The sequence below is a fragment of the Streptomyces peucetius genome (assembly GCF_025854275.1).
Classification (GTDB): Bacteria; Actinomycetota; Actinomycetes; order Streptomycetales; family Streptomycetaceae; genus Streptomyces; species Streptomyces peucetius_A.
In genome coordinates, this window is the sequence record NZ_CP107567.1 from 7,250,940 (window position 1) to 7,366,282 (window position 115,343).

97 protein-coding genes, 2 tRNA genes, 2 pseudogenes and 1 riboswitch (2 of these 102 cut by a window edge) are annotated in these 115,343 nt (G+C 71.6%); of the genes and pseudogenes, 57 read left to right on the forward strand and 44 right to left on the reverse strand.

The annotated features are described in order from the left end of the window. Positions 1-259, forward strand: partial view of a BCCT family transporter gene (locus OGH68_RS32725; RefSeq protein ID WP_413471064.1) — the 3' end only. Its footprint begins 1,541 nt before the window's first position; only the last 259 of its 1,800 coding nucleotides appear in the window; its start codon lies beyond the left edge, outside the window; the stop codon is at positions 257-259. A 155-nt stretch (positions 260-414) separates the two neighbouring features. Here the strand turns inward: OGH68_RS32725 and OGH68_RS32730 are convergent, their stop codons facing one another. Beyond that, positions 415-1,374 carry an FAD-dependent oxidoreductase gene (locus OGH68_RS32730; protein ID WP_264249029.1) on the reverse strand — a complete coding sequence of 320 codons (960 nt, stop codon included), beginning with the start codon at positions 1,372-1,374 and terminating at the stop codon, positions 415-417. Between the two features lie 349 nt (positions 1,375-1,723). Between OGH68_RS32730 and OGH68_RS32735 the strand changes: the two genes are divergently transcribed. Together OGH68_RS32735 and OGH68_RS32740 are read left to right on the forward strand one after the other, a co-directional pair. Continuing rightward, positions 1,724-2,257, forward strand: coding sequence for a TrmH family RNA methyltransferase (locus tag OGH68_RS32735; RefSeq protein ID WP_264249030.1), 534 nt, complete (start codon positions 1,724-1,726; stop codon positions 2,255-2,257). A 198-nt stretch (positions 2,258-2,455) separates the two neighbouring features. Then, positions 2,456-4,093, forward strand: a complete 1,638-nt coding sequence (locus OGH68_RS32740) for an ABC-F family ATP-binding cassette domain-containing protein (RefSeq protein WP_264249032.1) — start codon at positions 2,456-2,458, stop codon at positions 4,091-4,093. Positions 4,094-4,141: 48 nt separating this feature from the next. Here the strand turns inward: OGH68_RS32740 and OGH68_RS32745 are convergent, their stop codons facing one another. The 3 genes from OGH68_RS32745 to OGH68_RS32755 all read right to left on the reverse strand — a co-directional run bounded on the left by OGH68_RS32745 (position 4,142) and on the right by OGH68_RS32755 (position 7,741). After that, a complete protein-coding gene (locus OGH68_RS32745; RefSeq protein ID WP_264249034.1) occupies positions 4,142-6,520 on the reverse strand; it encodes a Tex family protein in 2,379 nt (792 codons plus the stop codon). An 80-nt stretch (positions 6,521-6,600) separates the two neighbouring features. Further along, entirely contained in the window at positions 6,601-6,756 is a 156-nt protein-coding gene (locus OGH68_RS32750) for an LPFR motif small protein (protein WP_264249035.1), read from the reverse strand. A gap of 121 nt (positions 6,757-6,877) precedes the next feature. Beyond that, positions 6,878-7,741, reverse strand: coding sequence for an SCO6745 family protein (locus OGH68_RS32755; RefSeq protein WP_264249037.1), 864 nt, complete (start codon positions 7,739-7,741; stop codon positions 6,878-6,880). A gap of 123 nt (positions 7,742-7,864) precedes the next feature. Between OGH68_RS32755 and OGH68_RS32760 the strand changes: the two genes are divergently transcribed. After that, positions 7,865-8,845, forward strand: coding sequence for a GlxA family transcriptional regulator (locus OGH68_RS32760; RefSeq protein ID WP_264249038.1), 981 nt, complete (start codon positions 7,865-7,867; stop codon positions 8,843-8,845). A gap of 23 nt (positions 8,846-8,868) precedes the next feature. Then, complete coding sequence (locus tag OGH68_RS32765) at positions 8,869-9,510, forward strand: DJ-1/PfpI family protein (RefSeq protein ID WP_264249040.1); 642 nt, start codon at positions 8,869-8,871, stop codon at positions 9,508-9,510. Here OGH68_RS32765 and OGH68_RS32770 read toward each other — a convergent pair. Further along, complete coding sequence (locus OGH68_RS32770) at positions 9,497-10,273, reverse strand: enoyl-CoA hydratase/isomerase family protein (protein ID WP_264249041.1); 777 nt, start codon at positions 10,271-10,273, stop codon at positions 9,497-9,499. The genes OGH68_RS32765 and OGH68_RS32770 overlap by 14 nt on opposite strands. A gap of 283 nt (positions 10,274-10,556) precedes the next feature. On the opposite strand from OGH68_RS32770, the gene OGH68_RS32775 reads away from it, so the two are divergent. Further along, positions 10,557-11,033 carry an ATP-binding protein gene (locus OGH68_RS32775; protein WP_264249042.1) on the forward strand — a complete coding sequence of 159 codons (477 nt, stop codon included), beginning with the start codon at positions 10,557-10,559 and terminating at the stop codon, positions 11,031-11,033. 55 nt (positions 11,034-11,088) lie between these two features. Here OGH68_RS32775 and idi read toward each other — a convergent pair whose 3' ends face one another. The 4 genes from idi to galE all read right to left on the reverse strand — a co-directional run bounded on the left by idi (position 11,089) and on the right by galE (position 15,435). Then, positions 11,089-11,682, reverse strand: coding sequence for an isopentenyl-diphosphate Delta-isomerase (gene idi, locus OGH68_RS32780; RefSeq protein WP_264249043.1), 594 nt, complete (start codon positions 11,680-11,682; stop codon positions 11,089-11,091). A gap of 156 nt (positions 11,683-11,838) precedes the next feature. Continuing rightward, a complete protein-coding gene (locus OGH68_RS32785) occupies positions 11,839-13,083 on the reverse strand; it encodes a bifunctional class I SAM-dependent methyltransferase/N-acetyltransferase (RefSeq protein ID WP_264249045.1) in 1,245 nt (414 codons plus the stop codon). A 273-nt stretch (positions 13,084-13,356) separates the two neighbouring features. After that, a complete protein-coding gene (locus tag OGH68_RS32790) occupies positions 13,357-14,298 on the reverse strand; it encodes a cation diffusion facilitator family transporter (RefSeq protein WP_264250399.1) in 942 nt (313 codons plus the stop codon). Between the two features lie 153 nt (positions 14,299-14,451). Then, positions 14,452-15,435 carry a UDP-glucose 4-epimerase GalE gene (gene galE / locus OGH68_RS32795; RefSeq protein ID WP_264249047.1) on the reverse strand — a complete coding sequence of 328 codons (984 nt, stop codon included), beginning with the start codon at positions 15,433-15,435 and terminating at the stop codon, positions 14,452-14,454. Positions 15,436-15,768: 333 nt separating this feature from the next. Between galE and OGH68_RS32800 the strand changes: the two genes are divergently transcribed. The 17 genes from OGH68_RS32800 (at position 15,769) to OGH68_RS32880 (ending at position 34,289) form a co-directional block, all read left to right on the forward strand. After that, complete coding sequence (locus OGH68_RS32800; protein ID WP_264250400.1) at positions 15,769-17,583, forward strand: CDP-alcohol phosphatidyltransferase family protein; 1,815 nt, start codon at positions 15,769-15,771, stop codon at positions 17,581-17,583. Beyond that, a complete protein-coding gene (locus tag OGH68_RS32805) occupies positions 17,580-18,332 on the forward strand; it encodes a phosphocholine cytidylyltransferase family protein (RefSeq protein WP_264249048.1) in 753 nt (250 codons plus the stop codon). The genes OGH68_RS32800 and OGH68_RS32805 overlap by 4 nt, the downstream gene beginning before the upstream one ends. After that, positions 18,320-19,381 (forward strand): iron-containing alcohol dehydrogenase family protein, encoded by a 1,062-nt coding sequence (locus OGH68_RS32810; RefSeq protein ID WP_264249050.1) that lies wholly within the window; start codon positions 18,320-18,322, stop codon positions 19,379-19,381. The genes OGH68_RS32805 and OGH68_RS32810 overlap by 13 nt, the downstream gene beginning before the upstream one ends. After that, positions 19,359-20,138 (forward strand): CDP-alcohol phosphatidyltransferase family protein, encoded by a 780-nt coding sequence (locus OGH68_RS32815; protein ID WP_264249051.1) that lies wholly within the window; start codon positions 19,359-19,361, stop codon positions 20,136-20,138. Before OGH68_RS32810 ends, OGH68_RS32815 begins: the two co-directional genes overlap by 23 nt. After that, positions 20,135-21,019, forward strand: coding sequence for a glycosyltransferase family 2 protein (locus tag OGH68_RS32820; RefSeq protein ID WP_264249052.1), 885 nt, complete (start codon positions 20,135-20,137; stop codon positions 21,017-21,019). Before OGH68_RS32815 ends, OGH68_RS32820 begins: the two co-directional genes overlap by 4 nt. Before the next feature lie 89 nt (positions 21,020-21,108). Next, positions 21,109-22,038 (forward strand): ABC transporter permease, encoded by a 930-nt coding sequence (locus OGH68_RS32825; protein WP_264249053.1) that lies wholly within the window; start codon positions 21,109-21,111, stop codon positions 22,036-22,038. Beyond that, positions 22,031-22,825: an ABC transporter ATP-binding protein gene (locus OGH68_RS32830; protein WP_264249054.1), complete on the forward strand. Its 795-nt coding sequence runs from the start codon at positions 22,031-22,033 to the stop codon at positions 22,823-22,825. Before OGH68_RS32825 ends, OGH68_RS32830 begins: the two co-directional genes overlap by 8 nt. Before the next feature lie 568 nt (positions 22,826-23,393). Then, positions 23,394-24,302, forward strand: coding sequence for a squalene synthase HpnC (gene hpnC, locus OGH68_RS32835; protein WP_264249056.1), 909 nt, complete (start codon positions 23,394-23,396; stop codon positions 24,300-24,302). Next, entirely contained in the window at positions 24,299-25,249 is a 951-nt protein-coding gene (gene hpnD, locus OGH68_RS32840) for a presqualene diphosphate synthase HpnD (protein ID WP_264249057.1), read from the forward strand. Before hpnC ends, hpnD begins: the two co-directional genes overlap by 4 nt. Positions 25,250-25,628: 379 nt before the next feature. Then, a complete protein-coding gene (gene hpnE / locus OGH68_RS32845) occupies positions 25,629-27,017 on the forward strand; it encodes a hydroxysqualene dehydroxylase HpnE (protein ID WP_264249058.1) in 1,389 nt (462 codons plus the stop codon). A gap of 38 nt (positions 27,018-27,055) precedes the next feature. Then, positions 27,056-28,132: a polyprenyl synthetase family protein gene (locus tag OGH68_RS32850; protein ID WP_264250402.1), complete on the forward strand. Its 1,077-nt coding sequence runs from the start codon at positions 27,056-27,058 to the stop codon at positions 28,130-28,132. A 150-nt stretch (positions 28,133-28,282) separates the two neighbouring features. Beyond that, entirely contained in the window at positions 28,283-30,307 is a 2,025-nt protein-coding gene (shc, locus tag OGH68_RS32855) for a squalene--hopene cyclase (RefSeq protein ID WP_264249060.1), read from the forward strand. Further along, positions 30,307-30,960 carry a 1-hydroxy-2-methyl-2-butenyl 4-diphosphate reductase gene (locus OGH68_RS32860; protein ID WP_264249061.1) on the forward strand — a complete coding sequence of 218 codons (654 nt, stop codon included), beginning with the start codon at positions 30,307-30,309 and terminating at the stop codon, positions 30,958-30,960. Before shc ends, OGH68_RS32860 begins: the two co-directional genes overlap by 1 nt. 5 nt (positions 30,961-30,965) lie before the next feature. Beyond that, positions 30,966-31,985, forward strand: coding sequence for an adenosyl-hopene transferase HpnH (hpnH, locus tag OGH68_RS32865; RefSeq protein ID WP_264249062.1), 1,020 nt, complete (start codon positions 30,966-30,968; stop codon positions 31,983-31,985). A 42-nt stretch (positions 31,986-32,027) separates the two neighbouring features. Further along, entirely contained in the window at positions 32,028-33,422 is a 1,395-nt protein-coding gene (locus OGH68_RS32870) for an aspartate aminotransferase family protein (RefSeq protein WP_264249063.1), read from the forward strand. 91 nt (positions 33,423-33,513) lie between these two features. Further along, positions 33,514-34,116 (forward strand): helix-turn-helix domain-containing protein, encoded by a 603-nt coding sequence (locus tag OGH68_RS32875; protein ID WP_264249064.1) that lies wholly within the window; start codon positions 33,514-33,516, stop codon positions 34,114-34,116. Further along, complete coding sequence (locus OGH68_RS32880) at positions 34,116-34,289, forward strand: DUF6126 family protein (protein ID WP_413471140.1); 174 nt, start codon at positions 34,116-34,118, stop codon at positions 34,287-34,289. Before OGH68_RS32875 ends, OGH68_RS32880 begins: the two co-directional genes overlap by 1 nt. 94 nt (positions 34,290-34,383) lie before the next feature. Here OGH68_RS32880 and OGH68_RS32885 read toward each other — a convergent pair whose 3' ends face one another. Beyond that, positions 34,384-35,196, reverse strand: coding sequence for a tyrosine-protein phosphatase (locus OGH68_RS32885; RefSeq protein ID WP_264249067.1), 813 nt, complete (start codon positions 35,194-35,196; stop codon positions 34,384-34,386). Positions 35,197-35,402: 206 nt separating this feature from the next. Between OGH68_RS32885 and OGH68_RS32890 the strand changes: the two genes are divergently transcribed. From OGH68_RS32890 to OGH68_RS32900, 3 genes are all read left to right on the forward strand, one after another. Beyond that, the gene (locus tag OGH68_RS32890; RefSeq protein WP_264249068.1) at positions 35,403-37,493 is read left to right on the forward strand and encodes an alpha-galactosidase; all 2,091 of its coding nucleotides are present in this window, start codon (positions 35,403-35,405) and stop codon (positions 37,491-37,493) included. Positions 37,494-37,939: 446 nt separating this feature from the next. Next, positions 37,940-38,096, forward strand: a riboswitch (cyclic di-AMP (ydaO/yuaA leader). Between the two features lie 4 nt (positions 38,097-38,100). Next, a complete protein-coding gene (locus OGH68_RS32895) occupies positions 38,101-39,060 on the forward strand; it encodes a M23 family metallopeptidase (RefSeq protein WP_264249069.1) in 960 nt (319 codons plus the stop codon). A gap of 171 nt (positions 39,061-39,231) precedes the next feature. After that, on the forward strand, positions 39,232-40,023 hold the full coding sequence (locus OGH68_RS32900) for an SGNH/GDSL hydrolase family protein (RefSeq protein ID WP_264249070.1): 792 nt from the start codon (positions 39,232-39,234) through the stop codon (positions 40,021-40,023). Positions 40,024-40,072: 49 nt separating this feature from the next. Here the strand turns inward: OGH68_RS32900 and OGH68_RS32905 are convergent, their stop codons facing one another. From OGH68_RS32905 to OGH68_RS32925, 5 genes are read right to left on the reverse strand one after another with little or no spacing between them, the layout of a single operon-like run. Continuing rightward, a complete protein-coding gene (locus tag OGH68_RS32905; RefSeq protein ID WP_264250403.1) occupies positions 40,073-40,996 on the reverse strand; it encodes an STM4011 family radical SAM protein in 924 nt (307 codons plus the stop codon). An 8-nt stretch (positions 40,997-41,004) separates the two neighbouring features. After that, positions 41,005-42,351, reverse strand: a complete 1,347-nt coding sequence (locus tag OGH68_RS32910) for an STM4012 family radical SAM protein (protein WP_264249072.1) — start codon at positions 42,349-42,351, stop codon at positions 41,005-41,007. A gap of 50 nt (positions 42,352-42,401) precedes the next feature. Beyond that, complete coding sequence (locus OGH68_RS32915; protein WP_264250405.1) at positions 42,402-43,208, reverse strand: STM4013/SEN3800 family hydrolase; 807 nt, start codon at positions 43,206-43,208, stop codon at positions 42,402-42,404. Positions 43,209-43,251: 43 nt separating this feature from the next. Continuing rightward, positions 43,252-44,394: an STM4014 family protein gene (locus OGH68_RS32920; RefSeq protein ID WP_264249073.1), complete on the reverse strand. Its 1,143-nt coding sequence runs from the start codon at positions 44,392-44,394 to the stop codon at positions 43,252-43,254. After that, positions 44,391-45,350 carry an STM4015 family protein gene (locus tag OGH68_RS32925; RefSeq protein WP_264249074.1) on the reverse strand — a complete coding sequence of 320 codons (960 nt, stop codon included), beginning with the start codon at positions 45,348-45,350 and terminating at the stop codon, positions 44,391-44,393. Before OGH68_RS32925 ends, OGH68_RS32920 begins: the two co-directional genes overlap by 4 nt. A 181-nt stretch (positions 45,351-45,531) precedes the next feature. Between OGH68_RS32925 and OGH68_RS32930 the strand changes: the two genes are divergently transcribed. Both OGH68_RS32930 and OGH68_RS32935 read left to right on the forward strand, forming a co-directional pair. Continuing rightward, positions 45,532-45,858, forward strand: coding sequence for a hypothetical protein (locus OGH68_RS32930; RefSeq protein ID WP_264249075.1), 327 nt, complete (start codon positions 45,532-45,534; stop codon positions 45,856-45,858). Positions 45,859-45,930: 72 nt separating this feature from the next. Beyond that, a complete protein-coding gene (locus OGH68_RS32935; protein ID WP_264249076.1) occupies positions 45,931-46,956 on the forward strand; it encodes a DUF6745 domain-containing protein in 1,026 nt (341 codons plus the stop codon). 114 nt (positions 46,957-47,070) lie between these two features. Here OGH68_RS32935 and OGH68_RS32940 read toward each other — a convergent pair whose 3' ends face one another. After that, complete coding sequence (locus OGH68_RS32940; protein WP_264249077.1) at positions 47,071-47,691, reverse strand: TetR/AcrR family transcriptional regulator; 621 nt, start codon at positions 47,689-47,691, stop codon at positions 47,071-47,073. A gap of 120 nt (positions 47,692-47,811) precedes the next feature. Next, a complete protein-coding gene (locus OGH68_RS32945) occupies positions 47,812-48,405 on the reverse strand; it encodes a carboxymuconolactone decarboxylase family protein (RefSeq protein ID WP_264249078.1) in 594 nt (197 codons plus the stop codon). A 266-nt stretch (positions 48,406-48,671) separates the two neighbouring features. Between OGH68_RS32945 and OGH68_RS32950 the strand changes: the two genes are divergently transcribed. Beyond that, on the forward strand, positions 48,672-49,916 hold the full coding sequence (locus OGH68_RS32950) for an MBL fold metallo-hydrolase (RefSeq protein WP_264249079.1): 1,245 nt from the start codon (positions 48,672-48,674) through the stop codon (positions 49,914-49,916). A gap of 181 nt (positions 49,917-50,097) precedes the next feature. Here the strand turns inward: OGH68_RS32950 and OGH68_RS32955 are convergent, their stop codons facing one another. Next, entirely contained in the window at positions 50,098-51,096 is a 999-nt protein-coding gene (locus OGH68_RS32955) for a LacI family DNA-binding transcriptional regulator (RefSeq protein ID WP_264249080.1), read from the reverse strand. A gap of 291 nt (positions 51,097-51,387) precedes the next feature. Here OGH68_RS32955 and OGH68_RS32960 point away from each other — a divergent pair, with 291 nt between their 5' ends. The 10 genes from OGH68_RS32960 to OGH68_RS33005 all read left to right on the forward strand — a co-directional run bounded on the left by OGH68_RS32960 (position 51,388) and on the right by OGH68_RS33005 (position 63,159). Then, positions 51,388-52,323 (forward strand): carbohydrate ABC transporter permease, encoded by a 936-nt coding sequence (locus tag OGH68_RS32960; RefSeq protein WP_264249081.1) that lies wholly within the window; start codon positions 51,388-51,390, stop codon positions 52,321-52,323. Positions 52,324-52,326: 3 nt separating this feature from the next. Next, positions 52,327-53,274, forward strand: a complete 948-nt coding sequence (locus tag OGH68_RS32965; protein ID WP_264249082.1) for a carbohydrate ABC transporter permease — start codon at positions 52,327-52,329, stop codon at positions 53,272-53,274. A gap of 141 nt (positions 53,275-53,415) precedes the next feature. Next, positions 53,416-54,756: an extracellular solute-binding protein gene (locus OGH68_RS32970; protein WP_264249084.1), complete on the forward strand. Its 1,341-nt coding sequence runs from the start codon at positions 53,416-53,418 to the stop codon at positions 54,754-54,756. Between the two features lie 62 nt (positions 54,757-54,818). Further along, a complete protein-coding gene (locus tag OGH68_RS32975) occupies positions 54,819-56,864 on the forward strand; it encodes a beta-galactosidase (RefSeq protein WP_264249085.1) in 2,046 nt (681 codons plus the stop codon). Positions 56,865-57,009: 145 nt separating this feature from the next. Next, complete coding sequence (locus OGH68_RS32980) at positions 57,010-59,052, forward strand: RICIN domain-containing protein (RefSeq protein ID WP_264249086.1); 2,043 nt, start codon at positions 57,010-57,012, stop codon at positions 59,050-59,052. A 327-nt stretch (positions 59,053-59,379) separates the two neighbouring features. Beyond that, complete coding sequence (locus tag OGH68_RS32985) at positions 59,380-61,167, forward strand: sensor histidine kinase (protein ID WP_264249088.1); 1,788 nt, start codon at positions 59,380-59,382, stop codon at positions 61,165-61,167. Positions 61,168-61,174: 7 nt separating this feature from the next. Continuing rightward, positions 61,175-61,609, forward strand: coding sequence for a roadblock/LC7 domain-containing protein (locus tag OGH68_RS32990; protein WP_264249090.1), 435 nt, complete (start codon positions 61,175-61,177; stop codon positions 61,607-61,609). Positions 61,610-61,611: 2 nt separating this feature from the next. Continuing rightward, entirely contained in the window at positions 61,612-61,983 is a 372-nt protein-coding gene (locus OGH68_RS32995; protein WP_264249091.1) for a DUF742 domain-containing protein, read from the forward strand. Continuing rightward, positions 61,961-62,593 (forward strand): GTP-binding protein, encoded by a 633-nt coding sequence (locus tag OGH68_RS33000; protein WP_264249093.1) that lies wholly within the window; start codon positions 61,961-61,963, stop codon positions 62,591-62,593. The genes OGH68_RS32995 and OGH68_RS33000 overlap by 23 nt, the downstream gene beginning before the upstream one ends. Then, the gene (locus OGH68_RS33005) at positions 62,590-63,159 is read left to right on the forward strand and encodes a GAF domain-containing protein (protein WP_264249094.1); all 570 of its coding nucleotides are present in this window, start codon (positions 62,590-62,592) and stop codon (positions 63,157-63,159) included. The genes OGH68_RS33000 and OGH68_RS33005 overlap by 4 nt, the downstream gene beginning before the upstream one ends. Before the next feature lie 47 nt (positions 63,160-63,206). Here the strand turns inward: OGH68_RS33005 and OGH68_RS33010 are convergent. After that, positions 63,207-63,326, reverse strand: a pseudogene (locus OGH68_RS33010) (acyl-CoA dehydrogenase); the annotation flags it as partial. Positions 63,327-63,509: 183 nt separating this feature from the next. Then, positions 63,510-64,628 carry a LacI family DNA-binding transcriptional regulator gene (locus tag OGH68_RS33015; protein WP_319020283.1) on the reverse strand — a complete coding sequence of 373 codons (1,119 nt, stop codon included), beginning with the start codon at positions 64,626-64,628 and terminating at the stop codon, positions 63,510-63,512. A 168-nt stretch (positions 64,629-64,796) separates the two neighbouring features. On the opposite strand from OGH68_RS33015, the gene OGH68_RS33020 reads away from it, so the two are divergent. From OGH68_RS33020 to OGH68_RS33030, 3 genes are read left to right on the forward strand one after another with little or no spacing between them, the layout of a single operon-like run. Further along, positions 64,797-65,660: an ABC transporter permease gene (locus OGH68_RS33020; RefSeq protein WP_264249097.1), complete on the forward strand. Its 864-nt coding sequence runs from the start codon at positions 64,797-64,799 to the stop codon at positions 65,658-65,660. Positions 65,661-65,702: 42 nt separating this feature from the next. Further along, positions 65,703-66,725, forward strand: a complete 1,023-nt coding sequence (locus OGH68_RS33025; protein WP_264249098.1) for an ABC transporter substrate-binding protein — start codon at positions 65,703-65,705, stop codon at positions 66,723-66,725. Positions 66,726-66,728: 3 nt separating this feature from the next. After that, a complete protein-coding gene (locus OGH68_RS33030; RefSeq protein WP_264249099.1) occupies positions 66,729-67,565 on the forward strand; it encodes an ABC transporter ATP-binding protein in 837 nt (278 codons plus the stop codon). 248 nt (positions 67,566-67,813) lie between these two features. Here OGH68_RS33030 and OGH68_RS33035 read toward each other — a convergent pair whose 3' ends face one another. The 4 genes from OGH68_RS33035 to OGH68_RS33050 form a co-directional block, all read right to left on the reverse strand. After that, positions 67,814-68,197 carry a VOC family protein gene (locus tag OGH68_RS33035; RefSeq protein ID WP_264249100.1) on the reverse strand — a complete coding sequence of 128 codons (384 nt, stop codon included), beginning with the start codon at positions 68,195-68,197 and terminating at the stop codon, positions 67,814-67,816. Positions 68,198-68,274: 77 nt separating this feature from the next. After that, entirely contained in the window at positions 68,275-69,696 is a 1,422-nt protein-coding gene (locus tag OGH68_RS33040; protein ID WP_264249102.1) for an amino acid permease, read from the reverse strand. Positions 69,697-69,775: 79 nt separating this feature from the next. Further along, positions 69,776-70,678, reverse strand: coding sequence for a sugar phosphate isomerase/epimerase family protein (locus tag OGH68_RS33045; protein ID WP_264249103.1), 903 nt, complete (start codon positions 70,676-70,678; stop codon positions 69,776-69,778). Positions 70,679-70,693: 15 nt separating this feature from the next. Beyond that, positions 70,694-74,212, reverse strand: coding sequence for a ThuA domain-containing protein (locus OGH68_RS33050; protein WP_264249105.1), 3,519 nt, complete (start codon positions 74,210-74,212; stop codon positions 70,694-70,696). A gap of 162 nt (positions 74,213-74,374) precedes the next feature. Here OGH68_RS33050 and OGH68_RS33055 point away from each other — a divergent pair, with 162 nt between their 5' ends. Both OGH68_RS33055 and OGH68_RS33060 read left to right on the forward strand, forming a co-directional pair. Continuing rightward, positions 74,375-74,740 (forward strand): MmcQ/YjbR family DNA-binding protein, encoded by a 366-nt coding sequence (locus OGH68_RS33055; protein WP_264249106.1) that lies wholly within the window; start codon positions 74,375-74,377, stop codon positions 74,738-74,740. A 141-nt stretch (positions 74,741-74,881) separates the two neighbouring features. Then, complete coding sequence (locus OGH68_RS33060) at positions 74,882-75,652, forward strand: L,D-transpeptidase family protein (RefSeq protein ID WP_264249108.1); 771 nt, start codon at positions 74,882-74,884, stop codon at positions 75,650-75,652. 40 nt (positions 75,653-75,692) lie between these two features. Here the strand turns inward: OGH68_RS33060 and OGH68_RS33065 are convergent, their stop codons facing one another. Continuing rightward, positions 75,693-76,580 (reverse strand): transketolase family protein, encoded by an 888-nt coding sequence (locus tag OGH68_RS33065; RefSeq protein ID WP_264249109.1) that lies wholly within the window; start codon positions 76,578-76,580, stop codon positions 75,693-75,695. A gap of 66 nt (positions 76,581-76,646) precedes the next feature. Beyond that, positions 76,647-77,372 carry a transketolase gene (locus OGH68_RS33070; protein WP_264249110.1) on the reverse strand — a complete coding sequence of 242 codons (726 nt, stop codon included), beginning with the start codon at positions 77,370-77,372 and terminating at the stop codon, positions 76,647-76,649. Between the two features lie 137 nt (positions 77,373-77,509). Between OGH68_RS33070 and OGH68_RS33075 the strand changes: the two genes are divergently transcribed. Continuing rightward, a tRNA-Pro gene (locus OGH68_RS33075) sits at positions 77,510-77,583 on the forward strand. Positions 77,584-77,772: 189 nt separating this feature from the next. Beyond that, entirely contained in the window at positions 77,773-79,218 is a 1,446-nt protein-coding gene (locus tag OGH68_RS33080; protein ID WP_264249112.1) for a glyceraldehyde-3-phosphate dehydrogenase, read from the forward strand. Positions 79,219-79,302: 84 nt separating this feature from the next. Here the strand turns inward: OGH68_RS33080 and OGH68_RS33085 are convergent, their stop codons facing one another. Next, a complete protein-coding gene (locus OGH68_RS33085) occupies positions 79,303-81,729 on the reverse strand; it encodes a SpoIIE family protein phosphatase (protein ID WP_264250406.1) in 2,427 nt (808 codons plus the stop codon). A gap of 305 nt (positions 81,730-82,034) precedes the next feature. Here OGH68_RS33085 and OGH68_RS33090 point away from each other — a divergent pair, with 305 nt between their 5' ends. From OGH68_RS33090 to OGH68_RS33100, 3 genes and pseudogenes are all read left to right on the forward strand, one after another. Next, a complete protein-coding gene (locus OGH68_RS33090) occupies positions 82,035-82,334 on the forward strand; it encodes an ABC transporter permease subunit (RefSeq protein ID WP_264249113.1) in 300 nt (99 codons plus the stop codon). 1,119 nt (positions 82,335-83,453) lie between these two features. Continuing rightward, positions 83,454-83,816 carry a DUF488 domain-containing protein gene (locus OGH68_RS33095; protein ID WP_264249115.1) on the forward strand — a complete coding sequence of 121 codons (363 nt, stop codon included), beginning with the start codon at positions 83,454-83,456 and terminating at the stop codon, positions 83,814-83,816. Positions 83,817-83,989: 173 nt separating this feature from the next. Continuing rightward, positions 83,990-85,077 (forward strand): annotated as a pseudogene (locus OGH68_RS33100) (cytochrome P450); the annotation flags it as partial. Between the two features lie 39 nt (positions 85,078-85,116). Here the strand turns inward: OGH68_RS33100 and OGH68_RS33105 are convergent. Further along, on the reverse strand, positions 85,117-85,593 hold the full coding sequence (locus OGH68_RS33105) for a DUF309 domain-containing protein (protein WP_264249116.1): 477 nt from the start codon (positions 85,591-85,593) through the stop codon (positions 85,117-85,119). A gap of 152 nt (positions 85,594-85,745) precedes the next feature. On the opposite strand from OGH68_RS33105, the gene OGH68_RS33110 reads away from it, so the two are divergent. The 3 genes from OGH68_RS33110 to OGH68_RS33120 all read left to right on the forward strand — a co-directional run bounded on the left by OGH68_RS33110 (position 85,746) and on the right by OGH68_RS33120 (position 88,664). Further along, positions 85,746-85,819 (forward strand) — tRNA-Pro (locus OGH68_RS33110). 454 nt (positions 85,820-86,273) lie between these two features. Then, entirely contained in the window at positions 86,274-88,268 is a 1,995-nt protein-coding gene (locus OGH68_RS33115; RefSeq protein ID WP_264249117.1) for a VWA domain-containing protein, read from the forward strand. Between the two features lie 123 nt (positions 88,269-88,391). Beyond that, positions 88,392-88,664, forward strand: coding sequence for a hypothetical protein (locus OGH68_RS33120; RefSeq protein ID WP_264249118.1), 273 nt, complete (start codon positions 88,392-88,394; stop codon positions 88,662-88,664). Here OGH68_RS33120 and OGH68_RS33125 read toward each other — a convergent pair. The 4 genes from OGH68_RS33125 to OGH68_RS33140 all read right to left on the reverse strand — a co-directional run bounded on the left by OGH68_RS33125 (position 88,654) and on the right by OGH68_RS33140 (position 93,858). Next, positions 88,654-89,523 (reverse strand): transporter substrate-binding domain-containing protein, encoded by an 870-nt coding sequence (locus OGH68_RS33125; RefSeq protein ID WP_264249119.1) that lies wholly within the window; start codon positions 89,521-89,523, stop codon positions 88,654-88,656. The genes OGH68_RS33120 and OGH68_RS33125 overlap by 11 nt on opposite strands. 48 nt (positions 89,524-89,571) lie before the next feature. Beyond that, complete coding sequence (locus OGH68_RS33130; protein ID WP_264249120.1) at positions 89,572-90,327, reverse strand: hypothetical protein; 756 nt, start codon at positions 90,325-90,327, stop codon at positions 89,572-89,574. Beyond that, complete coding sequence (locus OGH68_RS33135; RefSeq protein ID WP_264249122.1) at positions 90,324-90,764, reverse strand: hypothetical protein; 441 nt, start codon at positions 90,762-90,764, stop codon at positions 90,324-90,326. The genes OGH68_RS33130 and OGH68_RS33135 overlap by 4 nt, the downstream gene beginning before the upstream one ends. 178 nt (positions 90,765-90,942) lie before the next feature. After that, positions 90,943-93,858, reverse strand: a complete 2,916-nt coding sequence (locus tag OGH68_RS33140; RefSeq protein WP_264249124.1) for a glycoside hydrolase family 48 protein — start codon at positions 93,856-93,858, stop codon at positions 90,943-90,945. A 523-nt stretch (positions 93,859-94,381) separates the two neighbouring features. Between OGH68_RS33140 and OGH68_RS33145 the strand changes: the two genes are divergently transcribed. The 4 genes from OGH68_RS33145 (at position 94,382) to OGH68_RS33160 (ending at position 98,586) form a co-directional block, all read left to right on the forward strand. Beyond that, a complete protein-coding gene (locus OGH68_RS33145; protein WP_319020284.1) occupies positions 94,382-96,157 on the forward strand; it encodes a glycoside hydrolase family 6 protein in 1,776 nt (591 codons plus the stop codon). Positions 96,158-96,328: 171 nt separating this feature from the next. Continuing rightward, a complete protein-coding gene (locus OGH68_RS33150; RefSeq protein WP_264249125.1) occupies positions 96,329-97,336 on the forward strand; it encodes a LacI family DNA-binding transcriptional regulator in 1,008 nt (335 codons plus the stop codon). Positions 97,337-97,375: 39 nt separating this feature from the next. Continuing rightward, complete coding sequence (locus tag OGH68_RS33155) at positions 97,376-97,906, forward strand: SigE family RNA polymerase sigma factor (protein WP_264249126.1); 531 nt, start codon at positions 97,376-97,378, stop codon at positions 97,904-97,906. Beyond that, positions 97,903-98,586: a hypothetical protein gene (locus OGH68_RS33160; RefSeq protein WP_264249127.1), complete on the forward strand. Its 684-nt coding sequence runs from the start codon at positions 97,903-97,905 to the stop codon at positions 98,584-98,586. The genes OGH68_RS33155 and OGH68_RS33160 overlap by 4 nt, the downstream gene beginning before the upstream one ends. A gap of 378 nt (positions 98,587-98,964) precedes the next feature. On the opposite strand, the gene OGH68_RS33165 is transcribed toward OGH68_RS33160, so the two are convergent. Further along, positions 98,965-99,459, reverse strand: coding sequence for a hypothetical protein (locus tag OGH68_RS33165; RefSeq protein WP_264249128.1), 495 nt, complete (start codon positions 99,457-99,459; stop codon positions 98,965-98,967). Beyond that, complete coding sequence (locus OGH68_RS33170; protein ID WP_264249130.1) at positions 99,446-103,150, reverse strand: hypothetical protein; 3,705 nt, start codon at positions 103,148-103,150, stop codon at positions 99,446-99,448. The genes OGH68_RS33165 and OGH68_RS33170 overlap by 14 nt, the downstream gene beginning before the upstream one ends. Before the next feature lie 721 nt (positions 103,151-103,871). Between OGH68_RS33170 and OGH68_RS33175 the strand changes: the two genes are divergently transcribed. Then, positions 103,872-104,681, forward strand: coding sequence for a pectate lyase (locus OGH68_RS33175; RefSeq protein ID WP_264249131.1), 810 nt, complete (start codon positions 103,872-103,874; stop codon positions 104,679-104,681). 70 nt (positions 104,682-104,751) lie between these two features. Here the strand turns inward: OGH68_RS33175 and OGH68_RS33180 are convergent, their stop codons facing one another. The 10 genes from OGH68_RS33180 to araD form a co-directional block, all read right to left on the reverse strand. Beyond that, positions 104,752-105,873 (reverse strand): pectinesterase family protein, encoded by a 1,122-nt coding sequence (locus OGH68_RS33180; protein WP_264249132.1) that lies wholly within the window; start codon positions 105,871-105,873, stop codon positions 104,752-104,754. Positions 105,874-105,891: 18 nt separating this feature from the next. Continuing rightward, positions 105,892-107,217 (reverse strand): polysaccharide lyase family 1 protein, encoded by a 1,326-nt coding sequence (locus tag OGH68_RS33185; protein ID WP_264249133.1) that lies wholly within the window; start codon positions 107,215-107,217, stop codon positions 105,892-105,894. Between the two features lie 19 nt (positions 107,218-107,236). After that, complete coding sequence (locus tag OGH68_RS33190) at positions 107,237-108,034, reverse strand: rhamnogalacturonan acetylesterase (protein ID WP_264249134.1); 798 nt, start codon at positions 108,032-108,034, stop codon at positions 107,237-107,239. After that, positions 108,031-109,371 (reverse strand): ABC transporter substrate-binding protein, encoded by a 1,341-nt coding sequence (locus tag OGH68_RS33195; protein WP_264250410.1) that lies wholly within the window; start codon positions 109,369-109,371, stop codon positions 108,031-108,033. The genes OGH68_RS33190 and OGH68_RS33195 overlap by 4 nt, the downstream gene beginning before the upstream one ends. Continuing rightward, positions 109,371-110,972, reverse strand: a complete 1,602-nt coding sequence (locus OGH68_RS33200) for a family 43 glycosylhydrolase (protein ID WP_413471141.1) — start codon at positions 110,970-110,972, stop codon at positions 109,371-109,373. Before OGH68_RS33200 ends, OGH68_RS33195 begins: the two co-directional genes overlap by 1 nt. Then, a complete protein-coding gene (locus tag OGH68_RS33205; protein ID WP_264249137.1) occupies positions 110,972-111,811 on the reverse strand; it encodes a PmoA family protein in 840 nt (279 codons plus the stop codon). Before OGH68_RS33205 ends, OGH68_RS33200 begins: the two co-directional genes overlap by 1 nt. Continuing rightward, positions 111,808-112,971, reverse strand: a complete 1,164-nt coding sequence (locus OGH68_RS33210; RefSeq protein WP_264249138.1) for a Gfo/Idh/MocA family protein — start codon at positions 112,969-112,971, stop codon at positions 111,808-111,810. Before OGH68_RS33210 ends, OGH68_RS33205 begins: the two co-directional genes overlap by 4 nt. Then, positions 112,968-113,870 (reverse strand): carbohydrate ABC transporter permease, encoded by a 903-nt coding sequence (locus OGH68_RS33215; protein WP_413471065.1) that lies wholly within the window; start codon positions 113,868-113,870, stop codon positions 112,968-112,970. Before OGH68_RS33215 ends, OGH68_RS33210 begins: the two co-directional genes overlap by 4 nt. Further along, a complete protein-coding gene (locus OGH68_RS33220; RefSeq protein ID WP_264249139.1) occupies positions 113,867-114,817 on the reverse strand; it encodes a carbohydrate ABC transporter permease in 951 nt (316 codons plus the stop codon). Before OGH68_RS33220 ends, OGH68_RS33215 begins: the two co-directional genes overlap by 4 nt. An 81-nt stretch (positions 114,818-114,898) precedes the next feature. After that, positions 114,899-115,343, reverse strand: partial view of an L-arabinonate dehydratase gene (araD, locus tag OGH68_RS33225; protein WP_264249141.1) — the 3' portion only. The gene runs 1,280 nt beyond the window's last position; the window shows 445 of its 1,725 coding nt (coding positions 1,281-1,725); its start codon lies off the right edge, out of view; the stop codon is at positions 114,899-114,901.

Below are 115,343 nucleotides of genomic sequence, written 5' to 3' on the forward strand. Positions count from 1 at the left end.
GCTGGTGATGATCGGCATGTGTCTGGCGCTCATGCGGGACCTGCGCCAGGACCCGCTCATCGTCCGTGGCGAGATCGCCGAGGAGGCGGTGGAGTCGGCGGTGATCGCGGGCCACGAGAAGTACGCGGGCGAGTTCGAGATCCGCATCGGCCCCGGCCTGGGCCCGGAGGCGGGCCAGATCCCCGTGGTGGAGCCGGAACCCGCCCCGGAGGAGGTCGAGGACCAGGACAGGCGCAAGGACCGTCCGGAGTCGGACTGACGGGAGACCGTACGCCCGTCGTCCAGGCGAGGGCCGCTGCCCCGGCCTTCGTCGCGGCCCCCTGCGCCCGCGTCCTTCCGCTGCCGCCCCGTCCGGGAGGCCGCTCGCCTGCGCTGCCGTCCCGTCCGTCCCCGCCGCGGCCGCCCTGCCGTCCGCTACCCCACGACAGCGGCCGCCGCCGCTGCGCACCCCCACGCCACCGTGACGCCGGCACCGCCGTGCCCGTAGTTGTGCACCAGCAGCGCCCCGCCCGGCAGCCGCCCGGAGTCGATGCGCACACCGGCGTCCCGCGCCGGGCGCAGCCCCACCCGGTGTGTGAGGACCCTCGCTCCGGCGATCTCGGGCCGGATCCGCGCGCAGCGTTCGACGATCGCGTCCGCCGTCTCCTTGCGCGGAGCCGTGTCCCAGTCGTCCTCCTCGGCCGTACCGCCGAGCAGCAGCCGACCGGGCTGCGGAATGAAGTACGTCGTCGTGCTCGACGCGTGGTCCACCGAGGTGAACCACTCCTCGATCCCCGGGTTCTCCACGACCACCAACTGTCCGCGCACGGGCCGCACGGAGGCGTCCGGCACCAGCTTCCCGGCGCCCAGTCCCGTGCAGTTGACCACGACGGTCGCACCGCTCTGTGCCTCGGCCTGTGGGAGGGAGCCGGCCTCCCGCACCTCCACACGCCCACCGGCGGCCTCCAGCCGCCCCGTCAGCCAGGCCAGATGAACCGGCATGTCGATCACGGGAATCCGGGCCCACAGCCCGGAGCCGGATCCCCCGGGCAGCTCCGAGGGCCCCACCTCACACAGTCCCGCCACCTGGGCGGCCCACGGCCCGAGCCCCGCGATGCGGGTGCCGGCATGGACGCCGGGGACCCGTCGTACGCCCGTCTCCTGCGGCCGGGCCGCCAGTGCCTCGTACACCCGCAGCGACGCCAGCGCCCAGTCGCCGACCAGCGTCTCGGGCTCGATGCGGTACGGCCACCACAGTCCGCCGGCGACCGCGGAGGTGGTCGCGTCGGCCGGCTCCCGGGACCAGACCCGCACCCGCCTGCCGCTCTCCGCCAACACCACGGCGGTCGTGAGGCCGATGACCCCGCCGCCCAGCACCAGTACGTCGTCGCTCATGCCGGGACCGTAAACCGACGGCCCGCGAGGGCAGAACAGCTCGTGCCGGCGGGACGCCGCATGCTCCGGAACACCGCGTGGCCGGACCGGCTCCACCGGCCGCACCCGAGAGAGATCCTCGACGGCGACCTCGATGCCGCAGGCCGTCGAATTCCGTTGGACGCGAAGGCCGTCGAGCAGCGATCCTTCCTCGTGGCACGCACCATGGAGGCGTGCTCGTCGCGCCCGTGGCGCGACGGACCGCACGAGAGGCCCGGGCGAGCCGCTGAATCGCCGCCGAGATGCATCAGACGCCTGACCTGCCCGCAGGGGCCCTGCCGACGAACCGGAGGTCCGCCTCCCCGCGCCGATGAGCGCGCGGCGGAGCGGACCGGCCATCCGCACCCGTACACCCGGCGAACTGCGCAGGAGCCGCCGCCCCCGCGCCCACTCCTGCTGGGACCACCTCTATGCCGCGCCGCTGTGGCCGCTGCACGGGGCGAACCTCGGCACCCTGGCGCGCACCTGCGACGCGGTGGGCGCGTGTCTCACCGTCCCGCGCTTTCCCTGGGTGCCCGAGGCACTGGCCCGCGGCAACACCCTGCGCCGGCCGCTGTGCACGCACTGGACGGGCGACCCGCTCGGGTGGCTGGCGCGCCGACGGGAGAGCGGGGCGCGGATCGTGGGCGTCGAACTCGCCGACGAGGCCGTCCGGCTCGCCGACCTGGCCCCGGCCCGGCAGCCGACCGTCCTCGTCCTCGGCCATGAGCAGCACGGCATCCCGCCCGAGGCGCTCGACCTGCTCGACGCATGTGTGGAGATCCCGATGGTCGGCACCGGTTCCAGCCTCAACGTGGCCGTCGCGGGCTCCCTCGCCCTGTACAAGCTCGCCGGACTCGTGTGACGCGTCCGCGGCGACGTGGCGGGCCGCCGAGCCCTCGCTGACCTCGCGCGGCCCGCGGACCCCGGACCCGGCCGGGGCCCGCCCGCCGGATCCCGTTCCGCCCGCCCGGCCCGACCGACGGACGGGCACGCGCTCCCCGACCGACGGACCGGCCCGCCCGGCCCGACCGACCCGCGAAGCCTTAGGATGCACCCCCTGATGACTGCAACTCTCGTCGCCAAGGATCTCGCCGCCGGCCACGGCGACCGCTCGTTGTTCTCCGGACTCGACCTCGTCGTCGCCCCCGGCGACGTGATCGGGCTCGTCGGCGTCAACGGCGCGGGCAAGTCCACGCTGCTGCGGCTGCTCGCCGGCCTCGACCGTCCGGAACAGGGCGAGCTCCGGCTCTCTCCGCCGACCGCGACCGTCGGCCATCTCCCGCAGGAGCCGGAGCGCCGCGAAGGCGAGACCGTACGGGACTTCCTGGCCCGCCGCACGGGCGTCACGGCCGCCCAGACCGCCATGGACGACGCCGCCCAGGGCCTGGCCGACGGCGCCCCGGGAGCGGACGACGCCTACGCCGTCAACCTGGAGCGCTGGCTGGACCTCGGCGGCGCCGACCTGGACGAGCGAGCCGAGGAGGTCGCCGCCTCGCTCGGCCTCGGCGTCGGCCTCGACGCGCCCATGACCTCCCTGTCCGGCGGCCAGGCGGCCCGCGCCGGTCTCGCCTCCCTCCTGCTGTCCCGCTACGACGTCTTCCTGCTCGACGAGCCCACCAACGACCTCGACCTCGACGGCCTCGAACGCCTCGAGGCCTTTGTCCGGGGCCTGCGTGCCGGCACGGTCGTCGTCAGCCACGACCGCGAATTCCTCACGCGGACCGTCACCAAGGTCCTCGAACTGGACCTCGCCCAACAGCAGATCACCCTGTACGGCGGCGGCTACGAGGCGTACCTGGAGGAACGCGAGCGGGCCCGGCGGCACGCACGCGAGGAGTACGACGAGTTCGCCGACAAGAAGGCCGCTCTCGAGGGCCGTGCCCAGATGCAGCGCAATTGGATGGACAAGGGCGTCAGGAACGCCCGCCGCAAGGCCACCGACAACGACAAGATCGGCCGCAAGCTGCGGAGCGAGGCGAGCGAGAAGCAGGCCGCCAAGGCACGCCAGACGCAGCGCATGATCGAGCGGCTCGACGCCGTCGACGAGCCCCGCAAGGAGTGGGAGCTGCGGATGGAGATCGCCACCGCCCCGCGCTCCGGCTCGGTGGTGGCCACCCTCCGCGACGCGGTGGTCCGGCGCGGCGGTTTCCGCTTCGGGCCCGCCTCGCTGCAGATCGACTGGGCGGACCGGGTGGCGATCACCGGCGCCAACGGCGCGGGCAAGTCGACGCTGCTCGCCGCGCTGCTCGGCCGGCTCGCCCTGGACGAGGGACACGCCTCCCTCGGCTCGGGCGTCGTCGTCGGCGAGGTCGACCAGGCCCGCCGCCTGTTCTACGGCGACGAGTCGCTGCTGGACGCCTTCTGCGCGGCGGTCCCCGACACCGAACCGGCCGAAGTGCGCACCCTGCTGGCCAAGTTCGGGCTCAAGGCCGGACATGTGCTGCGCCCGGCGACGACCCTCTCGCCGGGAGAGCGCACCCGCGCCGCTCTTGCCCTGCTCCAGGGCCGCGGCGTCAATCTGCTCGTACTGGACGAGCCGACCAACCATCTCGACCTGCCCGCCATCGAGCAGCTCGAGGCGGCGCTCGACTCGTACACGGGCACGCTGCTGCTGGTCACCCACGACCGCCGGATGCTGGACGCGGTCCGCGTGGGCCGCCGCATCGAGGTGGCGGACGGCAAGGTGACCGAGCTCTGACACGCCCCTCCCGGGCCGGAAGGGACCGGCCCGGGAGAGACCTGGGCGTCAGCGGTTCTTCGGGTCGACCAGACCGGCGCGGCGCAGCGCGTCCGCCATCGCGCTGTTCGAAGGGGCCGGGGCCTGGCGCGCCGCGCCGCGACGGTCGCCACCGCCACCCGCACCGCCCCCGCCTCGGCGCTCGCGGCCACCGCCGCCGCCCTGACGCTGCTGCGGCGGCCGTCCGCCGCGCTCGCGCCGCGGCGCCTGCTCCGCCGACGCCTCGTCGTCCAGCCGCAGCGTCAGCGAGATCCGCTTGCGCGGGATGTCGACGTCGAACACCTTCACCTTGACCACGTCGCCCGGCTTGACCACGTCCCGCGGGTCCTTGACGAACGTCTTGGACATCGCGGACACATGCACCAGACCGTCCTGGTGGACACCGACGTCCACGAACGCCCCGAACGCTGCCACGTTCGTGACGACGCCCTCCAGCACCATCCCGGGGACCAGGTCGCCGATCTTCTCGACGCCCTCCTTGAAGGTGGCCGTCCGGAACGCGGGTCGCGGGTCGCGGCCCGGCTTCTCCAGCTCGCGCAGGATGTCCGTCACCGTCGGCAGACCGAAGGTCTCGTCCACGAAGTCGGAGGGCCGCAGCGACCGCAGCACCGAGGTGTTGCCGATGAGCGAGGCCACTTCGCCGCCGCCGGCCTTCACCATCCGCCGCACCACCGGGTACGCCTCGGGGTGGACGCTCGAGGAGTCCAGCGGGTCGTCACCGCCGCGGATGCGGAGGAAGCCCGCACACTGCTCGTACGCCTTGGGGCCGAGGCGTGCCACGTCCTTGAGCGCCTTGCGGGAACGGAACGGGCCGTTGGTGTCGCGGTGGGCGACGATGTTCTCCGCGAGGCCGGCGCCGATGCCGGAGACCCGTGAGAGCAGCGGCGCGGAGGCGGTGTTGACGTCGACGCCGACGCCGTTCACACAGTCCTCGACCACGGCGTCGAGCGAGCGTGACAGCTTCACCTCGGACAGGTCGTGCTGGTACTGCCCCACGCCGATGGACTTGGGGTCGATCTTGACCAGCTCGGCGAGCGGGTCCTGCAGCCGGCGCGCGATGGACACGGCGCCGCGCAGCGAGACGTCCAGGCCGGGCAGTTCCTGGGAGGCGAACGCCGAGGCCGAGTACACGGACGCGCCCGCCTCCGAGACCATGACCTTGGTGAGGCCCAGCTCCGGGTGCCTGGTGATGAGGTCGCCGGCGAGCTTGTCGGTCTCGCGGGAGGCCGTGCCGTTGCCGATCGCGATCAGCTCGACGGCGTGCTCCTTCGCCAGGCGCGCCAGCGTCGCGAGCGAGGCGTCCCACTTGTTCGCGGGGACGTGCGGATGGATCGTGTCGGTGGCGACGACCTTGCCGGTCGCGTCGACCACGGCGACCTTCACGCCCGTACGGAAGCCCGGGTCGAGCCCCAGGGTGGCGCGGGTGCCTGCCGGGGCGGCGAGCAGCAGGTCCCGCAGGTTCGCCGCGAAGACCCGTACCGCCTCGTCCTCGGCGGCCGTGCGCAGCCGCATCCTCAGGTCGATGCCGAGGTGCACCAGGATCCGGGTCCGCCATGCCCAGCGCACGGTGTCGGCGAGCCACTTGTCGCCGGGCCGGCCCTGCTGGGACACGCCGAACCGGGACGCGACGATCGCCTCGTACGAGGAGGGGCCATCGACCGGCTCCTCCGGTTCCAGCACCAGGTCGAGGGCCTCCTCCTTCTCGCCGCGGAACATTGCGAGGACGCGGTGCGAGGGCAGCTCGGTGAAGGGCTGGGCGAAGTCGAAGTAGTCGGCGAACTTCGCGCCGGCCTCCTCCCTGCCCTCCCGGACCTTCGCCGCGAGCCGCCCACGGGCCCACATCCGCTCGCGGAGCTCGCCGATGAGGTCGGCGTCCTCGGAGAAACGCTCCGTCAGGATGGCCCGCGCGCCCTCCAGCGCCGCGGCCGCGTCCGCGACGCCCTTGCCGGCGTCGACGAACGCCGCGGCGGCGGCGAGCGGTTCGACCGACGGGTCGGCGAGCAGCCCCTCGGCCAGCGGTTCCAGGCCCGCCTCGCGCGCGATCTGCGCCTTGGTGCGCCGCTTGGGCTTGAACGGCAGATAGATGTCCTCGAGCCGCGCCTTGGTGTCGGCGGCCCGGATCCGGCTCTCGAGTTCGTCGTCGAGCTTGCCCTGCTCGCGCACGGAGTCCAGGATCGCGGTCCGCCGCTCCTCCAGCTCCCGCAGATACCGCAGCCGTTCCTCGAGCGTGCGCAGCTGCGCGTCGTCGAGCATCTCGGTCGCTTCCTTGCGGTAGCGCGCGATGAACGGCACGGTCGACCCGCCGTCGAGCAGCTCGACGGCCGCCTTCACCTGCCGCTCGCGTACGCCGAGCTCCTCGGCGATCCTGCCTTCGATGGACGTCGTCACTGGTTCCCCGACTCGCCTTCTCGTGCTCGCTGTGCTTGAGACTGCATTGTGCCGGGTGGCCGGGCGCCGTGTCGCGTGGCTCAGACGTGCCGTGTCCGTCCGCCGCGGGACGTGCCGCGGGACGCGCTGCGGGAGGCGCCGCCGAAGAGCCGGGCGAGGAGACGGAAGGGCAGCGTCACGACGGTGGCGATCGCCGAGCCGATCATACGGAGAACGTCGGCTATGGAACGGAGCACAATGGACCTCCTGTTTTTTCGGGATGTCGGACCCCCGACGGGTAACCGCGGTCCCCCCCGCCAAACGTGCCGGCACCCGGCGGCGCTGCCGGCCGCCGGGTCGCCGCAGGGCCGCCGGGGGTCAGTCCTTGCCGGCGAGGTCGGGCGGGAACGCGCCCGCGACCGCCGCCGTCATCAGGAAGCTGCGGCCCAGTTCGGTGAGCCGCTCGACGCCCTCCACCCCCAGGTGCTCGTACGGGGAGCGGTCCAGGCGGTCCGTCTGCTCCTCCAGCTCGGCCCGCAGCGCCGTGCCCGCCTGCGTCAACTCGCCCTCGGCGTCCAGCAGTCCACGCTCCCGCAGCCGCGCCTGCGCCGCCTCCCAGTCGGCCCGGCCCCAGCCGCGGGTGGAGAGGATCCAGCGCGGCGCCATCCCCTTGCCCGTGGCCGTGTGGCTCACCAGCGCCTCGAGCGGGTCGAGCCCGGCCGCCAGCAGCGCCGCGAGATGGCCGTCGCCGCGGTGCTCGCGCAGCAGCGTCGCGGCGTGCCAGTACGCCAGGTGCGGCTCCTCGGGCACGGGAAGGTCCGCGTGGGCCGCGTAGAGGGGGCGGGCGTGGCGGCTGCACGCCTCGGCGGCGCGCAGGGCGAGCCGCGCGGCCTCCGCCATGTCGGCGGAGGAGACCACGTCGTCGCCGAGCAGCCGGCGCAGGGTGCTGTCGACGGCGCGCAGCCGGGCGTCGAGCACCGTCTGTGGTGAGGCGGTGTCCCACACGGCGGGCACGTGCTCGGCGATCAGCTCGTGGTTGAAGTTGTAGAACGCGGCGGCGACCGCGCCCGCGCCGACCGCTCCCATCGCGGCGCCGCGCCCCGCGAAGTACGCGGCGCGCGGGTCCGCTATGCCGATCCGGCCGAGCTCTTCGGTGAAGTCGGGCGAGAAGTGGACCGTCGAGTGCAGGGGGTTGACGACATTGTGGCAGCGGCGTCCGGCGCGCGGGTGCAGAGAGGTCATGAGGGCACGTTACCGACTGGTTGGTACGCCGGGAGGAGCCGGGTGCACGCCGGGCCCGGCATGGCAGGAAAGGTGGGCTTCTCGTCATTGCGGCCACGCGGCGAGCCGCGAAGGATGAAGCGCATGACGGAGCGAACACTGCTCGTCGTCCTCTTCGACGATGTGCAGAGTCTTGATGTGACCGGCCCCATCGAGGTTTTCGAGGGGGCCCGCCGCGCCTGCGGCGACCGGTCCGCGTACCGCATCCGTACCGCCTCGCCCGACGGCGCGCCGGTACGGACCTCCAGCGGTCTCACCCTGGTGCCCGACGGCAGCCTGGCGGACGTGCCCGCCCCGCACACGCTCCTCGTCCCCGGCGGCGAGGGCACCCGCCGCCCCGACCCGCGCCTGATCGACTGGCTCCGCGACCGCGCGCCGCGCGCCGAGCGCCTGGTCTCCGTCTGCACCGGAGCCCTGCTCCTCGCCGAGGCGGGACTGCTCGACGGCCACCGGGCCACCACCCACTGGCTCGTCTGCGACCACCTCGCCGGAACCTACCCGGAGGTCGACGTCGAACCCGACCCCATCTTCGTGCGCGACGGCCGGATCTCCACCTCCGCGGGCGTCACGGCGGGGATCGACCTGGCGCTGGCGCTGGTGGAGGAGGACCTGGGCAGGGACATCGCCCTGACCGTGGCCCGCCATCTCGTCGTCTTTCTGCGCCGCCCCGGCAACCAGTCCCAGTTCAGCGCCCAGCTCGCCGCCCAGACCGCATCCCGCGAACCGCTGCGCGCGGTGCAGCACTGGGTCACCCAGCGCCCCGAGGCCGACCTGTCGGTCGAGTCGCTCGCCGGCCGCGCCGGGCTCTCCCCGCGCCACTTCACCCGTGCCTTCCAGGCGGAGACGGGCACGACACCGGGCCGCTACGTCGAGCGGGTACGGCTCGAGCACGCCAGGCGGCTCCTCGAGGACACGGCGGACGGCGTCACGAAGATCTCCCGTGCCTGCGGCTACGGCACCAGCGAGGCCATGCGCAGGGCGTTCGTGAAGGCCCTCGGCGTGGCGCCGGCCGAGTACCGCCGCCGCTTCCGCGGCACCGCCCAACCAGCCCGGCCCGCCCACTGACCGTCCTACGAAAGGACATCCCTGTGACCACCCTGATCGCCGTCCTGCTCTTCGACCGCTTCACGGCCCTGGACGCCGTCGGCCCCTACGAGATGCTGTGCCGGCTGCCCGACAGCGAGGTGGTGTTCGTCGCCGAGCGGACCGGCCCCGTGCCGAACGACCGTGGCGATCTCCACCTCGTCGCCACCAGGACCTTCGCCGAGGTGAGCGCACCGAACATCGTCGTCGTGCCCGGCGGCCCCGGCCAGGACGGGCAGATGGAGAACGAGGCGCTGCTGGATTGGCTGCGCGCCGTGGACGCGACCAGCACCTGGACCACATCGGTGTGCACGGGCTCGCTGCTGCTGGCCGCCGCCGGACTGCTGAAGGGCCGTGCGGCGACCTCGCACTGGCTCGCCCTGGACGGACTGCGGCGGCTGGGTGCCGAACCGACCGGCCGTCGGGTCGTCACCGACGGCAAGTACGTCACGGCCGCCGGCGTCTCGTCCGGCATCGACATGGGGCTCACGCTGGTCGGCAGGCTGGCCGGTGACCGGCACGCCCAGGCCGTGCAGCTGCTCACCGAGTACGACCCCCAGCCGCCCTACGACGCCGGGTCGCCCGAGAAGGCTCCGGCGTCGGTGGTGGAGGAGTTCCGCACGGGGAGCCGCTTCATCCTCCGGTAGGCTCCGGCGACCAGGCGAAGCGCGGCGCGCGACGCTCCAGGAAGGCGGCGACCCCCTCCGCGGTGTCGCCGCTGCCGCGTGCCTGCTCCGCCCAGTACCCGTCCCGGTCGGTGCGTCCGGCGGTGAACTCCTTCGCCGCGCACTGGGTGAGCTGCGAGCGCGACACCAGGACCCGGGTGAACTCCGCGGCCCGCTTCCCGAGCTCCTCGTTCGGCAGCACCTCGTCGACCAGCCCCGTCCGCAGCGCCCGTTCCGTGCCGATCAACTCGCCGGAGAACAGTAGGTACTTGGCTGCCGCGGGACCCACCAGCGCGGTGAGCCGTCGCGTCGAGGCCGCCGGGTAGACGATGCCGAGCTTCGCCGGTGTCACACCGAACAGGGCGTCCCGCTCCGCGAAACGCAGATCGCAGGCGGCGGCGAGCTGGCAGCCGCCGCCCACGCAGTAGCCGCGCACCACGGCGAGCGTCGGCTTGGGGAACGCCGCGAGGGCTTCCTCGGCGCGTACCGCCAGCGACTGCGGGTCCTCGCCGGGCTCCCGCAGCGAGGAGATGTCCGCGCCCGCGCAGAACGTCTCCCCCTCGCCGGTCAGCACCAGTGCCCGTACGGCGGGCTCCGCCGCGAGGTGTCCGAGCAGTTCCGGCAGCGCCCGCCACATACCGGCGGTCATGGCGTTGCGTTTGGCCGGGTTGTCGATCACGACGGTGGCGACGCCGTCCGCGACGGTGTGCCTCAGCCGGGGTGGTCGGGCCTTCGGGGACTCCATGCGCCGGATGCTATCCGCAGGAACCGGGCCAGTGATCAACAGGGGCCGGGCCGCGAGGACCCCGGAGCCGCTGAAACCCCGATAAGAGTGCTGAAACGATCGGCCTGGCCAAGCGGACAGAAGACGGTTCCGACCAGTCGCACAACTGACGCTGTCATACGCATTCTGGTCAAGACGCGCCGATACGCGTTCACTTCCGTTCAGCGGTACGGCACGGACCTACTGATTACCAACACTTGTTACCCGAAGGTCAGTGGGACGAGCCGAAGGTGGGTGCCGGACTATGGAGAGCCGCGGGAGCGTGCCGGCCCGGCCGCTGTCGTACGAGGGCGTCTGGCGGTTCACCGCTCCCGCCCTCGACGTGTCCGTCCCCCAGGCCCGGCACGCCGTTCGTGACCTCCTCGCCCGCCAGGGCGTGCCGGTCGCCGACGACGTGGTGCAGGGCCTGCTGCTGATCGTCTCCGAACTGGTCACCAACACCGTGCGGCACGCGGCCCTGCTCTCGCCGGAGGTCGCCGTCGAGGTCGCCATCGGCGAGCACTGGGTACGGGTCTCCGTGGAGGACAATCATCCCTACCGGCCCAAGGCCCTCGAGACCGACTCCGCGCAGACGGGCGGCCGGGGACTGCTGCTCGTCCGTGAGATCACCCGCGAGGCGGGGGGGACCTGCGACGTCGAGCACACCGCGAACGGCGGCAAGATCATCTGGGCGGAGCTGCCGCTGATGCCGCAACTCCAGGGCGGCGCGGCGGCCCTGTGAGGCGGCGTCCCGCAGTGCCGGACATACCGCGGGGCGCCGCGCCGCGGACGCCGTGCTACCAGCCGCCGGCCGGCCCCGTCAGCTCCCTGACCGCGGGCCTGGCCGCGTCCAGCACCGTCATGAACCACGCGGAGAACGGCGCCGAACCGTGCAGCTCGGCCAGCTCGTCCGGGGTCACGAAAGCCGTCTCCCCGATCTCCTCGGGGTCCGGTCGCAGCGGCGACTGCACCATCCCGACGAAGAGATGGTTGAACTCCTGCTCGACCAGCCCCGACTCGGGATCCGGGTGGTTGTAGCGGACCGTGCCCGCCTCGGCGAGCAGTGAGGGCGACACACCCAGCTCCTCGTACGCACGCCGGGCGGCCGCGGCGAACGGCGCCTCACCCGGATACGGGTGGCCGCAGCAGGAGTTCGACCAGACACCGGGGGAGTGGTATTTGCCGAGCGCGCGGCGCTGCAGCAGCAGCCGCCCCTGCTCGTCGAAGAGGAACACCGAGAACGCGCGGTGCAGCTGACCGGGCGGCTGGTGGGCGGCGAGCTTCTCCGCCGTGCCGACGGTGTTGCCCTCCTCGTCGACCAGCTCGAGCAGGATCGCTGGTGATGTGCCGTTCGACGCACTGGTCGCCGCGGTGGCTGGTGTGATCGGCATAACCGTCCTTCGCATCGGTCCTCGGCCCTGCGGCCTTCCGGTGGAAGGGCCCTGGGCTCCGCTCAGTCTGCCGTACAAAAGCGGCTTGTCCGTACTTCGGCAGCCGTCTGGCATGTCCGCCCCGCCGCGCGGGCACGCGGCGGGGCGGACGGGCCGTCAGACGCCGAAGGCCGCCGCATAGCCGACCGTGCCCCGCGGCACGTCCCCGCTGCCGTCCAGCGACAGCACCATCAGGGCTTCTTCCGGTACCTCGAAAGATGCCCCGATCCCGTGCCGCGAGGCGACCTCGAAACCGAACCTCGGGTAGTACTCCGGGTGCCCGAGGACCACGACCGGTCCCTCACCGCGCACCCGCGCCGCGTCCAGCACCGCCCGGACCACCGCCCGGCCCGCGCCCTGCCGCTGGTGACGGGGCGCGGTCGCCACCGGCGCGAGAGCCAGCGCGGGGGCGCCGCCGATCCGGCACCGGGTGAGCAGCGCGTACGCGGCCACCGACCCGTCCGGCGCCTCTGCGACGTACGACAGCCCCGGCAGCCACGCCCCGTCGTCCCGGCGCAGCGCGTCCACCAGGTCCGCCTCGGCGGCGGTGGGGAACGCGGCCGCGTTGACCGCGCGCACCGCCGGGACGTCCGCCGCCGTCTCGGGGCGGGTGCGCCAGCGGGCGTCGGCGGGACGCAGCACATAGCCGGAGTAGCCGAACTCCGTGCCGTGGTCCCGCCGCATCGCGATCTCCTCGCGGGTCGCGGCCAGAGCCTCCGCCATCCCCGGTGCCCCGGGGTCCGCGGCGTCGGCCCGCTCGGCCAGCGGGCCGTAGTACTCGTCCCAGTCGCTCGAAGGCTGCCGGTACAGCCCCAGGACGTTGTAGCCCGCCGCGACGGCCGCCGCGCAGTTCTCGGCGGTCGTGCGCAGCCGGTAGTGCCGGTCCCAGAAGGCGCGGGCCGCCGCCGAGGGGGCGGCCGTCCACTCGCACTCGGTCATGACCAGGCTGCCGCCGGGGGAGATCAGCCTGCGCCACCGCTCCAGGGCGGTGTCGAAACCGATGCTGTACGCGGAGCTCTCCGCCCACACGGCGTCGAAGGAACCGTCGGGGAGGTCGAGCGCGCCCATGTCGGCGCGGACGGTGCGGATCGCGTCGCCGAGACCGCGCGCCGCGGCGTTCGCCCGCAGCTCGGCGAGGAACGGCTCGTGCAGATCGACCGCCGTCACCCTGGCGCCCGCCCGTGCGGCCAGCAGCAGGGCGCTGCGGCCCGGACCGCAGCCGAGGTCGAGCACCCGCGGACGCGCGGGCAGCGGACCCGCCAGGGCGAGCAGCCGGGCGGAGGTGTCGTCGGAACCGGGGCCCTGCCGCGGCAGACCGTGGTGCAGGGCGAAGAAAGCATCGTGCAAAGCGTTGTCGGACAACGTGAAACCCTTGTTCGCGGGGCTCCGGCCGACGAGCGCGACCGCAGGACCGGGGAGACCGGACCGGATCGGGTCAGAGACGGACGGAAGCCCGGAGGATGAGGAAGGACCGGGCGCGCGCGGGGCTGGGGGTACCACCACGCCGCCAGGCGTAGGGGGACTCCGCTGCGACGGTCATCGACCTCAGCTCCTCTCGAGCCGCTCAAGGGTGGGGACGGCCATGTCCCGGCAGGAACCCTAGCAGCGCCCGGGCCTCCGGTCGTCACAGGTCCGTCAGTGACAGAGCCTCGCCTCGTGCTCCGCGTGACCGACCGGCTCCAGCTGGAAGGTGCAGTGCTCGACGTCGAAGTGCGTACCCAGGCAGCCCTGGAGGTCGTGCAGCATCTTCTCGTGCCCCACCGCGTCCAGCGCGTCCTGCGTCACGACCACGTGCGCGGAGAGCACCGGCATCCCGGACGTGATCGTCCAGGCGTGCAGGTCGTGCACGTCCTCCACGCCGGGCAGCGCCAGTATGTGGGCACGGACCTCGCCCATGTCGACGCCCTTGGGGGCCGACTCCAGGAGCACGTTCAGCGTCTCCCGCAGCAGCCGCCAGGTGCGCGGCACGATCATCAGGCCGATGGCGAGCGAGGCGATCGGGTCGGCGTACTGCCAGCCGGTCGCCAGGATGATCGCCGCGGAGACCAGCACGGTCACCGAGCCGAGCGCGTCCGCCAGCACCTCCAGATAGGCGCCCCGCACATTGAGGCTTTCCTTCTGGCCCCGCATCAGCAGCGTCAGCGAGACCATGTTCGCCGCCAGGCCGACGAGCGCGAAGACGACGGTCAGACCGCCCCGGGTCTGCGCGGGCTCGATGAAGCGCTCCACCGCCTCGACGAGCAGGAAGCCGCCGACGCCCAGGAGCAGCAGACAGTTGGCGAGGGCCGCGAGGATCTCGGCACGGGCGAAGCCGAACGTACGGTTCAGCCCGGCGGGCCGGTTGGCGAAGTGGATCGCCAGCAGGGCCAGCGCCAGCCCCACCGCGTCGGTCGCCATGTGGGCGGCGTCCGCGATCAGCGCCAGGGAGTCCGACAGCACACCACCGACGATCTCCAGCACCATCACACCCAGCGTGATGGCGAGGGCGATCCGCAGCCGGCCCTTGTAGGCCGCCGCGGCGGTGCCCGTCGGCGGCGGGCCGCCGTGCCCGTGCCCGTGGTCGTGCCCAGCCCCCATGTCGATGCCCTTCCGGTGCGCCTGCGTGCGGTACGTCGCTCGGTCGAGACCCAAGTCAACTACGGGCGGGGGGTATCGGGCAACACGGCACTGAACACCGTTGTCATATGCCCTGACCTGCGTAAATGCTTGCAGGTCAGGGGCCGTCGGAGATCAGCGGGCGGCCGTCTCCGGATGCCTGGCCAGCCATCCCTCCCAGGCGGAGGCGACCATCTCGCGCACCCCGTACGAGGCCCTCCAGCCGAGTTCCTCGGCGATCCGCTCCACCGAGGCGACGGCCTTCGCCGGGTCACCGGCCCGGCGCGGCTCGACGACCGGCTGCGGACCGCGGCCGGTGACCTCGGCCACCACGGAGGCGAGCTCCCGGACCGAGACGCCGATGCCGCGGCCGATGTTGACGGTGAGGTCCTCGCCGCCCGCCGTCCCGGCGAGCCGCCGCGCCACCGCGAGATGCGCGTCGGCGAGGTCGGCGACATGGATGTAGTCGCGGATGCACGTCCCGTCCGGGGTGGGATAGTCCGCGCCGAAGATCCGCGGGGCCTCGCCGCGGGTGATCCGGTCGAAGAACATCGGGACGATGTTGAACACCCCCGTGTCCGACAGCTCCGGGGCGGCGGCGCCGGCGACGTTGAAGTACCGCAGGCAGGCCGTCGACAGACCGTGCGCCCGGCCGGCCGCCCGCACCAGCCGCTCGCCCGTGAGCTTCGTCTCCCCGTAGGGATTGATCGGTTCACAGGGCGCCGACTCGGGGACGAGGTCCGTGTCCGGCACCCCGTACACGGCGGCCGACGACGAGAACAGGAAGCTCCGCACACCGGCCGCCACCACGGCCTCCAGCAGCACGGTGAGGCCGCACACGTTCTCCCGGTAGTACCTGAGCGGCTGCTCCACCGACTCGCCGACCTGCTTCTTCGCGGCGAGATGGACCACACCCGTGACGGCGTGCCCGGCGAGCACCCGGTCCACCGCATCGCGGTCGAGCACGGACCCGCGCACCAGCGGGACCCCCGCCGGCAGCCGCTCGGGAATCCCCGAGGACAGGTCGTCGAGCACGACGACCTGTTCACCGGCAGCCGTCATGGCGTGCGCCACATGCGCCCCGATGTATCCCGCTCCACCTGTGATCAGCCAAGTCATGACGGCCACCCTATGGGGTGGTCCGCCCCGGCCCCGGCCCCTCGCGACCGGCCCGTGCGTGCTCCTCCCGGCCTTCGCGGCCACCCCGGGGCCGGCTCCGCCGAACAGCAGCCGTCCAGAGCCCCTGCCCGGACCGACCACGATCCCGCAGAGGGAGCGGTTTGGAGGGCGGGGCCTCGATCGACAATGATGATCTCGGCGGGCCGCCAGGGCGTTAACGGCCGGTGAACTCCCGCTTCCGTTCATCCGATAGCCTCAGCCGACGTGCCGCCGCCCCACAGCCGGGCCGGGCCGCCGTGCTCCAGCAACGTCAGCTCCAAGGAGTGAGTTCGTCTGTCGACCGCCATCCTCACCGGTCCGCCCGTACCCGGATCGTCGCTCGAGGGCGATCTGCGGTCGCTGGGCTTCGACGTGCGGGTCGCCAACGGCCCCGAACACACCGCCGCGCTGATCGCGGCCGTCCCCGGTGCCGAGCGCGTCGCCGTGGTCGACCCGCGCTTCGTGGGCCATGTGCACTCCCTGCGGCTGGCGCTCACCGACCCGCGGTTCCCCACCGCCGCCGTCACCGGCGCGCTCACGGCCCAGCCGGCCGCCCGAGCCGCGCTGACCGGCGCGGTACGGGCCGTCTCGGCCACCGTGCCCGCCGGAGCGGGCGCCGTGGCCGGTAACGGTGTGGTCGACGGCGTCACCGCCGAGCTCGAGGCCCAGGGCGTGGCCGTGCACCGCCCCGACCTGGGATCACTGGTCGCCGCCGTGCCCTCGGAGGCGGAGGAGCGGCACCGCGTGAGGGCCGCCGTGGAGGCCGTCGACGACGAGGCGGTACGGCTGCGCTCCGCCGTGAAGGCGCGCGACGGCTTCTTCACCACGTTCTGCGTCAGCCCCTACTCCCGTTATCTCGCACGCTGGTGCGCGCGCCGCGGACTGACCCCGAACCAGGTCACCACCGCGTCCCTGCTCACCGCGCTGGTCGCGGCGGGCGGCGCGGCCACCGGCACCCGCGCCGGGTTCGTCGCGGCCGGCCTGCTGCTGCTCTTCTCGTTCGTACTGGACTGCACCGACGGGCAGCTCGCCCGCTACTCCCTGCAGTACTCGACGATGGGCGCCTGGCTCGACGCGACCTTCGACCGGGCCAAGGAGTACGCCTACTACGCGGGCCTCGCGCTCGGCGCCGCCCGCGGCGGGGACGACGTGTGGGCACTCGCGCTCGGCGCGATGGTGCTGCAGACCTGCCGGCACGTCGTGGACTTCTCCTTCAACGAGGCCAACCACGACGCGGCGGCGAACACGAGTCCGACCGCCGCCCTGTCCAGCAGACTCGACAGCGTCGGCTGGACGGTCTGGCTGCGCCGGATGATAGTGCTCCCGATCGGCGAACGCTGGGCCATGATCGCCCTGCTCACCGCCGTCACCACGCCCCGCATCGTCTTCTACGCCCTGCTCGTCGGCTGCTCGCTGGCCGCCTGCTACACCACGGCCGGCCGGGTGCTGCGCTCGCTGACGCGCAAGGCGCACCGCACGGACCGTGCCGCCCGGGCGCTCGCCGACCTCGCGGACTCCGGGCCGGCGGCCGAGGCCGTGGCCCGCGCCGCCGCCCGCCGTGCGCGGCGGCTGCCGGGCCCCGCACCCCTGGCGGCGGCCGCCGCCGGCGCGGCCGCAGTCGTGGCGACCGCCGCGTTCGCCGGCTTCGGCAGCGCCTGGACGGTCGTCGCCGCCCTCGTGTACGCAGCCACCTCGGGAATCGCCGTCGCCCGGCCCCTCAAGGGCGCCCTCGACTGGCTCGTCCCCCCGGTCTTCCGGGCCGCCGAGTACGGCACGATCCTCGTCCTCGCCGCCCACGCGGGGGTGAACGGTGCATTGCCTGCGGCTTTCGGCCTGATTGCCGCCGTCGCCTACCATCACTACGACACGGTGTACCGCATCCGCGGCGGCACCGGCGCGCCCCCGCACTGGCTGGTGCGGACGATCGGCGGGCACGAGGGACGGGTCCTGGCGGTCACGCTGCTCGCCCTCCTGCCGGGCGGCACAGACTTCACCATCGCGCTGACGGTCCTCACTGCGGCCGTGGCCCTCGTGGTGCTGGTGGAGAGCATCCGCTTCTGGGTGTCCTCGCAAGCACCCGCCGTACACGACGAAGGAGAACCCGCATGATCGGCCTCGTACTGGCTGCCGGTGCCGGACGGCGTCTGCGCCCCTACACCGACACGCTCCCGAAGGCCCTCGTGCCGGTCGGCCCCGAACAGGACGGGGAAGCGACCACGGTCCTCGACCTGACGCTCGGCAACTTCGCCGCGATCGGGCTCACCGAGGCCGCGATCGTCGTCGGCTACCGCAAGGAGGCCGTGTACGAGCGCAAGGCCGAATTCGAGGCGAAGTACGGGCTGAAGCTCACCCTCGTCGACAACGACAAGGCGGAGGAGTGGAACAACGCCTACTCCCTGTGGTGCGCCCGTGACGTCCTCGCCGAGGGCGTGATCCTCGCCAACGGCGACACCGTCCACCCCGTCTCCGTCGAGGAGACGCTGCTCGCCGCCCGCGGCGACGGCCGGAAGATCATCCTCGCCCTCGACACGGTGAAGCACCTCGCCGACGAGGAGATGAAGGTCATCACCGCCGACGGCAAGGGCGTCCGCCGGATCACCAAGCTGATGGACCCGGCCGACGCCACCGGCGAGTACATCGGCGTCACGCTCATCGAGCCGGAGGCCGCCGCCGACCTCGCGGACGCGCTCAAGGCCACCTTCGAGCGCGACCCCGACCTCTACTACGAGGACGGCTACCAGGAACTGGTCAACCGCGGCTTCACGATCGACGTGGCGCCCATCGGGGACGTCAAGTGGGTCGAGATCGACAACCACGACGACCTCGCGAAGGGCCGTGGGATCGCGTGCCAGTACTGACCCGTCTCATCCCCTCGCCGGTCGTCGTCGACATCCGCTCCGGCGCCCTGGACGATCTCGCCGTCATCCTGGCCGACCAGCGCATCTCCTCCTCCGGCCGCCTCGCCGTCGCGATCAGCGGCGGCTCGGGGCAGAAGCTGCGCACCAAGATCGCGCCGGCCCTGCCGGGCGCCGACTGGTACGAGGTCTGCGGCGGCACCATCGACGCCGCGGTGAAGCTGGCCGACGACATCAAGGGCAAGCGGTACGACGCGGTCGTCGGCCTCGGCGGCGGCAAGATCATCGACGTGGCGAAGTACGCCGCCGCACGGGTCGGGCTGCCGCTCGTCGCCGTCGCGACCAACCTGTCGCACGACGGCCTGTGCTCGCCGGTCTCCACCCTCGACAACGACAACGGCCGCGGCTCCTACGGCGTGCCCACGCCGATCGCCATGGTCATCGACCTGGACGTGATCCGCGACGCCCCGGTGCGCTTCGTCCGCTCCGGCATCGGCGACGCGATCTCCAACATCTCCTCGATCGCCGACTGGGAGCTGTCGCAGCGGATCACCGGCGAGAAGGTCGACGGCCTGGCCGCCGCCATGGGACGCACCGCGGGCGAGTCCGTGCTGCGCCACCCCGGCGGCGTCGGCGACGACGAGTTCCTCACCGTGCTCGCCGAGGCACTGGTGCTGACCGGCATCGCCATGTCGATCAGTGGCGACTCCCGGCCCGCCTCGGGCGCCTGCCACGAGATCAGCCACGCCTTCGACCTGCTGTACCCCAAGCGGGCCGCCAGCCACGGTGAGCAGTGCGGCCTCGGCGCCGCCTTCGCGATGCACCTGCGCGGCGCCCACGAGGAGTCGGGCCTGTTCGCCGAGGTGCTGCGCCGGCACGGGCTGCCGGTGCTGCCCGAGGAGATCGGGTTCACGCCGGACGAGTTCGTGCGCGCCGTGGAGTACGCGCCGCAGACCCGCCCGGGACGCTTCACCATCCTCGAGCACCTCGACCTCACCCACGACCAGATCAGGGACGCGTACGCCGACTATGCCAAGACCATCAGTAGCTGAACTCCGCCCCGTCGTGCACCCGGCGGGTGTGAAGGACCGGCGCAGCGGTGAGCACTGGGGCGGCCGCCTGTACATGCGCGAGATCTCCCTGCGCATCACCCGCCTGCTGGTCACCACCAAGGTCACGCCGAACCAGCTGACCTACGTGATGACCCTCGCCGGCGTCCTCGCCGCTCCGGCCCTGCTGGTGCCCGGTATATGGGGTGCCGTCCTCGGCGCCGTGGCGGTCCAGCTCTATCTGCTGCTCGACTGCGTCGACGGCGAGGTGGCCCGCTGGAAGCAGCAGTTCTCGCTCTCCGGGGTGTACCTGGACCGGGTCGGCGCCTACCTGTGCGACGCGGCGGTCCTGGTCGGCTTCGGCCTGCGTGCCGCGGACCTGTGGGGCAGCGGCCGGATCGACTGGCTGTGGGCCTTCCTCGGTACGCTGGCCGCACTCGGCGCGATCCTGATCAAGGCGGAGACCGACCTGGTCGGTGTCGCCCGGCACCAGGGCGGGCTGCCGCCGGTCAAGGAAGCGGCTGCCGAGCCGCGCTCGTCCGGGGTGGCGCTCGCCCGCCGGGCGGCGGCCGCGCTGAAGTTCCACCGGCTGGTCCTCGGCATCGAGGCGTCCCTGCTGATCGTGCTGCTGGCCGTCCTGGACCAGGTCAGGGGCGACCTGTTCTTCAGCCGCCTCGGCGTCGCCGTGCTGGCCGGCATCGCGCTGCTCCAGACGCTGCTGCACCTGGTCTCCGTCCTGGCGTCGAGCAGGCTGAAATGAGCTCACCGCTGAAGCTGGGCGCCGTCGTCATCACGATGGGAACCCGGCCCGAGGAACTGCGCGCCCTCCTCGACTCGGTCGCGAAGCAGGACGGCGACCCGATCGAGGTGGTCGTCGTCGGCAACGGCGCCCCCGTGGCCGACGTGCCCGCCGGGGTGCGCACCGTGGACCTGCCGGAGAACCTCGGCATCCCGGGCGGCCGCAACGTCGGCATCGAGGCCTTCGGCCCCGGCGGCTCGGACGTCGACGTCCTGCTCTTCCTCGACGACGACGGGCTGCTGCCCGACACCGGCACCGCCCGGCTGGTCCGCGAGGCCTTCGAGGCGGACCCGGGGCTCGGCATCGTCAGCTTCCGCATCGCCGACCCGGAGACCGGGCTCACCCAGCGCCGCCACGTCCCGAGACTGCGCGCCTCCGACCCGATGCGCTCCTCGCGGGTGACCACCTTCCTCGGCGGCGCCAACGCCGTGCGCACCAAGGTCCTGGGCGAGGTCGGCGGCCTCCCGGACGAGTTCTTCTACGCGCACGAGGAGACGGATCTCGCCTGGCGCGCGCTGGACGCCGGCTGGTCCATCGAGTACCGCGCCGACATGCTGCTCCTCCACCCGACGATGCCCCCGTCCCGGCACGCGGTCTACCACCGGATGGTGGCCCGCAACCGGGTGTGGGTCGCGCGCCGCAACCTGCCCGCGCCGCTGGTGCCCGTCTACCTGGCGGTGTGGATGCTCCTCACCCTGGTGCGGCGCCCGTCGCTCCCGTCGCTCAAGGCGTGGTTCGGCGGCTTCGCAGAGGGGTGGCGCACCCCGTGCGGACCGCGCCGTCCGATGAGATGGCGTACGGTGTGGCGTCTCACCAGGCTGGGCCGACCTCCTGTCATCTGACATGCTCGGCTCTGAGAGCATCGGGGCAGCAGGCCGGTGAAGGCCGCGCCCCGAATTGCCGCGCATCTTGAACACGAAAGTTTCAACTTGTGAGTGACACAACCCATGACGGCGCCGTCGCGATGAGTCCCGCACCGTCGCCCGACGACGGCCTGTCCCCGTCGCAGCTCGCCGCCAAGTACGGGCTGTCGGTCAGCGGTGCCCGTCCCGGCCTGGTCTCCTACATCAGGCAGCTCTGGGGCCGGCGCCACTTCATCCTCGCCTTCTCCCAGGCGAAGCTGACCGCCCAGTACAGCCAGGCCAAGCTCGGCCAGCTCTGGCAGGTGGCGACACCGCTGCTGAACGCGTTCGTCTACCTGGTGATCTTCGGGGTGATCCTGAAGACCAGCCGTGGCATGTCGATGGACGTCTACATCCCGTTCCTGGTGACGGGCGTGTTCGCGTTCACCTTCACGCAGAGCTCGGTCATGGCGGGCGTGCGTTCGATCTCCGGGAACCTGGGGCTGGTGCGCGCCCTGCACTTCCCACGGGCCTCGCTGCCGATCTCCTTCGCGCTGCAGCAGCTACAGCAGCTGTTGTTCTCCATGATCGTGCTGCTGGCGATCGTGGTCGGCTTCGGCAGCTATCCGGCGCTGTCCTGGCTGCTGGTGCTCCCGGCACTCGCCCTGCAGTTCGTGTTCAACACCGGCCTCGCCATGATCATGGCCAGACTGGGCTCGAAGACCCCCGACCTCGCGCAGCTGATGCCGTTCGTCATGCGGACCTGGCTCTACGCCTCCGGCGTGATGTTCTCCATCCCGGTGATGCTCGCCGACAAGCCGGCCTGGATCGCGGACGTCCTCATGTACAACCCGGCGGCCGTCTACATGGATCTCATCCGCTTCGCACTGATCGACGGCTACGGCTCCGAGAACCTGCCCTCGCACGTGTGGGCCGCGGCCCTCGGCTGGGCCGTCCTGATCGGCTTCGCGGGCTTCGTGTACTTCTGGAAGGCTGAGGAGCGGTACGGCCGTGGCTGAGAACAACGACAACAGGGCCGGAGCGCGTGTCCCGACGGTCATCGCCGACGACGTGCACATCGTCTACCGGGTCAACGCGGGCAGCGGCGGCAGGGGCAGCGCCACGGCGGCGCTGAGCCGGATACTGCGCCGCGACAAGGGCGAGTCCCGCGGGGTGCGCAAGGTCCACGCGGTACGGGGTGTCAGCTTCACCGCGTACCGCGGCGAGGCGATCGGCCTGATCGGCACCAACGGCTCCGGCAAGTCCACCCTGCTGCGCGCCATCGCCGGCCTGCTGCCGACCGAGAGCGGCAAGGTCTACACCGACGGCCAGCCCTCGCTGCTCGGCGTCAATGCCGCGCTGATGAACGATCTGACCGGCGAGCGCAACGTCATACTCGGCGGCCTGGCCATGGGCATGTCGCGCGAGGAGATCCGCGAGCGCTACCAGGGGATCGTCGACTTCTCCGGAATCAACGAGAAGGGTGACTTCATCACCCTGCCGATGCGCACGTACTCCTCCGGCATGGCGGCCAGGCTGCGCTTCTCCATCGCCGCGGCGAAGGACCACGACGTGCTGATGATCGACGAGGCACTGGCCACCGGCGACCGCCGGTTCCAGATCCGCTCGGAGCAGCGGATCAGGGAGCTGCGCAAGGAGGCCGGCACCGTGTTCCTGGTCAGCCACAGCAACAAGTCGATCAGGGACACCTGCGACCGTGTCCTGTGGCTGGAGAAGGGCGAGCTCCTGATGGACGGCCCGACCGACGAGGTCATCAAGGCGTACGAGAAGGAGACGGGCAAGTAGCCCGGTCCGTACGGACCGCAGGGCCCCCGCCGCGCCGGAGCGGCGGGGGCCTTCCCGCGCCGGTGATCCGGGTACGACCGCCCACGCCCCTGAGCTCACGTCCCTGCGGGCGCTCGATGCCGGTGTCGACGTTCCTCGGCCCGCGGTCGCTTCGCTCCCTTGGCCTCGTCGCTTTCGACACCGTCGCGCCCTCCGGTCCGTTCGCGGCGCGGACCGGTTCGTCAAGGTATGGTCAAGTTCCTTGTGATGCGCCGGTGTTGGGGTGAAGGGCCACGCTGTCGGGATGCGCGTGACACCCCGGGGCGTCGCGGAGCGTTGTACAACGTAAGCTGTACCGGTACTGATCGCGGCAACTCGGGTGATATGCCGTGGGCCGACCGGCCGGGTCCTCCACCTCCGCGTGGTGGACTGGGGTGCAGCGTGCGGCGGCGTGTCCGAAATGAGATGTATTGGGTCGGCAGTGTAGAACGGGAGATGTGACGGCCGTGACGGGAAATCTCCAGCTCCGAGAGCGCTGCGCCGTCTCCTCCCATGATGCCGTGCCGTTCCCCGCGCCTGGCAGCGCGCAGTGACGGGCACCGCGCAGGCCCCCGCCCGCGCCACCCTCGACAAGGCGGCCGACGAGAACTTCCCCGTCGCCCCCTTCTTCCTGCCCCGCGCCTGGCGCGACGATCTCATGGCCGTCTACGGCTACGCCCGCCTCGTCGACGACATCGGCGACGGCGACCTCGCGCCGGGCGGCGCCGACGCCCGCCGGCTCGGCGTCCCGCCGGAGCGCGCCGACGACCGGCTGGCCGTGCTCGACGCCTTCGAGGCCGACCTGCACCGGGTCTTCGGTCCCGGTGGCGACGCCCCCCGGCACCCGCTGCTGCGCGCGCTGCGCCCCACGGTCCGCCGCTGCTCGCTCACCCCGGAGCCCTTCCTCAGGCTGATCGCCGCCAACCGGCAGGACCAGCTGGTCCGCCGCTACCCGACGTACGACGACCTCGCCGCCTACTGCCGGCTGTCCGCCGACCCCGTGGGCCGGCTGGTGCTCGGCATCACCGGCACCACCACCCCCGAGCGGGTGCGCCGCTCCGACGCGATCTGCACCGCGCTGCAGATCGTCGAGCACCTCCAGGACGTCGCCGAGGACCTGGCGCGCGACCGGATCTACCTGCCTGCCGAGGACATGAAACGTTTCCACGTGTCCGAGGCCGACCTCGCCGCGCCGACCGCCAACGCCTCGGTGCGCGCCCTGGTCGCCCACGAGGCGCGGCGCGCCCGCGCGCTGCTCGACGAGGGCATGCCGCTGGTCGGCAGCGTCGACGGCAGACTGCGGCTGCTGCTGGCCGGTTTCGTCGCCGGCGGGCGTGCCGCGCTCGCCGCGATCGCCGCGGCCGGACATGATGTGCTGCCCGGGCCACCCAGAGCCACCAGGGCGAACCTGCTGCGTGAAGTGGGAGCAGTCTTGCGAAGAGCGCGTAGAGAGGGATGAGCCGGACGATGGAGGGACCGACCGTGGTGCCCGCGCCGGTGCAGGCCGCGTACAGCTACTGCGAGGCCGTCACCGGGCAGCAGGCCCGTAACTTCGCCTACGGCATCAGGCTGCTGCCGCCGCACAAGCGGCAGGCGATGTCGGCGCTGTACGCGTTCTCCCGGCGTGTCGACGACATCGGCGACGGCACGCTGAAGCCGCAGGCCAAGCAGGAGCGTCTCGAAGGCACCCGGGAACTGCTCGGCCGCATCAGGCGGGGCGCCGTCGACGAGGACGACACCGACCCCGTCGCCGTCGCGCTCTCGGACGCCGCACGCCGCTTCCCCCTGCCGCTCGGTGGCCTCGACGAGCTCATCGACGGGGTGCTGATGGACGTACGCGGCGAGAGCTACGAGACGTGGGACGATCTCAAGGTGTACTGCCGGTGCGTCGCGGGCGCCATCGGCAGGCTCTCGCTCGGCGTGTTCGGCACTCAGAGCGGCGCGCGCGGGGCGGAGCGCGCCGCCGAGTACGCCGACACGCTGGGGCTCGCGCTCCAACTGACCAACATCCTGCGGGACGTGTCGGAGGACGCGGCCAACGGCCGCACCTATCTGCCGGCGGACGACCTCGCCAAGTTCGGCTGCTCAGAAGGCTTCCACGACACGACCCCGCCGCCCGGCTCCGACTTCAGCGGCCTCGTCCGCTTCGAAGTCCGGCGCGCCCGGGCCCTGTTCGCGGAGGGCTACCGGCTGCTGCCGATGCTCGACCGGCGCAGCGGCGCGTGCGTCGCCGCGATGGCCGGCATCTACCGCCGCCTCCTCGACCGCATCGAGCGCGATCCGGAGGCGGTGCTGCGCGGACGGGTCTCCCTGCCCGGGCGCGAGAAGGCGTACGTCGCGGTCCGCGGCCTCTCGGGCCTCGACGCCCGCCTCATCGGGCGCCAGACCCATGGGGGCCGCCGATGACGCCCACGACACGCGTGCCCTGCACCCACGGGGGCGCCCCGGCCCGACCCGGACGGGCCCCGGACAGGACCGTCGCATCCCCGGACGGCGCGGCACGGATGTCCGTCGCCGGACCGCCCTCGGCGGCCGGCCGGTCCTCGCCGGCTGCCGGCCCGGGCCGAACCGTGCCGCGCCGCGGGGCCCGCGACCACGGCCTGGGCCTGCGCCGCCGGCGCACCGAGGACCTGGCCGGCCTGGAAGCCGCCCCTCCCGACGGGCGGCTCGTCCGCACCGGCGCCGCGAACCGGCGGGAACCGCGGCACACGCCCGGCCGGGCGCGCCGCGCCTCGACGCCGACCCGCCCGCAGGGCGCAGCCCCAGCGACCCCGGAGGCAGACGCATGACGGCCCCCGGCAGCACGTCCGCACGGCACGCCGTGGTCGTCGGCGGCGGTATCGCCGGTGTGACCGCCGCGCTCCGGCTCGCCGACGCCGGTGTGGGCGTCACGCTGCTCGAGGGCCGGCCGCGGCTCGGCGGGCTCGCCTTCTCCTTCCGCCGCGGCGACCTGACCGTGGACAACGGCCAGCATGTGTATCTGCGGTGCTGCACCGCCTACCGCTGGTTCCTCGACCGCATCGACGGCGCCCGTCTCGCCCCGGTCCAGGACCGCCTGGACGTGCCCGTGCTCGACGCAGCCGCCCGGCGGGGCCCCCGGCTGGGCCGCCTGCGGCGCAGCGCCCTGCCCGTACCGCTGCACCTCGGCGCGAGCCTTGCCCGCTATCCGCACCTCACCCTCGCCGAGCGGGCCGGCGTCGGACGTGCCGCGCTCGCCCTCGGCAGGCTCGACCCGGCCGACCCGGCACTGGACGGCATCGACTTCGCCACCTGGCTCGGCCGCCATGGCCAGTCGCCGCGCGCCGTCGCCGCCCTGTGGGATCTGGTCGGCCTGGCCACGCTCAACGCGCGTGCTCCGCAGGCGTCCATGGGGCTCGCCGCGATGGTCTTCAAGACCGGACTGCTCTCGGAGCCGGGTGCAGCCGACATCGGGTGGGCCCGGGTGCCGCTCGGCGAGCTGCACGACACGCTCGCCCGCAAGGCCCTCGATTCCGCCGGCGTCCGCACCGAACTGTCCACCCGGGTACGGGAGATCAGCCGGGCTGCGGACGGCCGCTGGCAGATCGCGGTGGACGGCGAGGAGCTCGAGGCCGACGCCGTCGTGCTCGCCGTCCCGCAGCGCGAGGCCCACGCGCTGCTGCCCGACGGCGCGCTGGAGGACCCGGACCGGCTGCTCGACATCGGCACCGCCCCGATCCTCAACGTCCATGTGCTGTACGACCGCAAGGTGCTGCGCCGCCCGTTCTTCGCCGCTCTCGGCACGCACGTCCAGTGGGTCTTCGACCGCACCGAGGCGTCCGGGGTGAAGGAGGGCCAGTACCTGGCCGTGTCCCAGTCGGCCGCCCAGGACGAGATCGACGAGCCGGTGTCCGTGCTGCGCAAGCGGTATCTGCCCGAGCTGGAGCGGTTGTTGCCCGCGGCGCGCGGCGCCGGGGTGCGGGACTTCTTCGTCACCCGTGAGCGGACGGCGACGTTCGCGCCGTCCCCCGGCGTGGGCCGGCTGCGGCCGGACACGCACACACGCGCCCAGGGCCTGTACCTTGCTGGCGCGTGGACTGCCACCGGCTGGCCCGCGACCATGGAGGGCGCCGTGCGAAGCGGGTTCAGTGCCGCGAGTGCTGCGCTCTCCGCGCTCGGCCGCCGCCATGAACATCCGCTCGAGGAGGCGGCGTGAGCACCAGTACTGGAACCAGAGGAGTAAGCGTGCCGACAGTGCACTCCGCGTACCCGGCTGACGACACCGCACAGAGCGCGGAGGGCGTCGACGTCTCCGCGCTGCTGGAGCGCGGACGGACCCTGTCCACGCCGGTGCTGCGCGCCGCCGTGGACAGGCTCGCGCCGCCCATGGACACCGTCGCCGCCTACCACTTCGGCTGGATCGACGCGCAGGGCCGGCCGTCCGACGGCGACGGCGGCAAGGCGGTACGCCCGGCGCTGGCGCTGCTGTCGGCGGAGGCCGCCGGGGCCGCGCCCGAGGTCGGCGTCCCCGGTGCCGTGGCCGTCGAGCTCGTGCACAACTTCTCGCTGTTGCACGACGATCTGATGGACGGTGACGAGCAGCGCCGTCACCGCGACACCGTCTGGAAGGTGCACGGGCCCGCGCAGGCGATCCTCGTCGGCGACGCGCTGTTCGCCCTCGCGAACGAGGTGCTGCTGGAGATCGGCACCGTGGAGGCCGGACGGGCCACCCGCCGGCTCACCACGGCCACCCGCAAGCTCATCGACGGCCAGGCCCAGGACATCTCCTACGAGCACCGCGAGCGGGTCACCGTCGAGGAGTGCCTGGAGATGGAGGGCAACAAGACCGGCGCCCTGCTGGCCTGCGCCGTCTCCATCGGCGCCGTGCTCGGCGGCGCCGACGACAGGGCCGCCGACACACTGGAGGCGTACGGCTACCACCTCGGTCTCGCCTTCCAGGCCGTCGACGACCTGCTCGGCATCTGGGGCGACCCGGACGCCACGGGCAAGCAGACCTGGAGCGACCTGCGCCAGCGCAAGAAGTCCCTGCCGGTGGTCGCGGCCCTCGCCGCCGGCGGCGCGGCCTCCGAGCGGCTCGGCGAACTGCTCGCCGCCGACGCCAAGAGCAGCGACTTCGACAGCTTCTCCGAGGAGGAGTTCGCCACCCGGGCGGCTCTGATCGAGGAGGCCGGCGGCCGGGAGTGGACCTCCCAGGAGGCTCGCCGGCAGCACGCCGTCGCGATCGAGGCCCTCAGCGGCGTCGACATGCCGGAACGGGTCCGCGCGCAGCTCGTCGCGCTCGCGGACTTCGTCGTCGTACGAAAGAGATGATCGCCATCGTTACCGCCCTCGCCGCCGCAAGGACCGACCGGAGCAGCAGCCGCACGATATGAAGCGCGTCGCCGGCCGGTGACCTCCTCGTGTCACCGGCCGACGTCAGACCCCAGCTCAGCAGAGACCACTGCCACGAAGGGGAGACACATGACAGCGACGACCGACGGAAGCAGCGGGCCCCTGAGGGGCGCCGCCGCCACTGCCGGCGAGACCACTCCGACGAGCGCCGCCCGGGTCACCGAGGCGGGCGGAGACGTACGGGAAGCGGCCGGCCGGGCCGCGGAACGCGCCGTGGAGCATCTGCTCGCACGGCAGGACGCCCAGGGCTGGTGGAAGGGCGACCTCGAGACCAACGTGACCATGGACGCCGAGGATCTGCTGCTGCGGCAGTTCCTCGGCATCCAGGACGCGGCGACCGTCGAGGCGTCCGCCCGCTTCATCCGCGGGCACCAGCGTGACGACGGCACCTGGGCGACCTTCTACGGCGGGCCGGGCGAACTGTCCACCACCATCGAGGCGTACGTCGCACTCCGGCTGGCCGGCGACCGGCCGGACGACCCGCACATGCAGCGCGCCGCCTCGTGGGTCCGCAGCCGGGGCGGTATCGCCGCGAGCCGTGTCTTCACCCGGATCTGGCTCGCCCTGTTCGGCTGGTGGAAGTGGGACGACCTGCCCGAGCTGCCGCCCGAGCTGATCTTCCTGCCGAAGTGGTTCCCGCTGAACATCTACGACTTCGGCTGCTGGGCACGGCAGACCATCGTGCCGCTCACCGTCGTCTCCGCGAAGCGGCCGGTACGGCCCGCCCCCTTCGCCCTGGACGAGCTGCACACCGACCCCGCCCTGCCCAACCCGGGCAAGCGCCTTGCTCCCGCAGCGAGTTGGGACGGCTTCTTCCAGCGCGCCGACAAGGCGCTGCACGCCTACCACAAGGTCGCTCCGCGCCGGCTGCGCCGGGCCGCGATGAACGCGGCGGCCCGCTGGATCGTCGAGCGCCAGGAGAACGACGGCTGCTGGGGCGGCATCCAGCCCCCGGCCGTGTACTCGGTGATCGCCCTCCGGCTGCTCGGCTACGACCTGGAACACCCGGTCATGCGGGCGGGGCTCGAGTCGCTGGACCGGTTCGCCGTGTGGCACGAGGAGGACGGCCTGCCCGTCCGGATGGTCGAGGCCTGTCAGTCGCCGGTCTGGGACACCTGCCTGGCCGTGATCGCCCTGGCCGACGCCGGGCTGCCCGCGGACCACCCGGCGCTGGTGAAGGCGGCCGACTGGATGCTCAGCGAGCAGATCGTACGGCCCGGCGACTGGGCCGTACGCAGGCCCGGTGTCGGTCCGGGTGGCTGGGCGTTCGAGTTCCACAACGACAACTACCCGGACATCGACGACACCGCCGAGGTGGTGCTGGCCCTGCGGCGGGTGAAGCATCCCGACCCGGAGCGGGTGGACGCCGCCGTGGCGCGCGGCACCCGCTGGACCCTCGGCATGCAGTCCCGGGACGGGGGCTGGGGCGCGTTCGACGCCGACAACACCAGCCCGTTCCCGAACCGGCTGCCGTTCTGCGACTTCGGGGAGGTCATCGACCCGCCGTCGGCTGACGTCACCGCGCACGTCGTCGAGACGCTCGCCCACGAGGGCATGACCGACGACCCGCGCACCCGGCGGGGCATCCGGTGGCTGCTCGACCAGCAGGAGGCGAGCGGCGCCTGGTTCGGCCGGTGGGGCGTCAACTACGTCTACGGGACGGGCGCGGTGGTGCCGGCCCTGACGGCGGCGGGACTGCCCGGTTCCCACCCGGCGATCCGGCGCGCCGTCCGCTGGCTGGAGTCCGTACAGAACGAGGACGGCGGCTGGGGCGAGGATCTGCGCTCCTACCGGGACGAGAAGTCGATCGGCCACGGCGCTTCCACGGCCTCCCAGACCGGCTGGGCGCTGCTCGCCCTGGTGGCGGCGGGGGAGCGGGAGAGCAAGGCCGTCGAACGGGGCGTGGCCTGGCTGGCCCGGACACAGCAGCCGGACGGCTCCTGGGACGAGCCGTACTTCACCGGCACCGGCTTCCCCTGGGACTTCTCCATCAACTACCACCTGTACCGGCAGGTGTTCCCCCTCACCGCACTCGGCCGCTACGTGCACGGGGAGCAGTTCGCCGGCCGTACCGGTGCCCGCAAGGGGGGCTGATGGGAGACAGCCGGGAGCCGTCCGGCTCCGCCGTCCCGCTGCTGATCGCCTGCGCGCTCGGCATCGAGAAGCTCGCCCTGCGCGCCGGTGACCGTGGCCGCTCCGCGAGTGACGTGACGGTTCTCAGCACCGGGATGGGACCGCTCAACGCGGGGCGTGCCGTGCGCGCGGCCTGCGGGTCCGGCCCCCTCGCCCGGGCGGCGGTCGTCGCGTCCGGCTTCTGCGCGGGGCTCGCCCCCGGCATGCATCCGGGCGACCTGGTGGTCGTGGACGAGGTCACGCTCGGCGGAACGCGCACCGCCTGCACCCACACGGACCTGCTGGTGAAGGCCGTCGCCAAGGCCGTGCCCGGCCGCACGGTGCACACCGGACCGCTGACCGGCGTCGACCACGTGGTGCGCGGCCCCGAGCGATCGCGCCTGCTGGCCACCGGCGCGATCGCCGCGGACATGGAGTCCGCGGCCACACTGAACAGCGCCTTGGAGGCGGGACCGCGCCCTGTTGCAGCCGTACGGGTGGTCGTGGACGCTCCGGAACACGAACTGGTACGCATCGGCACACTTCGCGGTGGAATATCGGCCTTCCGCGTTCTTCGTGCCGTAATGCCCGCATTTTCTGAATGGCACCGTTCTTTGCTGCTCCCCAGGAGGTGAGCCAGATGGCCATGCCGCTCCGCCAGACCATCAGGGTCGGGACGTATCTCTTCGAACAGAAGCTCCGCAAGCGCGACAAGTTCCCGCTGATCGTCGAGCTCGAGCCGCTCTACGCCTGCAACCTCGCCTGCGAGGGCTGCGGGAAGATCCAGCATCCGGCAGGCGTGCTCAAGCAGCGGATGCCGGTTGCGCAGGCGGTCGGAGCGGTGCTGGAGTCCGGTGCCCCGATGGTCTCCATCGCCGGCGGCGAGCCGTTGATGCACCCGCAGATCGACGAGATCGTACGCCAGTTGGTGAGCCGCAGGAAGTACGTCTTCCTCTGCACCAATGCCCTGCTGCTGCGCAAGAAGCTCGAGAAGTTCACCCCCTCCCCGTACTTCGCCTTCGCGGTGCACATCGACGGGCTGCGGGAGCGGCACGACGAATCGGTCGCCAAGGAGGGGGTGTTCGACGAGGCGGTCGAGGCGATCAAGGAGGCCAAGCGCCGCGGCTTCCGGGTCACCACCAACTCGACCTTCTTCAACACAGACACTCCCCAGACCGTCGTCGAGGTGCTCAACTACCTCAACGACGACCTCAAGGTCGACGAGATGATGATCTCGCCGGCCTACGCGTACGAGAAGGCCCCGGACCAGGAGCACTTCCTCGGCGTCGAGCAGACCAGGGAACTGTTCAAGAATGCCTTCGCCGGCGGCAACCGGCGGCGGTGGAGGCTCAACCACTCGCCGCTCTTCCTCGACTTCCTCGAAGGGAAGGCCGACTTCCCCTGCACCGCCTGGGCGATCCCCAACTACTCGCTCTTCGGATGGCAGCGCCCCTGTTACCTGATGAGCGACGGCTACGTCCCCACCTACCGCGAACTCGTCGAAGAGACCGACTGGGACAAGTACGGCCGCGGCAAGGACCCCCGCTGCGCCAACTGCATGGCTCACTGCGGCTACGAACCCACCGCCGTGCTCGCCACCATGGGCTCGCTCAAGGAGTCACTCCGGGCCGCCCGGGAGACGGTGTCGAGCAGCCGGTGAGCTTTCTGCCACGGCACACGAGCTGATCAGGAGAGTCGAGGAATGACCGAGCAGCCCAAGGGCTTCGACCTGGCGGACCTGCTGGCGCGGCGCGGCGGTGAGCGCTACGAGCTGCACGCCCGGTACCTCAACCACCAACTGCCGCGCATGCTGCACACCATCGGTTTCGACAAGGTGTACGAACGGGCCGAGGGCGCCTACTTCTACGACGCCGAGGGCAACGACTACCTCGACATGCTGGCGGGCTTCGGGGTGATGGGCCTCGGCCGGCACCACCCCGTCGTGCGCAAGGCCCTGCACGACGTACTGGACGCCTCGCTCGCCGACCTGACCCGCTTCGACTGCCAGCCGCTGCCCGGACTGCTGGCGGAGAAGCTGCTCACCCACACCCCGCACCTGGACCGGGTGTACTTCGGCAACAGCGGTGCCGAGGCGGTGGAGGCGGCGCTGAAGTTCGCCCGCTGCGCGACGGGCCGGCCCCGTGTCGTGTACTGCTCGCACGCCTTCCACGGACTGACGACGGGCGCGCTCTCCGTCAACGGCGAGGCCGACTTCCGCGACGGGTTCTCGCCGCTGCTCCCCGACACCGCGATCGCGATGGGCGACCTCGCCGCGCTGGAGCGTGAGCTGGTCCGTGGGGACGTGGCGGCCTTCGTCGTCGAACCGGTCCAGGGCAAGGGCGTGCACGCCACGCCGCCGGGATTCCTGCGCGCCGCCCAGGAACTGCTGCACACGTACAAGGCACTGCTGATCGCGGACGAGGTGCAGACGGGTCTGGGGCGCACGGGCGACTTCTACGCCTTCCAGTACGAGGCCGGTGTCGAGCCGGACCTCGTCTGCGTGGCCAAGGCCCTGTCGGGCGGCTATGTGCCGGTCGGCGCGACCCTCGGCAGGGACTGGATCTTCAAGAAGGTCTACTCGTCGATGGACCGCGTGCAGGTGCACTCGGCGAGCTTCGGCTCGAACGCCCAGGCGATGGCCGCGGGTCTCGCCGTGCTCTCCGTGCTGGAGGACGAGCAGGTCGTGGCGAACGCCAGGGTGACCGGTGAGCTGCTGCGTGCCCGGCTGGCGGCCCTGGTCGACCGGTACGAACTGCTGCACGCGGTCCGCGGGCGCGGGCTGATGATCGGGATCGAGTTCGGGCGCCCGGACTCGATCAAACTGCGCAGCCGCTGGACCGTGCTGCAGGCGGCCCGCAAGGGGCTGTTCGCGCAGATGGTGGTGGTTCCGCTGCTCCAGAGGCACCGCATCCTCACCCAGGTCTCCGGTGACCACATGGAGGTGATCAAGCTGATCCCGCCGCTGATCATCGGCGAACGGGAGGTCGACCGCTTCGTGGCGGCCTTCACGGCCGTCATGGACGACGCGCACGGCAACGGCGGTCTGATGTGGGACTTCGGCAAGACCCTGGTGAAGCAGGCGGTCGCCAATCGCTGAGCCGGAACGCCGGCCGTCGGCCGGACGCTCGCGATTTTGCCCTTGAGGCAAGAAATTTGCCTCAAGGGCAACGCTCTGGCGCAATGGATGCATGACCACCCCTGCCGAACCGCCGGCCGAGGGCCTGCCCGAGATGGCGCCCCGGCTGCGCGAACTGCGCCGCCGCCGCGGGCTCACCCTCGAGGCCGCGGCCCAGCGGGCCGGCCTCTCGCCCGCGCACCTCTCCCGGCTCGAGACGGGGCTGCGGCAGCCGTCGCTGCCCATGCTCCTCGCGCTCGCCCGCATCTACGGTACGACGGTGGCCGAGCTGCTCGGCGAGCAGCCGCCCGAACGTGAACCGGTCATCCGCGGGCGCCCCCCCGAGCCCGTGCCGGCCGGCGCCTGGGACTACCACCGGGCCGGCAGCCCGGGACGGGCCATGCAGGCCCTGCGGGTGTTCGTGCCCCACGGCGTCCAGGGCGATCTCGTACGGGTGCACCCCGGCGAGGAGTGGCTGCACGTCGTCGCGGGACGGCTGCGGCTGAGTCTCGGGGACGCCGTCCACGAGCTGACCCCCGGCGACAGCGCGCACTTCGACTCGCTCACACCGCACCGCATCGAGGCGGACTCCGCGGAGGGCGCGGAGCTGCTGTTCGTGCACACTCTGCTGCAGGCGCCCGAGCTGCACTCCGTCCCCGACCGGCAAGGAATGTGATCCACGACATGTCGCACGACCCCTTGGACCGGCGTGGATCCGGCAGCGGGAGCGCGCACGAGGAGCGCTTCCCGCGCGGCCTGGTGATCCGGCTCTTCGCCTACCTGATCGCGGGCCACATCATCGCGGGCTTCCTCTATCTGCTCTTCCTGGTCGGCGGCCAGAACCAGTAGCCGGCGGCCGGAACCATTGGTCCGCCGGCCGGAACCAGTGGTCCGCGGCCGGGTCCGGCCTGCCTTCGGCGGGCGGACCCGGCAGCCCCTCGGCTCAGCCCTGGTCGAGCAGTCGTTCCCGCAGGCGCTCGCGTGTCTCGGGAGCGAGCCGCAGGCCCTCGGAGAGATAGCGCTCCGTGGTGCCCCAGTTCTCCTCGATGGCGTCGAACGCGGCGGCCAGATACTCCGCGCGGGCGTCGAAGAGCGGGCTGAGCAGCTCCATCACCTCCGGGGACATCGCGTCGGGGGAGCTGTCGCTGCGCCGGACCTTGTAACGTCGGTGCGGGTCGTTGGACTTGAGGTAGTCGGCCTCGATGGCGTCCCGCTCCACCCCGACGGCGAGGAGGGAGACGGCGATCGACAGACCGGCACGGTCCTTGCCCGCGGCGCAGTGCATCAGGGCCGGGACGCTGTCCTCGGCCAGGGCGTGCAGGACCTGGCTGTGCTCCGCCGTCCGCTCCTTGATGATCATCCGGTACGAGGCGATCATGCGCCCGGCGCCCTTGCCGTCGGCGAGGATCGCCTTGAGCTGGTCCAGGTTCCCGTCGCGGACCATCTTCCAGAACTCGGCGCCGTCCGCCGGGTCGCTCAGCGGCAGATTCACATTGCGCACGCCGGGGAGCTCGACGTCCGGCCCCTCCAGCCGCTGGTCGGCGGCGTTGCGGAAGTCGAAGATCGTGTGGAGCCCGAGACCCGACAGGAACGCGGTGTCGGCCGCGGTCGCGTGCGCGAGGTGGCCGCTGCGGAACAGTCTCCCGGAACGCACCCGCCGTCCGTCCACCGTCGGCAGGCCGCCCACGTCGCGGAAGTTGCGGACCCCGGACAGTGCGGGCTCTGACGAGGGGGCCTGCGGCAGCTGCTGCGTCACGGGGACTCCTTCGGGGGACGGTGGCCGGCGTTGCTCGCCGGCGACGGCGCGGCCTCGACCATACGACACAGGTTCATCAGCCAATCATCTTGTCCTTCGTTCACCGGGGTTGACGAGCCCGTGTGCCTGCCGGGCGTTGCCCCGGGTGGGTCGCACAGCGGATGATGTTCGGGTCTGTGCGGGACTGTGAGAATCTGAGGGGCCGAATGATCGAGAACATGGGCAAAGGGCGTACGTGGGTCCTCTCCGGCCCCGAGAGCAGTTACGCCCTCCATCTCACCGACGCGGACGAGCTCGTCCACCTCCACTGGGGCGCCCGCATCACGGCCGCCGACGCCGAAGCCCTGGCCGCGCAGGGGCCGCCGCCCTACTGGCCCTTCGAGTCCCAGCTCGACGGCCGCGAGGAGTATCCCGTCGAGGGCGGCCCCAGGTTCGCCCGCCCGGCGCTGTCGGTCCGCACCGAGGACGTGCGCGGCACCGAGTGGGTCTTCGACGGCTGGGTCGCCGAGGACGACGAGCTGCGGCTGCGCTTCACCGACGCCCTGGCGGGCCTCGGCCTGACCCTGCACTACCGCATGCGGGACGACTCCGACGTGATCGAACGCTGGGTCACCGTCGTCCATGAGGGCACCGGGCCGGCGCTCGAACTTCTCCGGGCGGACGCCGCCGCCTGGACCCTGCCGATGCGCGACGCGTGGCGGCTCTCCCAGCTGCACGGGCGCTGGGCCGCCGAGTCCCGCCTGGTGCGCTCCGCGCTCACGTACGGCGAGAAGATCATCGGCAGCCGGCGGGGCCACACCGGCCACCAGCACCTGCCGTGGGTCGCCCTGGACGCGGAAGGCGCCACGGAGGAACGGGGTGAGGTGTACGGCTGCGCGCTCGGCTGGTCCGGTTCCTGGCGGATCTCCGTCCAGCAGCTGCCGGACAAGGCGGTGCAGATCACCGGCGGGGCCGGTCACGACGATTCCGGGCTGCTGCGGCTCGAGCCGGGGCAGACGTACACCTCACCCGTCTTCGCCGGCCTGTGGAGCGACGGCGGGTTCGGCGGGGCGAGCAGGGCCTGGCACGCCTGGCAGCTCGCCCATGTGATCCCCGGTGCCCAGGAGGCGCGCCCGGTGCTCTACAACTCGTGGGAGGCGACCGGCTTCGACATCTCGGAACAGCAGCAGCTGGCCCTCGCCCGGCGCGCCGCCGGGATCGGGGTCGAGCTGTTCGTCGTGGACGACGCCTGGTTCGGGCGGCGCACCAGCGACCGGGCCGGACTCGGCGACTGGACACCCAACCCGGACCGCTTCCCCGACGGACTGGCGCCGCTCGCCCGTGAAGTGCACGGGCTCGGCATGCGGTTCGGGATCTGGGTGGAGCCGGAGATGGTCAACGCGGACAGCGATCTCTACCGAGCGCATCCCGACTGGGTCCAGCACCACCCCGGCCGGGTGCGCACCGAATTCCGCAACCAGCTCGTGCTGAACCTCGCGCGTGAGGACGTCCGGGACCACCTCTGGGAGCAGCTGGACGCCCTGCTGTCGAGCGCGCCCGTCGACTATGTGAAGTGGGACTTCAACCGCTGCTTCACCGATGCGGGCTGGCCGGGGGAGCCGTATCCGCAGAAGCTGTGGACCTGCCACGTCGAGGGCTTTTACGCGCTGCTGGACCGGTTGCGGGCGGCGCATCCGGGCGTCGCCTTCGAGTCCTGCTCCGGAGGGGGCGGCCGGATCGACCTCGGGGTCCTCGGGCGCACCGACCAGGTATGGACCTCGGACAACACCGACCCGCTGGACCGGCTGGCCGTCCAGCACGGCTTCAGCCAGCTGCATCCGGCCCGGGTCATGGCGGCCTGGGTGACCGACAGCCCCAACGTCCAGCTCAACGGCCGCCGCAGCAGTCTGCGCTTCCGTTTCGTCAGTGCCATGGCCGGGGTGCTGGGCGTCGGGGGAGACCTCACCGGGTGGAGCGAGGCGGAGCTCGCGGAGGCACGCGACTGGGTCCGGCTCTACAAGGAGATCAGGCCGGTGGTCCAGCACGGCGAGCTGTACCGGCTGCGGGCCCCGGAGGGCGGGCTCAGCGCCGTGCAGTACGTCCGGGGCGGGGAGACGGTCGTGCTCGCGCTGCTCGAGGCGCAGCGGTACGGCGAACGGCCGCCGGCGCTCCGGCTGCGCGGCATCGACCCGGCCGCCGCCTACGAATGTCTGGACACCGGAGTCGTCCATCAGGGCGGGGTGCTGCTGCACCACGGACTGCACACCGGGCTGAAGGGCGATCTGGACGCCACCGTGATCCGGCTGCGGCGGATGTGATCCGGCCTCCGCCAATTCCCTTTACGCGTACGGAGTCAGGGGATTCCTCACGGCTCGGAGTGACGGGCGTCACCCGGATCTGTGCCGGCGGGCGTCTCGGCGAAACCGGCAGGGCGCGACTTGATGGGCAAGTGCGGGACTAGATGCTCAAATGCATCTTCTGTCCGAATTGGCTGGTTCGATATAACGTGCCCCGTAAGCAGGGGAGATGGGCTCCGGCTGGTGAGCAGCGTCATATTCGTGACGTTGTGTGGCCGGGGCCTGGGGGTGAATTCCGTTGCCGGCGCGGCAATTGAAGGAGCGTCGTCCACGGAGGGTGACCGGAAATACCCGGGTGATATCGGACTTCGCATTGCTCGCGGAAAGACGCGGCTTGTCCAGGACTGTCCGACTCGCCTACGGTCACGCTCAATCCGGACGGACCGCCTAATCCTGCCGCCGGCCGGAATTCGAACCCACCCACGCGTGGCAGGAGCGGGGGACCCAGGTAGTACGCCGATTCCGGAAAATCCGGACGGCTTGGGGTGAAGTCGTGCAAGTCGCTCGACCGGGCACCTCCAGCCCGAACCCGACAGCTCACCTCGTAGGCGCCGGAGAGGAATGCGCCATGCCCGCCAAGGGTAAGCACCGTCGTTTCAAGTCCAACCCGTTCACCCGCGGCTTCGTCATCGCCGGCACGGGCGGCGCCGCCATCGCGCTCCCGCTGTTCGGCGCCACCGCCGCCGCCACCGCTGCCCCGGCGGCGGCTCCGGCCGCCGCGGCACAGAAGGCCGCTGCCCCGGCCCTCGCCGAGTCGGCGCTGCCGGCCGCCAAGAAGGCCCCGAAGATCTACACCGTCGTCGCCGGCGACTACCTGTCGAAGATCGCCGAGGAGCAGGACGTCCGAGGCGGCTGGAAGCAGCTCTTCAACGACAACCGCCGCGCCATCGGTGCGAACCCGTCGCTGATCCACCCGGGCCTGGAGCTGACCATCGGCGCCAAGTCCAAGGCGAAGAACGACCCCGAGCCCCGCTCCGAGTCAAAGGCCCGCCCCTCGCGTGACGACTCGCGGGCCGCCGCGCCCGAGGAGCAGGCCCCGAAGGCTCCCGCGAAGGCGGCTCCCGCGAAGGCGGCGCCCGCCAAGGAGGCTCCTGTGAAGGAGGCCTCGGCGCCGGCGTCCTCGTCCGGCTTCAGCGCTCCGGTCGACGCGGCCGTCACCACGCCGTACCGCGCCTCCGGCGCGATGTGGTCCAGCGGCTACCACACCGGTGTGGACTTCGCCGCCTCCTCGGGCACCTCCGTCAAGGCCATCGGCGCGGGCACCGTCGTCTCCGCCGGCTGGGGCGGCGCGTACGGCAACGAGGTCGTCATCCAGCACACGGACGGCACCTACTCCCAGTACGCCCACCTTTCCTCCCTGGCCGTCTCCAGCGGCCAGTCCGTGAGCGGCGGCCAGCAGATCGGTCTGTCCGGCTCCACCGGCAACTCCTCCGGCCCGCACCTGCACTTCGAGGTCCGCACCGGCCCCTCCTACGGCTCGGACATCGACCCGGTCGCCTACCTGCGCGAGCACGGAGTCTCCCTCTGATCCGTCCGGCACGCCGCACGGCACTGCCGCCCGGCCCCCGTTCCGCATCGGCGGAGCGGGGGCTTCCGCGTCTTCCGGCCGGGCCGAACCTGACGGGTGGTAAAGATCACCCCCCGTCAACCCCTCCTTACGGTCGCGTAAGTCACATCCGTAAAGGAAAGATGTGCTCTCGTGGCAGACGATTCGAGAACAGAGAACAGTGACGCATTCGGGTCGTACGCGGCGATCGGTGACAGCTTCACCGAGGGCGTAGGCGACCTTGGACCCGACGGCAGATTCGTCGGGTGGGCGGACCGCTTCGCGGTCCTGCTCGCCGACCGCATGCCGGAACACACCTTCCGGTACGCCAACCTCGCCGTACGCGGGCGGCTCCTCGACCAGATCGTCGAGGAGCAGGTGCCGAGGGCCCGGGAACTCGCGCCCGACCTCGTCACCTTCTGCGCCGGCGGCAACGACATCATCCGGCCCGGCTCCGACCCGGACGACGTCGCCGAACGCTTCGAACGGGCCGTCGCCGACCTCACGGGCTCGGTCGGCACCGTCATGGTGACGACCGGCTTCGACACCCGCGACGTGCCGGTCCTGCGCCACCTGCGCGGCAAGATCGCCACGTACACCGCGCATGTGCGGGCCATCGCCGACCGCTACGACTGCCCGGTGCTGGACCTGTGGTCGCTCAGGTCCGTCCAGGACCGGCGGGCCTGGGACTCCGACCGGCTGCATCTGTCACCCGAGGGGCACACGCGGGTCGCGCTGCGCGCCGCGCAGGTCCTCGGGCTCGACGTGCCCGCCGACCCCGACCAGCCGTGGCCGCCGCTGCCCCCGCGCGGGGCGCTCGAGGTGCGCCGCGACGACATCCAGTGGGCGCGCGAGTACCTGGTGCCCTGGATCGGGCGGCGGCTGCGCGGCGAGAGCTCGGGCGATCACGTGGCGGCCAAGCGTCCGGACCTGCTGCCGCTCTGACGGCGGCGCAGGTCCGCCGCGGGCGGCGCCGGGGGCGCCCCGGCGGTGATCACCGGGGGCTCACCGGATCGGCTGCCGGGGGCCCCGCCGGAAGCCGGCCGAGGAGGGTGGGCCGGCGCGGCTCGCCGGGGTCCGCCGCGGGGATCCGTTCGAGGACGCCGCCCGCGAAGACGTCGTACAGCGGCAGCGTCTCCAGGTGGACGTACCCGATGTGGCAGTCGCACACGGCGAGCGGACAGGCGCGGGGCCGCAGCGCCCGGCGGTACGTACCGTCGTACAGGTTGCCCAACTCGGCGCGGACGAAGTGGCAGCGGCGGACGGTCCCCTCACCGTCCACGGAGATCACCGACTCGCCGGTGCGGCACGGCAGCCCGGCGGAGCGGTGCGGGTGGCGGCTGTAGGGGAAGAGCGGGTCCAGTTCCGTCCAGGCGTCGGCCTCGGCGTCGGAGAGCTCGTGGCCCTCGGGCGCGTTCGCCCAGAGGTAGACGTGCGCCGGCAGATCCGCGCGGAGTCGGCGCGCCTCCGCCAGATGGGCGGGAAAGCCGACGATCCCCACACTGAAACGGATCTCCCGCCGCACCAGATCCCGGCACTTGCCGATGAACCGGTCATAAGGCGTCTGTCCCGGGTGGTAGGTGCACCACAGCGCGAGCGTCGCCGGGTCCGCGTCCGCCACCCAGTCGGTGCGGCAGCTGAGATTCGTCTGGATCGCCACCCTGCGGATGTGCGGCAGATGCGACAGCTCGGTCAGCGCCTTCCGGTACCAGGACCGGACCAGCCCCTCACCCCACGGCGTGAACAGCACCGACAGCCGGTCGCCGCGCTGCGCGGCGGCCCAGGCGGCGAAGCGTTCCAGCGCCGCACGGTCGGTGCGCAGCTGCTCACGGCTGTCGCGTCGCTTCGCGAAAGGGCAGTACGGACAGTCGTAGTCGCAGGACGCCAGCGGGCCCCGGTACAGCACGGTCAGGTCCATGCCCTCGCTCACTTCGGCTCGTACGCGGCCATCGCGGCGCGCACCGCGGGTGAGAACAGCTCCGGGCCCAGCGCGTCCGAGTGGGCCAGTCCCTGCTCCGACAGCCGCAGCAGGCCGGGGTCGGCCGCCGTGTCCAGCCAGCCGAGGGCGGCGAACCGCTCCAGCTCCACCGGGAAGTCGTCGGCCGGTGCGGTGCCGAACCGCTCGCGGTAATCGGCCACCTCCATCCCCTCGGCCTGGAGCAGCGACTGGAGGAGGTGGCGGCGGCGCGCTTCGTCCCCGTCGACCCACCGGCCCACCGCCGCGCGGGAGAAGTCCGCCGTGGTGGTGAAGTCGTCGATGATGCGGCGTATCTCGCCCATGCCGACGGCGTAGTCGAAGGAGTAGTGCAGGGACGAGGTGTAGGAGCGGGCGCCGCACCCCAGCCCGATCATGCCGTCCGTCTGGCACGCGTGGTCGCCGGAGGCGGCGGGCGGGGCGCCGGCGCGACGGAACATGCGCATGGACACCTGCTCGTAGCCGCGGGCGAGGAGATGGTCGCGGCCCGTGCGGTACAGCCGCAGCCGCTGCTCGTCCCAGGCGGCGTCGGCGTCGGCGCCCAGCCGGCCGAGAGCGGTCAGCGGACGAACGTACAGCGGGTACAGATACAGCTCCTCCGGTTCCCACCCGAGGGCGGCGTCGAGCGAGGAGAGCCAGCTCCGCTCCGTCTGGCCGTCGATGCCGTAGATCAGGTCGATGTTGAGGACGGGTATCCGGGCGTCCCGTATCCGGCCGAGGGCGGCCTCCACGTCCGCACGGCGCTGCGGCCGCACCGCGGCCCGCGCCTCGGCGTCGACGAAGCTCTGCACGCCGATGCTGACGCGGGTCGTGCCGCGCCCGGCGAGCACGGCCAGCCGGTCGGCCGTGGCCGTCGACGGGGACGTCTCGACGGAGAGCGGCACCGCCGTGAGGTCCGCGCCCATCCGCTTCTCCGCGATGTCGCACAGCCGCTCCAGCTCGCCGGCCGTCAGGAAGGTCGGTGTGCCGCCGCCGAACGCGGCCGCCGCGAAGCGGACGGGGGAGCCGTCCCCGAGAGCCTCGCGCACGGCGGCCGCCTGGCGGTCGAGGGCGTCCAGGTAACGCCCGGTCAGCTCGTCGGGGGCGCCGATCCTGGTGAACAGGTTGCAGAAGCCGCAGCGCACCTCGCAGAACGGTATGTGCAGATAGAGCGAGAGCGCGTCCTTGGGCTCGTCGGCCCACAGTTCGCGCAGCGCGGGCCGGTTGTCGCCGAGGGGGCGGTAGGCCGTCTTGTGCGGATAGGCGTAGACGTAGCTCTGGTAGGGGCGGGGGACGGTCGGCGGGACGACCGTGTTCATTGCATTCATCGCATTCATTGCGTCCACTGCGTTCATTGCGTCCAGTGCGTTCATGCGGAGGCCTCGAGAAAGAAGTGTGCGTAGGGGACCGTCCAGACCGCTTCGTGGCCGAGCCGGTGGCCGGTGAAGCCGCCGTCGCCGTAGGCGGTGCCGTGGTCGGAGCAGACGATCGCGAAGCACCGGCGGCGGCTGCCGGCGGCGGCGAACAGCCGGCCGATGTGGCGGTCCACATACTCGAGGGCCGCCGCGTGCGTCGCACGGGAGTCGCCCGCGTCGCGGGTCGCGCCCGGCAGATGGAACCAGTTGGGCTGGTGCAGCGACGGCACATTGACGAACAGGAACAGCCGGCGGCCGGCCGGCAGCGCGGCCACCACCTGCTCCGCCCGCCGCACCTGCGCCTCGAACGACGTGGGCGAGGCGACGCCGAACTCCGGCTCCCAGTGGCTCTCCTGGAACAGCCCCGGCAGCACGGAACCCAGCGGCCCTCGCTTGTTGAAGAACCCGACACCGCCGATGCACACCGTGCGGTAACCGGCCGCCGCGAGTGCGGAGACCAGGTCGGGGGTGTCGAAGACGAACGTCCGCCCGTCGGTCGTCTCGCTGCCCGCGAACCGGGCCGCGAACAGCCTCGGGTGCGGGCCCGGCACCGCCGGCGTGGGCAGGAACCCCGCGAACATCGCCTGGTGCGAGGCGTAGGTGAAACTGCCGGGCGCGTGCCTCTTCTCCCAGACGCCACCGGGCAGATGACGTACCAGATTCGGGATCCGGCCCGCGGCCGCCAGCTCGGCGGCGACATCGAAGCGGAGCGTGTCGAGCGTGACCAGCAGCAGGTCGTCCCGCCCGACGACCTCGTTCATGTCGGGCGGCTCCACGGCCTCGCGGCCGGGGGCGGTGTCGTGGTCAGGCATGTGCACGGTGTTCGTTCCTCGTCCCGCTCGGTACCGCGGCGACCTGCGCCGCATAGGTGTCCAGGCCCTCCGCGCCGCTCCCGGGCAAGCCGGTCAGCCGTGGCAGCAGATCCCCGAAGGCGTTGACCTCTCCGACGGCGAAGCGCCGCCAGCCCCTCCCCGGCAGCAGATCGACGCCGACGCGCGACACTCCGGGGAAGCATCCCGCGGCCCGCTCGCAGATCGCGAGCGTCTCCGCCCAGCTCCCGCCGGCCGCCTCCATCGCCGCCCGGGCCGCCGCGAGGTCGCCGCGCCCGCCGCCGAGGTGGAGATTGGTCATGGGGGAGCGGCTGGTACGCACCACCGCGTGGGTGGCACGGCCCGCAACCACCACCACCCGGAGATCGGCGACGCGGCCGTGCTGCGACGCCTTCGGCAGCCAGCGCTCGATGTGCAGGCCGTCCGGTGCGAGGGCGTCGATCAGCGGGGCGACCTCACGTTCGCCGCTGTAGCGGCGGACCCGCAGGGAATTGAAGAGGCGTTCCCGCCCGTCCCGTTCCACGGAGGTCGTGGCCTGAACCCGGCCCCCGCTCGCCGTCTCCAGGGCCAGCACCCCGGACGCGGACGAGCCGTGCGCGAGCTTGACGAACACCCGCCGCAGCCCGCTCGCGGCCTGGAGCGCGCGTACGTCGTCCCAGCCGCGGACCTCGGGCGCCCCGGCGCCGGACGTCGGTGACTCGGGGACCGGCACGGCCGCCGCAGACAGAGCCGCATGGCACAGCCGTTTGTCGAACAGCACGGCGAGCCCGTCCGGATCGTCGAGCAGCGTCGCCCCGCCGGCCGCTGCGAGAGCCCCGACCTCATGGACGGCGGTGGTGAACCGCTCGTACCAGAGCCGGGTGCCCTCGACACGGGTCGGGTCGTCGACCCCGCGCAACGCCCGCTCCACCTCGGCGTCCTCGCCCGGCGAGTCGATCCGCACCAGCTCGCCAGGCCGGAACCCCGCCCGGCCGCCCAGCACATCGAGCCAGGACACGACACGCGCGGCCGGCAGGCCCGCGGCCCGCAACGCGTCCTGGAACAACGCGACCCGGCGGCCCGCCGGAATGCCGACGACGGCGTGACGGAGGCCGGTGCGGCGGGCGGAGACCGTCACTCCGCGACAGCCGTGTAGCGGTCTTCCCTGCCGCCGGATCCACCGGTCTCCGACTCCGAGACGTCGAGCTCCACACCGGCCGGCACCAGGGCGTCGGACAGCCGCTGCACCATCGCCTCGCTCATGAAGTGGTGGTGCAGATCCAGCTTCCTGAGGTGCGTCAGCGGCTGGCCGGTCAGCAGAGCCTCCGCGCCGTCGTCGCCGAGCGTGCCCATCGACAGGTCCAGGACCTCCAGGCGCGCGACCACCGGTGCGCCGGCCGTCGCGACGGCGATCTCGTCCTGTATCTCGCTGTTGCGCAGCGCCAGACGCCGCAGGGCCGGCAGCCTCGCACCGGACAGGAACGGCTCCAGGTCCGACACGTCCGCGTTCGCCCCGTACCACGAGGTGCCGAGCCAGAGGTCGAGACTTTCCAGCGCCGGCAGGTCACTGGCGGCGATGTTGCGGACCACACCCACGTCCAGGCCACCCGTCTCGACGACGAGGGAGCGCAGCCGCTCGTGCTTCACCGCGGAGAAGGCCAGGTCCTGCCCGCCGCGCACGCCGAAGTGCTCGAGATCCGGGAAGGCGTCGAGCAGCCCCGTGACCTCCCCCTGGTTGATCCAGGAGATCTCGCACTCCTCGAACGTGATGTCACCGAGGAACAACCCGCCCAGCCGCGGCAGTTTCTGCTTCGCCCCGGTCAGCGTGGCGATGATGTCCTCGGGGCCCGAGTCGTACGCGTCGCTCCACGACCCGACGATCAGCGCGCGCACCCGCGTGGTGTCCACCGCCGCGGCGAAGCGGGCGAACGCCTCCGGCCAGTCCTCCTCGCTCTCGTACGAGTCGACGGAGATCCGCCACGCGACACTCTCCGGCGCCGGCAGCCCGGCCTGTGCCGCTGCCTGCCCCGCGGCGTCGGGGAAGTCGAACGCGGGCAGGCCGTACCACTCCTGCAGATGGTCCGAAATGGTCATGACGGGCTCCAGACACCGGTGAGGCTTGATCGCTGACGTGCGAGCAAGTTCTACCAAGTGCCACTGACAGTGCCGCCCGCGGGGGCGCCGGCGGCTCTGCGGTGAACGGCGTTGTCAGACGTGCCCTTTAACGTCGTGAGCAGGTCGGAGGCACACGGCGTCCGGCGGGAAGGGGAGAGCCATGTACCGGCAGGGAGACGTGCTGATCGTGCCCGTCGCGCAGGAGGCCGTGCCGGCGTACGTCATCGACGCGCCCGGAGAGGCACGGGACGCGCGGGGCCGCATGGTGCTCGCTCTCGGGGAGGTGACGGGCCACGCCCACGCGGTGACCGGACCGGGCCGACTGGTGCGCGAGCCGGGGCCGTTCGGGCCGATGCTGCTCCATCTGCCGGAAGGCGGCCGGGTCGTGCACGAGGAGCACGCCGCGATAACGCTGCCGAAGGGGTGGTACCGGGTGGTGCGTCAGCGTGAGTACCTGCCCGGTGCGGTGCGGATCGTCGCCGACTGACCCGCGGCGGGCGGGTACGGCGACCGGGCACGGCACGACACACGGAACGACGACAGGGGACGGGACTTACACATGCAGTATGCGGACAAGTGGCGGGCCATCGCGGCGGCGACCGGACCGGCGGACCGGGCGGCCGCGGAGGAGGGCGTACGGCTCGCCTACCGTACGGCGGGGCTCACCGCGCCGGACCGGATCGTCTGGGCCGGATCGCCCCTGGCGGGCGTCGAGGCCGTGCGGGCCCTGGAGGATCCGGGACGCTCCGTGCGCGACGACGTGCGCACCCGCCCCTGGGCGGACGAACGGCGCCGGGTGCACGACGAGTTGGGGCCGGGCGGCTGGACCGCGCTGTGGAGCACCACCGGGGCGCTGCTGTGGGACGGCACCCGCTCCCTGGCCGAGCGGATACGCACGGGAATCGTGGACGCGCTCCTGGAGAAGGCGCCGGAGGACACGGCGGCCCGTGCCGCCGCGGAGACGGACATCCGTGTCGTCCTGCTCGACGCGGTGCTCGGACAGCACGACGCGGCATGGCTGGCGGCCTTCGACGGCCGCAGCGAGCGGCTGGAGGGCCTCGCGCGCGTCGCCGCCCACGCCGGCTGGTGGTGGCCCTTCGAGCACGCGGTCGTGATCTGCGAGCGGCCCGCTCAGCTGCACCGCGACGAGGCGGGCCGGCTGGACAACGGCGACGGCCCCGCGCTCGTCTTCCCGGACGGGTTCGCCCTGCACGCGTGGCGCGGTATGCCGGTGTCCGCCGAGTTCCTGCGCGAGCTGACGGCACTGACCCCGGAGCGGATACGCACCGAGGAGAACGCGGAACTGCGCCGCGTGATGCTCGAGTACTACGGATACGACCGGTACCTCTCGGAGTCCGGGGCCGAGCCGGTCCACCGCGACGAGACGGGCATCCTGTGGCGGATCGCGCTCGCCGACGACGAGGACGTGGTGATGGTCGAGGTGGTCAACTCCACGCCGGAGCCCGACGGCAGCCACCGAACGTACTGGCTGCGCGTGCCGCCGACGACGCGGACGGCGAAGGAAGGAGTTGCCTGGACGTTCGGACTGGACGCCGCGGCCTACGAACCGCTGCGGCAGACCTGAGAGGCAGCGGCATCGGCAGCGGTCTCGGCGGGCAGGCGGTGGTGGTGCCCGGCGCTCGGCGTGCCCCTGGGCAGTGGGGCTGTCCGGCGGGCCCGTGGGCGACGGCGGCGGTGCTCAGTGTGACGCGGCCGTCAAGTCGCTCCCGTCGATGCCCAGTTCACGAGCGAGGGCCTCATCGGCCCACTGAAGCATCGCCGCGCGGGACAGCGACCCGGCGTACGACGTCATCTGGACGGCCAGCCCGTCGAGGAACGCCGTCAGCCGCCAGGCTGACGCCGCCGGGTCCTCGCACGGGAACTCGCCGGCGGCCGCACCCTCCGCCATGACATCCGTCAAGGCGGCCTTCCACTGCTGGTCGAGGTCCCGGGACACGTCCCGCAGTGCCGGTTCGCGCAGCGCGGCGGACCAGGCGTCGATCCACAGGCGCCAGCCCTTGGCATGGCCGGTCGGCGCGTACCAGCGCACCGCGGCGCGTAGCCGGCGCAGTGCCGTTGTGCGCCGGCCGAGCAGTTTGCGCAGATGAGCCAGATCCGCCTCGGCGGCGTGGGTCAAGGCGGCCGCGACCAGCTTCTCCTTCGTGGAGAAGTGATAGAGCACCAGGGCGCTGCTCACGCCCAGGGAGGCGGCGACGTCGGCGATCCGCACCGCCGCCACACCCCGTTCCTCGATCTGCCGGACGGCGGCGCCGAGCAGTTCCTCGCGCCTCTCCTCCACGCTCAACCGAACTCTCGCCACGGCGTCACAGTACACAGCCGATCTTGGAGGGAGTCAGTCCTGTACAGCACCGGTTGTGGCCGGACCGCACCTGCCCGGGGCACGTCCGTGAGCAGTCGGCCGTGGGGGTCCGCGCGTGCCTCATCCGGCTCCCGTCCCACCGGCGGAGACAGCTCCGGCCGTCCCACGAGCCGGGATCTCGCAGTGCTCCTTGAACCCCTGGCTGGTCAGGCCGAGCGCGGTGTTCATCCTGGACCGCAGGTTCTCCACCGCCACCATCGCCGTGAGCTCGACGAACGCCGCCTCACCGAGCGCGGCGAGCAGCCGCGCGGCGAGATCGTCGTCGATCTCCGGAGGGTTGGCGGTCATGGCCTCGGCGAACCCCATGACGTCGCGCTCCAGCGGTGTGTAGGCGTCGCTCTCCCGCCACCGGGGCACCTCCCGGATGTTGCGGGCGTCCATCCCGCGGCGGCGGTTCTCCCAGTGGCCGAAGTCCATGCACCAGCTGCAGCCGATCGACGCGGCGGAGGTCATCACCGCGAGCGCCTTGAGGTCCGCGTCCAGCTTCTTCCACCTGCCGGCCGCCAGCTCGAAGCGCAGATTCGCCCGGAGCACCCCGGTGTGGTGCCCCAGCGCACGGGCCGGGTCGAGGACCTTGCCGTAGGTGCGCCGGGAGTACCAGTCGACGGCACGCAGGAAGAGCGAGCGGCGCGGGTGGAGGGAAATACGGGCCATGACGTGCTCCTCGTTCATGAAGCCGGGTGCTTTCACCGGTACGACGGAGCGGGCCTGCGCGGATGTGACATCGCAGCGGAGCCGGCCGGAGAGGAACACCGGCACGCGGGCGGGCGTTGCCAGGTCGGGACGAGGTGCCCCGGACCGTCCCGAGCGATCCCCGGCGGCCTCGGCCCGGACCGGCGGGCGCCCGGACCGGCGCGATCCCGTCCCAGCCGTATATCAACAGCCCATAATGGAATGACTCCCGAGCATCAGGAGGTGCCGTGTCCGGCGCTGGTTCCCCCCACTCGCTGAGCTCCCGGCTGCGCTCGCTCAGGCCGGCCGCCTTCGGGGCCGACCCGGCCGGAGAACGCCTGGCGCGCATCCGCCGCTCGCCGAACTTCGCCGACGGCGTCTTCCAGAACCCCGAAGGGGCCAGGGCGAGACCCTCCGGCGGCTCCATGGTCGAGTTCGCCAAGATCTACTTCGCCAAGGAGTCGCGGGCCCGCCGTGTACCGCTGGGCCCCGTTCCGGTGCATCCCACCACTCGCGCCGACCTCGCCAGGCCCGCCGCGTCCGGGCTCCGGATCACCTGGATGGGGCACTCCAGCGTCCTCGCGGAGATCGACGGCCGCCGGGTGCTCTTCGATCCGGTCTGGGGAGAGCGGTGCTCTCCGTTCGGCTTCGCCGGGCCCAAGCGCCTGCACCCGGTGCCCGCACCGCTCGCCGCCCTCGGCAGCGTCGACGTCGTCGTGATCTCCCACGACCACTACGACCACCTCGACCTGCCCACCATCCGTGCCCTGGCCTCGACCGACACCGTCTTCGCCGTGCCGCTCGGTGTCGGCGCCCACCTCGAGCGCTGGGGCGTGTCACCGGACCGCCTGCGCGAACTGGACTGGAACGAGTCGACCGAGGTGGGCGGCATCCGCCTGACGGCGACCCCCGCGCGCCACTTCTGCGGACGCGGACTGCGCAACCAGCAGCACACCCTGTGGGCCTCGTGGGTCGTCACTGGGCCCGAGCACCGGATCTACCACAGCGGCGACACCGGGTACTTCCCCGGCTTCAAGGACATCGGCACGGAGCACGGGCCGTTCGACGTCACGATGATCCAGATCGGCGCGTACTCCGAGTACTGGCCCAAGAACCACACCGGTGACAGGCCGGATCCCGGTCCGTGGCCGGACATCCACATGACGCCCGACGAAGGGGTCCGGGCGCAGCTGGACCTCCAGCAGGGCAAGCCGCACGGCGTCATGCTCCCCATCCACTGGGGCACCTTCAACCTGGCCCCCCACCCGTGGCACGAGCCTGCCGAGCGCACCCTGCACGCCGGGCACAAGGTCGGCCAGAGTGTCGCGACGCCGCGTCCGGGCCAGCCGTTCGAGCCCTCCGCCCTGGCCTCGGCCCACCCGTGGTGGCGTGAGGTCGCCGAGACACCGTCCGGCGGCTGGGCCGCGTGGCCGGCCGTCACGGCCGCCACGGTCAAGGACGACCGCGAGCCCGACCTGGCCGGCGACCGGTAGCCGCGCAGCCGGGCCGGCACGAACGGGGCGTCGGCTTTGACGCGAGCAGCGGCGCCGGCGCCCCGGCCCGAGCGGCGCCGACGGCGTGCGACGGTCCGGAGCACGCCTCGGTCCGGGTCCACGCCCCGGCGCCGCGTCACGCCCCACCCGCCGGCCGTCACGCCCCACCCGCCCGCCGGCCTCACTCCGGGCCCGGGGGCGGGGGCGGCGCCGTGCTGTCGCGGAGGACGAGCCGGGTCGGTACGAGCGCGGTGCCCGGTTCGGTGCTCTGCAGCCGCATCTGGCGCAGCACTCCCGCCACGCAGCGGCGGCCCACCTCCGCGAAGTCCTGGTGGACGGTGGTGAGCGGCGGCAGGAAGGAGCCGGATTCCGGGATGTCGTCGAAACCGATCACGCTCACGTCGCGCGGGACCCTTCTGCCCCGCTCCTGAAGGGCCCGCAGCAGCCCGAGCGCCATCTGATCGTTCGCCGCGAACACCGCGGTGCAGTCGGTCTCCTCGGCCAGCCGCAGCCCGGCGCGGTATCCGGACTCCGCGGACCAGTCGCCGCGCACCAGGGGCGGCGGGACGCGTCCCGCCTCGGTGAGCGTGGCGTGCCAGGCGGCGGCGCGGCGCTGCGCGGCGAAGGACTCCTCGGGGCCCGCGAGATGCCACACCGTGCGGTGGCCGAGGTCGAGCAGATGCCGTACGGCGGCCCGGGACCCGCCGGCCTGGTCGGTGTCGACGACGCTGTAGCGGTCGCCCGCGTCCGAATCGGCCACGACGACCTTGGCGGTGGGCGGCAGGGCGACGGTCGCGGCGTCGAGGAGGTGGACCTCCATGATGACGATGACCGCGTCGACGGCCAGCTCCCCGAGGCGCGAGAAGGCGCCGCGCACCTCGTCCTGGGTGGGCACGGCGACCGGCAGCAGCGTGACGGCGTACCCCTCTTCCGCCGCCGAGGTGGCGATCGCCTCCAGGGTGCGCACGTTCCCGGTGGTGGAGAGGGAGAACAGGATGACGCCGATGGTGCGGAACTCGCCCCGTTTGAGGGCGCGGGCGGCGCTGTTGGGGCGGTACCCCAGTTCCTTCATCGCCGCGAGGACCTGCCGCCTGGTCTCCTCCGTCACGCCGGGGTAGCCGTTGGAGACCCGGGAGACCGTCTGCGAGGAGACGCCGGCGACGCGGGCGACGTCGGCCATGGAGGCGGTCCGGGTACGACGCGTACTCGGCCTGTCCGCGGGCTTCCGGGCCGCCCGCCCGCCCACTGGTGTGCTGTCCGCGGTGTCCACCCGGCTCCTCCCCGCGGCCGGCTGCGAATCCGCCCGCCGACTCTTGACGCTCGTCATCGGGGCAGTGTAGACATTCCGCCATCCGATGTTTACGTAAACATAACAGCCCTCCGGATTGTCGCAGACCTTGATGTTTACGTAAACATCAAGGTCGCCCACGAGTCGGCACCGGGTTTCCCGGACACCCGAGCGAGGAACGAAATGACGACGCTACAACCCCCACCGGCCGCGGCGGGTGCTGTCGGCCGGCCCGTGAAGCAGCCGGTGGAACGGCAGCGCTACGCGTGGACCGGATGGGGCTTCATGGCCCCCTTCGCGATCGTCTTCGCCCTCGTCTTCCTGGCTCCCATCGCCTACTCGCTCTATCTGAGCCTGTTCCGGGAACAACTCATCGGCGGCAACCAGTTCGTCGGTCTCGACAATTACCGGCGCGCCATGGAGGACCCGCAGTTCTGGTCCGGGCTCGGCCGCGTCGCGCTCTTCCTCGCCGTCCAGGTGCCGGTCATGCTCGGCATCTCGCTGATCGTGGCGCTCGCCCTGGACAGCGGCCGTCTCTACGGCAAGAGCTTCTTCCGCATCTCGATCTTCCTGCCCTACGCCGTTCCCGCCGTCGTGGCCACCCTGATGTGGGGCTTCATGTACGGCACCCGGTTCGGGCTTCTCGGTGACGTCAACGACGCACTGGGCACCGCGATCCCGGACCCGCTCTCCCCGGATCTCGTCCTCGCCGCGATCGGCAACATCGTCACCTGGGAGTTCGTGGGCTACAACATGCTCATCTTCTACTCCGCGCTGCGCGTGATACCCCACTCCCTCTACGAGGCGGCGGAGATCGACGGCGCCGGGCAGTTCCGCGTCATCACCGCGATCAAGCTGCCCGCCATCCGGGGAGCGCTCGTCATCGCGACGATCTTCTCGGTCATCGGCAGCTTCCAGCTCTTCAACGAGCCGAGCATTCTGCAGAATCTCGCCCCCAACGCGATCACGACGTACTTCACGCCGAACCTCTACACCTACTCGCTGGCCTTCTCCGGCGGACAGCACAACTACGCCGCGACGGTCGCCCTGGTGATGGGCCTGATCACCATGGTCATCGCCTACGCGGTGCAGCTGCGCGGCATGAACAAGGGAGCGTGAACGATGGGCAGCCCCACCCTGATCGCGTCCGGCACCACCCCCGACCGCGCCACCCGAGGTACGCCGAGGCTGCGGACCCCCCGCCGTACACGGCGGCCCGGTCCGCGTCGCACGCGTCGCAGCGTCCTGCTCACCGTGCTCACCGGACTGGTCCTCCTCTACAGCCTGGTGCCGCTGCTCTGGCTGCTGATCAGCGCGACGAAGACCCAGAAAGGCCTGGCCGGCTCCTTCGGCCTCTGGTTCAGCGACGACTTCGCGCTCTGGGACAACATCGTCCAGACCTTCAGCTACGACGACGGCGTCTTCACCCGCTGGCTGCTGAACACCCTGCTGTACGTCGTCGTCGGCGCCGGCGGAGCCACGTTCCTCGCGGTACTCGGCGGCTACGCGCTGGCCAAGTTCGAATTCCCCGGCAAGCGGGCCGTCTTCGCCGTGGTCATCGGCGCGGTGGCCGTCCCCGGCACGGCCCTGGCGGTGCCCACCTTCCTGATGTTCAGCCGGCTGGGTCTGACCGACACCCCCTGGGCGGTGATCGTTCCGTCCCTCATCTCCCCGTTCGGCCTCTACCTCATGTGGGTCTTCGCCGCCGAGGCGATACCCACCGAGCTGATGGAAGCCGCCCGCATCGATGGGGCGAGCGAGGCGCGCATCTTCTTCCGGGTGGGCCTGCCGCTGCTGGCACCCGGACTCGTCACCGTGCTGCTGTTCACGATGGTCGCCACCTGGAACAACTTCTTCCTGCCGCTGATCATGATCAGGGATCCGGACTGGTACCCCCTGACCCTGGGGCTGAACGCCTGGAACGCCCAGGCGGCGACGGCCGGCGGCGAAGTCGTCTTCCACCTCGTGATCACCGGATCGCTGATCACGATCCTGCCGCTCATCGCGGCGTTCCTGCTGCTGCAGAGGTACTGGCGGTCCGGTCTGGCCGCAGGAAGCGTCAAGGAATAGCCCCAGCGCGAGCCCAGTGCAGTACCCGAGCCCCCGTTCAATGCCCGAGCCCCGTCCGTACCGACCTCATCCGCGCAGTACCCGAGCCCCCGCACCCCCCGCCCGCACGGTTTCGGCCCACGACGAAGTGGAAACACCCTCATGTCCCTGAAGACCCGCCGCATCCTGAGCGGCACCGGCCTCCTCTGCGCTCTCGCCCTCCTGGCCACCGCCTGCGGCGGTTCCTCCGACGCCTCGTCCGGTCCGCAGGAGATATCGGAGAAGGACATCCAGGCCGCCCTGGAGAAGGGCGGCACGATCACGGTGTGGGCCTGGGAGCCCACACTGAAGTCCGTCGCCGCCGACTTCCAGAAGAAGTACCCGAAGGTCAAGGTCGATCTGGTCAACTCCGGTACCTCCAACGACGCGTACACCGCCCTGAGCAACGCCGTCTCGGCGGGCAAGGGCGTGCCCGACGTCGCACAGATCGAGTACTTCGCCCTGGGCCAGTACACGCTGTCCAAGTCCCTCACCGACCTGTCCGGCTTCGGCGCCGAGGAACTGGCCGGCCGGTACACCCCCGGACCGTGGAACGCCGTCGCCTCCGAGCAGGGGGTCCACGGACTGCCCATGGACTCCGGGCCGATGGCGATGTTCTACAACAAGAAGGTCTTCGACCAGCACGGCATCGAGGCGCCGACCACCTGGGACGAGTACGTCGAAGCCGGCCGCAAGCTCCACCGGGCCGACCCTGACGCCTACATCACCAGCGACACCGGCGACGCGGGGATGACCGCGAGCATGCTCTGGCAGGCCGGTTCCCGTCCCTTCAAGGCGAACGGCAGCGACATCACCGTCGACTTCTCCGAGCAGACCACCGCCGCGTACACCGGGACCTGGCAGAAGCTGATCTCCGAGGACCTCGTCGCCCCCGTCAAGCCCTGGACGGACGAGTGGTACCAGGGCCTCGGCGACGGCACCATAGCCACCCTGATCTCCGCCGCCTGGATGCCCGCCAACTTCGCCTCCGGCGTCAAGGGCGCCTCCGGCGACTGGCGCGTCGCCCCGCTGCCCCAGTGGACCGAGGGCGGCGAGGCGAGCGCCGAGAACGGCGGCAGTTCGCTCGTCCTGCCCGAGGCCGGCAAGAACGAGGCGCTCGCGTACGCCTTCATCGAGTACGCCAACGCCGGTGACGGAGTGAAGACCCGCATCGCCGAGGGCGCCTTCCCCGCCACCAAGGCGGAGCTGGACTCCGAGGCGTTCCGCAGCACCGAGTTCGAGTACTTCGGCGGCCAGCAGGCCAACAAGATCTTCGCCGAGTCCGCCGCCCGAGTCTCCGACGACTGGACCTACCTCCCCTACCAGGCCTACGCCAACTCGGTCTTCAACGACACGGCGGGCCAGGCCTACGTCTCGGACATCACGCTGGCCGAGGGGCTCCGGAACTGGGAGAAGGCCATCGTCAAGTACGGCACCGAGCAGGGCTTCAGCGTCAACAAGTGAGCGCCGGCGATCCGGGCTCCAGGACATCACCCGCCCACCGCGGGCGCATCGGAAGGACCACCATGATCAGCACCCTCCTGTCCCAGCCGCAGCCCGGGCCGGACGGTGGACCCACCCACCGGATCGCGTACGGTGCCGACTACAACCCCGACCAGTGGCCGCGCGAGGTCTGGGACGAGGACGTCCGGCTGATGCTCGAGGCCGGCGTCAACATCGTCTCCCTGGCGATCTTCTCCTGGGCCCGGATCCAGCCGGCCGAGGACCGGTGGGACTTCGGCTGGCTCGACGAGGTCATGGACCTGCTGCACGCCCACGGGATCGGCGTCGACCTGGCCACCGCCACCGCCTCACCGCCGCCGTGGCTCACCACCGCCCACCCGGAGATCCTGCCCGTCACCGCCTCCGGGGAGACCCTGTCGCCGGGCGCGCGCCAGCACTGGCGCCCCACCTCGCCGGTCTTCCGGACCCACGCGCTGCGCCTGGTGACGGCCCTCGCCACACGCTACGCGGACCACCCCGCCCTGGTCGCCTGGCACATCTCCAACGAGCTCGGCTGCCACAACGTCCACGACTACTCCGACGACGCCGCCCGTGCCTTCCGGGACTGGCTGCGCGCCCGCTACGAAACCCTCGACCGCCTCAACGAGGCCTGGGGCACCGCCTTCTGGTCCCAGCGCTACAGCGACTGGCAGCAGATCCTGCCGCCCCGGCTGGCCGCCTCCCACCCCAACCCGACGCAGCAGCTGGACTTCAAACGCTTCTCCTCGGACGCGCTGAAGGAGCATCTGCGCGCGGAACGCGACATCCTGCGCCGGCTCACCCCGCATGTTCCCGTCACCACCAACTTCATGGTGATGCCCGGCATCAAGGGCATGAACTACGCCGACTGGGCCGACGAGATCGACTTCGTCTCCAACGACCACTACACCCACCCGGGCCCGCAGGCGCAGGACGAGCTGTCCTTCTCCGCCAACCTCACCAGCGGCATCTCCGGAGGCCGCCCCTGGTTCCTGATGGAGCACTCCACCAGCGCGGTCAACTGGCAGCCGGTCAACCTGCCCAAGGAGACCGGCGAACTGGCCCGCGACTCCCTGCTGCACGTGGCACATGGAGCCGACGCCGTCTGCTTCTTCCAGTGGCGCCAGTCAGCCGCCGGTGCGGAGAAGTACCACTCCGCGATGGTGCCGCACGCCGGCGCCGACAGCGACGTCTTCCGCACCGTCGCGGCGCTGGGCGGGACGCTCCGGGAACTGGCGCCCGTCGCCGGGTCCGTACGGGAGCCGGCACAGGCCGCGATCGTCTTCGACTGGGAGTCGTGGTGGGCGAGCGAACAGGACTCCCATCCCACCTCACGGCTGAACTACCACCAGGAAGCCCTCGACTGGTACTCGGCACTCCTGGACCTCGGCATCCGCGCCGACGTCGTCACCACGGCCACCGACCTCGACCGGTACCGGCTGGTCGTCGCACCGGTCCTGCACATGATTCCCGCGACGCTGGCCAAGCGGCTCACGCGGTACGCCGAGAACGGCGGCCACCTCGTCACCACCTACTTCTCGGGCATCGTCGACGAGAACGACCACGTCTGGCTCGGCGGCTATCCGGGCGCCCTGCGGGACATCCTCGGCATCCGCGCGCAGGAGTTCGCCCCGCTGCCCGACGGTTCGAGCGTCCCCCTGGACGACGGCACCACCGGCACGCTCTGGACCGACCACCTCGCCGTCACCGACCCCGCCACCGAGGTGCTCGCCCGTTACGCCGCCGGCGAGCAGGCCGGACGGCCTGCCGTGACCCGCCGCGCCACCGGCACCGGTTCGGCCGGCTACGTCTCCACCCGGCTCGGCCGGGACGGACTCACCCGGCTGCTGCCCCGGCTGCTCGCCCCCGCGGGAGTCGAGAGCGAGCTGCCGAAGGAGGCCCGCGGCCGTGTGGAGGCGACCGTGCGCACCGCGGACGGCAGCCGCTACCTCTTCCTGGTGAACCGCACCGACGAGCAGGTGACCGTACCGGGACTGGCGGGCGAGGTGCTCGTCGGCGAAGCCGCCGCCCCCGGCGCGCTCGTGGTGGCCCCGCGCGGAGTGACCGTACTGCGGCAGCCCGCCGTCTGACCCTCCCCACCCCGCCCTCCGCCCCTCCGTCCCCTCCCGTCCCTCCGCCACCGCGCCCGGTCCGGCGCCCGAGCGATCAGCGCAACCGGCAGGCGTCACCCCGCCACGCCGTCCGTCGAAGGCCCACCGTCCCACGGGAGACTGAATGGCACGCCGCAGCCGCGCACAACGGTTCCTGGCCGTCCTCGGTACCACCGCCCTGACCACCGCCGTCGCCCTGACGGCCACACCGCCGCCCCAGGCACGGGCGGCCGATGCCACGGCCGTCACGGTACGGCCCGACCCCTCGTACCGGCAGCCCGCCTTCGAAGGCTGGGGCACCAGCCTCGTCTGGTTCGCCAACGCGACCGGCGGCTACCCCGACGAGATACGCGAGGAACTGGCCGAACGGCTCTTCGGAGACGACGGCCTCGCCCTGAACATCGCCCGCTACAACATCGGCGGCGGCAACGCCCCGGACGTCAAGGACTATCTGCGGCCCGGGGGAGCGGTGCCCGGCTGGTGGCGCGCCCCCGAGGGCACGACCCGCGAGGACACCGACTGGTGGAGCGCGGACGACCCCGCCGACTGGAACCCGGACGCCGACCGCGCCCAGCGCTGGTGGGTCGACCGGATCAAGGGCGAGGTCGACCACTGGGAGACGTTCAGCAACTCACCGCCGTGGTTCATGACGAACAGCGGCTATGTGTCCGGCGGCTTCGACTCCCGCACCGACCAGCTGCGCGCGAACTCCGTCGACGACTTCGCCGCCTACCTGGCGGGCGCGACCGAGCGACTGGAGAACGCCCACGGCATCGAGGTCGACACGCTCGACCCCTTCAACGAACCCAACACGTCCTACTGGGGCACGCGCCTGGGCGCCGACGGCGAACCGGTCGGCGGCCGGCAGGAGGGCGCCCACATGGGCCCCGAACTCCAGCAGCGGGTGATCCGCGCCCTGGCACCGGCGCTGCGCAAGTCCGGTACGCACGCCCGGATCTCCGCCATGGACGAGACCAACCCCACCACCTTCGCCCGCAACTGGTCCTCCTACCCGCAGGAGGTGCGCGACCTCGTCCATCAGATGAACGTCCACACCTACGGCACCGGCGGCCGCACCACGGTCCGCGACCTGGCCAAAGCGGCGGACAAACCGCTGTGGATGAGCGAGGTCGGGGGCGACTGGGGCGACGGCCAGGACTTCGAGGACATGTCGCCGGGTCTCGGCCTCGCCCGGCACATCGTCGACGATCTGCGTGAACTGGAACCGCGTGCCTGGGTGTTCTGGCAGCCCGTCGAGGACTACGACAACATGGCGCCGGGCGGCGAGTCGGAGAAGGGCGGCAACTGGGGAAGCATTCAGCTGCCCTTCGACTGCACCGCGGCGGACACCCTGGAGACCTGCCCGATCCGTACCAACACCAAGTTCGACACCGCCCGCAACTTCACCCACTACATCAAGCCCGGCGACCGGCTGGTGAAAGTCGACGACACCTCCAGCGCCGCCGCCGTCAGCAGGACGGGCGACGCCGCCGCCGTCGTCCACGTCAACGACGGCACCGCCCCGCGCACCGTCACCGTCGACCTGTCGAAATTCGGCCGGGTCGACGGTGACGCCACCGTCACACCCGTCGTCACCAGCGCCGAGGGGAAGCTCGTCCGGCACGACGCCGTGCCCGTCACCGGCCGGAGCGCCTCCTTCACCGTGCCCGCCGAGTCGGTGACCACCTTCCTGGTCCACGGCGTGTCCGGTGTCGCGGAGGACGCCCCGCTGGTCCACGAGGGCCGCACCTATCTGCTGACGGGCGCGCAGAGCGGCAAGGCGCTCACCGTCACGGAGGACGGGACCCGGCTCGTCATCTCGACCAAGGGCCAGGACCCGGCCGCGTCGGGGCAGCACTGGCAACTGCGGCCGGCCGCCGGGCCGACCGGCAGCCGGAAGCAGTACGTACTCACCGACGCGGCCGGGGGCAAGCGGCTCGCCGAGCGGGACGGAGCACCCGTCCTCGAACCCGACCTCGGCCGCGGCGACCGAGCCGCCCGATGGATCATGTCGACGACCGGTGACGGCACGTGGACGCTGGTCAACGCGTCCTCCGGCCGTCTGCTCGAAGTGTCCGGCCAGGCCACGCACGACGGAGCGGCCGTCACCGTCTGGCAGCCGAACTCCGGCGCCAACCAGCGCTGGACGGTGACCGACATCGGCTGAGGCACACAGCTGAACGGGACCGGGCCGCAGCCTTCCTCCGCCTGTCCGGAGAGGCTGCGGCCCGTGTTCGTGTGGTCAGGAGAGACTGCAAGCCCGTATTCGTGCTGCCGTGCGAAGCCTCATACCAGAGCGGGACGAATGGCGGGGAACTTTGGCAACTGCCGGTCCGACGTGTTCTCCCGGCGACTACCGTGTGTTGCCGGTGATCGACGGTGGGTTCTCGTTCGCGTGCCCGGAGTCCACCGTGGAGCCATGCCGACCACGGCCGGCCGGATGCCGGACGACAGCACCACGCCGATCCCTGGGGCCCACGTACCGAGGACGCCGATGTCTCAACTACGCGCACCATCCGCGCGGTCCGACCGCCGAGAGGGCGGACGCCACGGCCGGCCAGGCGCCCGCACCCTGTCGATGGCGGGCCGGACGCCGTCCGCGGCCGCGCCACCGGAATCCCGCATACGACCCCGGCTGCTGCGCACCGCGGTCCTGCCGACCCTGGTCGCCGCCCTGAGCGGCGCGATCGCCGTCGTCATCACGCTGCGCGCCGCCACCCCCGAACCAACCGCCGGTCTGTGGCTGGCCCTCACCGCGCCGGCCGCCCTCACCCTGGCCGCCGTGGCCGTCGCCGCGCGCGGCGCCGACCGCACGGCCAGATCCGTGCTCGACCGCTGCTCCGAGCTGCGCCGCACCACCGCCCGGGCCCAGAGCGACCTGCGTACCGTCGTCGACAGGCTCAGGCGCGGCGAGGGACCACCGCCCCGCCCCGCGCCCCCGGAGGGGACACCGGGCGGCGGGGACGAGTTCGACCTCCTCGCACACGAGCTGGCGCGCTCGCACGACGCCGCGCTGACGGCCGTGGTGCAGGCGTCCCGGCTGTCCAGCAGCGTGGGCAATGAACAGAAGGTCGAGGTCTTCGTCAACCTGGCACGCAGACTTCAGTCCCTGGTGCACCGCGAGATCCAGCTCCTCGACGAGCTGGAGAACGAGGTCGAGGACCCGGAGCTGCTCAAGGGTCTCTTCCACGTCGACCACCTCGCCACCCGGATCCGCAGGCACGCCGAGAACCTCGCCGTCCTCGGCGGCGCGATCTCCCGCCGGCAGTGGTCCAACCCGGTCACCATGACGGAGGTGCTCAGGTCCGCGATCGCCGAGGTCGAGCAGTACCCCAGGGTCAAGCTCGTGCCGCCGATCGACGGCACACTGCGCGGACACGCGGTCGCCGACGTGATCCACCTCCTGGCCGAACTCGTCGAGAACGCCACGCTGTTCTCCGCACCGCACACCCAGGTACTGCTGCGCGCCCAGCACGTCACCGCCGGACTCGCCGTCGAGGTCGAGGACCGGGGCCTGGGCATGCCGCTGCCCGAGCAGGACAAGATGAACGCCCTGCTCACCGACCCCGACCAGGTGAACGTCGCCCATCTGCTGCAGGACGGCAGGATCGGCCTGTTCGTCGTCTCCGCGCTCGCCCGCCGCCACGGCATCGCCGTACGGCTCCAGTCGAACATCTACGGAGGCGTCCAGGCCGTGCTCGTCCTCCCGCGAGGTCTGCTCGGTCCCGACCAGGAAGGGGCCGGACAGGCGGAGGGCGCGTCCGCAGTGCCCACGGGCGGTCCCCACATCGCGGCCGTGTCACCGCCCCCATTGCCGCAGCACACGCAGCCGGCCCCGTCGGGGACGCACCTCGCGCAGCCCCGCCCCCTGCCGGAGCAGCGCGAACCGGTCCGCGCCGACGTCGCACCCGGGCCGCTGCCCGTACGGGGCGAGCACCCCGACCGCCCGAATCCCGCCGCGGCCCGCCCCGGCCACCCGCTGCACGAGTCCGCCCCCGAACCCGAGCCGGCCCCCGCCCCGCCGCAGCCGCCCGCCCAGCCCGTCGTGCGCGGCACCATGGGCCGCCCCCAACTGCCCAGGCGCCGTAGTCAGGAGCACCTCGTTCCACAGCTGCGGGACGCCCCCGCCCCGCGCGGGGACGACGAGCCCGCCCTGCACGACCCCGGTCTGATGGCGGCCTTCCAGCGGGGCATCGGCCTCGCGGAGACCCGGCCCGAACGGGAGACACCGCCGTCCGGCCGGACCGATGCCTCGCACCACGAACACACCATCAAGGAGTAGATGCACCATGGCGAGCGATGTGCCGACCGGCCGTGTCTCGGACCTCGACTGGCTGTTGAGCGGTCTGGTCCAGCGTGTCCCGTACACCCGCAGCGCGGTACTGCTCTCCTCCGACGGACTGGTCAAATCGGTTCACGGCCTGGACAACGACAGCGCGGACCACATGGCCGCCCTGGCCTCCGGCCTCTACTCGCTGGGCCGGAGCGCCGGAGCGCGCTTCGGCGAAGGCGGAGAGGTGCGCCAGGTCGTGGTCGAGCTCGACTCCACGCTGCTGTTCGTCTCCACGGCCGGCTCCGGCACCTGTCTCGCCGTGCTCGCGGGCAGCGAGGCCGACGCCGCCGTTCTGGGATACGAGATGATGATGCTCGTCAAGAGCGTGCGCCCCTATCTCACCACCCCGGCCAGACAGCACGCCGGAGCACCGGGCGCCGCGGGACGGTGACCATGCGCTCGCCCAAGGACGGGCCGCTCCTCGACGACGCGGCGGGGCGGCTGATCCGTCCGTACACCGTGAGCGGTGGCCGCACCCGTCCGACGGCCGCCCTGGACCTGCTCTCGATGGTGATCGCGACCGGGACCACGCCGCAGATGCACCTCGGCCCGGAGCACACCACGGCGCTCGGCCTGTGCGACGGACCGATGTCGGTCGCCGAGATCTCCGCGCACCTGCGGCTTCCGGCCGTCGTCACCAAGGTGCTCCTCTCCGACCTGGTGGACTGCGGCGCCCTCACGGCGCGGGCGCCGCGCAGCCACGACACCCCCACGGACCGTTCACTGCTGGAGGCGGTGCTCGATGGCCTACGTCGACGGCTCTGACGCCTACGGCGCCGGGAGCCATGACGAGTTCCCCACCGCGCTCAAGATCCTGATCGCGGGCGGCTTCGGGGTGGGCAAGACGACCTTCGTCGGAGCGGTCAGCGAGATCGACCCGCTCAGCACCGAGGAACTGCTCACCCAGGTCGGCGTGGCGACCGACAGCCTCGACGGCATCGAGTCCAAGACGACCACCACCGTCGCCATGGACTTCGGCCGGATCACCCTCGACCCCCGCCATGTGCTGTATCTCTTCGGCACGCCAGGACAGGAGCGCTTCTGGTTCATGTGGGACGAGCTGTCCGAGGGCGCCCTCGGCGCCGTCGTGCTCGCAGACACCCGCAGGCTGGAGGACTCGTTCTCCGCCGTCGACTTCTTCGAGCGGCGCGGCATCGGATTCGTCGTCGCCGTCAACGAGTTCGACGGCGCCTACCGCTACGAACCGCACGAGGTGCGGGCCGCGATCGACCTCAAACCGGAGGTGCCGGTCGTGCTGTGCGACGCCCGGATCGCGAGTTCCGGCATCGGGACCCTGGTCACTCTGGTCCAGCATCTGCTCACCACAACCGCCGTCGTGCCGGGCCCGGCACCGAGCTATGGAGCACCGACGTGACATACGACCCCACCGGCCATCTGCTGCTGACACCGGTCGACCGAGAAGCACCCGCCAGGGTCCAGCGGCTGCGCCGCCTCGGGTTCGGCGACCGCCCCGACGCGGCCTTCGACGACTTCGCGCGCAAACTGGCCGAGGTGACCCGAGCCCGGTACTCGATGGTCAACTTCATCGACGAGAACCGCCAGTTCTTCGCCGGACTGCACACCCCCTCGGGGATCCACAGCGGCACCGGTCCCGACTCCGCGCCGGACGGCGGCGGGATCAGCCGCTTCATGGCGCGCGACCACGGCTACTGCCCCCATGTGGTGGTGCGCCGCAAGGCGCTGGTCCTGGAGGACGTGTGCGACTACCCGCGCTTCGCGGGCAATCCGGTCGTGGACGAGATCGGCATCCGCTCCTACCTCGGGGCGCCCCTGATCGACCGGACGGGAATCGCGCTGGGGACCATCTGCGTGGTCGACACCGAGCCGAGGCCGTGGGGCCGGGCCGGGCTCGAGACGATCAAGAGGCTCGCGGCGGAGCTGATCGAGCAGATCCACCGCAGGGAGGACGGCCGCATCTGACACACGGCCCCGAGGTGCTCTCGCCCCTGGGAGTCACCGCCCACGGTCTACCCCACCGGGACGATGCGGGCCGCGTCACGGAGCCGCTGAGACCACTGGCCCTTCGACGTTACCAGCGCCACCTCCGCCGGCCGCAGCAGCTGCACGTCCGACGTCCCCGCCGGGGCCGATGCACCACCTGCCCGCAGCAGGCTGAAGTCGAGTCCAGCCGACATGCTGCCCATTGGCGTTTGATTGATCAGGTGTTGTACCTGGTTCCCCGGTCCGTCCTGCCGCACGGCATTCCCCGGATGAGCCTTCCTGTCGCATGCCAACGGCAACGGCTTCCCCGGCATATGGGTCCGGCGGGCTCAGACGCCCGGCGCACCGAGGTGAAGGTCGGCGTGAACGGCGTGCACCGGGCTCGGTCTGTTCCGCCGTGCGCCCTCGCCCATGGGCGGCGATCCGCGGCGAAGGGAGGGCGGGGGAGCCGTACTGGCGCGCAGCACCACCTCGCCTCCCACCCGCACCATCCGTGAGCGCGGCCCCCTCGGCTCCCGCAGGGCGAGCGCCATGACCTCCTGTCCCATGGCGGTGAGCGGCAGCGCGACCGTCGTCAGCGGTGGGGAGAGCTCCCGTACGAGGGGGATGTCGTCGAACCCGGCGAGCGAGATGTCCTCCGGCACCCGTACGCCCTCCTCCCGGAAGGCGGCCAGCGCGCCGACGGCCATCACATCGGTCACCGCGAACACGCAGGTGGGCCGGTTGCCGCGGGCGAGCAGCGTACGGGCGGCCGCGTACCCGCCCTCGCGGGTGAACGGGCCGCGCACGACGCGCTCCGGCGGCAACGCAACGCCGGCGCGCGCCAGTTCGTCCCGGAACCCCGCGAGCCGGTCGGACACGGTGGTCAGCGACGGGGGGCCGGTGAGCACCGCGAATTCCCGGTGGCCCAGGTCGAGCAGCGCCCGGGCCAGCGCCGCGGCGCCGCCGCGGTTCTCCGGCAGTACGGCGTCCACCCGCAGGCTGCGGTGCCGGCTGACCACCGCGACGCGCCCGCCCGCCCGTGCATACGGTTCCAGTTCCGCGGCGAGCGCCCGCTCCCAGGCGCGGTCCTGGAAACCGGAGCCGATCAGCAGGATGGCGCGCGCCCGCTGGGCGCGCAGTGTGGAGACGTAGGCGATCTCGCGGGCCGGCTCGCGGAAGGTGCTGGCGAGCATCACCAGCAGGTCCTTCTCCGCGGCGGCGCGCATCACACCGGCCGCGATCGCCGAGAAGTACGGGTCGCCGACGTCGTGGCAGATCAGGCCCACGGTGTTGCTGGACGCGCTGGCCAGTGCCTGGGCGTGGGCGTTGGGGATGTACCCCAGTTGGTCGGCGGCCGCGCGCACCCGGGTGCGCAGGTCCTCCCGTACCCGGGTGGTGCCGTTCAGGGCGCGCGATGCCGTGGCGAGGGACACTCCCGCCCGGCGGGCGACGGCGTCCAGCGTCACATGAGCCTGTGGTTCCGGTTCACTCACTTGACCTCCCGAAACTTCGGGACGACCTATTGACCGTGCCGAGACGGAGTCATTAGCGTGGCGACACCTTATCAGAAAGCGCTTTCTGAAAGCGTTTTCTCGAATGATCGGCCCCGAACAGCACCGATCCAGGAGTTGACCGTGAGTCAGAGCGCCATCAAGGCATCACCCGCGAAGGTGGCGGGAGTCGACAGGCGTGCGAGGCCGAGCGCGGGGGAGCGGGCGTCACGTCTGCTGGAACAGAGCTGGCGGCCCTTCGCCCTGCTCCTCGCCTGTTTCGCCGCCTGGTGGGTGATCGCCGCCGCCGAACTGGTCGAGCCCTACCTCGTTCCCTCGCCCGGCGCCACGCTGGAGGTGCTGACCGGGAAGGCCGACTACATCTGGCAGCACAGCTGGGTGACCACCTACGAAACGCTCCTCGGCTTCCTGATCGCCGTGGCCGTCGGCGTGTTCGCCGCCGTGGTCATGGTCTACTCGTCCACCGTCGAGAAGACCCTCTACCCGATCCTGCTCTTCGCCCAGGTCGTCCCGAAGATCGCCATCGCGCCGCTGTTCGTCGTCTGGCTCGGCTTCGGCATCGCACCGAAGATCCTCATCGCCGTCCTGATCGCCTTCTTCCCCGTCGTCATCTCCATGGTGACCGGACTCAAGGCGGTCGACCCGGAGATGCTCCAGCTCTCCTCGACCATGGGCGCGAGCCCCTGGCAGACCTTTGTGAAGATCAGGATGCCGGCCTCGCTGCCGCACCTGTTCTCCGGTCTCAAGGTCGCCGTGACCCTCGCCGTGACCGGGGCCGTCGTCGGCGAGTTCGTCGGTGCCAACGAAGGGCTCGGCTACGTGATCCTCCAGGCCAACGGCAACCTCGACACCCCCATGCTCTTCGCCGGCCTGCTCGTGATGTCCCTGATCGGCGTCGTCCTCTTCGTACTCGTCGAGATCGCCGAGCACCTGCTGCTCCCGTGGCACGCCAGCCGCCGCGAGACCGGCGTCACCACCACCTACTGAACGACCACCGGCAACCGACCCAGTCGACGAGAAGGACCCGCCATGACTGCGCGCAGACTGCTTCTGACAGGCCTCGTACCGCTGCTCCTGGTCGCCACGGCCTGCGGTGAGGACGGATCCGACACGACGACCAGTTCCTCGGGCAAGGAGCTGGACAAGGTGACACTGACCCTCAACTGGTACCCGTACGGCGAGCACGCGCCCTTCTACTACGGCAAGCAGCAGAAGATATTCGAGAAGCACGGCATCGACATCGACATCCGGGCGGGCCAGGGCTCCCAGAAGACGGTGCAGGCGACCGGCGCCGGACAGACCGACTTCGGCTGGGCCGACACGCCCGCCCTCCTGTCCGGCATCGACGCGGGCATCAAGGTGAAGAGCCTCGGAGTCTTCCTCCAGACCACGCCGTCCTCGGTGCAGTCCTTCGAGTCGCAGAACATCAAGAGCCCGGCCGACCTCAAGGGCAGGACCATCGCGGGCACCGCGGGCGACGCGCTCTCCAAGACCTTCCCGATCTTCCTGAAGAAGAACGGCCTCGCCGAGTCCGACGTCAAGGTCCAGAACACCGACCCGGCCGGAAAGATCGCCGCGGTGATCTCCGGCAAGACCGACGGCCTGCTCGGATACGCCAGCGACCAGGGCCCGACGATGCAGAACAAGGCGAACAAGCCCGTCTCCTACCTCCGATTCTCGGAGAACGGCCTGAACTTCTACTCCAACGGCCTCCTCGCCGGCCAGGAGATCCTCACCGGCGACAAGGACCTCGCCCAGCGCATGGCGAAGGCCGTCAGCGAGTCGTTCGCCGCCGCCGAGAAGGCGCCGGAGCCCGCCGTGGCCTCGATGGAGGGCGCGAGCGAGCAGCTCCCGCCGAAGGAGGTGCTGGCCGAGCAGTTCGCCACCACGCTGACCCTGCTGCACACCGAGGCGACGCGGGGCAAGGCCCCGGGAGTCAACACGGAGGCCGACTGGCAGCAGACCATCGACGTATTCACCGAGGCCGGACTGGTGAGCAGCCCCAAGGCCGTCGCGGAGTACTGGGACAGCGCGACCGCGCTGAAGGGATGACGGATGCCCAGGAACACCACCGTGCGCAAGCCCGATGTGAGCGCCCCGCAGGACAGCCGGCCGGCAACCGCCCCGGCGGTGTCCCTCAAGGACGTCGCCGTCCGCTTCCGCACCAAGGACCGCGACGTGACCGCGCTGACCGACGTCGGCCTCGAAGTCCCCATGGGCGAGTTCGTCGCCATCGTCGGCCCCTCGGGTTGCGGCAAGTCGACCCTGCTCAAGCTGGTCGCGGGCCTGTTGCAGCCGTCCAGCGGCGATGTGCTGCTGAGCGGTGAGCGGGTGCAGGGGCCGCGCCACGACATCGGGTACGTCTTCCAGCGCGCGGCGCTGCTGGAGTGGCGCTCCGCGCGCCGCAACATCCTCCTCCAGGCCGAGATGCGCAAGATGCCCGCGGAGCCGGCGCGCCGGCGTGTCGACGAGCTGATCGCGATGACCGGCCTGCGCGGCTTCGAGGACTCCCTGCCGCACGAACTCTCCGGTGGTATGCAGCAGCGCGTCGCGCTGTGCCGCGCGCTGCTGCACGAACCGCCGGTGCTGCTCATGGACGAGCCGTTCGGCGCGCTGGACGCGCTCACCCGCGAGCAGATGAACACCGAACTCAACCGGATTTGGCGGGAGACCGGCACCACCGTGCTCCTGGTCACCCACTCCATCTCGGAGGCCTGCTACCTCGCCGACCGGGTGGTGGTGATGAGCGCCAGGCCCGGCACCATCACCGAGATCATCGAGGTCGGCCTGCCCGCCGAGCGCGATTACACGGAGACGATGGGCCGGCCGGAGTTCCGGGAGGCCACCACCCACATCCGCGGTCTGCTCGGCGCGGCCTCCGCGGCGGACTGACCGGGGGCGAAGGAACTCGTCGGCTTCACTGACGGGCACGAAGAAAACCCGTCGGCTTCACTGACGGGCGCGGCGGAGCCCCGCACCATCCACGGGGGGTGGTGCGGGGCTCTTCCGCCTGACGGGCGTCGGACACCTGTTGGATCCACACGACGCCCGCGTCGTGGGCGCGGGCGATCAAATCGGGCGGAACCGCCAGGTGGAACGAGACTGCTGCGCGAGTTCCTCGACCGGCCCCGGAGCGCTCGTCAGGGGCGGCGGCTCGCAAGGACGCAGAACTCGTTCCCCTCCGGGTCGGTGAGTACGACCCAGCTCTCATCGACCTGGCCGACGTCGGCGCGTCGAGCACCCAGGCCGAGCAGGCGACGGACCTCTTCGTCCTGCTCCCTGTCGGCCGGGTTGACGTCGATGTGGAGCCTGTTCTTGACGGTCTTGCCCTCGGGCACGTGCGCGAACGTCAACGCCGGTGGTACTGGGCCGCGGTGGTTCGCGCCTTCAGGCGTCGCAGGGGGGCCGATGGTGACGATTCCGTCGCCCTGGTCCTGCACCTCGTCGAGGACCGAGCACCAGAAACGGGCGAGAGCGTCGGGATCGGCACAGTCGACCGCAAGCTCGGTGAACTTACTGGCCATGTCAGGACCTCCTGGTCGAGTCGCGTGTCGCCGCCGCACTCGACGGTGGGGCGTCACCGGTCATGTCACAACTCCTTTTACGCGCCGCGCCCGCTCTCCCCGGCCAGATTCGACTTCCGGTACGAGTACCCGAAGTAGATCACCAGGCCGATCACGAGCCACACCGCGAACCGGAGCCAGGTCTGCCACGCGAGGAACGTGATCAGCCAGAGCGAGAACGCGACACCGATCGCCGGCACGAACGGCATCCCGGGGCAGCGGAACTGCCGCGGCAGGTCCGGCTGCCGGTAACGCAGCACGATCACCGCGATGCACACCACGACGAACGCGAGGAGAATTCCGATGTTCGTCAGCTCCGCGGCCTCGCCGATCGGCAGGAATCCGGCGATCAGCGCCGAGCCCGCCCCGACGATCCACGTCACACGCACCGGCACGTGCCGCGTCGGATGGGTCTTCGCGAACCACTTCGGCAGCAGCCCGTCGCGGCTCATCGAGAACCACACGCGGGTCACACCCAGCATGAAGGTGAACATCACGGTGAGGATGCCGATGATCGCGCCCACCGCGATGAGGTTCGCGAGACCGGGCAGCCCCACCGACTCGAAGGCCGTCGAGAAGCCGCTCTCCGGGTCGATCTCCGAGTAGTTCTGCATACCCGTCAGCACCAAGCAGGCCAGCACGTACAGCACCATCGAGATCGCCAGCGAGTACATGATCGCCTTCGGCATGTGGCGCTGCGCGTCCTTGGACTCCTCGGCCGCCGTCGACATGGCGTCGTACCCGAACACCGCGAAGAAGACGGTCGCCGCACCCGTGAACGCCCCGCCGACTCCGTACGGGAAGAACGGGTTGTAGTTGGAGGTGTCGATGTGGAAGAAGCCGACCACGATCACCAGCAGGACGACGAGGACCTTCAGCACCACGACGACCGTCTCGAACCGGGCCGCGTTCTTGATCCCGAGAGTGAGCAGGTACGCGGTGAACAGGCACAGGATCACCGCGAACAGGTCCACCTGGCGCCCTTCGCCCGTGCCCGGCGCGCCCAGCATCCACACGGGCAGGTCCACGCCCAGCGCCCCGAGGAGGAAGCCGAAGTAGCCCGAGATCCCGATGGCCACGACCGCCACGATCGCCGTGTACTCCAGCAGCAGGTCCCAGCCGATGAACCAGCCCGCCAGCTCGCCGAGCACGGCATAGCCGTAGGTGTAGGCCGAACCCGCCTTCGGGATCATGCCCGCGAACTCGGCGTACGAGAAGGCCGCGGCCGCGCTCGCCACTCCCGCGATCAGGAACGAGACGAGCACCGCGGGCCCCGCCGTACCGTTCGCGACCGCGCCGGCGAGGGCGAAGATCCCGGCGCCGATGATGCCGCCGACGCCGATGGCCGTCAGCTGCCCGAGGCCGAGCGTTCTGGTGAGTTGCTCGCTCGGAGCGCCTTCTTCGATCTGCTCGATGGGCTTACGGCGCAGTACGCCCTGCCCCGTCCGGAGCCCTGCCATGTTCACCTCTTCGCAGCCTGCCGGCCGAAGGAGCCCCGCACCGTCCGGTGGACGGTGCGGGGCTCTGCCGTGCGCCCGGTCAGTACCTGAGACCCGCCAGGTACGTGTAGCCGTTCCGCGCGGTGGCGAACGGATCGGCGGGCGCGTCATGCTCCACCAGCCACTGCTTTACACCACCACTGCGGGCGGTGTCGAACATCGCCGCGAAGTCCAGGACGCCGGATCCGACATCGGCGAATCCACCGCTCGGGTCCATGTCCTTGACATGCAGCGCCGGGAAGCGGCGGCGGTGCTCGACGAACAGGTCCTGCGGATCGCTGCCGCCGCCCTTGGCCGCCCAGTAGACGTCCAGCTCGAAACCGACCAGCTCGGGGTCCGTCTCCCGCAGCAGGATGTCGTACAGGTTTTCGCCGTCGACCACCTGGTGGTCCGCGCCGTGGTTGTGGAACAGCAGCGGGCCGAGCCCCGCCTCACGGGCCGCCAGCCCCGCCTTGTTGAACTCCCTCGCCGCTTCGCGGAATCCGGCCGGTGTGTGCATCGCGCCCGGCAGGCTCGGCACCACGATCCACCGGGCGCCGAGGGTGCGGATGTCCTCCAGGGCCTGCGGGAGGCCGCTGCCCCGCACGGTGTCGTAGCCGACGTGCTCCAGGACCGCCCGCAGGCGTGTCTCGTCGAGCATGGAACGGATCGCGGCCGCGCTGTTGCCGTGCCGGCCGCTCACCCCGACCGTCGCGTAACCGATCTGCGCGAGCCGGGCGAGGGTCCCCTTGAAGTCCGCCGCCAGCGGGGTGCGCATGGTGTAGAGGTGCATGCCGATGCCCGAGGGCGGGATGCGGCGGCAGCGCTGTGCGGTGTCGGTGGCGGTGGCGTCCGACTCCGCGGCGTTCGCGGCCGGAGCGGCTGCCGTGATCGCCGCGGCGGAGGCGGCGGCGCCGAGGGCCTTGCCGAGGAATGCGCGTCTTGAGCTCGTGCGTGTGTTCATGCGTGTCTCCTTGAGTCAGCCGACGTCGATACGGGCGAAGCCGGTGGTGGTGTCACCCCGGTCGTCGGTGACCGTCAGACGGGCCGTGTAGCTGCCGGGACGTGTGTAGGTGTGTGCTGCCCTGTCCGTCTCCTCGCCCGCCGGCCGGGTGTTGTCGCCGAAGTCCCAGTGGTACGAGGCCGCGGTCCTGCCCCGGGGCAGCTCGACGCCGCCGGACAACCGGACGGCGAGCGGTGCGTCGCCCGAGGCCGGTGCCGCCGTGACCGTCACCTCGGCACCCTGGCGCTTCTCCACACCGGGCCCGTTGAAGTGCAGCCAGTCCACGGCGAACAGGTCCGGCTTGTCGGCGGTCCACTCCGGATTGACGAAGACCGCGTACAGCTTCGTCGTGCCGCCCGGATCCGCCAGCGCGGTCGTCGGGGAGACGATGTTGCCCCAGCCGCCCGTGGCCGGCACGGTCACCTTGCCGAGCAGCGTGCCGGTCGGCGATCCGGCGCGGAACTCCACGGTGCCGCCGATGCCGGCGGACGCCGCTCCCACGGTGACGGACTCGATGCCCTTGAGGTGCACCGGGTCGAAGCTGATCCAGTCACCGTCCTCGATCTCGGTGAGCCGCTTGCCGCCGGAGGCGTCGCTCCGGCTGCCGACCACGACCCCGTCGTGCGCTCCACCCGTCGAGGACATGTGCTCCGCCTCACGGAAGGCGGTGCGCAGCGTCAGCGACGCGGACCCGGTCAGGGCGGGCACGCCCGGTGCCGCCTCGTCCTCGTACTGGGCGGTGATGCCGTAGTAAAGGTTCTGGCCGGCGCCGTGGCTGTCTCCGGCGTCGGTCACGATCTCGCCGGCGCAGCCCGTGTAGTTGTCCAGCGGGTGCAGATGGGAGTCGTGCCCGAGCTGCGACTGCACGACCACGCGTGAGCAGTCGATCCTGGCACCGTCCTCCTTGTCCTTGACCCTGACGGTGAAGGGGACGGTGTCTCCGAAGCCGAACATCCCCCCGTCCGGGGGCTGCTGGATGGTGACCTCGGGCCGGGTGTTGCCGACGGTGATGTCCTGGACGGCGAGGCCGGTCAGATCGCCGGGGCCGGTGACGGTGAGCCGGGCGGTGAAGCGTCCCTTCTCCTCGTACACATGCGCCGGGTTCGCCTCGGTCGAGTCGGTCGTGCCGTCGCCGTCGAAGTCCCAGGCGTACGTGACGGGCCTGTCGTCCGGCAGTCCGGAGCCCTCGCTGGAGAACTGCACGGTCAGCGGCACGGAACCGCTGTCAGGAACGGCCGTCGCCTTGGCGGTGGGCAGCCGGTTGTCGGCGACGTAGTCGATGCGGTAGACGCCGGAGCCTTCGTTGCTGCCGCCGCGGCCGGTGCCGCTGCCGAGCCCGAAGTCGATGACGTACATCGCGCCGTCCGGTCCGAACTCGGCGTCGAAGGGTTGGTTCCACTTCATGTCGCCGAAGACCGTGTTGATGGAGTGCAGGTCACCCGCCTTCACCGGATCGAAGCGCGGGTCGGTGAAGGTCTGGTCCTGTTGCTGGAAGGAAAACGTCTTGAACCACTTGCGTGTCAGCTCGTAGGTGAACCACTTCCCCTCGAACGCCGCGGGGAACTTGCCCTGGTAGGAGTTGGCCGGGTCGTGGTCGTAGACCGGTCCGCTCATCGGGCCGCCGCCGCCGGTGCCGAGCTCGGGGAACTCCTGCGAGGCGGAGTAGGCGTACCAGACGGTGGCCGGCTGGGCCGGCGGAAGCTTCGTCAGACCGGTGTTGTTCGGCGAGTCGTTGACGAGGTTCGCGCAGTCGAACTTAGGGCCCGACGTCTTCGTCCGGAAGTCGTAGTCGTTGAACGGGGTGTTGTTGCCCACGCAATACGGCCAGCCGAAGTTGCCCGCCTTCGTGATGCGTGTGAACTCGACGGTGCCCTCGGGCCCGCGCTCCGGATCGGCCGCACGGGCGTCGGGGCCGTAGTCGGCGACCATCAGCGCGTCGCTGACCGGGTCGGTGGTGATCCGGAACGGGTTGCGCATGCCCATCGCGTAGATCTCGGGCCGCGTCCTGTCGGTGCCGGGGGCGAACAGGTTGCCCTCGGGCACGGCGTAGGTGCCGTCGTCCTTGGGTGTGATCCGCAGGATCTTGCCGCGCAGGTCGTTGGTGTTGCCCGAGGTGCCCTGGGCGTCCCAGGCGCGGCGGCCGTCACCCTCGTCGATGGGGGTGAAGCCGTCGGAGGCGAACGGGTCGGTGTTGTCGCCGGTCGCGACGTACAGGTGGCCGTCCTTGTCGAAGGCGAGCGAGCCCGCCATGTGCGAGTTGGCACGGCCCTCGCCACGGAAGGTGGGGATGGTCAGCAGGCGCTTCTCGGAGGCCGGGTCGATGGTGTCGCCGGTGACCGTGAAGCGGGAGACGTTGAGCTGTTTCTCGGTCTTGTCGGAGTTCAGCAGATACAGCCAGTGGTTCTCGCCGAAGTCCGGGTCGAGAGCCAGCCCCAGCAGGCCGTCCGACTGGCTCGTCATCTCGGGGGTGTACTCGAAGTCCAGGGCGGTCGTGACCTTCATCGTGGACTGGTCGACGACCTTCACCTTGCCGGTGCGCTCGATGAAGAACACCCGCCGGTCGGGCGCCACGGCCAGTTCGAACGGGTCGGCCAGGTCACTGGTAGCCAGCGGTGTGCGCTGGAAGGCGCCGGTCTTGGTCGCGGTGCAGTCACCGGGCCTGTTGCCCGCCGCCCACTGGATGCCGCCGAGCAGGTGCTTCAGGAAGTCCGGCTCCTGGAAGGCGGACTCGGAGTGGCCGCCGGCGGTGAACCAGGAGCGCCCGCCGTCGTAGTTCTGGCACCAGGACCACGGGTGGTCGACGCCCTCGTCGAGGCCGGTGATCCCGTCGCGCACCTTGATCTGGGCGAGGGTGTGCACCTTGCCGGTCGGGTTGACGCGCCAGTTGTACCACTCCTCCGTGCGCTCCCAGAGCTCCGGAAGTCCCTCGGTGGAGGGGTGGGACCGGTCGAGGACCTTGATCCTGCCCGTCTGCACGGCCGGGTGCTTGTCGAAGATCGCGCCGACCAGGCCCTCGTACCAGCCCCAGTCGCGCTCGCTGGCGGACGCGGCGTGCAGGCCGACCCATCCGCCGCCGCCGCGGATGTACTTCTGCAGTGCTGCCCGCTGGGCGCTGTCGAGCAGATCGCCCGACTCGGGGGTGGAGTTGGTGTTGTTGAAGACGATCGCCTGGAAGCGGGCCAGGTTCTCGTCGGTGAAGGCCGCGGCGTCGTCGGTGGCCTCCACCTCGAAGCCGTTCTCGCTGCCGAGCTTCTCGATGGCCGCTGTGCCGGCGGGGATCGAGTCGTGGTGGAAGTTGGTGACCTTGGAGAAGACGAGCACCCGATAGGGCGCTGCTTCGGCCCGGGGCGACAGCGTCACTCCGAGGCCGAGGAGGAGCGCCAGCAGGGCGGTGATGACGGGGACGGGGGTCAGCGCGGTGCGACGGGCTCTCGGCAGTCCGGACGGCTCGGGCCGTGCCGGCCGTCCGGACTCTCCTGGGCGATGACTGTTCATGGCGCTCCCGGTGCTGGTAGGGCCGGCTGCGGGTTAGAAAGCGCTTTCTGAATCCGCCGCACAGCGTAGGTTCAGCCGTCACGGGGGGTCAATGGGTCGGAAGCGAGCGGTGTGACGCGGACGTTGAGAGTCGTTGTCGGCGGTGACCCCTACGGTGGTGCCATGGCCACTGCCGACGACGTACGCAGGATCGCGCTCGCGCTCCCGGGGGCGCTCGAGAAGCTCGCCTGGGGCATGCCCACCTTCCGGCTCGAGGAGCGTGGCCGGATCTTCGCCTCGCTGGACGACGACGACCGGGTGATGGGCGTGAAGTGCCCCAAGGAGGAGCGTGCGGAGCTCATCGCCGCCGAGCCCGCCAAGTTCTTCCTCCGCGAGGGCCACGACGACCACTACGCATGGCTGCGCGTGCGCCTGGAGGCGCTGGAGGACGACGACGAGCTGCGGGCGATCCTGCTCGACTCGTGGCGCCAGGCGGCTCCCCGCAAACTGCTCGACGCCCATCCGGGGCCGGCGCCTGGCCGGGGATGACGGCGATCCCGGCGGCCGCCGGGCCGGATGGCGGCGCGACCGGTGCCACGGTCGGGTGAGTTGCGCGCCCCGGGCAACCGCTTCCCGTGGCGGAGGGTACGGATTGCGGCGCCGTTCCACGACGCCGGGAGGACCTGACCCATGCCCGTCACCAAGAGCGCCGGGAGCACGCTGGCCGCGGCAGTGTGCGCCGCACTGCTTCTCGCCGGCTGTACGGACGCATCAACCGTATCGCCCGCACCGCCCGCACCGTCCGTGCCCGAAGCGCCCGCGAAGAGCCCCGTCGGACACACCGGTCCCGAGGCGCAGAAGCCGGCTGCCCGTCACATCCCGGGCCTCGGGCCGGAGTTCCGCGCCCGCATTCCCGGCGGCACCCGCCAGGCCCTGGTCGTGTCCGGCGGGGCGGCGGACACCAACGTCGCGGAAGCCGCGGTCTACGAAAGCGGTACGGGAGGCGACTGGCGGCGTGTCGCCGGCCCCTGGCCCGCCCACAACGCCCTGCGGGGCTGGACCCACGACCACCACGCCGGTGATCTGCGCACCCCCATCGGGGTCTTCGGCCTCGGCGACGCCGGCGGGCTCTCACCGGACCCCGGGACCCGGCTGCCGTACGACCAGGACGAAGAGTTCGTCGCGCCCGGAACCGGCTTCCTGGGGGAGCCCCTCGAAGGTTCCTTCGACTACGTCGTCGCCATCGACTACAACCGGGTCCCGGGGACCAGCCCCCTGGACAAGGAGCGGCCGCTCGGCCTGGAGAAGGGCAGCGGGCTGTGGATCCACGTGGACCACGACGGGCCCACCCAGGGGTGTGTCTCGCTGCCGAGGGAGCGGATGCGTGAACTGCTGCGTCTGCTCGATCCGGACAAGTACCCGGTCGTCGTGATGGGGCCCGCACCGGAGCTCCGGAAGTGACCGGACCGCACGTCCGTCCGGGCCGGCGCCTCGGCTCCCCTCAGAGGAACGCCGAGATGCGCGCCCGCAGGGACACCGGGTCCAGACCGTGCGCGGCGAGGTGCTCCTCGACCGTCCCGTAACGGCGCAGTTCACGCCGCGCCACCCCGACCCCCAGCACCCGGTGCGGAACATCCGCCAGGGCGTCGTTCGCGACCGTGGTCGACGTGCCCTCCAGGTACGGCTCGACGATCACCACGTCCGCCCGGCCGCCCACGGCGGCGCGGACCGCGGCACCGTCGAAGGGGCGCACGGTCGTCGCGTACAGCACGCTCACGTCGAGCCCCTCGGTCGCCTCGAGCACGTTGTCCAGCATCGGGCCGACGGCGACCACGACCCCGCCGCGTCCTTCGCGCACGGTGAGGAACCGGTCGCCGGTGACCGGCCGGGCCTCGGCGTTGCTCTGCAGCGACAGGCGCACGTACACCCGGTCGTCGCCGGCGGCCGCGTGCCGCAGCAGTGCGTCCGCCTCGTCGGGGTGGCCGGGCACGTGGACCGTCCATTCGTCCAGGGTGTCCAGCAGGGCCACGTCACCCGGTGCCATGTGCGTGAATCCGCCGGCCGGCCAGTCGTACGAAGCACCGGCGCTGACCAGCACACCGCCCGTGTTCTGGTGGCCGAAGTCGAGCTTCACCTGCTCGAAGGGCCGCTCGACGAGAAAGCTGGCGAACGTGTGCATGATCGGTCGCATCCCGGTGAGCGCGATGCCGCCGCCGGCGCCGATCAGCAGCTGCTCGCGGATGCCCACATTGATCACCCGGTCCGGATGGTGACGCTGCGCCTGCTCGAAACCGGCGGCGCTGATTTCGGCGAGGACGAGGGCGAGGCGGGGGTCCTCGTCGAGCAGGCGCGAGGTGGTGGCGATGAAACGGTCACGCATGGTGTCCATGGTCGGAAGTCTCCTCTGCGGCGGCGTGCTGTTGCTGCGGTGTTCTGCGGTGGGACGAAGGGCTGATCAGGCGCTCTTGGGCTCGACACGGGCGACGACCGCCCGTGGCCGCCCCGGATGCGGCGCCGTGAACGCGGCGTGCAGCGCTTCGTGGTCCCTGCCGTCGACCGTCTGCGCCGACCAGCCGGCCGCCTCGAAGCGGGACGCGATGCCGCCGGGCCATCCATGGGTCGCGGAGGAGTTGTCGACGACGAGGGTGTGCAGCTGCTCCAGCCCGGCCGGTCCCGCGAAGGCGATGGCCTCGTGGTTGCTTCCCTCGTCGAGTTCGGCGTCGCCGATCAGGACCCACACCCGCGGATCGGTCAGGCCCTGCGCGCGCAGACCGAGGACGGAGCCGACGGCCAGCGGCAGGCCGTGGCCGAGCGAACCGCTGCCGATCTCGGCGCCGGGCACGAGGACCCGGTCGGGGTGGTGGCCGAGCGGTGAGTCGTACGAGCCGAAGCCGGGCAGCCAGTCCTCGGGGAAGAAGCCCTTGGCGGCGAGGACGGCGTAGTACGCCATCGGTCCGTGCCCCTTGGACAACAGGAATCGGTCCCGGTCCGGCGCGTCGGCGGTCGCCGGCGTCACCCGCAGTACGCGGTCGTACAGGACCCACAGGGCGTCGAGCGTGGACGTGGCGGCCGGCCCGTGCTTCTCGTCCCCGGTCATCAGGGACATGAGCCGGTCGATGTCGCCGAAGCCGGTGGGGATCGAGGGCCGGACGGGAGCGGTGGTGGATGCCGTTGTCGTCATGCCCACCACCGTGCAACCTCAAGTTCACTTGAGGTCAAGCGGGCCGGTCCGCGCATACGGGTTCGTGAGCAGCGGCCCGAGTGCGGTATTGTTCTCATGCGCGTTCGGCCAGGGGAAACCCCAGGTCAGACGGGCACCGGGACGTGGCGCAGCTTGGTAGCGCACTTGACTGGGGGTCAAGGGGTCGCAGGTTCAAATCCTGTCGTCCCGACTCTGCTTCTTGCAGGTCGTAGGCCGTTCTCTCGTACATCGGGAGAACGGCCTTTTTTCATGCCCGGACCACGGGGACGTCCGGCGCGGCGGGGGACGAAGGTGACGTTTCGCCCGGACGGCACCACGTGAACGACCGAAAATCCGTACGGCTAGCATATGAGCACCGCCTAGCTCGAAAGATAAGCCTGTGACTGTCAAAGACGACTCGTTCACCAACTGGAAGAACCGCGAGGAGATCGCGGAGTCGATGATCCCGATCATCGGGAAGCTGCACCGGGAGCGGGACGTCACGGTCCTGCTGCACAGCCGCTCCTTGGTGAACAAGTCGGTGGTCAGCATCCTCAAGACCCACCGATTCGCCCGGCAGATAGCCGGTGAGGAACTCTCGGTCACCGAGACGATGCCGTTCCTGCAGGCTCTCACCACGCTCGACCTCGGCCCCTCCCAGATCGACATCGGCATGCTCGCCGCGACCTACAAGGCCGACGACCGCGGCCTGTCGGTGGCGGAGTTCACCGCCGATGCCGTCGCCGGAGCCACGGGTGAGGACAGGCCCGAGCGCCGCGAGCCCCGCGACGTCGTCCTGTACGGCTTCGGCCGCATCGGCCGTCTCGTCGCCCGCCTGCTCATCGAGAAGGCCGGCTCGGGCAACGGCCTGCGGCTGCGCGCCATCGTCGTGCGGCAGGGCGGCGAGCAGGACATCGTCAAGCGCGCCTCGCTGCTGCGCCGTGACTCCATCCACGGACAGTTCCAGGGCACGATCACCGTCGACGAGGCGAACAGCACGATCATCGCCAACGGCAACGAGATCAAGGTGATCTACGCGGGCGACCCGTCGGAGGTCGACTACACGGCGTACGGCATCAAGGACGCCATCCTCATCGACAACACCGGCAAGTGGCGCGACCGCGAGGGCCTCTCCAAGCACCTGCGCCCCGGTATCGACAAGGTCGTCCTGACTGCCCCGGGCAAGGGCGACGTCCCCAACATCGTCCACGGCGTCAACCACGACATGATCAAGCCGGACGAGCAGATCCTCTCCTGCGCGTCGTGCACCACCAACGCGATCGTCCCGCCGCTGAAGGCGATGGCCGACGAGTACGGTGTCCTGCGCGGCCATGTGGAGACCGTCCACTCGTTCACCAACGACCAGAACCTGCTGGACAATTACCACAAGGCGGACCGTCGCGGCCGCTCGGCGCCGCTCAACATGGTCATCACCGAGACCGGTGCCGCCTCCGCCGTCGCCAAGGCGCTGCCCGACCTCGAGGCGCCGATCACGGGCAGCTCGATCCGCGTCCCCGTGCCGGACGTCTCGATCGCGATACTCAGCCTGCGGCTCGGCCGCGAGACCACCCGCGAGGACGTCCTCGAGCACCTGCGCAACGTGTCGCTGACCTCGCCGCTCAAGCGTCAGATCGACTTCACCACCGCCCCCGACGCGGTCTCCAGCGACTTCATCGGCTCGCGCCACGCGTCGATCGTCGACGCCGGCGCCACCAAGGTCGACGGTGACAACGCGATCCTCTACCTGTGGTACGACAACGAGTTCGGCTACTCCTGCCAGGTCATCCGCGTCGTCCAGTACGTCTCCGGAGTGGAGTACCCCACCTTCCCGGCCCCGGCGCTCTGATCCGCCGCCCGTTCCGGGTTTCCCGGCCGCCCGCCACCGGCGGGCGGCCGGTCCCGTACGGCCGGCGCCGGCCGGCCCGTACGGTCAGCCTCCGCTGCCGGAGACGTCGATCTCCGCCCACACCTGCTTGCCGCCGCTGAGCGGTACCGAGCCCCATGCCGCGGTCGTCGCCTCGACGATGAGCAGGCCCCGGCCGCCCGTCGCCTCCCAGTCGACGTCGGCCGGTTTGACAGGGGAGCGGGGCGAGGTGTCGTTCACGGCGATCCGCAGCCGGTCGGAGGAGAGCGTCAGATCCAGACCCACCTCACCCTGGGTGTGGGCGATGGCGTTGGTGACGAGCTCGGACACCACCAGCAGCGCGATGTCGATCTCGTCGGTCAGACCCCAGGAGCGGAGCGTGCGCGCGGCGAAGCGGCGGGCGTGCAGCACGGCGTTGGTGAGCCGCCACACCGTCCAGTGCGTCCGCAGCGGACGCGCGCGCGTCCCGTCGTAACGCAGCAGCAGCACCGCGACGTCGTCGTCGCGTCCGTTGGCGGTGCCGAGGAGTTCGTCGGCGACCCGGCCGATGTCGGACGGGTCGGCCTCGCCGAGCGCATCGCTCACCCGCCGTATGCCCTCCTCCAGCGGGAGGCGGGCCGACTCCACGAGACCGTCGGTGACCAGGGTGAGCAGGGTGCCGGGGGCCAGACCCGCCTCGGTCATGGAGAACGCCGCCTCCGCCAGCACCCCCAGCGGCGGCCCGCCCTCGACGGCCAGTTCCTCGGTTGTGCCGTCCGGGTGGCGGAGCAGCGGCGGCAGATGCCCGGCCCGCACGAAGATGGCGATGCCCTCCTCCATGTCCAGGTCCACGTACAGACACGTGGCGAAGAGGTCCGTCTCCATGCCGACGAGCAGCCGGTTGGCGCGGGAGACCACCACGTCGGGCGGATGGCCCTCCACCGCGTAGGCCCGTACCGCCGTGCGCATCTGGCCCATGATCGTGGCGGCGGCGGCGCTGTGGCCCTGGACGTCGCCGATGACGAGCGCCACGTGCCCGTCGGCCAGCGGGATCACGTCGTACCAGTCGCCGCCCACCTCCAGACCGGCCGTCGCGGGCAGATAGCGAGCGACGGCGACGCCGCCGGGCAGCACCGGGAGCTTGCGCGGAAGGAGGCTGCGCTGCAGCATCCTGGCCAGCTCGTGCCCCGCGTCCATGGCATGGGCGCGCCGGAGCGCGCTGCCCACCAGGCCCGCGACCGCCGTCAGCAGCGACCGTTCCTCCGGGGCGAACTCGTGCGCCGCGTCCCATCCGACCAGGCACACCCCGACCATGCGCCCGTCGGCCGGCAGCGGGACGACGGCCAGACCGCCGGGCCCGATGCCGATGAGGCCGGGCTCCAGATCGGCTCCCGGCGGCCACAGGCTCATATGACCGTCCCGCAGCGCGCTCTGCAGGGTGGGCAGCGAGTGGCACGACGCGTCCGGCCACTCGGACCGCCACTCGCTCTGCCAGACGCCCGGCCAGGCGTCGGGCTCCGGCGGGTCCAGGACGGTGACCAGCAGCCGGTCGGACTCCACCTCCGCGACGGCGATCCGGTCGGCGTCCAGCGGCTGGCGCAGCATCTCGACGACCGTACGGCTGACGTCCCGCACCGTCGTCGCCCCGGCAAGCCGCGCCGACAGCCCCTGCACGACGGCGACCTCGTCGTCCGTGGGGCGCAGATAGACGGCGTCGGCGACCACCCCGAGCACCCGCTCCGGCGTGCCGTCGGCCCCGAACCGCAGACGGCAGCGAAGACCCAGCCAGCGCAGCTCACCACCCGGGCGGCGGATGCGGAACGCCAGCTGCTCACCGGAGGAGGACGACAGCCGGCCCGGCTCGACGACGGCCATCAGCGCCGGGATGTCGTCCGGTACGGCACAGGCGAGCAAGGTCTCCACCCGCCCGTCGAACTCCTCCTCGGCGATGCCGAGCAGCTCCAGGACGCGCGCGTCCGCCTCCATGAGCCCGGTGTCCAGCGTCAGGATGAACGCCCCGCTGTGCAGCGGGACCAGCGTCGGCCCCGGGTGCGTCCGGGGCTCCGGCCGGCCGGCTGCACGGGCCGGTACGGACTCCAGGCCGGCCGTCACCTGATCGGCGTAGAGCTCCAGGAGGCTGCGGCGGTCGGCGTCGAAACCGTCCGCCGTCTCGCCCGCGACGACGAGGCAGCCCAGCTGTGTGGTGCCGTGGCCGAGCGGCAGCGCACCGAGCGAGAACTTGGGCGGCAGAGTGCCGGCGCCGACGGGGGACACGCCGCGCGCGTCGGCGGAGAGGTACGCCGCCAGCTCCGCCGGGCTCAGCCACAGCGGCCGGGCGGCCCGGTAGGCGTCCGTGGCGGGGGAGCGGCCGCCCAGCGCCACGACCGACGGCAGTCCGTACGTCCCGCCCCGGTCCCCCACCACCTCCGCCAGCCGTAGTTCGTCGCCGCTCTCCGTGAGTACGTAGACAGCGGCCAGCTCGGCCCCACAGAACGCAAAACTCGCCCGTGTCAATGCGCGCACCGCCTCCGTACGCGGTCAGGTACCGCGCTGTTCCCATGCTGCCGTTGTTCGCGGGGTGGGAGCTAGTCAGGAGACGCCATCGATCGCGCGGCGGCCCTCGCGGCGCGGCGCCGGCGCCCGCCCCGGCGGGACGCACGGCGCAGAGCGCCGGGGGACGGGGCTGCCGCCGGACGGCCCCGTCCTCCGGCGCGAGCATCTCGGCATCGGACCTCGACGCCGAGCTCCGCGAAGAGTGCGGCCTTGGCGCGCAGGGCCTTGTCGGCGGTTGCCGCGTCCGGTGCGTACGCCACGTTCAGGTGGTTTGGGCACTGGCGCTCTACTGGAACATTGTGCTGCCGATGTCCCGGCCGATCCTCTCCGCGCTGGCCGTGTTCTTCTTCCTCGCCAACTGGAACGCCTTCGTCTGGCCACTGGTCGCCACCAATGACCGGCCCCTGACGGTCGTCCAGCTGGGGATCGCCTCCTTCCAGACCCAGTACAGCTCGAACTGGAACTACATCCTGGCGGCGACGGTCGCGGCACTGCCGATGCTGGCGCTGTTCTTCAGGTTCCAGCGACAGATCGTCGAGTCCATCAAGACGTCGGTCCTGAAGTAGCACCGTCGCTCCGGACCGGGCCACGCTTCCGGGCGTGGCGCGGTCCGTGTGCTTTCCGGGCGTGGCCGGGCCCGTGTGCTTCTCGGGCGGGGCCCGGTCCGTGTGGTGTGGCGTTCGGGTGTTGCTCCGGGGGCATGTCCGGGACTGCTTTCCCGTACCTGCCCCGCCCTGACTCACGACGCTTTACGTCCCGAACACGCCCCCTGCGCGTCCCCCTGCCCCCGGGCCGACGCCGTCGCTCCCGCCGGTGGAAAGGTGCCGGTTCCCCCCACCCCGCCCCTTCCCGAAACCGGGGCTCCGTCCCAGACCCAGGGACGGGGGCCTCCGCCGTGCACGGGAACCTCCCCCGACGGAACGGGCTCCTCCGGACCCGGTCGCCTGGGGGACCGTGCCCTGGCTGACTCCGGCCCCGCCCTGGGCCCGGCGAGTGGCCCCGCGTGGGCTCCCCCCAGCCCCGCGACGGGGCCCGCGCTCAGGGACCTGCGCCGCCCGCCCGGGCTCCGCCCAGAGCCCGGGACGGGGGCCACCTCCGGCGCACAGCGAACCTGCCTGCGGGCTCCCCCCAGACCCGGGACGAGGCCCGCGCAAACGGACCTGCACCGGTAGAAGGGACTCCGCCAGAGCCCGGGACAGGGGCCGCCCGCGGCGCACGGGGGACCTGCCCCGAGGGAAGGGGCTCTGCCGCAGCCCCGGGCCGACGGGCAGCGCCGGGCGACAAGGATCTGCCCCGATGGGAAGGGGGCACCGGGCCGAGAAGGCGACCACCGGCCGGGACGGGTGCCAGGGGCGGAAGGGGGGCGGGGTCGGAGGAGCGGGGTGCCCGGACGTAAGGCGTCGTGAGTTAGGGCGGGGCAGGTACGGGAAAGCAGTCCGGGTGCCGCGCTCCGGAGGCCCCGACCCCCGCAACCACCCACCGGCGGAGCCGGCCCGGCGCGGCCGGGCCGAACCGGCCCAACCCCGTCAGGCCGGGGCCGGCCCCCCGGACTATTTGCACGGTGCAGGAGAACTCGGTGCAATCGATTTCAAGACGCAATATCGACTGGCCGCCCCGGGCCCGCGGCCCTGCGGTCGCACGGCCCCCCGGTCGCAGGGGGAGCTCCGCCCTGTGACCCTGGGGCCATGCAGCGAGGCAGTGGCAAGGTGCGGGTCCGCAGGATCTACGAAGCGCCCGACCCGGACGACGGCGTCCGGGTCCTCGTCGACCGGCTCTGGCCGCGCGGCCTGAGCAAGGACGAGGTGCACATCGACGAGTGGCCCAAGTCGGTGACACCGTCGACGGAGCTGAGGCGCTGGTACCACGGGCCGGACGGCGAGTACGAGGAGTTCTGCCGGCGCTACGAGGCGGAGCTCGCCGAACCCGACGCGGCAAAGGCCCTGAGCCGGCTCCGCGCCCTGGCCGCCGCCGAAGGGCCGCTGACGCTGCTGACGGCGGCCAAGGACCCGGAACACAGCCACACCTCGGTCCTCCGGCGTCTCCTGTAGCGGGCGCCCGTCCGTGGCCCGCGCCGACGAGTCGCGCCCGCCCCGGACGAAGGCACCCGTCGCACAGCCGCGCCCTTCCGCGTCCCCGGCCTGTGGGGCACGATGACCGGCGTGCCCGGTCCCGTCCAGCAGGCTCTCGGAGGCGCCGCGTGACCCCCTGAAGACCACGCCCGAGGGAAGTGCTGCACCGCGCCGACGACTTCTCGTCGCGGGGCGCCCTGCGGCCGGACGTGATGCCGTGCCCTGCCGCCCTCGACGTACTGGCCGGGGGATACGGCGGGCGGCCGACCGTCGTCTCCACACGGACGGGGCCGACCACGTCCGGCTCCGGGCCCCGCTCAACCGGGGGTTGTCGGCGTCGCGCGTCGCCGGTCTCGTCCCGTACGCCGCCGCATGCGCCGAGGCCCTCGTCGACGCCTTCGCCGACGACGGCCGCGTCGAGCTGATGGACGCGTACGCGGGCAGACTGCCGGGGCAGGTCGTCGGCCGTCTGCTCGGGTTCGACCCCGGGGACGTGTCCGCCGTGGTGCACGGCGGACACCGGGCCGAGCAACTGCTGTTCCGTCCCATGACGCAGGACGAGCAGGTAGCGGCCGCAGAGGACGTCGTAGCGCTCCAGCGCATGCTCGACCGGTACGTCCGCGAGCGGCGCGCGGAGCCGCGCGACGATCTGCTGTCGGGCCTGATCACCGCCCTCGCGCCCGGCAGTGGCGACCTCGGCCTCGAGTAGCGGCACGAACTGGTCTCCCAGGTCCAGAACTTCCTCATCGCCGGGCATCTGACCACCACCGCCCTGATCGGCACCCTGCTGCTGAGTCTGCTGGGCGACCGCCGCCAGTGGGAGCTGGTCCGCGACGACCCGGAGCTGGTGCCCGCGGCCGTGGAGGAGGCCGTCCGCCACGACACCGCCGTCCGGGGCTTCCGGCGCACCACCACCCGGCCCGTCACCGTCGCGGGCACCGAACTGCCCGCGGGGGCCACGGTTTTCGTCGCGTACGGCTCCGCCAACCGGGACGAACGCCGCCACGACCGGCCCGATGCCTTCGACGTGACCCGGCCGCTGTCGCGGCGTCATACGGCCTTCGGGCACGGCGCGCACGGCTGCCCGGGCTCACAGCTCGCCGGGGAACAGCTGAAGGTCACCCTCCGGCTGTTCGCACGCAGGCTGCCCGGACTGCGGATCGACGAGGAGCGGCCGCCGCCGGTGATGCGGCCGACCCTGATCCACCGCTCGCCCGAGGCCCTCCACCTGCGGTGGTGAGACCGCGCCGAGTACGGGCGCCGGCTCGCAGCGATCCCGTTAACCGCGCCGCCCGACCAGCCGCGGCGCCTCCGCCGCCGGGTCCACCGGACCGGACAGCCGGCCGGCCAGTTCCCTGGCCCAGCGGCTCAGGCCCGGCACATCGATGGCGTACGGGGCCGGCCCGCCGGCAATACGGTCGGCGCCGCGCAGCAGCAGACGTGCGCCGCCCGTGGTGTTGCCCCGCGCGGCGTGGGTGAGACCCACCGCCAGCTGCGCCAGGCCCCGCCACAGCTCGCGCTCCTCCTCGGGGCCGGACTTCCACGCGTCCTCGAACACTTCGTGCGCGTGGAACGGCATACCGGCGTCGAGCAGGCGCTGCGCCTCCACGAGCGTCTGGCCGGGCGTACGCACCACGCCTTCCGGTTGGCGCTCCACGCCGGGCGCGCCATGGGGGAGGGGGCGGCCCAGGCCGTCCCGGGGACGGGCATTGCGGGCCCGGCCCTCGGCGTCGCGGTCTCTGCGTGCCTTGTCCATACAGCAATTGTCCCTCCCCGCCCACCGGTGGCTCCGAGCGGCGTGCCTGCGGCGACGCGTGCCGCGTCCCCCGGGCCGGGCGTTCGCCGACCCCGCAGAGTGAGGTAATGTTCTCTTGCGCGCTCGGACGGGAAACCGGACGGAATGCACATCGGGACGTGGCGCAGCTTGGTAGCGCACTTGACTGGGGGTCAAGGGGTCGCAGGTTCAAATCCTGTCGTCCCGACTCGAGAGAGTCGCAGATCAGGGGCCGTTTCAGAGCACATCTGAAGCGGCCCCTCGATCGTTCTCGGGGACAGGCGGGGCAAGCGGGGAACCGGCACGCCGACAGCGTGGAAGCGCATCTCGCTCCAGGGCCGACCTTCCAGGAGCGGGTGGGGTTGCGCGCTTCGTGTGGCAGGCCGGCAAGCACACCGCCGATCACGGCTCCGTCCCTCTCGGCGTGCCAACGGTCTTCCGTGCGCTAACGGCGCGGAGACCGTCCGGTCCGGCACCGCTGTTCCGCCGACGCCGAAGATGCGTACATCCGTCCGATCCGTGCAATCCCTTGACGCCGCGAGCTCGAGTGGGCACGCTCCGTGCGGACAACGGCGGAGTCGGGCACATCGGTGTGCCCGGCTCGCTGCTGGATTCCTAGGGGGGAATCAATGAGCGCGTTAACGACGCGTATGCGCACATCCATGCCCGTAAGGGCTCTCGTGGCCGGATTCGTGGCCCTGGCGCTGGCCGTGACCGGCATGGTCGCCTTGGCGCCCGGCGCCGCGGCGGCGCCCGTGCCCGACGCCTCGGCCAGCCCCACGGCAGTCGCTCGGTACGGCGCCTCCACCGTGAAGCTCAGACTGGACGGCGAGTCCAGCACCCAGTCGACGCCGACCGACCTGGTCCTCGTACTCGACGAGTCCGGCAGCATCGACGCCACTGAGTGGGGTCAGCTGAAGGACTTCGCCAAGAGCGTGGTCAACGGTGTTGCGGCCCATGGCCTGTTCACCAACGGCGGCAGGGTCGGCATCGTCGGCTTCGCCGACGGTGTGACACCGCCCGTCAGCGGACTCAGCGGTGACAAGGACGCCGTCCTGAACGCCATCGACACCAACCCCAAGCAGAACACCGGCACCTGCATCGCCTGCGGCCTCGCCGAGGCCAACGCAGTCATGGGGGCCGACGACCCCGCCCGCAACCAACTGGTGATCGTCATCACCGACGGTGAGGCGACCAGCGGGAACACCGCCGCCGAGGCCGCCGCCCTGCAGGCCAAGGCCACCGTCTTCGCCGTGGGCGTCGGCGGAGGGATCCAGCAGGCCACGCTCGAGGTCATCGCCAGCGGCCCCGGCTCCGACAACACCTTCTCGGCCGGTGACTTCGGCAGCATCGACACACTCCTGAAGCAGATCGTCGAGGCGGTCGTGGTGCCCGGCGCCACCCACCCGTCCGTCGTCGTCACGCTCGACACGCCCTGGGAGCTCGTGGCCGGCACCGTGACCGCGAACCTGGCCGGATCGGCCGTGAACAACGTCACCGCCGACGGATTCACCTGGTCCCGGGCCGATCTGGGGGACGAGGACCTGGAGATCACGTACCAGGTCAAGCACCGCGGCGCACCCTGCGGGCCCCTCGACGTGAACAAGTCCGTCGTCTACCACGACGACCAGAACGCCTCCGTGACCTTCCCGAAGGTCGTCGTCACCGTCAACTGCCTGCCGCCCGTCGCCGATGCCGGGCCCGACAAGACCGTCGACGAGGGGTCCGCGGTCACGCTCGACGGCTCCGCCAGCCATGACCCGGACGGCACCGTCGTCTCGTACGCCTGGAGCGGCGCCGATGCGGGCGTCGGCGCGCTGGCGAACGCCGGCGCGACGGTGGCCACGTACAACGGTCTCGACGACGGCGGCGACGCCGTGACGCTCACCGTGACGGACGACAACGGCCTCACCGACGACGACTCCACGACCGTGACGGTCAAGAACGTCGCCCCGGACCTCGCCCTGAACACCTGTCCCGTCGACCCCCACGCGGTGAACACCGACGTCTCCTTCGCCGGTACGTTCACCGACCCGGGCACGCTCGACACCCACACGATGTCCGTCGACTGGGGTGACGGCACCAGCACCGATGTGCCCGGCGTGAACTCCCCGGTCGGCAGCGCGCACCAGTACGCGGCCGCGGGCATCTACGACATCGCCGTCACCGTCACGGATGACGACGGCGGGTCCGACACCCGGCACTGCGGCTTCGTCGTCGTCTACGACCCCAACGGCGGGTTCGTGACCGGCGGCGGCTGGATCAACTCGCCGGCCGGCGCCTACCCGGCCGACCCGGGAGCGACCGGGCGAGCGAACTTCGGCTTCGTGTCGAAGTACAAGAAGGGCGCGACCGCGCCCACGGGCAGCACGGAGTTCCAGTTCAAGGCCGGAAACCTCAACTTTCACTCCGGCGACCACCAGTGGCTCGTCGTCGCCGGTGACAAGGCCATCTTCAAGGGCACGGGTACGGTCAACGGCGCCGCCGGGTACTCGTTCATGCTCTCCGCGGTGGACAGCTCGCCGGACACGTTCCGGATGAGGGTGTGGAAGACCGCGGACGACACCCTCGTCTACGACAACCAGATCGGCTCGGCGCCCGACGCCGACCCGACGACCACCCTCGGCGGCGGTTCGATCGTGATCCACAAGGGCTGACGATCCACGCCCGACCGACGGCCCGCCCCGGAACGGGCGGGCCGTCGGTGCGCTCGTGCGGTCAGGAGAGTTCGGGCAGCGGTCAGCGCCCGCTCCACGGCCCCCGAGCTGTTCGATCCGCGTGTGCGCGCGGCGGGCACCGCGATCTCGTACAACACCGGGGCGCTGCTCGGGGGCGCGCTTCACCCCCTGATCGACAGCCGTCTCTTCCAGTCGGCCGGCGGGCATCTGCCGTGGGCCGTCGCCGCCTGTCTGACCGGCGTGTGCGCGGTGAGCCTGATGTGCCTGCTGCGACTCCCAGCCCGCCCGGACCGCGCGCTCCGCCCGGATCGCACGGACCTGCCGGACCGCGCGATCCTCCCGGACACCGAACGGCGAGCGGTCGTCAAGGACTGATGCTGTCCCGGCACGACCGTGCCTCGATCTCGGCGCTGTTCGGCTTGTGGCTGCTGATCCAGGCCGGGTTCTCCTCCGGGAGCGTGGGCAGGGACGTCTCGACGTCCCTGATCCAGGTGCTGGTGCCCACGTGCCTCTTGAGCCATTCCTCGAGCTTGCCGCAGTCCGCCCGGTGCCCCTTCGGCAGTCCGATGCCGTAGTACTGCGGTGCTCCTATCGTCACGTCCGGAACCACCCGCAGACCGTCCTTCTCGTGCCGCTGGGCGAAGCCGTAGAGGATGGCCTGGTCGGTGGAGACGGCCTGCACCTGGCCGGAGATGAGCTGCTCGATGCAGTCCGACGCGTCGGTCAGTGTGACCGGGTCGGCGCCTACCGTCTTCCTGATGCCTTCCAGTGCCTCCCGCGAGGTGGTCCCCTGCCAGGTGCAGATCCGGCTGCCGCGCAGATCGGACAGCCGCTCCGCCCCGGCTCCCTGCGGGCCGACGAGGAAACCCTGGCGGGTCTTGAGATAGGGGCCCACGAAGTCGATCAGGTCCATCCGTTCGGCCGTGATGGAGAAGGAGGCGATCGTCATGTCGGCCTTGCGCTCGAGCAGCTGCGTCACCCGGTCACCGGACGAGACGTCGACGGGTTCGCTGAACGCGACATCGAGTTCCTCCTGGATGTGCTGGAGCACCAGGAAGTCCAGTCCCGACCGGTCGTAGTTCGAGGAGTACGACACACCGGGCAGGTCGTTGTGCATCGCGACCGTGATTCGCTCCACGCCCAGGAACTCCGGCTCCGGCTCCTCGGAGGAGCAGGCGGCGAGGCCGGCCAGCACGGTCATCGCCGCGGCGATGCCGAGGACGCGTCCTCGCAAGCGCGAGGCGGAGCACCGGGGTCGGGGAGTGTCAGCCACTGTGTCCTCTCAGTCGTGCAGTACGGCGTTCGCGACGAACAGGCTCATCTGGCAGCCCTCGTCGGTCCGCAGGGATATCCGGACGTCGATCTCGTCCTGCAGCCCGCCGAGCGGGAACTCGACCGTCTGTCCGCTCTTCACCCCCTCGACGCGGGTGCTCGCGTTCCCCCGCAGCTGGGCGGAGTAGCGGGTCTCCGGCGCGCAGAACTGGCGGGCCCGTTCCGCGTCCCGGATCGTCAGCGTCAGCCGCAGCCGTGAGCGGTCGGCGGGGCTGTCGACGACGAGCCCCAGCTGGGAGCCGTTGGTGACCGTGCCGGCGGTGATCCGGGTCCGGCCGGTGACGTCGATCTCGCCGTGGTCCGCGACATGGTCCATGCCGACCGTCCCGGCCACCGCGCAGATCAGCGCCGTCGCCGACATGGGGACGCGCCAACGGCGGGCCCGCCTCCCGCCCGCGGGCGCGATCAGCCGGGCGAGCGCCAGGCCGACCGCTGCACCGAAGGCGAGGTAGACCCACACGAACTGGCGCAGCGGTCCGTCGGGCGCGCTGATCAGGGCGTAGCTGCCGAGACAGACGACCAGCAGGAACGGCGGCCAGTTCCAGCCGCTCAGGCGTTTCGCCTTGTCGGCGGACTCGACGTCTCCGGCGAACAGGCTGATGAACAGCTTGCCGCCGAAATTCGCCGTGTTGGCGAAGCCGATCGCCGGCGAATTGTCACCCGACGTGGTGCCGCTGCTGCGCCGGCCCGGCGGGTCGCCGCTCAACTACCGCCCCCCTGCTTGGGCTGCGGGTTGTAGTTGAAGGTGGCCGTGTCCAGCCTGCCGATCGCGGGGGAGCCGTCGCCGTACGTCCTCACATCGATCCGGTCGCCCGCGTGATGGGCGATGCGGATGTGCCTGTGCAGAGACTCGGCGCTCAGGTCGTTACCGTCGGCCAGCCATTCACCGACCGCCGTCTCCAGCATCTCCCGCTCGTCGGGCGGGAGTTCCTCGATGGCCGTGGCCGCCGCGGCGTCCTGCTCGGTCTCCGGAGGGTCGTCGGCATCCCTCCGGAGCACCCTGCCCAGCAGCACCCGGCCCCGCTCCACCGCGTTGTCCGCCAGCGCGGTCTGCGCGGACTGGACGACGGCTCCGGCGAAGGACGTTGCCGCGGTGCTGATGAACGGTGCGATCACAGCCGCGGCTGTCATTAATTCGGACATGCGCACTCCCCTCCGGGATCATCGTCAACTCTACTCAACTCACCGTGCAACGGAAGTGACTTCGCGTCACACGATCGCGCGTCCGCAGACCGCACGCGACGACGGAACCGGGCGGGCATCATGGGGGGATGCCCGCCCGGCTCCGCTGCGCCGGGGGCCGCTCAGCGACGCGGCGGCGTCACTCGAGCAGCTCCGCGTAGGCGCCCATGGCCAGGGCGATGTCGGCCTGTGCCCAGAAGCGGTGGTACGTGAACTCGGGCGCGGCGCCGCCCGCGAGATAGGCCTCGATCTTCGACCACGCCGGGTCGTCCTGGTAGAAGGAGCGCAGTGAGGCGAACGTCGACGACGAGTCGATCGTGTCGCCGTTCGGCATCGTGCCCGTCCAGCCGCTGGGCACGTACACCGGGTCGTCGAAGCGGTTGTAGTCGGCGCGCGTCTCCGGCACCGCGATGCCCAGCGCGTCCTGGTGGTGGACCCACATGCCGTCCAGCAGCCCCTTCGCCACCCGCTTCGCGTCGGCGTCGCCCGACCGTGCCGCGTAGTACGTCAGGACCTTGGCGTACGCACCGGCCACGCCCACGTCCTGGGTGTAGTCGGCCACGGTCACATGGAGGCCGGCGTTGGCACCCGGCGCCGAGGCGTTCCAGGTGTCCGGCTTGCCCGACCACTGGAGGGTGGAGGGCATCAGGAAGGTGCCGTCGGGGTTGATCGTCGTCTCGGACACGGCCCAGTCGACCCACTTGTCGAGCACGGCCTTCGCCTCGGCGTCGCCCGTCTGCTGGTAGTACTCCGCCACCCGCTCCATGGACCATGCCTGGAAGCCGAACCACTGGTTCGACGGCGGGTCGTGGTAGACGGGCTTCTCGTCGTACGCCATGCCGTAGAAGGTCGGGGTGCCCGCCGCCGGGGCCTCGTAACGGCCGCCGACGCTGTTCGTCGCGCCACCCGCGATCGCGCCCTCGTCGGACTGCAGCCAGCGGTAGAACTCGATCTGCCGCTCCAGGCTCTTCGCCCAGTCGGCCTGGCCGGTCGCCGACTTCGGCTTCAGCGGTGCGTAGGCGCTCAAGGCGTACGCGGCCATCGGGTTCTGGTAGCCGCCGTGCGCGTGGCTGGAGCCGATGCGCCAGGCCCAGCCCGCGGATGCGTCGGTCGCTCCGCCCCAGGCGTAGTACCAGGACAGCAGGTAGTGCGAACTGTCCTTGCCGGTGCCGGCGGGGCAGGTCGTGGGCCCGACACAGTCGCCGACCTTCTTGAAGTACTTGTCGTACATGGCGTAGCGCAGGTAGTCACCCATCTTGGCGGCCTTGGCGACCGTGGCGGAGACCTCGGAGCCCTTGCCCTGCTCCTTGGCCCACAGGTCCGCCCAGTAGGCGGCCTGCACCGCGCGGGCGTCCGCGTCCGGCGCGTTGGTGAACTTCCACTGCTTGGCGTACGCGGCGTCCTTGGTGAACAGGTCCAGATAGCCGTTCGGGCCGCCGTAGGCGAACTTGTCGCAGGTCGGCTGCGGCACGGTCTCCCACACCGACTCCTGCGGCCCGCGCTGGAAGGTGTTGATGTACGAGGGCCCGGTCGCGCTCGGACCGGCCTCGCACTTGCCGGGTTCGTTGCCGTAGCCGTAGACGTTGTCGACGTCCTGCAGCCAGTGCATGCCGTAGACGTCGTCCGTGCCGTACGCGCTCTTCAGCTCGGCCGCGATCGGGTCCTTGCCGGAGGCGACGGAGGGCTGGAGCTCGGCCGGGTACTGCGAGGGCTGGTCGTGCTCCGGCGCGTAGGTCGCCGGCTTGTTCGGGTCGTAGAAGGAGTTGGTGGACTGGTCGGCGTGCGTCGGGATCATGTACTTCTCCATGATCTCCCAGGCGCCGTTGAACTTCGTCCAGTCACCGGTGATCCGGCCGTACATGGCCTGCAGCCAGATCAGATAGCTGTACGCCTCCGAAGTGGTCTCGTGCCCGTGGTCGGGGGCCTCGACGATCAGTGTCTCGACCGAGTGGTAGGGGATGCCCTCGGGCGAGAAGTAGCCGTTGGCCGGGTCGGTGATCTTCTCGTACAGTTCGAGGAAGCGCTCGTCGTACTCCTTCGAACCGCCCAGCTGCGTCACCGTCACCTCGGCGGCGGCGTGGCCGGGAGCCGTCACGGCGAAGGTGGCCGCGCCGCTGCCCTCGCTGTCGGCGGCGATCGTGACCTGCTGCGCGGTGTTCCAGTTCGACGGTGTGAAAGTGAGGCTCGCGCCGCTGCTCACGCTCAGGCCGGAGTTGCCCGCGGTGCGGGCGACCGAGGCGGTGACGTTCGACGACGGCTGAGTCGACAGTTTGACGGCGAACGTTCCCGACTCGCCCTGCCGCACCGCGAGCTGCGACGGGGAGGCGACCACGGCGGGTCCGGCGGCCACGGTGATCCCGACCGGGGAGGACTCGCCGGCGGCGCCCTGGCTGTCGTACGCCTTGGCGTACAGCGAGTGGTTGCCGGCCGCGAGGCCGGTGGCGCTGAAGCTGTACGGCGAGGTGGTGTCCGTGCCGAGCAGGGTCGTGTCGCTGTAGAACTCGACCTTGCTCACGCTCGCGCCGTCGGCGGCCGCGGCCGTGGCGGCCAGCGGGACCGGGTCGCCGACCGAGAAGGCGGCACCGGCGGCCGGGCTGGTCAGGACCGCGATCGGCGGCTGGTGCGCGCCGGTGCAGCTGGTGCCGTTGACGGTGAAGGCGGTGGGGGCGGCGTTGGTGCCGCTGTAGGAGAACTGGGCGCCGGTGCTGACGGCGGCACCGGCGGCGATCGACCGGCTCCAGGCGGGGGCCTTGACGGTGACGGTGCTGCCGGACTGCGACCAGGTGCCGTTCCAGCCGTTGCTCAGCCGCTGGTTCCCCGTGTAGTCGTAACGGAGGGTCCAGTCGTCGATCGTCTCGGAGCCGCGGTTGGTGAGGGTGAGGTCGGTGGTGAATCCGGAGCCCCAGTCACTGGTCCGGTAGTCGACACTGCACTGGACGGCGGCGGCATGGGCCGGCGCGGTGCCGGTCGCGGTCAGGGCCAGGGGGAGCGAGAGGACGGCGGCGAGCGCCGTGAGTACGCGCCGCAGCGGGCGCCGTCTTCCTGGTGGGGACATGGGGGTGACTCTCCTAGCGGCTCTGGGAGTTGGGCGACTGAACGCTGAGCACAAGCCTTGAACCAGTGGGAGCGCTCCCACGGTGGAGTGGCCGGACAGAGCTGTCAAGAGTTGTCGCAGAAACCGGCGCGCCGACGTGCCTTCCGTCAAGAAATTCGCCAACTCCCCTTTCCTGCCGTGCGGTTCGGCGCTAGCCTCCGGAGCAAACAGTGGGAGCGGTTCCATCACTGGACACGCCGGTTCCGGCGGGTCCGAGCTGCAAGGAGTCGCTTATGCGCCACCCCCCGCACCTCCCCGTCGCGCCGTCCGGCGGCCTGCCCGGCCCGGACGGCATCACCCTGCGACGGCCTGCTCCCCGGCCGGTTGAGTCTCCAGAGCGAATGGATTCTCCCTCGGAATTCGGCCAACTGGCTGGGAGCGCTCCCATTGAACGGCCGGTTTTTCTTGTGACCGGCCGGCCGGCTGCACGCCCCCACTCTGCTTCGTCGACGAGAGGAAACGTCACCTCATGAGCCGCGACACCATGAGCCGCGACACCGCGCCACCACTGCGCAGAAAGCGGACCGCGCTGCTGGCCGCCTGCAGCCTGCTCGCCACCGGCGCCGGCGCGGTCGCCGTCATGCAGACGCCGGCCGCCGCCGCCGCACTCGCCTGCAGCGTCGACTACCGGACCAGCGACTGGGGCACCGGCTTCACCGCCACGGTGGACATCAAGAACACCGGTGGCACCGCCATCGACAACTGGGTACTGACCTACGACTACTCGGGCAACCAGCGGCTGAGCAACGGCTGGAACGGCGTCTGGTCGCAGTCCGGGAAGACCATCACGGTCAAGGGCCCCGACTGGAGCCGCTCCATCGCGGGCGGAGCCACCGTCTCGCCCGGCGCCCAGTTCTCCTACAGCGGCACCAACACCGCCCCGACCGCCTTCGCGGTCAACGGCGTGGCCTGCAACGGCGACACCACCCCGACGGACCCGCCGACCGATCCGCCCACGGACCCGCCGACCGATCCCCCGACCGATCCCCCGACCGACCCGCCGGCCGGCCAGAAGGCCGACAACCCGTTCGCGGGCGCCAAGCTGTACGTCAACCCGGAGTGGTCCGCGAAGGCGGCCGCCGAACCGGGCGGCAGCCGTATCTCGGACACCTCCACCTCGGTGTGGCTCGACCGCATCGCGGCGATCGAGGGCGTGAACGGCGGGATGGGCCTGCGCGACCACCTCGACGAGGCGCTCGAGCAGTCCGGAGGCGACCCGCTCGCCATCAACATCGTCGTCTACGATCTCCCCGGCCGCGACTGCGCCGCCCTCGCCTCCAACGGCGAGCTCGGCCCTGAGGAACTGCCGCGCTACAAGAGCGAGTTCATCGACCCGATCGCAGAGGCCGTCGCCGACCCGAAGTACGCGAGCCTGCGCATCACCACCGTCATCGAGATCGACTCGCTGCCCAACCTCATCACCAACGCCGGCGGCCGGCCCACCGCCACCCCCGAGTGCGACGTGATGAAGGCGAACGGCAACTACGTCAAGGGCGTCGGCTACGCACTGTCCAAGCTCGGCCCGATTCCCAACGTCTACAACTACATCGACGCCGGGCACCACGGCTGGCTCGGCTGGGACGACAACTTCGGCCCGTCCGCAGAGCTGTTCGCCGAGGCCGCCAAGGCCGAGGGCAGCAAGCTGGAGTACGTCCACGGCTTCATCACCAACACCGCCAACTACGGGGTCCTCGAGGAGCCGTACTACTCCATCGACGACTCGGTGAACGGCACCTCCGTGCGCCAGTCCAAGTGGGTCGACTGGAACCGCTACGTCGACGAGCTGTCCTACGCCCAGGCGTTCCGCCAGCGCCTGGTCCAGGCCGGCTTCGCCTCGGACATCGGCATGCTGATCGACACCTCCCGCAACGGCTGGGGCGGCGCCGCCCGGCCCACCGGACCGGGTCCGCAGACCAATGTCGACACCTATGTGAACGGCGGCAAGCTCGACCGCCGCATCCACCTCGGCAACTGGTGCAACCAGGCGGGGGCCGGTCTCGGCGAGCGGCCCCAGGCGGCTCCCGAGCCGGGCATCGACGCCTACCTGTGGGTCAAGCCGCCGGGCGAGTCCGACGGATCCAGCAAGGAGATCCCGAACGACGAGGGCAAGGGCTTCGACCGGATGTGCGACCCGACCTACACCGGAAACGCCCGCAACGGGAACAACATGTCCGGCGCGCTGGGTGACGCCCCGGTCTCCGGCCACTGGTTCTCCGCACAGTTCCAGGAGCTCATGAAGAACGCGTCCCCCGCGCTCTAGGGACACGAGCCGGTCACCGGGTCACCGCCGCCTGCGGTGAACCGGTGATCCGGTGGCCCGGTGACCGAACCCGACGCGCCTCGGCCGGCCTGGACAGGCCATGACCCGCAACTTAGGGTCATGGCCCAGGGCGCCGAGGCGCGTCCGTTCGGTCCGCCGTGGAGAACGTGAATGGTCACCCTTGCCGATGTCGCCCGCCATGCCGGAGTCTCGGCCAGCACCGTCAGCTACGTGCTCAGCGGAAAGCGCTCGATCTCGGCGAGCACCCGGGAGCGGGTGAACCGCAGCATCGAAGAGCTCGGCTACCGGCCCCACGCGGGCGCCCGGGCCCTCGCCAGCAGCCGCTCGGACATCATCGCCCTGATGGTGCCGCTGCGCACCGACATCTATGTGCCCGTCATGCTCCAGATCGCCATGGCGGTCACCACCACGGCCCGCGCCCACGGCTACGACGTCCTCCTCCTCACCGGCGAGGAGGGCCCGGACGCCGTGCGCCGCGTCGAGGGCAGCGCGGTCGCGGACGCGATGATCGTCATGGACGTGGAACTCGACGACGAGCGCCTGCCGCTGCTGCGTGAGGCACAGCGGCCGGCCGTGCTGATCGGACTGCCCTCCGACACCACCGGAGTCAGCTGCGTCGACCTCGACTTCGAGGCGGCCGGGGCGCTCTGCGTGGAACACCTCGCCGGCCTCGGGCACCGGCAGATCGCGTTCGTGGGCGAGGCGCCCGGGGTCTACGAACGCCGCACCGGCTTCGCCGAGCGCACCCTCGCCGGTCTGCGGGCCGCCTGTGACGCCCACGGACTGCGCCTGCTCCACCGCCCCTGCGGCATCGGCTGGAGCGCGGTCGACGCCACGCTCGGCAGGATCCTCGAGGAACGCCCCGGCACCACCGCCTTCGTGGTCCAGAACGAGGCCGCCACCGACCCGCTGCTCGCTCTGCTGCGTCAGCGGCGCCTGGCCGTGCCGGAGGACGTCTCGGTCGTCGCCGTCTGCCCCGACCAGGTCGCCGAGCGGGCATCGGTCCCGCTCACCTCGGTCGCGGTCCCCGCACAGGAGATGGGCAGGCGCGCGGTGGAGCAGGTCGTGGCCGTGCTGGACGGCCGGGAGGCCGCCGGTACCGTACTGCTCCCGCCCGAACTGACCGTACGGGCCAGCTCCGGACCGGCGCCCCGCTGACCGGCCGCCCGCTGCCGGCCCGGGAGAGAGGACACCGCCGTGGGCACACCCGCCACTGACGCGCGCGCGGAGTTCCAGGAGTTCTTCGAACGCCACTACGCGGAACTGGCTCGCCTCGCCCATCTGCTGACCGGCGAGGCGGACGCCGCCGACGACCTCGCCGCTGACGCGATGCTCGCTCTGTGGCACCGCTGGGACCGGGCCCGTGCCGCCGAGCACCCCGCCGCCTACGCCCGCGGTGTGGTCGCCAACCTGGCCCGCAGCCGCATCCGGAGCGCCGTCCGTGAGCGCCGCCGGGTCGCGCTGTTCTGGTCCCGGCGCTCCGACGCGTGCGAGGGCCCCGACGTGCCCGGGGTCGTCGACGTGCAGGAGGCGCTGCGCGCGCTGCCGTTCCGCAAGCGCGCCTGTGTCGTGCTGCGCCACGCCTTCGATCTGTCGGAACGCGACACATCCCTGGTGCTCGGCATCTCGGTCGGTACGGTCAAGAGCCAGACCTCCAAGGGCATGGCGGAACTGCAACGGCTGCTGGGCCCGAGGGCGGCCGCTGATCTGGTCGGAGGCAGGAAGTGACGGACGACGAGGTACGCGGGCGGCTGCGGGAGGCGGCGCGGTCGCACAGCCCGGACCGGGCGCGGATGCTCGCCCGCGTCGAACGCGGCATGGCCGAGGAGCAGCACCCGGCCGTCCCGCCGCCCATGGGCCTGTCGGGCCGGGTGCGGATCGCCGGAGCGACGGCGGCCGTCGTCGCGGTGCTGGCCCTCGGCGGTTACGCCGTGGCGGCCATGGGCCACGACGAGGACGACGCGACCGGCGTGGCAGCGCCCCCGGCCACGCCCTCCGCGCCGGCCGGAACCGGTGACGGCCGGCTGTGGGCCGACGGCTCGGTGGACCCGCACAGCAACAGCTACTGGGCGCAGTCCAATGTCACCGTGCAGAACGCCGGAGAACTGACCTCGCTCACCGTGGAGTTGCGCATCGCCAGGACCGGCGGCGTCGAGAGCACCGGCAACTGGCGCACCCGCCCCGCCGCCGACTTCGACTTCTCCGTACGGGAGGAGCGCGACGCCCTCGTGTACCGCTGGGTGCTGCGGCCCGGCCGCACCGTCCCGCCGGGCCGGCACGTCTTCGCCGGCCAGTACAACCACGCCGAGGGCGGCCGCGACGCGGGCGGCGACACGTACACCGTCCGGACCGGGGCGTCGGGCGAACCGGCCGAGGCCGACGGGGAGTTCACGCCCGCCCGAAGGTGAGCTGTTCAGCGTTTCCTCTCAGGAGGGCTCTTGCGATGGGCGCCATCCGGTTCGGGATGCTGCGTGACCTGCGTAAGATCCGACCGGACTTCAGCCGGGCCGTACCTCGTTCGACGGGCCCACGGCCTGGGCGAGCGGCCCGTGCCGGCGCCGGTCAGTGCGGTCCGTCGATCCGTGTGCGCTCTTCACGCACGGTTCTCCGCCCTCGCCTTTCCCCGAACGTCCGGCGATCGTCGCTTGCCGGTCCCTCGGCGAAAGGGCGAAACCCGCCGCCGGTACAGCAGTGGGCCGCACCTTCCGTTGACGGAGGGTGCGGCCCAAGTGCCTTGAGTGGAGATCGGCTTGAAGCCTGCGTTCACAAAGACGACGTGAGGTGCGTCAGCCGAGCGCTTCGGCGGCCTTACGCCGGATCCGCTTGGTACGACCGGATACGGCCAGGGCTCGCAGCACCGTCTCGTCGGGTGCCTCGGTGACGATACGGAGCTGGAGCCAGTCGCTCCAGGTGTCGATCAGCTCCGGAACGCGGCCCGGGGCAAGAGCTCCGGACCGGAGGTCCTCCAGGGCGCACAGTTCCCGGGCCCGGCGTTCACTGAACGCGCGGACCTCGGGCGCGAGGGACCGGATCCAGGTCTCCCGCTCGGTGCGGGGAAGCCGTTCCAGGGCCTCGCCCACGACACCCGAGGCGAGCGCGCCGTCCGGTTCGGCCCTGACGGCACCCAGCAGGGCGGCCCGGGCCGTGTCGGTTGCGAGTGCTGCCCGGTACAGCTCCCAGCGGGCATGGCTGTCGTGGGCGTCGGGCAGGGGTTTGCCCAGGTGGTCCTCCAGAACCCGCAGGGCGTCCCGCAGCTCGGGAGAGAGCTCAGCATCCGCCATTGGCCTTGAACCTTTCCATGGCGACTCGGATGTTCTCCCTGATGGTACGGAGGTTGTTGTCGACCACGGCCTTCTGCAAGCGGGACAGTTCGCCGTCGCCCGCCAGCGGCTTGCCGTTCTGGCCGATCCTGACTTCCTTGCCCTTACCGCCCTTGACGTGCGCGTGCGGCGGAGCGTGGTCATTGGAGTAGATCTGGATGGTGACGCCGCCCTCGTTGACGATCGTGCCCACGCCCGGGTATTCCGAGGCCGCGGCCAGGCCGGCCCCCGCCGGAACGGCAAGCGAAGCGGTGCGAACCGCCGCCGACTTGGGCTTCACCGGGCAGGCGCGGCCCTTGCCCTGCTTGGCGTCGTCGATGATCTTGCGGAACTTGTCCAGCGTCCGCTTGGCGGTGACGGAATTTTCCAGGAAACCGCCGATGCCACTGGCCACCCGGACGATCGCCTTGCCGACGGACCATGCCTTGGCGACGGGCACGGCCTTCGCCAGCGTCCACAGGCAGCTTTCGATGTCGCCCTCGGTGAAGCAGCGTTCAAGGTCGCGGTAGCCGATCTCCTCCAGGAGGATCTCGCCGCCGTTTGCCTTCAACCAGTCGAAGATGCCCTGTCCGGCCAATGCCTTGGCCGCACGGAACGCATCGACGCACCCCTGGCCGCACTCCCTGAGCAGTAGGGCTTCCTCGTCCTGGGTGAGGTCCGGTCCGGTGTCGCCACCATTGGCCTCGAGCCGTTCCTTGACTGCCTGCCTCTCCTGCTCACGCTCGGCGGCCTCGGCGCGGTCGGCGGCCTTGTCCGCCTCCGTGGCGCTCTCCACCGCTCGGGAGGCGGCGCTCTCCGCGGCGGTTGCGTCCTTCTCCGCCCGGGCAGCGGTGGCCTGGGCATTGCCGGCGTCCTTCTCCGCCGCCGTGGCCGCGGAGCTCGCGCTGCCGGCATCGCGCTCGGCATCGGTCGCTTCACGATCGGCGGCCGCGGCCGCCGATTCTGCGTCGCTCGCGGCGAACGATGCGTGCATGGCGTCGGCTCCGGCCTGCGCATCGTACTTCTGGGCGTTGGCGTCCGCCGTCTTCGCAGCTTCCGCGGCCTTGGCCGCTTCGGCGGCAGAGGCCCGGGCCGCGGCGACCGACTGGAGAGCCTTGGCCGCGTCCGCTGCGGCGGCAGCGGCAGCCTGTGCTGCGATCTTGGCGTCGCCGGCGGCCTTCGCTGCGAGAGCCTTGGCCGCGGCTGCCGCCTTCGCGGCCTCGTTGGCTTTGGCCTGGGCGGCAGCGGCCTGCTGTTCGGCGAGCGTCTTCGCGGTCTGGCCCACGAGCACCGCGAAGGCGGCGGACGTGTCCGTTTCCCGGTACGGGCTGCCGACAGAGATGGCCTGGTTGGCGGCGACGGTTACGGCGTGCGCCGCGTCCCGGGCGCCGACGGCCGCCTGGCCGGCGGCGAAGGCGAAGCCGGCGGTCTTCACCGCCCACGCCGTGGTCTGGGCCGCCTCGGCCTTCGCCGCGGTCGCTTCCTGACGGGCTTTGATGGCGGCGGCCTGTGCCTTCTTCGCCTCGGCCTCCGCGTTGCGGGCGTTGGCCTTGGCCGCCGCGGCCGCGTCGATGGCCTCGGCCGCGGCGGCGTGGGCGGTGGCCGCAGCCGCACTGGTGGTGAGGTAGGCCGACCAGGCGCTGTCGGCCGCGGCACGGGAACGTGCCGCGGCAGCGTCCGCGCGGGTGGCGGCGGCGCGGGCGTTCACCGCTGACGTGGAAGCGTCGTTCGCGGCGGCCCGGGCCCGCCCCGCGGCGCCCGACGCGTCGTTGGCGGCGCTGCGGGCCGTGGTCGCGGCCTGCCGCGCCTCGCCGGCGCTGCTGGTGCCGTCAGCGGCTGCCGCGGCGGCTTCGAGCGCCGATGCACGCGAGGCCGTGGCGTTCTTGTTCCGCTCGGCCGCTTCGGCATTGGCCCGGGCGAGCGTGGCCCGCGCCTCTGCCGCCTCGGCGGCCATGCGCTTCTCGGCGGCGGTGGCACCTGCCGCCTCGGCGGAGCCGCGCGCACGCCCGGCTTCCTCCCGCTGGGTCTGGGCACGCTGTTCGGCGGCTGCGGCCTTTTGCCGCTCACGGGTGGCGGTGGCGTGCTCCCGGGTGGCGTTGGCCTTCTCGGCCTCCGCGATGCCGCGCTGTCTCTTCGCCTCGGCCGCGCCGGCCTTGGCCGTCTGCTCCGCCGCTTCGGCGGTCGCCTGCGCGTTCTTCGCCTTGGTGGCGTTGGCGGCTGCTTCCTTGGCCTGGGCGGCGGCGGCCGTGGCGGCGGCCTTCGCCTGGGCGGCGGCCTCCTGGGCGGCGACCCTGCGGAACTCGGTGTTGATGGCATGCGCCTGTGTCTTGCTCAGGGAGTAGAGCGCGCCGCTGTCGGCCACGGTGGCCTTGGCGGCGTTGGAGGCCGTCAGGGCCGCCTTCGCCGCCGCCGTCGCGGCGGCCGCGGACGCCTTGGCCACCTGGGCCGACTGCTGCGCGTACAGCAGACCCCGCCCGCGGGGCGCTTTCACGGCGTCCGCTATGGCGTATCCGGCGTTCTGGGCGGTGGTGGCCTGGGCGGCAGCGGCTTTGGCGGCGGCGGCGGCCTTGTCGGCAACCGGCACCTTAGCCGCCGCGGCCTTGCGGGCCGCCGCGAGGTCGGTCTTGGCCTTGGTGAATTCTGCCGGCTTGGGGCGGAGGATGCTGTCGGGCCGTGCAGCCCAGTACTTCTGCCAGTAGAGGATCTGGTCGGCCCGCCAGGCCTGGTTCACAGCCTCGACCATGGCGGCTGTGGCCGTACGGACTTCCCGGGAGGCTTTGATCTCGGCTGCCACGATGTCGGCACGCGGCTTGGCCTGTGCCGCGTACTCGCTCTCCCACTCCGTGTGGGCCTGGAGCACCACCTCGGACAGCACACGGTGGAAGTCGATGGGGTTGGCGCTGTCGCAGCCTGCCCAGGCCATCTTGAGCAGTTCGACCTCGGAGCGGAACTCCATCGAGTTCGGCTCGGGGGTCTTCTTGGGGAACCCGCCATAGCGCAGGAAATTCGCCACGTCGTTGGCGGAGCCCGAGCCGCTGCCACCGTTGTGGCCCGGACCGAGCAGCTCGCTGCCGGCGAAGGACTGGTAGCTGCTCTCCCAGTTGTCCTCCGGAATCGGCAGACTTTTGAAGAGCTGGACGGCCTTGGCCATCGCCTCGTTGCCCGCTCGGGGAACGGGATCCCCCCATGCCTTGGGGTAGATGTCGCGCTGCGCGCCACCGAGGAAGGTGAGAACGCCGGCGGCGAACTCCGGGGCGAAGTAGTCCCGCCCGTCGAACGAGTTCGCCGAGGCGTAGGGCTTGTTGGCGGCGTTGAGGCTGTCGTGGCGCGCCCGGTACTGCTCGCCGTAGGCCGAGTCGGCGGCCTGGTCGCGGTCGTGCGCCTGTTTCACCGGTGCCCAGCCGGCCACGGTGTCCGTGAGTGCCGTGGCCACCTCGGCGTCGGTGCCCGCGAGTGCCTTCGACGCGGTGGCCTTCATCTCACTGCCGCCGAAACTGATGTAGCGGGCCGCCTGGCAGCGGTCCTCGCGAGCGTCGAAGCCGAGGCTGATGCGATTGCTTCGCAGCCATGGGTCGGTCGGGTGGTCGTTCGGCTCGTCAGCGGCCGCGGGGACGGCCGTGACGAGGCCGCCCAGGAGGGTCGCCGCGGTCGCCAAGATGATGCCTGACGTCATTCTCTTCGCCGGTCCGGCGCGTCTGCCGCGCCGTCGTCCGGGCAGGGGCACTCTTCGCACTTCGCAGCCTGTCTGCTCGACGTATGGGTCAGCCCAGGAGGAAGTACGCCAAGGGCCCTGCGGTCCACAGGCGATAAGACATGCCGTGTGGATGCATGATGGTCCTGCTGGAAGGTGCGCTGGTCGGTGCGCTGTCCACGATACGTGCGCTTGCCACGCACGGTTCTCCCCCGCCTTCCCCCCGAAGGCCCGGTGATCATCGCACGCCGGTCGGCAGCTTCGAAAGGGCGAATTTCCGCCGGTACGCTGGGGGTTGCACTCTCTGTTGAGGGAAGGTTCGGCCCAAGTGTACGGCGGTTGAACCGGCTTGGCCCTTTGCTAACGGGGGCGCCGCGAGATGCGATCGTGGTTTCAATACTGCGTGTCGGCCCGTGGGGTTACGTCGAACCGCGGTCACGGCTGAAGCGGCAAGGTGCCGAGGTACTGAAGGTGAAGGAGCAGGCGGCCGGGCCGCACGTTCGTCCGCACCTCGCGGTCCACGTGCGGAACCCGGCGCTCGCCGCATCCGCACGATCCGCCGCCGGTCGGCCGTGTGCTCGTCCGACAGCGGGCTCCGTGATCCGGATCACGGAGAAAGCCCGCTCTGCCCGGCAACCCCGCCTCCCGCGGTGGCGACCTGCACACGAAGGTCTGCACCCCCCACACCGAAGGGACCGGAACAATGAGCCGACACGAGCGGAGCCCACGCCGCCGCAAGGCGTTCGCCGCGCTGGGCGCGGCGCTCGGGCTGACCGCCGCCGGCATCGTCACCAACAGCATGCTCACGACCGCCGGCGCGGCGTCCCCCTGGCCGACGCCCAAGGGCAACAAGGCGGTGACCGCCACCATCGAGGTCTCCGGGACCTACGACGGCGGCCTGAAGCGCTTCTACGGCAGCGGTGACCTCGGTGACGGTGGCCAGGACGAAGGTCAGGACCCGATCTTCAAGCTCAAGGACGGCGCGGTCCTGAAGAACGTCGTGCTCGGCAGCCCCGCCGCCGACGGCGTCCACTGCATGGGCAGTTGCACCCTCCAGAACGTCTGGTGGGAGGACGTCGGCGAGGACGCGGCGAGCTTCAAGGGCAAGTCGTCCGGCTCGGTCTACGCCGTCTACGGCGGAGGCGCGCGGAAGGCGTCCGACAAGGTCTTCCAGTTCAACGGCGCGGGCAAGCTCGTCGTCACCAAGTTCCAGGTGGCCGACTTCGGCAAGCTGGTCCGCTCCTGCGGCAACTGCTCGACGCAGTACCGGCGTTCGATCATCGTGAACGACGTCGACGTCACCGCGCCCGGGAAGTCGCTCGTCGGCATCAACAGCAACTACGGCGACACGGCGGCGCTGCGCAACATCCGTATCCACGGCGACGGCGGCCGCAAGATGGAGCTGTGCGAGCGTTACGAGGGCAACGACGACGGCGACGAGCCGAGGAAGATCGGCAGCGGCCCCGACGGCACCCATTGCCGCTACAGCTCCTCCGACATCAGCTACGACTGAGGACCCGGCGAAAGGTGAAGGCCCCCGCCCGGCGCGCGCCCGGCGGGGGCTTCCTTGGTGACCGCGCGGGTCAGTCCGCGCTCCGCCAGGGCGTCCAGCCGTCCAGATATACCTCGCGCGTCGCCGACGCCGCCCCGACGCGGTCCAGTTGCGGCCGGTTCTCCGGGACGGTGATCCGGGCCCCGGGGCCGTTGTTGCGGTACTCGGCGTACCGCTGGGCCTGCCACGGGTGGGCGTCGCGCATGTTCGTGTACGGCGCGACGGCGTCGATGCCCGGACCGATCCGGCTGTCGCGCACCACCAGCGACGGCCATGCGGTCGGGTCCGAACTCGGCACCCAAGGCCGCGACAGTTTGTACGCGCCGTCCTCGGCGCCGCTGGTGAAGCGGCACCGCACGGCGAGCATGCCGTACGGGTTCGCGCGGGCGGTGGACGGGGCGAACACCATGCCCTTGGGCGTGAAGTCCACGTCCCGGGCGAGCGTGTGGAAGCGGCAGTGCTCGAACACCGCGCGTGCCCGTCCGAAGACGAAGTCGACGTCGCCCTGGACGTGGCAGTGCGAGAAGTACTGCCGGGCGACGGCGGACAGGGCGAGCGAGTCGGTGTACAGGGTGTCCTGGTGGCCGAGGAACCGGCAGTGGTGGAACGCCGAGCGGTCACCCATCACCTTGATCGCGACGGCCTGGGTGCCGCTGATCCCCGGATGGTCCGCCCGCAGCCAGTCGTTGGCGAAGGTGATCCAGCGGGCGGTGAAGCCGGCGGCGCGCACGGTGGTGGTGGCGGAGCCGCTGGTCCCGTAGGTCCCGGAGCCGTCCGGCCGCGGGGTGCCGGCCGCGTTGTCGTACACCAGGACGACGTCACGCGGGTCGCGGCCGGCGCCGATGAGGGTGAGACCGGCGCGCGACTCCGGGACCGTCACCACCTCGCGGTAGGTCCCCGGGGCGACGATCAGGGTGCGGCCGGGGCCGTCCGCCGCCGACACGGCGGCCTGGACGGTGGTGTGGTCGCCGAGCCCGCCGGGGTGGACGTACAGCGTCCCCGGCGTCAGCCGGGCCGTGGGCGAGCCGAACGGGCCGAAGGGCCCCGGCCGTCCGGCGGCGGCCGCCGGACGGTGGACGGCGAGGGAGAGCGCCGCTCCGGCGCCGGCGGCGAGCAGTGACCGGCGGGCGACGCCGGTGGAGTGTGTGGTCATGGTGGGTCCCTTCCGGGGTCAGCGCAGCCGGCCGGCGCCCGCGCGATGGGTGACCAGGGCGGGCACGGCCCGCGGGTGGTCGACGCGGGTCCGCAGGACGGGAGTCCAGCCGGCGTCGGGGCGGAGAGTCTCCTCGGGCACCTCCGCGTTGTGGACGGCCAGCAGGTCCACCGGCCGGCCGTTCACGTAGTTGTCCTCCGTCGTGACGGGCGCGTCCTTCCACTTCTTCAGGATCCGGCCGGCGCCGACACCGGCCGGGAGCGCGAAGGAGTTCCGTTCGGCCACGAGCTGTGACTCGGCTCCGATACCGAAGCTGTAGCCGTAGGTGTCCGGGTCGACGACGTAGTGGTTGTTGTACGCGTCGACCTTGCCGAAGCGGACGCGCGGGGCGCGCTCCACGATGTCCCGGAACAGGTTGTGGTGCAGGGTGACCCGCAGCCTGCCGCGGTCGGTGTCGCCGGCGCTGTCGCTGTTGCCGATCATCAGCGTCTTGTCGTGGTCGGCGAAGACGTTCCAGGAGGCGGTCACCAGGTCCGCGCCCCTGACGATGTCGAGCTCGCCGTCGTGCTGCTGGTACAGCTGCCCGTAGTACCTGGGCAGCGAACTGTCGGGGTGGCGCCCGTCGGTGAAGGTGTTGTGGTCGATCCACACATGGGTGGAGCCGTACACCACGAGGCTGTCGTACTCGGAGTTCCACGCCCCGTTCGCGCCGTCGGTGGGGTCCCACTGGGGGAAGCAGTCCAGCGGGCTCTCCAGGGTGAGGTTGCGGACGATGATGTTGTCCACGCCCTTGATCTGCAGACTGGCACCGACGATGCCCGCGTCCCGGCCGACGCCGACGATGGTGGTGTTGGCCGGCACGTACGCCTTGACGGCCTTCGCCTGGTTGTCGGCCGACCGGGCGCGCAGGTCCTCCTGCGGGCCGTCGACCGGGGTGTCGCGGCCCCAGACGTCGGGGTGGTAGTCGGCGAGGTAGGTGTCGAAGTCGTATCCCTCGGCCTCGAACGCTCCGCATCCGGACGCCGTGGCGTCGAGGGTGCCCTTGACCTTGATGATCCGGGGCGCGTCGCCGTCTGCCGCGAGCGCCGCTCTGAACTCCTCCCAGGTGGTGACGGTGTGGACGTGCGCGCGGTCGGCGTCCGCGCCGCCCGTGGTGCCGGTGCCGAGCGACGCCCAGCCGTCGTGGGCGGGCAGGGTACGCCGGGCCACCTCCCGGTCCCGGTCCCGGTCCCGGTCGCGGTCCTGGTGCGGCGCGGCTTCGGCGGTCGCGGTCACGGACAGGACCAGCGCGGTGCATCCCAGGACTGCCTTGACGGCGCGTCCCTGACGTCTCTTCACAGACATGGTGCGGCTCTCTTCCGTTTCAGCCGGCCTGCGGCCAGGTGATCCATGACTCGGGGATCTCGTCGTCGAGACGGCGTACGTCGCGCGGCGCGAGCACACGGGCCCGCAGCAGCTCTTCCGTGACCATCCGTGCGACCGCGATCGCGCCCGGCGGGTTGAAATGGGTGTTGTCCTGTTCGGTTGACGTCCAGTTGAAGTACGCCTTCGTCCCCTCGGGGCCCAGCTCCTGCCAGCGGGCGATGGAGCGGGCCTGGATGTCCAGGAGCGCGGTGCCGGTCGCGGTGGCGACCGCCCGCATCGCCGCCGGGTAGTCGCCGTGGGTGGGGACCGCGGAGCCCTGCGCGTCGAACCTGCGCCGCTCGACGGAGGTCGCGAGCACCGGAACGGCGCCACGTGCGCGGGCCCCCTCGACGTAGCGGCGCAGGTGTTCCTGGTACGTCGACCACGGCTCGGTGTACCGCGTGGGGTCGGCGCTCTTCGCGTCGTTGTGGCCGAACTGCACGAGCAGCACGTCACCGGGGCGGATCCGGTCCCAGACGGCGTCCAGCCGGCCCTCGTCGACGAAGCTCTTCGAACTGCGGCCGTTCACCGCGTGGTTGTCGACGCGCAGGGCCTTGCCCAGGAAGAAGGGGAACGCCATGCCCCATCCCGTCTCCGGGGCGGCGTCGGCGTACTTCTGCGCGGCGGTCGAGTCGCCCGCGATGAACAGCGTGCGCGTCCGGCGGCCGTCGGCGCGGGCCGGGGCGGCCGGGGCCGCGGCGATCGTGAGCGGGACGCCCGCGACGGCCGCGACCACCTGGCGTCGGGTGGGCGTCACTTGTTCTGCTGCTTCCACTCGGCCTGCGCCTCGTTCAGCTGCTCGGCGAGCGTGTCGAGGAAGTCCTTCGCGGACATCTTGCCGAGCAGCACCTTCTGGAAGCCCGGCTCGTTCTCGGCCTTGGAGATGGTGTTCCAGTCGGGCAGGTAGTACGGCAGCTGCACGATCTTCGTCGTACCGCTGAACAGCGCCTCGGCCGCCAGCTTGGTGGGCTCCGCCTTCTGCACCCACGGGTCCTTCGCCGCGTCGGTGTGGGCGGGTATCGCGCCGGCCGACTCGTTCCACTTGCTGTTGGACTCGTGCGAGGCGGCGAACTCGATGAACTTCCAGGCCGCGGCCTTGTTCTTGCTGGACTTGAACAGGCCGAGCCCGTCGACCGGGTTGGAGACCTGCACCCGCGTCCCGTCCTCCGCCGTGGGGAGCGGAATGCCGCGGAACTTCTCCGTGCCCAGCGCCTTCACATGGTCCTTGTAGGAGCCGAGGTTGTGGTTGAGCATGCCGATCTCGCCGCTGTCCCACTGGGCGACCATCTTGGTGAAGTCGTTGTTCACATCGGCGGCCGGGGTGTTCTTCTTGAAGAGGGCCGCGTACTTCTCCAGCGCCGCCACGTTCTTCGGGTCGTTGACGGTGGTGCGGTCGCCGTTCCAGAAGGTGTCGATCCCGCTCTGGCCGTACATCGCGTCCAGCGCCTGGGCGATGGAACCGGCGCCGCCGCGGATCGTGTACCCGAAGCGGTTCTTGTCCTTGGCGGTCAGCCGGTCGGCGGCAGTGTAGAACTTCGACCAGGTGGTCGGCGCCTGAAGGCCCGCCTCCTTGAAGAGGTCGGTGCGGTAGTACAGCACACCGTTGCTGGCGGAGGTCGGCACCGTGAACATACGGTCCTGGCCGCCCGCGGCCTTCACGCTCTCCACCATGCCGGCGTTCAGCTTGCCGTCGAGGGAGCTCGCGGCGATGCGCTCGTCGAGGGGCTCCAGCGCGCCCTGGGCGGCGATCCCGGCCAGCATCGCGGCTCCGACACCGCCGACGTCGGGCAGGCCGCCGCCCTGGATGGCGGTGTCGTACTTGGACTGGACCTCGGTCGAGGCGACGCCGACATAGTCGACCTTGATCTCCGGGTGCTTCTTCTCGAAGTCGGCGATGATCGCCTTCCACACATCGGTGCGGACACCGCCGTTGTTGTCCCAGAAGGTGATCTCGCCCTTGCCGGAGCCCTCGTCGCCCTTGTCTCCGGCGGCTCCGCCACCGCCGTCGCCGCAGGCGGTTGCGGTCAGCGCGAGGACCGAGGCCAGAGCGAGGACACCGGCGGCTCTGCCGTGTCCTGACCGGAAGATGTTCATCATCGGCTCATTTCTGCTGGTACGGATGTGCGGGGTGTGCGGGGTGTGCGTGGTGCGTGCACGGGTGTGATGCGGAACCGGGTGAAGGTCGCGGCGCCGGCGTGACCCGTCGCCGCGGGCCCGTCGCCCGGCGCGGCGGCGAACAGGCCGAGGAGGGCGCCGACCCAGCGCCACGGGGCAGCGGTGAAAACCTGGCCGGACGGCAGTAACCCGGTGTCCGGCGCGCCGGGCACCGCGGCCGAGAACCGGCACCGGGCCCCCGGCCCGACCTCGATCCGCAGCCGTGCCCGTCCACGGGGCGCCGGGCGCCGGTGTGCGGCGTCCCGTTCCGCGTCCGCCGTGGCCTCGGCGAACCGGTGCACCAGATGCACCGCACCGTCGGCCGCCCGCTCGAGACCGATCCAGCAGAACGCGTCACCGAGCACGGCGAGTCCGGCCCGTGCCCCCGGCTCCTCGCTGTCCAGGCGCAGTTCGACCTCGACGACGGCCTCGTCGCCCGGCAGCCGCTGGGTGAGAACGTGCGGCAGCCTGCGCAGATCGTGCGCGTCGTCGCCGCGTACGCACGTCAGCCGCAGACCGTCGCCCGAGTGCAGCGTCACCCAGCCGTCCCCCGGATTGGCCGCCCACTGCCACTGGCGGCCGTGGCGCCCGCCGGGAAACGCGTCGTCGGTGGCCGGCGCGCACCGGGGCTGCCGGGGCAGATCGGGCTTGGGGTGGCGGAGCACGGGCGAGCCGTCCTCGCCGAGCACGGGCCAGCCGTCGTCGTCCCACTGCATCGGCTGGAGATGGACCACTCGCCCGTACGCGCCGCGCTCCTGGAAGTGCAGGAACCAGTCCTCGCCGTACCGGGTCCGCACCCAGCCGCCCTGGTGGGGGCCGTTGACGGGGGTGGTCCCCTGTTCGAGCACGACGCGCTCCTCGTAGGGACCGAAGAAGTCACGGGAGCGCAGGGCGCCCTGCCAGCCGGTCGCGACTCCTCCGGCGGGAGCGAGGATCCAGAACCACCCGTCGTGCCGGTACAGCTTCGGGCCCTCGAGGGTGAACCAGCCGGGAAGTGCGTCACCGTCGACGACGGTCCGGCCGCCGTCGAGCAGCGCGCTGCCGTCGGGGCGCATGCGGTGCCCGGTGAGCCGGTTCTTGATGCCGGAGCGGGACCTGGCCCACGCGTGCACGAGGTACGCCTCGCCGGTCTCCTCGTCCCACAGCGGACAGGGGTCGATCAGCCCCCTGCCCTCCTTCACCAGGTGCGGGCGGCTCCAGCCCTTCCTGATGTCGGGCGAGCTGATCTGCCAGATGCCGTGATCGGGGTCGCCCCAGAAGATCCAGAAGCGGCCGTCGTGGTGCCGGATCGAGGGCGCCCACACCCCGCCGTCGTGCCGGGGAGCGGTGAACGCGGCCGCCGGTTCCAGGCTTTCCAGCGCGTGCCCCACCAGGCTCCAGTTGACCAGGTCGCGGGAGTGCAGCAGCGGCAGTCCCGGGGCCCGGCCGAAGCTGGACGCCGTGAGATAGAAGTCGTCGCCGACCGCGACGACGTCGGGGTCGGACCAGTCCGCGTTCAGCACCGGATTGCGGTACGTCCCGTCGCCGAGGTCTCCGGTGATCACGCGGTCACCGCCTTGCGGACCAGCGCCGCCGCGCCCGCACGGTCCAGACGCCCGTCGGCGACCACGGTCACCACACGGCGCACCGCGGTCTCCCCGGGCGCGATCGGCAGCCGCTCGCCGTGCGCCAGCGACGAACCCACCCCGGGGTACTCGGCGGCCCGGACGAACCACGGATCCTCGCGGGTGCGCCCGGTCGCCCCGGCGAACACCAGCGTCCAGTCCGCGCCGGCGAGCGCCAGCCAGTCGGCGCGCCCGCCGTGCGCGGCGGTCTCGCCGTCGGCGTGCGCCGTGAAGACCGCCGGGGGCGACGGCTCCTTCGGTGCCCGCCAGAAGAAGCCGCCGTACGCGGCGCCCGGCCGTCCGTTGGTGGCCGGGCTGCCGACGGACAGATCCGTCCCTGCCGTGTTGGTCAGGGAGAAGGTGAGGTCCAGGGCCCACGCCGTGTCGGTCAGCGCGGTGACCGCGACCGTGCGGTGCTCCCGCAGCAGGGTGCGCTCACCGGCGACCCAGCTCAGCTCCTCGACGAAGCCGTCCCTGTCGCACAGCTTGAACCCGGTGTGCCGCTGTTCCCCGTGGTTGTCGAGTTCGGTCGGACCGCTGCCGCGCACGAAGGTGCGCCCGCCCCAGAAGTTGTGCCCCGCCACGTCCGGCACCGCGACCGACACACCCACATGGTGCCGGTGGTCCAGCGGCCTCAGCTCGGTGACCGGCACACCGCCGAGCGTGGTGAGCGGATGGAGATACGGCCGCGGGGAGGAGCGGCGGTCCATGTCGGGCAGGAAGGTGTAACGCGCGACGGGGCGTCCGGAGCAGCAGAGTGTGATCGTGTCGGTCATGATGCGGCGACCTCCGCGGGACGCGCCCAGGGGGCGCCGAGTTCGGAGTAGAGACGCAGGGACGTGGCGCCGGCGGCGACCAGCGCGTCGACGCCCGGGACCACCCGCCGCGGTGCGCCGCCGTCCTGGGCGAAGTGCCATGCGGACGGCGGAAGTTCCACCGGGTCGGGTGCCGTGCGGACGGCCTCCACGACGCGCATGAAGGCGCCGCAGACCTCGGGCGGCGCGAGCAGGGCGGCGCCTTCCGTCAGATGCCGGACGAGGTTCTCCAGCAGGTCGGTCCTGCCGTGGACACTCTCCTCCGGGCCGTGTCCGGTCCGTTGCAGCAGCACCTGGTCCTGCTTGTACCAGAAGGTGATCCGGCCCCGGGTGCCGTGCACCATGACGTACGGCTCGGCGGCGGCCTTGGCGCACAGGGTCGCCGCCACGGTGACCCGCCCGCCGCGCGCCGTCGTGACCCGGACGCAGGAGGTGTCGTCGGACTCGACGGCGTTGGCCCGGAACAGCTCGGTCTCGACGCGTGCCACGTCCTCGGCGCGCGTGCTGCCCGCCAGCGCCAGTGCCGTCGACACCGCGTGGGCGAGCGGGTTCGTCAGGACCCCGTCGACCACGTCGACGCCGTCGAGCCGGCGGCGGCCCGCCCAGGGCGAGCGCCGGAAGTACGCCTCGTCGCGCACCCACGCCCCCGCCGCCCCGATGCCGCGCACGTCGCCGATCGCGCCGTCGTCGAGGAGCGAACGGATCGCGGGCAGCGCGTGCGAACCCAGCGCCTGGAACCCGATCTGACAGGCCGCCCCCGCCGCCGCGACCCCGTCGGCCATCCGCCGGAACTCCGCGTACGAGGGGGCCGGTGGCTTCTCCAGCAGCAGGTGCGCACCGCGCCGGGCGGCCACCAGGGCCAGGTCCGTGTGCGTCTGGATCGGGGTGCAGACGACCGCGATCCGGGCGCCGGTGGAGGCCAGCAGCGAGTCGAGGTCCGGCGACTGCTCGGCGCCGGGGAAGCCGTCGAGCTCCTGCGGGCCGAGCGGCCGGACGTCGCAGACCCCGGCCAGCCGCACCAGCCCCCGCCGTTGCAGGCGCGCGATGTTCGCCAGGTGGTGGCCGCCGTGGCCACGGGCGCCGACGAGCACCACGGGCAGCGGTTCGCGTACGGTGCTCATCCCTTCACCGCCCCTGCGCTGAAGCCGGTGATCAGCCACTTCTGGATGAACGCGAACACGATCACCACGGGGACGGCGGCGATGACCCCGCCCGCAGCCAGCGCGCCGAGGTCGACGCTGTCCGCGCCCATCAGGGTGTTGAGACCCACCGGGATGGTCTGCTTGTCCTGGTTGTTGAGGAACATCAGGGCGAACAGGAAGTGGTTCCAGGCATGCACGAACGCGAAGGACCCGACCGCGATCAGCCCCGGCCGCAACAGCGGGAGCACGACCACACGGAAGGCGCTGAACCGGTTGCAGCCGTCCACCCAGGCCGCCTCCTCCAGGGAGTACGGCACGTTCTTGATGAACCCGCTGATGAGGATCATCGACAGCGGCAGCTGGAAGACGGTCTCCGCGATGATGATGCTGCCCAGCGAGTTGATCATCCGCAGGCTCGCGAAGATCTCGAAGAGCGGGACCAGCAGCAGCGCGCCCGGCACGAACTGGGAGCACAGCAGGGCCAGCATGAAGCCCTTCTTCAGGCGGAAGTCGAAGCGGGCGAGCGCGTAGCCGCCGGCCAGGGCGACCACCGTGGTCATCACGAGGACGGCGAGACCGGTGAGAAGGCTGTTCTGGAAGTAGACGGCGAAGCTGCGCTCGGTCCACACCTTCACGAAGTGCTCGCCGGTCATCGGCCACGGCACCAGCGAGGTGGACCCGGAGGGCCGTACGGCGAAGAGCAGGATCCAGTAGAAGGGGACGAGCGTGAAGAGGAGATAGACGCCGAGCGGCAGATAGATCTGCCACCGCGGCACCTCGTCCCAGGCACGCCGGCGGCGCCCCGGGGCGGGCGGCGGTGCGGGAGCGGCCGCCTCGGGTGCGGGGGAACGGGTGCACGTGGCCGCAGTGGTGATCACTTGTTCTCGCCTCCGAACTTGCTCAGGCGCAGATAGACCATCGAGAAGAAGAGCAGAATCACGAACGCCACCGTCGTCAGTGCCGACGCGTAGCCGAAGTCGTGGGCGTCGACGCTGGTGTTGGCGATGTAGAGCGGCAGCGTGGTGGTCTCGCCGGCCGGTCCGCCGCCGGTGAGGGTGTAGAGCAGGTCGACGTTGTTGAACTCCCACACCGCCCGCAGCAGTGTGGAGAGGATGATCGCGTCCTTCAGGTGCGGCAGTGTGATGTGCAGGAACTGCCGCAGCCGGCTCGCACCGTCCACCTCGGCCGCCTCGTACAGGTCCTTGGGCACGGACTGGAGGTCGGCGAGGATGAGGATCGCGAAGAACGGCACGCCGCGCCACAGATCGGCGACGATCACCGCGGGGAAGACGGTCGCGGTGTCGGAGAGCCACGAGGTGCCGTACTCGCCGATGCCGAGGTCCGCCAGGTAACGGGTGAGGCCGGTCTGGGAGTTGTAGAGCAGCACCCAGATCGCGGAGGTCAGCACCCCGGAGACGGCCCACGGCGAGAACACCAGCGCCCGGCCGAGCGCCCGGCCGGCGAAGGTCTGATTGATGATCAGCGCGAGCGCCAGCCCGAACAGCAGCTGCAGGCTCACCTCGACCACGACCCACTTGAGGCTGAAGGTCAGGGTGTCCCAGAACTGCGGGTCGTCCGTGAAGATCGTCGTGAAGTTCGAGAGCCCGGCGAAGCCGTTGCGCCACGGCTTGGTCGGGTTGTACTCCTGCAGGCTGTAGTAGAAGACGCTCAGCACCGGGTACGCGATGAAACCGAGCAACAGCAGCCCGGCGGGAGCGATCAGCAGATACGGCAGCCGGCGCGGGACCGCTCCCGTGCGGCGGCCGGGCGCTCCGGGACGCCGGGTCGGCGGCCCTGGCGATTTCTGCGCCACAGCTTGGGCCATGACTGCATCTCCGATCTGGTGGTAAGCGCTTTCTCGGACGCTGTGCGGATGGAGGGCGAAGGGGTGGGGCGGGGGTGGGTCTCAGCCCGCGTACGGGTCCGGGATGTCACCGGGCCTGGCCAGGAACGCGAAGTCGCATCCCGTGTCGGCCTGCGTGACCTGCTCGCTGTAGAGGGCTCCGTAGCCGCGCTCGTAACGGGCCGGCGGTGGCGTCCACTCGGACCTGCGCCGCTCCAGCTCCGCGTCGGACACCTCGAGACGCAGCGACCGCGCCCCGACGTCGAGCGTGATCAGATCCCCGGTGCGGACCAGGGCCAGCGGCCCGCCCACGTACGACTCGGGCGCGACGTGCAGCACGCACGTGCCGTAACTGGTGCCGCTCATCCGGGCGTCGGAGATCCGGACCATGTCCCGTACCCCCTGCTTGAGCAGGTGGTCGGGCAGCGGCAGCATCCCGTACTCCGGCATGCCGGGCCCGCCCTTCGGGCCCGCGTTCTGCAGGACCAGCACATGGTTCGCGGTGATA

Bases quoted from the DNA above. Each gene is read 5' to 3' on its own strand.
- OGH68_RS32910 (WP_264249072.1), bottom strand. From the start codon at position 42,351: ATGAACACGGTCGTCCCGCCGACCGTCCCCCGCCCCTACCAGAGCTAC.
- OGH68_RS32895 (WP_264249069.1), top strand. From the start codon at position 38,101: ATGCCCGCCAAGGGTAAGCACCGTCGTTTCAAGTCCAACCCGTTCACC.
- OGH68_RS33180 (WP_264249132.1), bottom strand. From the start codon at position 105,873: ATGACCACACACTCCACCGGCGTCGCCCGCCGGTCACTGCTCGCCGCC.
- OGH68_RS32790 (WP_264250399.1), bottom strand. From the start codon at position 14,298: ATGGGGGCTGGGCACGACCACGGGCACGGGCACGGCGGCCCGCCGCCG.
- OGH68_RS32965 (WP_264249082.1), top strand. From the start codon at position 52,327: ATGGGCAGCCCCACCCTGATCGCGTCCGGCACCACCCCCGACCGCGCC.
- OGH68_RS32770 (WP_264249041.1), bottom strand. From the start codon at position 10,273: ATGGAGTCCCCGAAGGCCCGACCACCCCGGCTGAGGCACACCGTCGCG.
- OGH68_RS32930 (WP_264249075.1), top strand. From the start codon at position 45,532: ATGTACCGGCAGGGAGACGTGCTGATCGTGCCCGTCGCGCAGGAGGCC.
- shc (WP_264249060.1), top strand. From the start codon at position 28,283: ATGACAGCGACGACCGACGGAAGCAGCGGGCCCCTGAGGGGCGCCGCC.
- OGH68_RS33030 (WP_264249099.1), top strand. From the start codon at position 66,729: ATGCCCAGGAACACCACCGTGCGCAAGCCCGATGTGAGCGCCCCGCAG.
- OGH68_RS33095 (WP_264249115.1), top strand. From the start codon at position 83,454: ATGCAGCGAGGCAGTGGCAAGGTGCGGGTCCGCAGGATCTACGAAGCG.
- OGH68_RS33060 (WP_264249108.1), top strand. From the start codon at position 74,882: ATGCCCGTCACCAAGAGCGCCGGGAGCACGCTGGCCGCGGCAGTGTGC.
- OGH68_RS33140 (WP_264249124.1), bottom strand. From the start codon at position 93,858: ATGTCCCCACCAGGAAGACGGCGCCCGCTGCGGCGCGTACTCACGGCG.
- OGH68_RS33175 (WP_264249131.1), top strand. From the start codon at position 103,872: ATGAGCCGACACGAGCGGAGCCCACGCCGCCGCAAGGCGTTCGCCGCG.
- OGH68_RS32760 (WP_264249038.1), top strand. From the start codon at position 7,865: ATGACGGAGCGAACACTGCTCGTCGTCCTCTTCGACGATGTGCAGAGT.
- OGH68_RS33045 (WP_264249103.1), bottom strand. From the start codon at position 70,678: ATGAACACACGCACGAGCTCAAGACGCGCATTCCTCGGCAAGGCCCTC.
- OGH68_RS32980 (WP_264249086.1), top strand. From the start codon at position 57,010: ATGGCACGCCGCAGCCGCGCACAACGGTTCCTGGCCGTCCTCGGTACC.
- OGH68_RS32735 (WP_264249030.1), top strand. From the start codon at position 1,724: ATGAGCGCGCGGCGGAGCGGACCGGCCATCCGCACCCGTACACCCGGC.
- OGH68_RS32870 (WP_264249063.1), top strand. From the start codon at position 32,028: ATGACCGAGCAGCCCAAGGGCTTCGACCTGGCGGACCTGCTGGCGCGG.
- OGH68_RS32915 (WP_264250405.1), bottom strand. From the start codon at position 43,208: ATGAACGAGGTCGTCGGGCGGGACGACCTGCTGCTGGTCACGCTCGAC.
- hpnD (WP_264249057.1), top strand. From the start codon at position 24,299: ATGAGCCGGACGATGGAGGGACCGACCGTGGTGCCCGCGCCGGTGCAG.
- OGH68_RS33185 (WP_264249133.1), bottom strand. From the start codon at position 107,217: ATGTCTGTGAAGAGACGTCAGGGACGCGCCGTCAAGGCAGTCCTGGGA.
- OGH68_RS32740 (WP_264249032.1), top strand. From the start codon at position 2,456: ATGACTGCAACTCTCGTCGCCAAGGATCTCGCCGCCGGCCACGGCGAC.
- OGH68_RS33070 (WP_264249110.1), bottom strand. From the start codon at position 77,372: ATGACGACAACGGCATCCACCACCGCTCCCGTCCGGCCCTCGATCCCC.
- OGH68_RS33050 (WP_264249105.1), bottom strand. From the start codon at position 74,212: ATGAACAGTCATCGCCCAGGAGAGTCCGGACGGCCGGCACGGCCCGAG.
- OGH68_RS33220 (WP_264249139.1), bottom strand. From the start codon at position 114,817: ATGGCCCAAGCTGTGGCGCAGAAATCGCCAGGGCCGCCGACCCGGCGT.
- OGH68_RS33105 (WP_264249116.1), bottom strand. From the start codon at position 85,593: ATGGACAAGGCACGCAGAGACCGCGACGCCGAGGGCCGGGCCCGCAAT.
- OGH68_RS32995 (WP_264249091.1), top strand. From the start codon at position 61,612: ATGCGCTCGCCCAAGGACGGGCCGCTCCTCGACGACGCGGCGGGGCGG.
- OGH68_RS32990 (WP_264249090.1), top strand. From the start codon at position 61,175: ATGGCGAGCGATGTGCCGACCGGCCGTGTCTCGGACCTCGACTGGCTG.
- OGH68_RS33210 (WP_264249138.1), bottom strand. From the start codon at position 112,971: ATGAGCACCGTACGCGAACCGCTGCCCGTGGTGCTCGTCGGCGCCCGT.
- OGH68_RS33000 (WP_264249093.1), top strand. From the start codon at position 61,961: ATGGCCTACGTCGACGGCTCTGACGCCTACGGCGCCGGGAGCCATGAC.
- OGH68_RS33170 (WP_264249130.1), bottom strand. From the start codon at position 103,150: ATGACGTCAGGCATCATCTTGGCGACCGCGGCGACCCTCCTGGGCGGC.
- OGH68_RS32935 (WP_264249076.1), top strand. From the start codon at position 45,931: ATGCAGTATGCGGACAAGTGGCGGGCCATCGCGGCGGCGACCGGACCG.
- hpnE (WP_264249058.1), top strand. From the start codon at position 25,629: ATGACGGCCCCCGGCAGCACGTCCGCACGGCACGCCGTGGTCGTCGGC.
- hpnH (WP_264249062.1), top strand. From the start codon at position 30,966: ATGGCCATGCCGCTCCGCCAGACCATCAGGGTCGGGACGTATCTCTTC.
- OGH68_RS32925 (WP_264249074.1), bottom strand. From the start codon at position 45,350: ATGACCATTTCGGACCATCTGCAGGAGTGGTACGGCCTGCCCGCGTTC.
- OGH68_RS33145 (WP_319020284.1), top strand. From the start codon at position 94,382: ATGAGCCGCGACACCGCGCCACCACTGCGCAGAAAGCGGACCGCGCTG.
- OGH68_RS32945 (WP_264249078.1), bottom strand. From the start codon at position 48,405: ATGGCCCGTATTTCCCTCCACCCGCGCCGCTCGCTCTTCCTGCGTGCC.
- OGH68_RS33115 (WP_264249117.1), top strand. From the start codon at position 86,274: ATGCCCGTAAGGGCTCTCGTGGCCGGATTCGTGGCCCTGGCGCTGGCC.
- OGH68_RS33195 (WP_264250410.1), bottom strand. From the start codon at position 109,371: ATGAACATCTTCCGGTCAGGACACGGCAGAGCCGCCGGTGTCCTCGCT.
- OGH68_RS32775 (WP_264249042.1), top strand. From the start codon at position 10,557: ATGGAGAGCCGCGGGAGCGTGCCGGCCCGGCCGCTGTCGTACGAGGGC.
- OGH68_RS32975 (WP_264249085.1), top strand. From the start codon at position 54,819: ATGATCAGCACCCTCCTGTCCCAGCCGCAGCCCGGGCCGGACGGTGGA.
- OGH68_RS33150 (WP_264249125.1), top strand. From the start codon at position 96,329: ATGGTCACCCTTGCCGATGTCGCCCGCCATGCCGGAGTCTCGGCCAGC.
- OGH68_RS33055 (WP_264249106.1), top strand. From the start codon at position 74,375: ATGGCCACTGCCGACGACGTACGCAGGATCGCGCTCGCGCTCCCGGGG.
- OGH68_RS33165 (WP_264249128.1), bottom strand. From the start codon at position 99,459: ATGGCGGATGCTGAGCTCTCTCCCGAGCTGCGGGACGCCCTGCGGGTT.
- OGH68_RS32960 (WP_264249081.1), top strand. From the start codon at position 51,388: ATGACGACGCTACAACCCCCACCGGCCGCGGCGGGTGCTGTCGGCCGG.
- OGH68_RS33040 (WP_264249102.1), bottom strand. From the start codon at position 69,696: ATGGCAGGGCTCCGGACGGGGCAGGGCGTACTGCGCCGTAAGCCCATC.
- OGH68_RS32860 (WP_264249061.1), top strand. From the start codon at position 30,307: ATGGGAGACAGCCGGGAGCCGTCCGGCTCCGCCGTCCCGCTGCTGATC.
- idi (WP_264249043.1), bottom strand. From the start codon at position 11,682: ATGCCGATCACACCAGCCACCGCGGCGACCAGTGCGTCGAACGGCACA.
- OGH68_RS32875 (WP_264249064.1), top strand. From the start codon at position 33,514: ATGACCACCCCTGCCGAACCGCCGGCCGAGGGCCTGCCCGAGATGGCG.
- OGH68_RS32955 (WP_264249080.1), bottom strand. From the start codon at position 51,096: ATGGCCGACGTCGCCCGCGTCGCCGGCGTCTCCTCGCAGACGGTCTCC.
- OGH68_RS32815 (WP_264249051.1), top strand. From the start codon at position 19,359: ATGCCAAGACCATCAGTAGCTGAACTCCGCCCCGTCGTGCACCCGGCG.
- OGH68_RS32905 (WP_264250403.1), bottom strand. From the start codon at position 40,996: ATGGACCTGACCGTGCTGTACCGGGGCCCGCTGGCGTCCTGCGACTAC.
- OGH68_RS33035 (WP_264249100.1), bottom strand. From the start codon at position 68,197: ATGGCCAGTAAGTTCACCGAGCTTGCGGTCGACTGTGCCGATCCCGAC.
- OGH68_RS33025 (WP_264249098.1), top strand. From the start codon at position 65,703: ATGACTGCGCGCAGACTGCTTCTGACAGGCCTCGTACCGCTGCTCCTG.
- OGH68_RS32890 (WP_264249068.1), top strand. From the start codon at position 35,403: ATGATCGAGAACATGGGCAAAGGGCGTACGTGGGTCCTCTCCGGCCCC.
- OGH68_RS33205 (WP_264249137.1), bottom strand. From the start codon at position 111,811: ATGACCGACACGATCACACTCTGCTGCTCCGGACGCCCCGTCGCGCGT.
- OGH68_RS32755 (WP_264249037.1), bottom strand. From the start codon at position 7,741: ATGACCTCTCTGCACCCGCGCGCCGGACGCCGCTGCCACAATGTCGTC.
- OGH68_RS32730 (WP_264249029.1), bottom strand. From the start codon at position 1,374: ATGAGCGACGACGTACTGGTGCTGGGCGGCGGGGTCATCGGCCTCACG.
- OGH68_RS32970 (WP_264249084.1), top strand. From the start codon at position 53,416: ATGTCCCTGAAGACCCGCCGCATCCTGAGCGGCACCGGCCTCCTCTGC.
- OGH68_RS32805 (WP_264249048.1), top strand. From the start codon at position 17,580: ATGATCGGCCTCGTACTGGCTGCCGGTGCCGGACGGCGTCTGCGCCCC.
- OGH68_RS33135 (WP_264249122.1), bottom strand. From the start codon at position 90,764: ATGTCCGAATTAATGACAGCCGCGGCTGTGATCGCACCGTTCATCAGC.
- OGH68_RS32985 (WP_264249088.1), top strand. From the start codon at position 59,380: ATGTCTCAACTACGCGCACCATCCGCGCGGTCCGACCGCCGAGAGGGC.
- OGH68_RS32820 (WP_264249052.1), top strand. From the start codon at position 20,135: ATGAGCTCACCGCTGAAGCTGGGCGCCGTCGTCATCACGATGGGAACC.
- OGH68_RS33065 (WP_264249109.1), bottom strand. From the start codon at position 76,580: ATGGACACCATGCGTGACCGTTTCATCGCCACCACCTCGCGCCTGCTC.
- galE (WP_264249047.1), bottom strand. From the start codon at position 15,435: ATGACTTGGCTGATCACAGGTGGAGCGGGATACATCGGGGCGCATGTG.